General features: G+C 68.9%; 78 protein-coding genes and 1 riboswitch. Of the genes, 51 read left to right on the top strand and 27 right to left on the bottom strand.

The genetic code is table 11. The features are described from left to right. The first annotated feature begins 183 nt into the window (after positions 1–183). From CA982_RS20340 to CA982_RS20325, 4 genes are all read left to right on the top strand, one after another. A complete protein-coding gene (locus CA982_RS20340; protein WP_086537048.1) occupies positions 184–663 on the top strand; it encodes a DUF456 domain-containing protein in 480 nt (159 codons plus the stop codon). A gap of 144 nt (positions 664–807) precedes the next feature. Then, a complete protein-coding gene (locus CA982_RS20335; RefSeq protein WP_086537047.1) occupies positions 808–1,920 on the top strand; it encodes a ferredoxin reductase in 1,113 nt (370 codons plus the stop codon). 8 nt (positions 1,921–1,928) lie between these two features. Then, the gene (locus tag CA982_RS20330) at positions 1,929–3,212 is read left to right on the top strand and encodes a fatty acid desaturase family protein (protein WP_086537046.1); all 1,284 of its coding nucleotides are present in this window, start codon (positions 1,929–1,931) and stop codon (positions 3,210–3,212) included. An 88-nt stretch (positions 3,213–3,300) separates the two neighbouring features. Further along, positions 3,301–4,203, top strand: coding sequence for an LLM class flavin-dependent oxidoreductase (locus CA982_RS20325; protein WP_208618037.1), 903 nt, complete (start codon positions 3,301–3,303; stop codon positions 4,201–4,203). Positions 4,204–4,222: 19 nt separating this feature from the next. Here the strand turns inward: CA982_RS20325 and CA982_RS20320 are convergent, their stop codons facing one another. Genes CA982_RS20320 through CA982_RS20310 form a run of 3 tightly spaced genes read right to left on the bottom strand, consistent with a single transcriptional unit; the run spans position 4,223 to position 8,303 of the window. Beyond that, complete coding sequence (locus CA982_RS20320; protein ID WP_086537045.1) at positions 4,223–5,767, bottom strand: long-chain-fatty-acid--CoA ligase; 1,545 nt, start codon at positions 5,765–5,767, stop codon at positions 4,223–4,225. After that, the gene (locus CA982_RS20315; RefSeq protein ID WP_208618036.1) at positions 5,764–6,555 is read right to left on the bottom strand and encodes an SDR family NAD(P)-dependent oxidoreductase; all 792 of its coding nucleotides are present in this window, start codon (positions 6,553–6,555) and stop codon (positions 5,764–5,766) included. Before CA982_RS20315 ends, CA982_RS20320 begins: the two co-directional genes overlap by 4 nt. 32 nt (positions 6,556–6,587) lie before the next feature. After that, positions 6,588–8,303 carry a thiamine pyrophosphate-binding protein gene (locus tag CA982_RS20310; protein WP_086537043.1) on the bottom strand — a complete coding sequence of 572 codons (1,716 nt, stop codon included), beginning with the start codon at positions 8,301–8,303 and terminating at the stop codon, positions 6,588–6,590. 112 nt (positions 8,304–8,415) lie between these two features. Here CA982_RS20310 and CA982_RS20305 point away from each other — a divergent pair, with 112 nt between their 5' ends. After that, the gene (locus tag CA982_RS20305; RefSeq protein ID WP_086537042.1) at positions 8,416–9,330 is read left to right on the top strand and encodes a helix-turn-helix domain-containing protein; all 915 of its coding nucleotides are present in this window, start codon (positions 8,416–8,418) and stop codon (positions 9,328–9,330) included. 16 nt (positions 9,331–9,346) lie between these two features. Here the strand turns inward: CA982_RS20305 and CA982_RS20300 are convergent, their stop codons facing one another. After that, positions 9,347–10,912, bottom strand: a complete 1,566-nt coding sequence (locus CA982_RS20300; protein ID WP_086537041.1) for an MFS transporter — start codon at positions 10,910–10,912, stop codon at positions 9,347–9,349. A gap of 147 nt (positions 10,913–11,059) precedes the next feature. Here CA982_RS20300 and CA982_RS20295 point away from each other — a divergent pair, with 147 nt between their 5' ends. Then, positions 11,060–12,079 (top strand): Lrp/AsnC family transcriptional regulator, encoded by a 1,020-nt coding sequence (locus CA982_RS20295; RefSeq protein ID WP_086537040.1) that lies wholly within the window; start codon positions 11,060–11,062, stop codon positions 12,077–12,079. 26 nt (positions 12,080–12,105) lie between these two features. Continuing rightward, complete coding sequence (locus CA982_RS20290) at positions 12,106–13,434, top strand: ClC family H(+)/Cl(-) exchange transporter (protein ID WP_086537039.1); 1,329 nt, start codon at positions 12,106–12,108, stop codon at positions 13,432–13,434. A 236-nt stretch (positions 13,435–13,670) separates the two neighbouring features. Here the strand turns inward: CA982_RS20290 and CA982_RS20285 are convergent, their stop codons facing one another. Genes CA982_RS20285 through CA982_RS20275 form a run of 3 tightly spaced genes read right to left on the bottom strand, consistent with a single transcriptional unit; the run spans position 13,671 to position 16,686 of the window. Then, entirely contained in the window at positions 13,671–14,501 is an 831-nt protein-coding gene (locus CA982_RS20285; RefSeq protein ID WP_086537038.1) for an ABC transporter ATP-binding protein, read from the bottom strand. Further along, positions 14,498–15,646, bottom strand: coding sequence for a FecCD family ABC transporter permease (locus CA982_RS20280; protein ID WP_086537037.1), 1,149 nt, complete (start codon positions 15,644–15,646; stop codon positions 14,498–14,500). The genes CA982_RS20285 and CA982_RS20280 overlap by 4 nt, the downstream gene beginning before the upstream one ends. Further along, entirely contained in the window at positions 15,643–16,686 is a 1,044-nt protein-coding gene (locus CA982_RS20275; protein ID WP_086537036.1) for a FecCD family ABC transporter permease, read from the bottom strand. Before CA982_RS20275 ends, CA982_RS20280 begins: the two co-directional genes overlap by 4 nt. Before the next feature lie 270 nt (positions 16,687–16,956). Here CA982_RS20275 and CA982_RS20270 point away from each other — a divergent pair, with 270 nt between their 5' ends. Next, complete coding sequence (locus tag CA982_RS20270) at positions 16,957–17,466, top strand: hypothetical protein (protein WP_086537035.1); 510 nt, start codon at positions 16,957–16,959, stop codon at positions 17,464–17,466. A 188-nt stretch (positions 17,467–17,654) separates the two neighbouring features. On the opposite strand, the gene CA982_RS20265 is transcribed toward CA982_RS20270, so the two are convergent. Next, positions 17,655–19,052 (bottom strand): FAD-dependent oxidoreductase, encoded by a 1,398-nt coding sequence (locus CA982_RS20265; protein ID WP_086537034.1) that lies wholly within the window; start codon positions 19,050–19,052, stop codon positions 17,655–17,657. Between the two features lie 178 nt (positions 19,053–19,230). After that, the gene (locus CA982_RS20260) at positions 19,231–20,256 is read right to left on the bottom strand and encodes an ABC transporter substrate-binding protein (protein ID WP_086537033.1); all 1,026 of its coding nucleotides are present in this window, start codon (positions 20,254–20,256) and stop codon (positions 19,231–19,233) included. Positions 20,257–20,427: 171 nt separating this feature from the next. Between CA982_RS20260 and CA982_RS20255 the strand changes: the two genes are divergently transcribed. Genes CA982_RS20255 through CA982_RS20245 form a run of 3 tightly spaced genes read left to right on the top strand, consistent with a single transcriptional unit; the run spans position 20,428 to position 22,522 of the window. Next, positions 20,428–20,898: an Rv0361 family membrane protein gene (locus tag CA982_RS20255; protein ID WP_086537032.1), complete on the top strand. Its 471-nt coding sequence runs from the start codon at positions 20,428–20,430 to the stop codon at positions 20,896–20,898. Then, positions 20,895–21,308, top strand: coding sequence for a rhodanese-like domain-containing protein (locus CA982_RS20250; RefSeq protein WP_086537061.1), 414 nt, complete (start codon positions 20,895–20,897; stop codon positions 21,306–21,308). The genes CA982_RS20255 and CA982_RS20250 overlap by 4 nt, the downstream gene beginning before the upstream one ends. Next, positions 21,305–22,522, top strand: coding sequence for an O-succinylhomoserine sulfhydrylase (locus tag CA982_RS20245; RefSeq protein ID WP_086537031.1), 1,218 nt, complete (start codon positions 21,305–21,307; stop codon positions 22,520–22,522). The genes CA982_RS20250 and CA982_RS20245 overlap by 4 nt, the downstream gene beginning before the upstream one ends. Positions 22,523–22,541: 19 nt before the next feature. On the opposite strand, the gene CA982_RS20240 is transcribed toward CA982_RS20245, so the two are convergent. Continuing rightward, the gene (locus CA982_RS20240; protein WP_086537030.1) at positions 22,542–23,633 is read right to left on the bottom strand and encodes an isochorismate synthase; all 1,092 of its coding nucleotides are present in this window, start codon (positions 23,631–23,633) and stop codon (positions 22,542–22,544) included. Between the two features lie 107 nt (positions 23,634–23,740). Next, positions 23,741–23,854: riboswitch (SAM riboswitch) on the top strand. Between the two features lie 18 nt (positions 23,855–23,872). On the opposite strand from CA982_RS20240, the gene CA982_RS20235 reads away from it, so the two are divergent. Next, positions 23,873–25,207: an aminotransferase class V-fold PLP-dependent enzyme gene (locus CA982_RS20235; protein ID WP_144066068.1), complete on the top strand. Its 1,335-nt coding sequence runs from the start codon at positions 23,873–23,875 to the stop codon at positions 25,205–25,207. A 4-nt stretch (positions 25,208–25,211) separates the two neighbouring features. Further along, complete coding sequence (locus tag CA982_RS20230; protein WP_086537029.1) at positions 25,212–25,712, top strand: hypothetical protein; 501 nt, start codon at positions 25,212–25,214, stop codon at positions 25,710–25,712. Between the two features lie 25 nt (positions 25,713–25,737). Here the strand turns inward: CA982_RS20230 and CA982_RS20225 are convergent, their stop codons facing one another. The 4 genes from CA982_RS20225 to CA982_RS20210 all read right to left on the bottom strand — a co-directional run bounded on the left by CA982_RS20225 (position 25,738) and on the right by CA982_RS20210 (position 29,855). Further along, complete coding sequence (locus CA982_RS20225; protein WP_086537028.1) at positions 25,738–27,354, bottom strand: acyl CoA:acetate/3-ketoacid CoA transferase; 1,617 nt, start codon at positions 27,352–27,354, stop codon at positions 25,738–25,740. Positions 27,355–27,401: 47 nt separating this feature from the next. Then, the gene (locus tag CA982_RS20220) at positions 27,402–27,860 is read right to left on the bottom strand and encodes a MaoC family dehydratase (RefSeq protein WP_086537027.1); all 459 of its coding nucleotides are present in this window, start codon (positions 27,858–27,860) and stop codon (positions 27,402–27,404) included. A 64-nt stretch (positions 27,861–27,924) separates the two neighbouring features. Further along, positions 27,925–29,100: a glycerate kinase family protein gene (locus CA982_RS20215; protein WP_086537026.1), complete on the bottom strand. Its 1,176-nt coding sequence runs from the start codon at positions 29,098–29,100 to the stop codon at positions 27,925–27,927. Further along, entirely contained in the window at positions 29,097–29,855 is a 759-nt protein-coding gene (locus tag CA982_RS20210; RefSeq protein ID WP_086537025.1) for an SDR family NAD(P)-dependent oxidoreductase, read from the bottom strand. The genes CA982_RS20215 and CA982_RS20210 overlap by 4 nt, the downstream gene beginning before the upstream one ends. Positions 29,856–30,008: 153 nt before the next feature. On the opposite strand from CA982_RS20210, the gene CA982_RS20205 reads away from it, so the two are divergent. From CA982_RS20205 to CA982_RS20155, 11 genes are all read left to right on the top strand, one after another. Further along, positions 30,009–31,163, top strand: a complete 1,155-nt coding sequence (locus CA982_RS20205) for a dihydrodipicolinate synthase family protein (protein WP_086537024.1) — start codon at positions 30,009–30,011, stop codon at positions 31,161–31,163. 3 nt (positions 31,164–31,166) lie between these two features. Beyond that, a complete protein-coding gene (locus CA982_RS20200) occupies positions 31,167–31,994 on the top strand; it encodes a sugar phosphate isomerase/epimerase family protein (RefSeq protein ID WP_086537023.1) in 828 nt (275 codons plus the stop codon). 75 nt (positions 31,995–32,069) lie between these two features. Further along, the gene (locus tag CA982_RS20195; protein ID WP_086537022.1) at positions 32,070–33,095 is read left to right on the top strand and encodes a LacI family DNA-binding transcriptional regulator; all 1,026 of its coding nucleotides are present in this window, start codon (positions 32,070–32,072) and stop codon (positions 33,093–33,095) included. Between the two features lie 105 nt (positions 33,096–33,200). Then, positions 33,201–34,763, top strand: a complete 1,563-nt coding sequence (locus CA982_RS20190) for a CoA-transferase (RefSeq protein ID WP_086537021.1) — start codon at positions 33,201–33,203, stop codon at positions 34,761–34,763. 39 nt (positions 34,764–34,802) lie between these two features. Continuing rightward, on the top strand, positions 34,803–35,981 hold the full coding sequence (locus CA982_RS20185) for an acyl-CoA dehydrogenase family protein (protein WP_086537020.1): 1,179 nt from the start codon (positions 34,803–34,805) through the stop codon (positions 35,979–35,981). Positions 35,982–36,200: 219 nt separating this feature from the next. Further along, positions 36,201–37,310, top strand: a complete 1,110-nt coding sequence (locus CA982_RS20180) for a sugar ABC transporter substrate-binding protein (RefSeq protein ID WP_144066067.1) — start codon at positions 36,201–36,203, stop codon at positions 37,308–37,310. Positions 37,311–37,316: 6 nt separating this feature from the next. After that, positions 37,317–38,354 (top strand): ABC transporter permease, encoded by a 1,038-nt coding sequence (locus CA982_RS20175; protein ID WP_086537019.1) that lies wholly within the window; start codon positions 37,317–37,319, stop codon positions 38,352–38,354. After that, the gene (locus tag CA982_RS20170; protein ID WP_086537018.1) at positions 38,351–39,850 is read left to right on the top strand and encodes a sugar ABC transporter ATP-binding protein; all 1,500 of its coding nucleotides are present in this window, start codon (positions 38,351–38,353) and stop codon (positions 39,848–39,850) included. Before CA982_RS20175 ends, CA982_RS20170 begins: the two co-directional genes overlap by 4 nt. Position 39,851: 1 nt before the next feature. Beyond that, complete coding sequence (locus tag CA982_RS20165) at positions 39,852–40,853, top strand: ABC transporter permease (RefSeq protein WP_425269093.1); 1,002 nt, start codon at positions 39,852–39,854, stop codon at positions 40,851–40,853. Positions 40,854–40,875: 22 nt separating this feature from the next. Next, positions 40,876–41,994, top strand: a complete 1,119-nt coding sequence (locus CA982_RS20160; RefSeq protein WP_086537017.1) for a Zn-dependent alcohol dehydrogenase — start codon at positions 40,876–40,878, stop codon at positions 41,992–41,994. 46 nt (positions 41,995–42,040) lie between these two features. Further along, positions 42,041–43,549, top strand: a complete 1,509-nt coding sequence (locus tag CA982_RS20155; protein WP_244176399.1) for an aldehyde dehydrogenase family protein — start codon at positions 42,041–42,043, stop codon at positions 43,547–43,549. A gap of 105 nt (positions 43,550–43,654) precedes the next feature. On the opposite strand, the gene CA982_RS20150 is transcribed toward CA982_RS20155, so the two are convergent. After that, positions 43,655–44,167: an inorganic diphosphatase gene (locus CA982_RS20150; RefSeq protein ID WP_004020801.1), complete on the bottom strand. Its 513-nt coding sequence runs from the start codon at positions 44,165–44,167 to the stop codon at positions 43,655–43,657. A gap of 165 nt (positions 44,168–44,332) precedes the next feature. Here CA982_RS20150 and dacB point away from each other — a divergent pair, with 165 nt between their 5' ends. The 3 genes from dacB to tilS are packed head-to-tail and all read left to right on the top strand — an operon-like array spanning position 44,333 to position 47,795. Then, a complete protein-coding gene (dacB, locus tag CA982_RS20145) occupies positions 44,333–45,736 on the top strand; it encodes a D-alanyl-D-alanine carboxypeptidase/D-alanyl-D-alanine endopeptidase (RefSeq protein WP_086537016.1) in 1,404 nt (467 codons plus the stop codon). Further along, positions 45,733–46,863, top strand: coding sequence for a zinc-dependent metalloprotease (locus tag CA982_RS20140; protein WP_086537056.1), 1,131 nt, complete (start codon positions 45,733–45,735; stop codon positions 46,861–46,863). Before dacB ends, CA982_RS20140 begins: the two co-directional genes overlap by 4 nt. Continuing rightward, complete coding sequence (tilS, locus tag CA982_RS20135; protein WP_167383385.1) at positions 46,842–47,795, top strand: tRNA lysidine(34) synthetase TilS; 954 nt, start codon at positions 46,842–46,844, stop codon at positions 47,793–47,795. Before CA982_RS20140 ends, tilS begins: the two co-directional genes overlap by 22 nt. 27 nt (positions 47,796–47,822) lie before the next feature. On the opposite strand, the gene CA982_RS20130 is transcribed toward tilS, so the two are convergent. Then, the gene (locus CA982_RS20130) at positions 47,823–48,527 is read right to left on the bottom strand and encodes a DUF8020 domain-containing protein (RefSeq protein WP_086537014.1); all 705 of its coding nucleotides are present in this window, start codon (positions 48,525–48,527) and stop codon (positions 47,823–47,825) included. Positions 48,528–48,859: 332 nt separating this feature from the next. Here CA982_RS20130 and hpt point away from each other — a divergent pair, with 332 nt between their 5' ends. The 9 genes from hpt to CA982_RS20085 all read left to right on the top strand — a co-directional run bounded on the left by hpt (position 48,860) and on the right by CA982_RS20085 (position 57,277). Beyond that, positions 48,860–49,423: a hypoxanthine phosphoribosyltransferase gene (gene hpt, locus CA982_RS20125; RefSeq protein WP_065629595.1), complete on the top strand. Its 564-nt coding sequence runs from the start codon at positions 48,860–48,862 to the stop codon at positions 49,421–49,423. Between the two features lie 161 nt (positions 49,424–49,584). Further along, a complete protein-coding gene (gene ftsH / locus CA982_RS20120; protein WP_086537013.1) occupies positions 49,585–51,975 on the top strand; it encodes an ATP-dependent zinc metalloprotease FtsH in 2,391 nt (796 codons plus the stop codon). A 9-nt stretch (positions 51,976–51,984) separates the two neighbouring features. Beyond that, a complete protein-coding gene (gene folE, locus CA982_RS20115; protein ID WP_086537012.1) occupies positions 51,985–52,596 on the top strand; it encodes a GTP cyclohydrolase I FolE in 612 nt (203 codons plus the stop codon). A 50-nt stretch (positions 52,597–52,646) separates the two neighbouring features. Then, positions 52,647–53,501: a dihydropteroate synthase gene (gene folP, locus CA982_RS20110; protein WP_086537055.1), complete on the top strand. Its 855-nt coding sequence runs from the start codon at positions 52,647–52,649 to the stop codon at positions 53,499–53,501. Continuing rightward, positions 53,494–53,865: a dihydroneopterin aldolase gene (gene folB / locus CA982_RS20105; RefSeq protein ID WP_086537011.1), complete on the top strand. Its 372-nt coding sequence runs from the start codon at positions 53,494–53,496 to the stop codon at positions 53,863–53,865. Before folP ends, folB begins: the two co-directional genes overlap by 8 nt. Then, positions 53,862–54,380: a 2-amino-4-hydroxy-6-hydroxymethyldihydropteridine diphosphokinase gene (gene folK / locus CA982_RS20100; protein ID WP_086537010.1), complete on the top strand. Its 519-nt coding sequence runs from the start codon at positions 53,862–53,864 to the stop codon at positions 54,378–54,380. Before folB ends, folK begins: the two co-directional genes overlap by 4 nt. After that, positions 54,377–54,892 (top strand): DUF3180 domain-containing protein, encoded by a 516-nt coding sequence (locus CA982_RS20095; protein WP_086537009.1) that lies wholly within the window; start codon positions 54,377–54,379, stop codon positions 54,890–54,892. The genes folK and CA982_RS20095 overlap by 4 nt, the downstream gene beginning before the upstream one ends. A gap of 115 nt (positions 54,893–55,007) precedes the next feature. Continuing rightward, complete coding sequence (locus CA982_RS20090) at positions 55,008–56,342, top strand: DUF6779 domain-containing protein (RefSeq protein WP_086537008.1); 1,335 nt, start codon at positions 55,008–55,010, stop codon at positions 56,340–56,342. 146 nt (positions 56,343–56,488) lie between these two features. Continuing rightward, a complete protein-coding gene (locus CA982_RS20085) occupies positions 56,489–57,277 on the top strand; it encodes a hypothetical protein (protein WP_086537007.1) in 789 nt (262 codons plus the stop codon). Positions 57,278–57,307: 30 nt separating this feature from the next. On the opposite strand, the gene CA982_RS20080 is transcribed toward CA982_RS20085, so the two are convergent. Then, the gene (locus CA982_RS20080; protein ID WP_086537006.1) at positions 57,308–58,720 is read right to left on the bottom strand and encodes a serine/threonine-protein kinase; all 1,413 of its coding nucleotides are present in this window, start codon (positions 58,718–58,720) and stop codon (positions 57,308–57,310) included. A gap of 293 nt (positions 58,721–59,013) precedes the next feature. Between CA982_RS20080 and CA982_RS20075 the strand changes: the two genes are divergently transcribed. From CA982_RS20075 to CA982_RS20060, 4 genes are read left to right on the top strand one after another with little or no spacing between them, the layout of a single operon-like run. Further along, the gene (locus CA982_RS20075) at positions 59,014–60,078 is read left to right on the top strand and encodes a Rossmann-like and DUF2520 domain-containing protein (RefSeq protein ID WP_086537005.1); all 1,065 of its coding nucleotides are present in this window, start codon (positions 59,014–59,016) and stop codon (positions 60,076–60,078) included. Between the two features lie 23 nt (positions 60,079–60,101). Continuing rightward, positions 60,102–61,049, top strand: a complete 948-nt coding sequence (panC, locus tag CA982_RS20070) for a pantoate--beta-alanine ligase (protein WP_086537004.1) — start codon at positions 60,102–60,104, stop codon at positions 61,047–61,049. A 2-nt stretch (positions 61,050–61,051) separates the two neighbouring features. Beyond that, a complete protein-coding gene (gene panD, locus CA982_RS20065) occupies positions 61,052–61,492 on the top strand; it encodes an aspartate 1-decarboxylase (RefSeq protein ID WP_086537054.1) in 441 nt (146 codons plus the stop codon). 17 nt (positions 61,493–61,509) lie between these two features. Beyond that, complete coding sequence (locus CA982_RS20060) at positions 61,510–62,313, top strand: type III pantothenate kinase (RefSeq protein ID WP_014928008.1); 804 nt, start codon at positions 61,510–61,512, stop codon at positions 62,311–62,313. A gap of 37 nt (positions 62,314–62,350) precedes the next feature. On the opposite strand, the gene CA982_RS20055 is transcribed toward CA982_RS20060, so the two are convergent. Both CA982_RS20055 and CA982_RS20050 read right to left on the bottom strand, forming a co-directional pair. After that, entirely contained in the window at positions 62,351–62,935 is a 585-nt protein-coding gene (locus CA982_RS20055) for a TetR/AcrR family transcriptional regulator (protein ID WP_086537003.1), read from the bottom strand. Between the two features lie 39 nt (positions 62,936–62,974). Then, the gene (locus CA982_RS20050) at positions 62,975–63,907 is read right to left on the bottom strand and encodes an SMP-30/gluconolactonase/LRE family protein (RefSeq protein ID WP_244176397.1); all 933 of its coding nucleotides are present in this window, start codon (positions 63,905–63,907) and stop codon (positions 62,975–62,977) included. Positions 63,908–64,147: 240 nt separating this feature from the next. On the opposite strand from CA982_RS20050, the gene CA982_RS20045 reads away from it, so the two are divergent. Further along, on the top strand, positions 64,148–65,116 hold the full coding sequence (locus CA982_RS20045; RefSeq protein ID WP_086537053.1) for an alpha/beta fold hydrolase: 969 nt from the start codon (positions 64,148–64,150) through the stop codon (positions 65,114–65,116). A gap of 15 nt (positions 65,117–65,131) precedes the next feature. Here the strand turns inward: CA982_RS20045 and CA982_RS20040 are convergent, their stop codons facing one another. After that, on the bottom strand, positions 65,132–65,635 hold the full coding sequence (locus tag CA982_RS20040) for a TetR/AcrR family transcriptional regulator (protein WP_244176396.1): 504 nt from the start codon (positions 65,633–65,635) through the stop codon (positions 65,132–65,134). Positions 65,636–65,684: 49 nt separating this feature from the next. Between CA982_RS20040 and CA982_RS20035 the strand changes: the two genes are divergently transcribed. From CA982_RS20035 to lysS, 3 genes are all read left to right on the top strand, one after another. Then, positions 65,685–66,824 carry an FAD-dependent monooxygenase gene (locus CA982_RS20035; RefSeq protein ID WP_086537051.1) on the top strand — a complete coding sequence of 380 codons (1,140 nt, stop codon included), beginning with the start codon at positions 65,685–65,687 and terminating at the stop codon, positions 66,822–66,824. Between the two features lie 196 nt (positions 66,825–67,020). Then, a complete protein-coding gene (locus CA982_RS20030; protein WP_086537001.1) occupies positions 67,021–67,500 on the top strand; it encodes a hypothetical protein in 480 nt (159 codons plus the stop codon). A gap of 60 nt (positions 67,501–67,560) precedes the next feature. Next, on the top strand, positions 67,561–69,129 hold the full coding sequence (gene lysS / locus CA982_RS20025) for a lysine--tRNA ligase (protein WP_086537050.1): 1,569 nt from the start codon (positions 67,561–67,563) through the stop codon (positions 69,127–69,129). Between the two features lie 27 nt (positions 69,130–69,156). Here lysS and CA982_RS20020 read toward each other — a convergent pair whose 3' ends face one another. Further along, a complete protein-coding gene (locus tag CA982_RS20020; RefSeq protein ID WP_086537000.1) occupies positions 69,157–70,740 on the bottom strand; it encodes a FadD3 family acyl-CoA ligase in 1,584 nt (527 codons plus the stop codon). A gap of 43 nt (positions 70,741–70,783) precedes the next feature. On the opposite strand from CA982_RS20020, the gene CA982_RS20015 reads away from it, so the two are divergent. The 7 genes from CA982_RS20015 (at position 70,784) to CA982_RS19985 (ending at position 80,725) form a co-directional block, all read left to right on the top strand. After that, on the top strand, positions 70,784–72,091 hold the full coding sequence (locus CA982_RS20015) for an acyl-CoA dehydrogenase family protein (protein ID WP_086536999.1): 1,308 nt from the start codon (positions 70,784–70,786) through the stop codon (positions 72,089–72,091). A 1-nt stretch (position 72,092) separates the two neighbouring features. After that, a complete protein-coding gene (locus CA982_RS20010; RefSeq protein ID WP_086536998.1) occupies positions 72,093–72,932 on the top strand; it encodes an SDR family oxidoreductase in 840 nt (279 codons plus the stop codon). Between the two features lie 37 nt (positions 72,933–72,969). Next, entirely contained in the window at positions 72,970–74,127 is a 1,158-nt protein-coding gene (locus CA982_RS20005) for an acetyl-CoA C-acetyltransferase (protein WP_086536997.1), read from the top strand. Positions 74,128–74,525: 398 nt separating this feature from the next. Then, on the top strand, positions 74,526–76,052 hold the full coding sequence (locus tag CA982_RS20000; protein ID WP_086536996.1) for an aldehyde dehydrogenase family protein: 1,527 nt from the start codon (positions 74,526–74,528) through the stop codon (positions 76,050–76,052). Between the two features lie 87 nt (positions 76,053–76,139). Next, positions 76,140–76,823 carry a TetR/AcrR family transcriptional regulator gene (locus CA982_RS19995; protein ID WP_086537049.1) on the top strand — a complete coding sequence of 228 codons (684 nt, stop codon included), beginning with the start codon at positions 76,140–76,142 and terminating at the stop codon, positions 76,821–76,823. A 258-nt stretch (positions 76,824–77,081) separates the two neighbouring features. Next, on the top strand, positions 77,082–78,992 hold the full coding sequence (locus tag CA982_RS19990; RefSeq protein WP_086536995.1) for an ABC transporter ATP-binding protein: 1,911 nt from the start codon (positions 77,082–77,084) through the stop codon (positions 78,990–78,992). Next, on the top strand, positions 78,989–80,725 hold the full coding sequence (locus tag CA982_RS19985) for an ABC transporter ATP-binding protein (protein ID WP_086536994.1): 1,737 nt from the start codon (positions 78,989–78,991) through the stop codon (positions 80,723–80,725). The genes CA982_RS19990 and CA982_RS19985 overlap by 4 nt, the downstream gene beginning before the upstream one ends. A gap of 216 nt (positions 80,726–80,941) precedes the next feature. Here the strand turns inward: CA982_RS19985 and CA982_RS19980 are convergent, their stop codons facing one another. The 6 genes from CA982_RS19980 to echA20 form a co-directional block, all read right to left on the bottom strand. Continuing rightward, a complete protein-coding gene (locus CA982_RS19980; protein ID WP_086536993.1) occupies positions 80,942–82,186 on the bottom strand; it encodes an HNH endonuclease signature motif containing protein in 1,245 nt (414 codons plus the stop codon). 204 nt (positions 82,187–82,390) lie between these two features. Next, positions 82,391–83,191 carry an ABC transporter ATP-binding protein gene (locus tag CA982_RS19975; protein ID WP_086536992.1) on the bottom strand — a complete coding sequence of 267 codons (801 nt, stop codon included), beginning with the start codon at positions 83,189–83,191 and terminating at the stop codon, positions 82,391–82,393. A 138-nt stretch (positions 83,192–83,329) separates the two neighbouring features. Continuing rightward, positions 83,330–84,442, bottom strand: coding sequence for an NAD(P)H-dependent flavin oxidoreductase (locus CA982_RS19970; protein WP_086536991.1), 1,113 nt, complete (start codon positions 84,440–84,442; stop codon positions 83,330–83,332). After that, positions 84,439–85,230, bottom strand: coding sequence for a CoA-transferase subunit beta (locus tag CA982_RS19965; protein ID WP_086536990.1), 792 nt, complete (start codon positions 85,228–85,230; stop codon positions 84,439–84,441). The genes CA982_RS19970 and CA982_RS19965 overlap by 4 nt, the downstream gene beginning before the upstream one ends. Beyond that, a complete protein-coding gene (locus CA982_RS19960) occupies positions 85,227–86,120 on the bottom strand; it encodes a CoA transferase subunit A (RefSeq protein WP_086536989.1) in 894 nt (297 codons plus the stop codon). The genes CA982_RS19965 and CA982_RS19960 overlap by 4 nt, the downstream gene beginning before the upstream one ends. A 1-nt stretch (position 86,121) precedes the next feature. Further along, positions 86,122–86,907 (bottom strand): (7aS)-7a-methyl-1,5-dioxo-2,3,5,6,7,7a-hexahydro-1H-indene-carboxyl-CoA hydrolase, encoded by a 786-nt coding sequence (echA20, locus tag CA982_RS19955; RefSeq protein WP_086536988.1) that lies wholly within the window; start codon positions 86,905–86,907, stop codon positions 86,122–86,124. Between the last annotated feature and the right edge of the window lie 187 nt (positions 86,908–87,094).

Raw genomic sequence — 87,094 nt, 5'->3', positions numbered from 1 at the left:
CCCATGCCCCCGTCGGGAGCACCGCCGCGTCCCTCGGGTCCGCCCCCGCGCCCGGCTCCGAACGACAAGTCCCCGAACGAACCGGCTCCGGCGATGACCTCGATCGTCAAGACCGGTGGCTGGTCCACCGACGCACGCCCGGGCGCGTCGTCGGAAACCGGCGAGTGACCGGACGACCCGCGGGTGCCGTTCTGGGGTGAGCTGCTGGTCGCAGCGGTGATCATGGTCGGACTGGTGGGCATCGTCGTGCCTGTCCTACCCGGCACGGTGCTCATCGTCGGCGCGTTGTTCGTGTGGGCGCTGATCGTCGGCGGCTGGGCCTGGTCGGTGTTCGCCCTGGCCCTCCTCGTGATCGCGGTCGGTGAGGTGCTCAAGTACCTCATCGCCGGTCGGTCGCTGCGTGCGGACGCGATCCCGAATCGCACCGTCGTGGTCGGGGGCCTGGTCGGCATCGTCGGGTTCTTCGTCGTGCCGGTCATCGGTCTGCTGCTCGGGTTCATCGTCGGCGCACTGGCGTCGGAACTGGTCCGTACGCGGAGTTTCGACGGTGCTTGGCGCGGCGCGTTCTCCGCGCTCAAGGCCGCCGTCAAGACGATCGGCATCGAGTTGCTCTTCGCGCTGCTCGCGACCGGCATCTGGACCGGTGGCGCCTTCGTCTGGTGACCATGCAGGGGTCGCCGATCCGCGCCTGAACTGGCAATATGAGAGCTTGTGACCGCGGTCACCGATTGATGTGTACAGTCGTGCACCGAAGGGTAAATACCCGTCAGTAACTCCAGCCGAGGGGATTCCAGGGGAGGAGTTCGTGTGAACCTATTGAAGTGGAGCAAGCGGCCGGCCGCCGAGGTCGAGGCCCGCAAGCCGGAGGTCAACATCATCCGCGGTCTGGTGGCGCGAGCGACCACCCCGCTCCTGCCGGACGACTATCTGCACCTGATCAACCCGCTGTGGAGCGCACGTGAACTCCGCGGCAAGGTGCTCGACGTCACCAAGGAGACCGACGACACCGCGACCGTCACCATCCGGACGGGCTGGGGCTTTCCCGACTCGTACAAGCCGGGCCAGTACGTCGGCATCGGTCTGCAGATCGAGGGCAAGTGGCACTGGCGGTCGTACTCGCTGACGTCCATCGGCGCCAACGAGAACAAGACCATCGCGATCACGGTGAAGGCCAATCCCGACGGATTCCTGTCGTCTCACCTGGTCGACGGCGTCAGCCCCGGGACGATCATCCGGCTGCAGTCGCCCAAGGGCGATTTCCACCTGCCCGAACCGGTGCCGAGCAAGATCCTGTTCGTGACCGCGGGCAGCGGCATCACACCCGTGATGGCCATGCTGCGGCAGCTGAGTTCGCACGGTCAGACACCCGACATCGTGCACATCCACTCCGCGCCCACGCGGGACGACGTGATCTTCCTCGACGAGATGGAGAAGCTCGCCGAGGAGGCCGACGACTACGACCTCAACCTCCAGCTGACCAAGGAGATGGGGAAGTTCGACGTCTCGCGGATGGACGAGTGGGCCCCGGACTGGCGCGAGCGCGAATGCTGGGCCTGTGGACCGGTGGCGTTGCTCGACGCGATGGAGACCCACTACGAGGACGGCGGTCTCCGCGAACGGCTGCACGTGGAGCGGTTCGCCATCGCGCGCACCGACCACGGCGGCGAGGGCGGCACCGTGAAGTTCGCGATCTCGGACAAGGAGGCCGAGATCGACGGCGCGACAACGCTGCTCGAAGCGGGCGAGAATCTGGGAATCCAGATGGCGTTCGGGTGCCGGATGGGCATCTGTCAGACCTGCGTCGTGCCGCTCGCCGGAGGTTACGTGCGTGACCTGCGCACCGGCGAGGAGCGTCGCGAAGGAGAACGAATCCAGACATGCATCAGCGCCGTGTCTGGTGAATGCACCCTCGATCTGTAGGAGGCTTCATGGCCATCACCGACATCGATCAATACGCACATCTCACCGAGAGCGACGTCGAAACCCTCGGCGCCGAACTCGACGCCATCCGCCGGGACATCGAGGAATCGCGAGGCGAGGCCGACGCCAAGTACATCCGGCGAGCCATCACCATCCAACGGAGTCTTGCGGCCGGTGGCCGGCTCGCGCTGATGTTCAGCAACAAGAAGGTCGCCTGGGCGGCCGGTACCGCGATGCTCTCGCTGGCCAAGATCATCGAGAACATGGAACTGGGCCACAACGTGATGCACGGTCAGTGGGACTGGATGAACGATCCGGAGGTCCACTCGGCGTCATGGGAGTGGGACACCACCTGCCCGAGCGTGCAGTGGAAGCACTCGCACAACTTCGTCCATCACAAGTACACGAACGTCGTCGGGATGGACGACGACGTGGGCTACGGGATCCTCCGCGTCACCCGGGATCAGCCCTGGGAGTGGTGGAACGTCGGCAACCCGATCTACAACCTGACGCTGGGTACGTTCTTCGAATACGGTGTGGCGCTGCATCATCTGGAGACGGAGAAGCTGCGCAACAAGGAGAAGACCTACCGCCAGGCGGCCAAGGATCTCCGGGTGATCGGCACCAAGGTCGGCAAGCAGGCCGCCAAGGACTATCTGATCTACCCCGCCCTGGCCGGACCGAACTGGAAGACGACCCTCACGGCGAACTTCACGTCGAACATCGTCCGCAACTACTGGGCGTACATGGTGATCTTCTGCGGCCACTTCCCCGACGGCGCCGAGAAGTTCACGGTCGAGGAGTTCGAGAACGAGGATCAGCCGCGCTGGTACCTGCGTCAGATGTTGGGGTCGGCCAACTTCAAGGCGGGTCCGCTGATGAGGTTCATGAGCGGCAACCTCAGTCACCAGATCGAGCACCACCTGTTCCCCGATCTGCCCAGCAGTAGGTACGAGGAGATCGGTGTGCGCGTCCGCGAGCTCTGCGACAAGTACGACCTGCCGTACACGACGGGGACCCTGCTGGGTCAGTATGCGCAGTCGTTCCGGACCATCGCGAAGCTGGCGCTGCCGAACTCGCTGTTGAAGGCCACGTCCGACGACGCGCCCGAGACGGCGTCGGAGCTGCGCTTCGCGATCCGCGAGGGGATGAGCGATCACTTCGGCGTCGACCCGGAGACCGGCAAGCGCCGGGGACTGCGGACCGCGTTGCGCGAGTTGAAGAACTCGCCGGTGCGGGCGGCGCATGTGGGTCGGGCCGCGTCCGGTAGCCCGGGGCGGAACCAGAACTGACACAACAGATGTCGCGCATCGTTGCGTTTCCCGCGACGATGCGCGACATCTGCGAAAGCACGTCCGAGGATGGCGTGTCCGTGCCAGAATGACGCTCGTGCGCATCGGGATGACGATGCCCGTGATGGAGCCCGATCTCGATGCCGAGATGCTCCGTCGCTGGGCCACCACCATCGACGACGGTCCGTTCAGCTCCCTGTGCTGGGGTGAACGCATCGCGTTCGACAACCCGGAATGCCTGACCCTCCTCGGGGCGCTGGCGGCCTGGACGGATCGGGTACCGCTGGTCATGACGGTCGTCGTGCCGCAGCTGCACGATCCGGTGATGCTCGCCAAGTCGCTGGCGACCGGCGACATGCTGTCGGCCGGGCGTCTCACCGTCGCCCTGGGGGTCGGTGGGCGACACGAGGATTACCGGGCGGTCGGTGCCGACCCGGCCACGCAGACGATGCGTCAACTCGCCGACCGGGCCGCAACGATGAAACGGGTGTGGGCCGGCGAGAAGCTGACCGAGTCGGTGCTCCCGGTCGGTCCGCCGCCGCATCGGAAGGGTGGACCCGAGCTGCATGTGGGGACCACCGGACCGAAGACCATCCGCAGTGCGGTCGACTGGGCCGACGGGATCGCCGGGGTCACCCTCGATCTCGACACCCGCAAGCAGAACGAACTCTTCGACGTCGCCCGGTCGGCGTGGGCGGACGCCGGCCGGACACCGCCGCACCTCGCGACCTCGTTCTGGTTCGCGATCGGTGACGGCGACGGTCCCCGTGCGCAGGTGACCCGGCACCTCCAGCACTACATGAACTGGATCCCGCCGGAGTTCGTCGACGCGATCGCCCCCACCACCGGGTGGGCGGGCACCGAGGCCGAGCTCGCCGAGGTCCTGCGGCGCTTCGCCGACATCGGCACCCACGAGGTCCAGCTCATCCCCACGAGTACCGATCCCGATCAACTGCGCCGCGCCGCGGACGTGGTCGCGGCCTTGTCCTGACGGATCGGTGCGGGAGGGCCTAGGGTGCGAACTGCTCTCGCAGGGCCCGCTTGAGGATCTTCCCGGTCGCCCCGAGCGGGAGGGCCGTCACGATGTGCACGGTCTTCGGGACCTTGTAACCGGCCAGCCGGGTGCGGGCGAAGGTACGCAGATCGGCCTCGGTGGGTTCGTGCCCCGGGGCGGCCACGACGAACGCCGTCACCTCTTCGCCCCAGGTGTCATGCGGCAGCCCGACCACAGCGACCTGCGCGACGTCCGGGTGGTCGCCGAGAACCGCCTCGACCTCGGTGGGATAGACGTTCTCGCCGCCGGTGATGACCATGTCCTTGAGCCGGTCGGTGACGTACACGTAGCCCTCGGCGTCGACTCGGCCGATGTCGCCGGTGTGCAGCCAGGCGTCGGCGTCGATGGTCGCCGCGGTCTCGGCGTCGCGCCGGTGGTAGCCGCGGGTCGCCTGTGGTGTCCGGACGCAGATCTCGCCCTGCTCACCGGGCGGTGCCTCGGTGCCCGATGCGGTTCTGATGGACAGTTCCACCCAGGGGTACGGGCGGCCGACGGAGCGGAGCAGGTGCGCGCGCTCGGGGTCGGTGCTGTGGTCCGCGGCGTCGAGTTGGGTGACCGCGCCGTGGGTTTCGGTGAGTCCGTACACCTGGAACAGCGGGGTGCCGAAGGTGTGCAGAGTCCGCCGCAGGAGTGCGGGCGTGATCGGCGCGGACCCGTAGGCGATCGACCGCAGGGCCCCGACATCGGCCCGGTCGGCACCCGGGACGTCGACGAGCATGCCGATGACGGTCGGTACCAGGAAGACGTTCGTGATGCGTTCGCGGACAAGGGTGTCCAGGAGGGATTCAGGCGTGAAGTCGGCGATGACCACGTTGTGTGCACCGTTGGCCAGCCCCACCAGCGCCCAGCCGAGCCCGCCGATGTGGAAGAGGGGCATGGCACAGAGGCTGACCGACGAGTCGTCGAAACCCCATGGCCCGCCGGCCTGTGTGCAGGCGCCCAGGTTGGTGTTGGAGGTGAGCACGCCCTTGGCCCGGCCGGTGGTGCCCGAGGTGTAGAGCTGGAGGACCACGTCGTCGGCGTCGCCGACATGGCCCGGATCCTCCGAGGACGCCGCCGCCAGCAACTCTTCGTAGGAGAGCGGTGGCCGCGGATCGCCGAAAACGATGGGTTCGACGAGAGCGTCTGCACCGGAACGGATCTCCGTCACCGTATCGAGAAAGTCGCGGTGGCACACGATCAGACGTGCCTGTGCGTCGTCGACGACCTCGCCGAGCTCGCGGACCGAGAGCCGCCAGTTCAGGGGCACGGTGACCGCGCCGATCTTGGCGGCGGCGAGCACCGTCTCGATGATCTCCGGAGAACTCCGCCCCACCACGGCGATCCGATCACCGGCTCGGATGCCGCGGTCGCGCAACACGTTCGCCAGGCGACTGGTGCGGTCGTCGAGCTGCTCGTAGGTGAGGTGGATCCCCGCTCCGGACAACGCCGGTGCGCTACCCCGTAGGCGGGCCCGGAGCCGGGTCTGCTCGGCGAGACGGTACTCGGCCGGCGCCGTCATTCGACGACCGACAGGTCGGCGAGGTGCCGCATCACATCGGGGTACCGGCGCAGGTGTGCGCCACCGTTGATGTTGATCGTCTCCCCGGTGACCCACCGCGAGTCGTCGGAGGCGAGATAGAGGACCGCCTCGGCGATCTCGTCCGGCCGGCCGTTCCGCCCGAGCGGGGTGTTCTCGGTGAAGTCGTCCTGGATGACCGGGATCGAGGTGAGGGTGTGCACCAGCGGGGTGTCCACGAGTCCCGGCGAGATCGAGTTGACCCGGATGCCGCGGGGGGCCAGCTCGAGTGCGGCGACCTCGGCGAGCATCACCATGCCCGCCTTGGCCGCGCAGTAACCCGCGAAGCCGGCGGCCGGCTGCCGGGCGTTGAGAGAGGCGATGCCGATGAGTGATCCGCCGTCGTTCAGCGTTCGTCCCGCGTACTTGGTCACCAGGAACGCGCCGGTGAGGCACAGGTCGATGGTCGTCTGCCACTGCTGCGTGTCGAGGTCGACGATGAAACCGGGGATGTTCACCCCGGCGCAGTTCACGACGACGTCCACACCGCCGTGCTCGTCGGCGACGCCGGTGAACAGTGCCGCGACCGACGTCTCGTCGGTCACGTCGACCCACCGAGCCCGCGCGCCGCCGGCGAGCCCTCCCGCAACCGACTCGGCCGCTTCGAGATTCACGTCGGCCACGACCACCGTGGCACCGTGGGCGGCCAGGGTCCGGGCCGCGGCTTCGCCGATGCCCGAGCCGCCGCCGATGACGACGGCGATCTTGCCGTCGACACGCTTGTCCGTCATGGTCTCTCCCTCTCGACGGGTGTGGTCGGTGGTCACCGGGGCAGGTTCTCGTAGTAGGGGACGACGATCTCGTCGGTGCTGGTGACGTCGCCGAGCATCATGGTCGTGATCGGGTGGACGACGCCCGGCTCGATCTCGGCGTTGATGCACGCGGGGACACCGGCGCCGAGACCCTTCTCGACGGCGGGCGCGAGATCGTCGAGGTGCTTGACGCGCATGCCGATTCCGCCGAAGGCCTCCGCGATCTTCTCGTAGTCGCTGTCGGCCAGCTCGGACACGACCACGCCCTCGGGCCCGAAGACGGCCTCTTGTCCGTGGATCGACATACCCCAGACGGCGTTGTTGAAGACGACGGTGGTGACCGGCAGGTGGTGACGGGCCATGGTGTCGAATTCCTGCGGGTGGAAACCGGCCGCGCCGTCCCCGGTGATCAGCACGATGGGTGCGCCGGGCCGGGCCCGGGCCGCTCCGATCGCGAATCCCGGCCCGACGCCCAGGCATCCGAGGTAGCCCAGCCGCAGGACGCTCCCGGGACGGCCGACGGCGACGAAGAACTCTGCCCAGGACGGGGCCTCGGCGCCGTCGAGCACGAAGATGGTGTCCGGCGGGCAGGCCTCGACGATGGCCTTGGCCGCGAAGTAGGGGTGCATCTTGCCGGTGTCGGTGGTCGCGTCGGGGAATCCGGCGGCGTGCGCGCCCTTGGCGGCCTTCACGGTGCTCGCCCACTCGGTCCAGTCCGGCCAGTTCCGTCCGGCGGCCGCAGCGGTGAGCTGCTCCAGCGCGGCGCGGCAGTCGGCGACGATCGGCACCTCGACGTCGTAGATCCGGCCGATCTCGGCGGGGTCGATGTCGATCTGGATGATCTTGGCGCCCGGGAACATGCTGGCGCGGCCGCCGGTGAACATCCCGGCTCGCGTGCCCGCCATGACGACGACGTCGGGGGTGGGCGCCCCGAGGGCCGGGATGGTGCCCATCGACAGGAGTCCGCCACCGGCGAGCGGGTGGTCGGCCGGGATCGCACCGTCGGCCTTGCCCGGATAGAAGACGGGTACGCCGACGGTCTCGGCGAAGGCCACGAGCGCTTCCTCGGCACGGGAGAAGGTGATCCCGCCACCGATCACGATCGCGGGGTTCGATGCGGTCTGCAGCAGATCGAGGGCCAGGGTCACGGCGTCGGGGTCCGCCCCGGACCGCGTCGAGACCCGGTAGTTGGTGGGGAAGCGCACCTGGTCGTCGTCGGCCTCGCCGAACATGACGTCGATGGGCAGTTCGAGCAGGACCGGGCCCGGTACGCCGCTGGTGGCCTTGCGGATCGCGAGCGCGACGATCTCGGGGACGCGGGCGGCGTCGGTGATCCGGTAGGCCCACTTGGTGACCGGGTCGGCTGCGGCGATCTGGTCGAAACCGCCCTGCAGCGGGTTGGTCTCGGTCTCGCGCAGCGGAGGCGCCCCGACGACGAACAGCGTCGGCGAGCGGTCCAGGTAGGCATTGGCCAGCGCGGTGTAGACGTTGGTGAACCCGGGTCCCGAGGTGACCACGCAGACCCCGAAGCCGCCCGTGACGCGTGCGTAGGCGTCGGCGGCGTGGCCGGCGCTCGCCTCGTGGCGTGTATCGGTGAGCCGGATTCCCTCTCCCGCGCAAGCGATCAGGAAGGCGTCGAGGTGTCCGCCGTGGAGGGTGAAGACCTCGGTCGTGCCGGCCTGGGCGAGTGCGCGGGCAAGAAGTTGACCGCCGTTGACAGTTGCCATTGTGGGGACCTTTCGAGAGCCGTCCAACGTGTGCGGCTGAGAGTAACTGCGATCACAGTGCGACGCCAGAGTCGCATTATGCAAACACCATCGCCAGTGGCACGATGGGCGGATGGCGCGCTCCTCCCCGCAGACCGAACGCATCGTGATGCTGATGCAGCTGCTGACCGACCAGCCGACGACGGCCCGGAGTCTGGCCGACATCGCGCGGCATCTCGGGGTCTCGAAGCCCACGTGTTATCCGATGGTCATCGCGCTGACCGAAGCGGGCTGGCTGCTCCGGGACCCGGTCACCAAGGGCTATCGGCTCGGGCCCGCGGTCGTCCCGATCGGCGAGGCGGCATCGCGGGCGATGGCCCCGGTGGAGGTGGCCCGCCCGCTGATGCGCGATCTGGCTGACGACAACGACATGGCTGCAGTCGCTTTCGTGCCCTCGGGGGCCGACCTGGCCATCGGTGAGATCGTGCAACCCGTGACCGGCCGCCGCGGCACGCTCGGTCTGCGCCTGGGCGACACCTTGGAGATCGCGCCCCCGCTGGGGGCGGGGCTGGCCGCGTGGTACCCGCCCGATCGGCTCGACGAGTGGCTCCTCCTCGGGGCGGACAATGTCGGGATCGACCATGTCGAGCTGCGCGAACTCTACCGGCCGATGCTCGAGGTGATCCGCGCCCGCGGGTACGCGGTGGAGTGCGCCGACCAGCGAGAGCAGTCGTTGTCGGCGACTGTCGCGGGGTTGCGCGGTACGGGTGTGGCCGGTCAGCGTGCGGTCTCCGCGCTGCGCGAGGCGCAGCGTCGTCTGCCCACCGACGTCGTGGTCGGGGAGATCGATCCGGCCGCCGACTACCGGCCCATCTCCGTCAACGCCGTCGCCTTCGCGCCCGGCGGGGTGCCTGCAGTCATCGTCGCGGTCGTCGACGCGCGCACGACGATGCTCGGGCGCGATGTCATCGAACTCGGTGGCCGGGTGCGGACGGCCGCGGCGGCGGTCACCGAGCGGCTCGGTGGGGCTCCACCCCTCGGGTCCTAGATCATCGACCGGCGTGTCAGCCGACCGGCTGCTCCTCCACGGCCCGGCCGGGACGCAACATCACGAGTGCGAGGACCGCGGCAGCTGCGGTGAGGACGCCGGAGAACGTCAGGCACAGGTGCATGCCGTCCAGGAAGGCGTCGCCGACGGCGCCCATGACGGCGGGGGTGTCGGCGCCGAGGTCCAGGCTGCTCGCGGCGGCCAGGCCCTCGGCGTCGACCGCGCCGACCACCCGGTCGCGTACCGGTTCGTCGATGCCGGCGTCGACGAGCTTCTGCGGCAACGAGTTCACCGCCCCAGCGGTCAGGAGGGCGCCGAGCACGGCCGGACCGAGCGCGCCGCCGACCTGACGGAAGGCGTTGTTACCGGCCGCGGCCATACCCGACAGGTGGTAGGGCACGGCCGACACCGCGGTCGCGGTCATCGGCGCCATCACCAGTCCCATCCCCAGCCCGAGCACCACCAGACGCCAGGAGATGGCCGCGAACGAGGTGTCGGCGTCGATGGTCAGCAGTGCGAACTGGGCGACGGCGACCATGATCAGCCCGCCGCCGATCAGGAACCGCGCGTGGATGCGGTGCATCATCTTGCCGGCGAGCGCGCCGACCAGCATCGACGCTCCGTTCATGAGGGCCAACCGCCAACCCGCCTCGATGGTGCCGAGTTGCTGCACCAGGCCGAAGTACATGCTCAGCACGAAGATGAAGCCGATGAGCGCCAGGAACGTGATCATCGCGACCAGGGTCGTGGCGGTGAAGGCGCGACTCCGGAAGAGATCGAGGTCGAGCATCGGACTCGCCGAACGCTTCTCGGTGATGACGAACACGACCGCGGCGATCACGGCGATCAGCAACGCGACGATGACCCGGGCGTCGCCGAAGCCGTAGACACCGGCCTCGATGACGCCGAACACGAGCGCGGTGACCGCGACCGCGGCGGAGATCTGACCGGGCCAGTCCAGGCGGCGGGCATGGGGCGCACGGGATTCCGGCAGGGTCACCACCGCCACCGCGAGTGCGATCAGCGCCACCGGGATCGGCAGCAGGTAGATCCAGCGCCAGCCCGCCGACTCGGCGACGGGGCCCGCCACCAACGGCCCGACCGTGAGCGAGAGCATCAGCGCCGAGGCCCAGATACCGATGAACTTGCCGCGTTCGCGGACGTCGGGGACGGCGTGACTGATGAGCGCCAGGGTCGTGGGGAGCAGCGCGGCTGCACCCGTGCCGGCGAGCGCCTGGCCGATCCACACCATGCTGATCGACTGCGCGGACAAGGCCACCAGTGCGCCCAGCGCGGTGAGGCACAGTCCGACCAGGTAGACCTTGCGCCGGCCGTGTACGTCGCCGAAGACCCCCGCGGTGAGGATGAAAGCGGCCATCGGTAGGACGAAAGCGTCCTGGACCCAGGACAACTGAGCGGTCGACGCGCCGAATGCGGTGCCGATCGCCGGCAGGGTCACGGCGACGCTCGTGATGGGCAGGTAGGCGACGAAGACGCCGAGGCAGGCCATGACGATGGTCGCCGTGCGGCGTTCCGGAGGTGCCGATACACCGGTGGTGACGGGGGAGGTGGTCGCGGTCACGCGCTCGCTTTCGGTCTGGAGGAAAGGGGGGCGCCTCGACGGCGCAGGTATCCATTGTCGGGACCCGCATCGCGAAATCGCGTACGAATTCGGCGAGGCGGTACGAATCCGTTGACCCGCGAGACATCGCGGTATTCTTCCTCCATCATGGACGACATCGACGGTACGATCCTCCGCGCACTCCAGGTGTCGCCGCGGGCGACGTTCCGCCAGCTGGGCGAGGTGGCCGGGATCTCGGAGCAGACCGCGGCGCGGCGGTACCAGTCGCTGCGGCGGGCCGGCGTGATGAAGGTCGTCGGCATCATCAAACCCTCGGTACGAGGCCAGTCGGAATGGGTGGCGCGCGTTCGATGCCGGCCGGATCGGATGGAGCCGCTCGCGTCCTCGCTCGCCCGCCGCCGCGAAGTCGCCTTCGCCTATGTCGCGTCCGGTGGTGCGGAGATCATCTGCCTCATCCGGGCGCCACTCGGCGTGGCGGGCGAGGAAGCGATCGCGAAGACGTTCCCGGCGCGCGCCTCGGTGACCGACGTCAGCATCGACCTCATCCTGCACGCCTTCGACCCCGGTCACCCGGCGTCGAGATGGACGGGGTTCGGCGGCCACCTCTCCGGCCGTGACCGCGACCTGCTCTCCGCCGCGGCCGGGGCGGGCGACGACACGCCGGAGGAACCGGAGCAGGACGACACGGCGGGCGACGGGCGCCTGACCGGCGACGACGCGATGCTGATCGATGCCCTGGTCCAGGACGGTCGCCGGGCGCACCGCGAACTCGCCCGGATCTGTGGCTGGACGGTCGGACGAGTACGCCGTCGGCTCCGCGCGCTCGAACGCGCGGGAGCCCTGTTCTACGACGTCGAGATCCTGCCCGACCGGCTCGGTTTCGACCTGAGCGCCACCCTCTGGCTGACGGTCACGCCGTCGGCGCTCGACCTGGTCGGAACCGAACTGGCAGCCCACGACGAAGTCGCGTTCGCGGCGGCGATCAGCGGCGAGCAGAACCTCATGGTGTCGGTGATCTGCCGGGACACTGCTCATTTCTACGACTATCTGCGTAGCCGGGTCGCCGTGATCGAGGGTGTCACCGGGTACTCGGTCAGCATCCGGATGCGCCGCCTCAAGCAGAACGCCTCGCTTGTGGTGCAGGGACGGCTGATTCAGCCGGTGTGATGCCCGACGCGGGGTAGCGTCCACGTGTGACCTCGCCTCAACCCGCCGATCGGGGCCTGGTGCGATTGTGCGTGCTGGCCGTCGTGGCGGGGCTCGTGACCGGTGTGCTGGGCGGCGCCTTCCGCTGGTGTCTCGGCCACCTGGACCGCTGGCGCGTCGAGATGCTCGACTGGTCGGCGGGATTGGGGGTGCCCGGGTGGCTCGTCCCCATCGCGGTCACCGCGGCCGGCGCCGCGGTCGGCGCTCTCGCCGTCCGGTTGGTCCCGACTGCGGCGGGGAGCGGAATCCAGCATGTCGAGGCGGTCGAGCGCGGTGAGGCGTCCCCGGCCCCGCTGCGGCTCATCCCGGCGAAGTTCATCGGTGCCCTCGCCTCGATCGGTTCGGGCCTCGTGCTCGGGCGAGAAGGGCCGACGGTGCACATGGGTGCCGTCGTCGGTGCCGAGGCCGGCAGGCGCGGAGGGCTCGCCGACGCCGACGTCCGGGTGCTGCAGACATCGCTGAGCGGTGCGGGACTGGCGGTGGCGTTCACCGCTCCGATCGGTGGTGCCCTGTTCGCGCTCGAGGAGGTCGGCCGTTCGGTCCGGTTGCGCCTCGTGGTGCCGACGGTGTTCGCCGTGGTGGCCGCAGTCGCCGCCGGCAGGCTGATCCTGGGCGACCGCCCGGAGTTCGACGTGCCCTCGCTCGACGTGCCGTCGGTGACGGTGCTGCCCGTCTTCGTGGTGTTCGGTCTCGTCTCCGGACTCATCGGGATCGCCTACAGCCGAATGGTTCTCGGCACACTCGGCTGGGTCGGTCGATTCTCGCGGGTGCCGCCGATCGGTCGCGCTGCCCTGATCGGTGCGGCGATCGGCGCGCTTCTCGCACTCGACGCGCGCACCGCGGGCGGCGGGGATGGCCTCACCCAGGCGGTCGTCGACGGGGGTGTCGTACTCCCCGCACTCGTCGCGCTCTTCCTCGTCCGGTTCGTCGCGGGTCCCCTCTCCTATGCCGCGGGCACACCCGGTGGCCTGTTCGCTCCGCTGCTCGCACTGGGCGCGCTGTGGGGTGCGGCCTTCGCCGAGCTCGCCGACCTCGTTGTCCAGCAACCGGACCCGGCTGGTTCGGGTTTCCGGGGCGCGATGGTCCTGGCCGGGATGGCGGCGTTGTTCGGCGCGGTCGTCCGGGCACCGCTCACCGGGATGGTGGTGGTGATGGAGATGACCGCGACGACCACTGTCGCCCTCCCCATGTTGACCGCGACGGCCGCCGCGGTGCTCGTCGCGAACCTGTCCGGATTGCCGCCGGTGTATGACTCGCTCCGCGAGCGGATGTTGGCGAAACCGGCTCGCCGGCAGGAGCCTCCCCCTGCTCCCTGAGGTGTGAGGAGCGTAAGCGACGAGCCTCGAAGGGCCCGCGACCTTCGCTCGAGAGATCTTCCAAGGCGCTCGACGGTGTCAGAAGCGCTGGTGGTATCTGGTGGAGGAGGCACCGAGACAGCGCTTCTCAGCGACCGCTGCAGTTCACCGCTGTGAACCCAAGAAACGCACAGTCAACGAAATACGCTGCACAGTGAACGAAGTACGTTGCACAGTCAACGCAATACGCTGCACAGTCAACGATTGGCGTGGGTCCGTGAGTCCAGCGGCACGATGAGCGGTCCGCCCGTGACTGGATCGGTCATTACGTGTGCGCGCAGGCCGAAGGCCGCATCGAGGGTCTCGGCGTCGATGACCTCGGTGGGCGAACCGGTGGTGACGATCGCGCCGTTGCGCATGACGAAGAGCGAATCACTGTAGCGAGCAGCCAGATTCAGGTCGTGCAGCACCATGACGACGGTCTTGCCGTGCTCGTCGCGGAGCCGGCGGACCAGGTCGAGGACGTCGATGGAGTGTGCGAGGTCGAGGTAGGTGGTCGGCTCGTCGAGCAGGATGAGGTCGGTGTCCTGGGCGAGGGTCAGCGCGATCCAGACCCGTTGTCGCTGTCCGCCCGACAGGGCGTCGAGGGTGCGGTCGGCGAGGTCGAGGGTGTCGGTCATCTCCATCGCCTGGGCGACCGCCGCCTCGTCGGCCGCGCTGGCCTGGGCGAACCACCGCTGGTGCGGATGACGTCCGCGCCCGACCAGGTCGGCGACGGTGAGTCCCTCGGGCGCAATGGGATTCTGCGGCAGGATCGCCAGGGTGCGCGCGACCTGTTTGGGCCGTACCGACGAGATGTCGTCGCCGTCGAGGTACACCGCGCCGGCCCGCGGCGGCAGCAGACGGGCGAGACACCGCAGCAGCGTCGACTTGCCGCATCCGTTCGAGCCGATGATCGTGGTGACCTGCCCGTCGGGGATGTCGATGTCCAGGCCGTCGATGACGATCCGGTCGTCGTAGCCGACGGTGAGTCCGACGCCGCGCAATCGAGCGGTGGCGGACGCGGTTTCGAGGGAGGACGCGGTCATACGCTCGCCTTTCGGGACATGACGACCATCAGGTAGATCAGGAACGGGCCGCCGATCGCGGCGGTGACGATACCGACCGGCAGACCGCCCGGCAGCACCGTGCGGCAGAGCAGGTCGCCGCCCAGGACCAGCGCCGAGCCGATGACACCCGACACCAGCGGTGTGGGCACCGCGGTACCGGCCAGCCGCAGGGCGATCTGCGGGGCGAGCAGTGCGACGAAGGCGATCGGGCCCGCCGCGGACACACTCAGCGCACTGACCAGGACCGCCGTCAGCAGCAGTGTCGTGGACACCGCGCCGGTGCGGACCCCGAGTCCGCGGGCGAGATCGGGTCCGAGGCTGAGCATCCCGATCTGGCGGGCCAGGACGATCACCACGACGATGCTCGCGCAGACACCGGTCACGACCGGCCACACATTGGACCAGCCGACGTTCGCCACCGATCCGACGATCCACACCTGCGCGCGCCCGACGTCCCGGATGTCGGCGCGGGACAGCAGGAACTGGGTCAGCGCCTGCAGCAACCACGTCATCCCGACGCCGATCAGCACGAGCCGGAACGGGTTGATACCGCTGTTGGCCTTGCGTCCCGGCCAGGCCAGGACGTACATGGCCACGGCCGTCAGCACACCGCCGAGCATCGCGGCTGCGGGGACGCCGAGATCGCCGAGCCACGCGCCCCAGCTGGTGGTCGAGAACGCGATCGCGGTCACCGCCGCCACGCTCGCGCCGGCCGTGATGCCGAGCATGTCCGGTGTGGCCAGCGGGTTCTGGGCGATCAGCTGGGTCAGGGAACCGGCAAGGCCCAGACCGAATCCCACCAGTAGCGCGACCAGCGCGCGGGGTAGGGCGACGTCGAAGACGACGACGTTCTCGACCCGGGTGCCGCCGCCGAGCAGGATGCGCGCGACGTCGATCGGGGTCAGCGGGAAGTCACTCACCCCGACGCTCGTGAGGAACAGGATGACGGTGATGATCGTGGACACCAATGCCACGGCGAGCATGCGCGGACGTACGACCATCGACATCGGCTCGATGGCGATCCGGTAGCCGCCGGGGTGAGGTGCGATCCGGGTCTTGGCCCTGATCCCGCTCTTCTCGGCGATGCCGGTCGGTGCGGTCTTGATGGAGGTCGGCGGGTTCACACGGTCCCCAATCTCTGTCGGCGGACCATGACGATGAGGAACGGTGCCCCGACCAGTGCCAGCATCACGCCGACCTGGACTTCGCCGGGGCGGGCGACGACGCGGCCGAGGATGTCGCACCCGACGAGGAGAATGCCGCCGAGCAGGGCCGAGTACGGGATGATCCACCGGTAGTCGGCCCCCACGATCGCGCGCGCGATGTGCGGGACGACCAGACCGAGGAACACGATCGGACCGCAGGCCGCGGTGGCGGCGCCGATCAGCAGGGTGATCGTCAGCACGCCGAGCGCACGGATCAGCACGACCCGGGAACCGAGCGCCTTGGTCATGTCGTCGCCCAGGCTCAGGACGTTGAGGAAGAATCCGCTCGCCAGCGCGAGGACGAGTCCGACGCCGATGAACGGCAGGCTGGCCCAGAACACGTCGATGCCCCGGCCCGCCGTGGACCCGACACTCCAGAAGCGCCACTGGTCCAACGAATTGGTGTCCACGAGCACGATCGCGGACGTGATGGCGGTCAGCATCGCCGTCAGGCCGGTGCCCGCGAGCACCAGGGTCAGCGGACTCGAGCCACTCAGCGACGACAAGCCGAACACCACGGTCGACGCGATGATCGCCCCTACGAGGCCGAAGAACATGAACGCGATCGGACTGGTGATCCCCAGCAGGTAGATGCCGCCCACGACAGCGCATGCCGCTCCGGCATTGACCCCCAGCATTCCGGGGTCGGCGATGGGGTTGCGGGTGTGACCCTGCGTGATGGCGCCGGCCGCGCCGATCGCGAGTCCGGCGGTCAGGCCGAGCAGCGTACGCGGCACCCGCAGATCCCAGACGATACCGTCGACGTCGGTGTCCTTGGGCACCTGCGGCATCCGCAGGTTGATCAGTGCGTTCCAGATCTCCTGGGCACCGGCGGTGAAACTCGGCCAGATCTCGTCGAGCGGGACCGGGCGGGTGCCGAAGAGCACGGACGCGACGACCAGCGCTGCAAGGGTCGCGAGCAGCAGCGGGATTCCGAGAACTCGGACGGATCGGCGCACAAAGGTAAACCTTACCAACCTTGCGCGGGATGCTTCCGCACCATGTGCCGAGCACGCGGGCCGGGTGTCGTTCGGATAACGAAATGCCGACGAATGCTGAGGGAAAGCTGTGCGCGCGGTAACACTTCGCTCAGGCTGGGTCGATAGTCCGGGTGTCGGTGAGCGTCTCGGACCGACAGCAGCAGACCGGTCGCCGGTGGGACGGGTGAACCGTCCCACGACGGCGACGTCGGGAAACACAACAGTGTCGCCTACGCACGAGGAGGATCGATGAAATCGCTGAAACGAGCTCTCACAGGGGTTCTGGTCGCCGCAGGAATCGCAGGTGGGTCGCTGGTCGGCGCCGCGCCAGCACATGCCGCCGTCCCCAACCTCCAGATGACGGGCGGGGTCTACTGCCAGTTCGGCGCCCCGGGCACGCCCTGGAACCAGGCGTGGAGCATGACCCGGTTCATGAGGGTGACTGCACGTGACGGCGAATTCCGCAACGTCACGCTGCAGGAGATCAACGGCGCGACCAAGTTCAAGTCGCAGCTGAAGAAGAACGAGTCGCTCACGATCAAGACCGTCTGGTTCGGTTGCTTCCCGTCATCGATCGCCGGGTACGCGATCTCCGACTACGCCGAGAACCTGACCGACAACGCCGGTTTCTGGTGGAACGTGCGGCGCGTCGACAACCCGTTGGACCGGCTCGGCACGGGCTCCTCGGCGTCCGCGTCGACGGTCCTGACCGGTGGCGGCACCGACGTCGCAGGCGTTCCCGCGATCCCCGGGCGATGACCTGATCCGACCGAACGTCCACGACAACTGAACATTTCGCGCCGGGCGGCGTGCGGGGAGGACGCCCCCGCACCCGCCGGGCGCATGCGAAAGAGCGGCGACCGAGAGATCTCGGCCGCCGCTCTTGTGGCTTCGACAGGCTCAGCCGGCGGAAGGGGTGGGCTCAGCCGGCGGGGAAAGGGGGTGGGTCACGCGGACGGGCGCGACACCTTGTCGGGTTCCGAAGCGGCGAGCATGTCCTCGCGTTCGACGACCTTGACTCGTTCGCGGCCCTCGGCGGCGCCGAGCGCGCGCTCGTGCTCGTCGAGCCGGTACCAGCCGTCCCAGGTGGTGAACGGGATGCTCTTGGACTCGAGGAGTTCGACGATGGCGTCCTCGCCGGGGTGGCTCGGCTCGAGCAGCGCGCCGGCCTCCATGTCCTTCAGGATGCAGTCGACGGTCTCGTTGGCATCACCCTTGGTGTGGCCGATGAGGCCGACCGGGCCGCGCTTGACCCAGCCGGTGGTGTAGATGCCGGTGAGCTGCTGACCCTCGTCGAAGACGCGTCCGGCCTCGTTCGGGATGACCCCGGCCTGCGAGTCGAACGGAATCTGCGGCAGGTTGTCCGAGAGGTAACCGACCGCGCGGTAGACCGCGCCGACCTCCCAGTCGGTGGTCTTGCCGGTGGGCTTGACGTTGCCGGTGCCGTCGAGCTGGGTGCGCTCGGTGCGCAAACCGACGACCTTGCCGTCCTCGCCGAGGATCTCGGTGGGGCTCTCGAAGAAGTGCAGGAACAGCTTGTGGATCGCGCCCTGCTTGGGTTCGCGGATCGCGTAGTTCTCGATGATCGTGGCGACCTGGTCGGTGATCTTCGACCCGCGGCGCGCGACGGCCGAACCCTCGTCGTAGTCGATGTCCTCGGGGTTGACGACGACCTCGATGTTGGGGGAGTGGTCGAGTTCCTTCAGCTCGAGCGGGGTGAACTTCGCCTGCGCCGGGCCACGACGGCCGAACACGTGGACCTCGACGGCCTTGTTGGCCTTGAGTCCCTCGTAGACGTTGGCCGGGATCTCGGTCGGCAGCAGTTCGTCGCCGGTCTTGGCGAGCACGCGCGCGACGTCGAGGGCGACGTTGCCCACACCGATGACCGCGACCTTCTCGGCCTCGAGCGGCCACGTGCGCGGGAAGTCGGGATGGCCGTCGTACCAGGCGACGAACTGGGCGGCGCCGTAGCTGCCGTCGAGGTCGACGCCGGGGATGTCGAGAACGCGGTCGTCGGTGGCGCCGGTGGAGAAGATCACCGCGTCGTAGTGGGCGCGCAGCTCGTCGATCGTGATGTCGGTGCCGTAGTCGACGTTGCCGAGCAGGCGCACCTGTGGTTTGTCGAGCACCTTGTGCAGCGCGGTGATGATGCCCTTGATCCGCGGGTGGTCGGGTGCGACGCCGTAGCGGATCAGACCGAACGGAGCGGGCATGCGCTCATACAGATCGATGCTGACCCCGCGATCCTTGGCGGTGTCGGACTTCATCAACGCGTCGGCGGCGTAGATCCCGGCGGGACCGGCACCGACGATCGCAACCCGCAAGGGGCGGCTGTTGTCGCTCATGGAGTAGGTGTCTTCCGTTGCTCAGCACGCGCGGACCAGCAATCCTGGTGACCCCCGGGTCAGCGCGTATGGATAAGGCCTATCCCTTCTACGGTAGGCGCTTGCTGTCCACGACCAAAATCCGTCTGTGAGGTAACCCTCACCTGAGGGTGGTCGGCAGTCGGGGCCGCGGGCCCGCTCAGGCCTTGCCCGCGGCGGCCGCGATCGGTTCGACGGCCTGATCGGCGACCCACGGGATCGTCAGGACGGTCGGTACCGACATCCCGCTGCCGACCTCCTGGGGCAGATAGACGACGCGGCCCGACTGCGCCACGGCCAGGCGGTTGAACGCGGCGTTCGACTTCAGCCGGTCGTTGGAGCCCTCCCAGTCGACGGCGACGACGACGTCGGCCGTGTCGAGGAGGTTCAGGCTCTCGGCCGGCAGTTCACCGTAGAAGCCGCTGGTGATCGACGGCTGCAACGCCGGCGGGAACGTGAGCCCGTACCCGGCGACGGTCTGCCCGCGGCCGTCGCCGGGGCCGTAGATCGACACGCCACCTGTCGGGCTGGCCGTCACGACGACGGCGGTCTTGCCGGCCAGCTGCGGGTTCTGCTCGCGAACGCGGGCGAGGAACTGTTCGGTCTCGGTCACCTTGCGGTCGGCCAGCTCGGGCAGCCCGACGGCGGTGCCGATCTGGCGCGTCTGCGCGTCCCACGGCACCTGCAAGGGCTGGAACCGGGCGGGCCGCAGGATCGTCGGCGCGGTCTTGCTCAGCAGGTCGAACTGATCGCGGGTGGGATCGGCACCGACCGCCGTGATGAGGTCGGGTTCGGTGGCCAGGGTCTTCGGGATCTCGTCGCCGAACGCACCCGACGAATTGGGGAGGACCACCGGCGTCGAGTCCGCGAGCAGCTCGGCATTCCACGGCGCGGCCGCCTGGTCGGGGTCGGCGAACGGCGCGATCGTGGTGGGGGTGATCCCCAGTGCGAGCAGGGTGTCACCGTCGCCCACGCCCATCGCCGCGATGCGCTTCGGCGCCTGCGAGACCGTTGCCGGGGCATAGGCCTGCTGCACGGTCACCGGGATCGCGCCGGCCTCGGGCGCGGGCGCCTGTGCCATGCCGGAGTCGACGGTCTCGTCCGGTGGCGAACACGAGGTCGCCACGAGAGCGGCCGCGAGCAGCCCCACGAGAAGGGTGAGTGCGCGGTGGGTGGAAGAGCGCATCCGGGGGTCCTCGCTGGTCGTTGCGTTCGGCGTCGTTGTTCTCCGGGGAACTTAGGGCCACCTTACTCACGACGGTCCGACTGTCGACGACGCGCGGGTCCTCTCGCCGGCCCAGCACGACCGACGACGCCGGTCTCCGCCGGTGCCGGGACGCTCGATAGACTGCCCGCCATGGCCGAAGCTGCAGGTGAGGGTGACCAGAGGCCCCCGTCGTGGAAGAACGCGTGGCCGTTCTTCGTCGCGGCGGGCGTCGTGGGCCTCGTCGTGCTCGGCGTCGTGCTGTCGAACGTGACCCGTCCCGCCGAGGACCGGGCGGGCGACTCGGCCCAGGTCCAGTACGCGATCAACGACGTCTACACCGCACGCAACGGGCCGAACTTCGCCGAGTACCGGGCGAACACCTGCGCGGCCGACGTCGAGGCAGCCGGCTTCGTCTCCGAGGAGCAGTTCCTGGCCGACAACCGGCAGTCACTGGTCGCGAACGGGCACATCGAGATCCCGGAGATCACCGAGCTCGTCGTCGACGGTGACCGGGCGACCGCGAAGGTTCATTGGCACTATGACAAGACCCCCGACGACGTGAACGTCGTCGACACGATCGTGGTGCGCGAGAACGGCGAATGGAAGGTGTGTTCCTCATGACCTATGCCGGCGATCTGACCCCCCGTGAGGCGTGGGAGAAGCTCGAGAACAACCCGGACGCGGTGCTCGTGGACTGTCGGACGCAAGCCGAATGGTCGTTCGTCGGCGTGCCCGACCTGGAGGTCCTGGGTAAGCGCACCATCTTCGCCGAGTGGACGACCTTCCCCGAGGGTCGTCGTAACGACGACTTCATCGCACAGTTGCGCGATTCGGGCGTCTCCGACGACCAGGAGGTCATCTTCATCTGCCGCTCCGGGCACCGGTCGATCGGCGCTGCGCAAGCCGCGACCGCTGACGGTGTCGCCAAGGCCTACAACATCGTCGACGGATTCGAGGGTGCCCTCGACGAGAACGACCATCGCGGGGCGTCGGGCTGGCGTGCCGAGAACCTGCCGTGGAGGCAATCGTGAGTTCTGATCTGCCCGTCAGTCGTGAACTGCCCGACGGGCTCTCTGCTGACACCATCGCGGTGCGGGGCGGCCTGGCCCGCTCGGGGTTCAACGAGACCGCCGAGGCGCTGTACCTCACGAGCGGCTACGTCTACGACTCCGCGGAGGCCGCCGAGCGCGCCTTCACCGGGGAGGACGAGCGATTCGTCTACTCGCGCTACGGCAACCCGACCGTCGAGATGTTCCAGGAACGACTGCGCCGGCTCGAAGGTGCCGAGGCGTGCTTCGCCACGGCCAGCGGGATGGCCGCGGTGTTCGTCGCGCTCGGTGCGCTGCTGAAGGCCGGCGATCGCCTGGTTGCCGCCCGCAGCCTGTTCGGCTCCTGCTTCGTGGTGTGTAACGAGATCCTGCCGCGGTGGGGGATCGAGACCGAGTTCGTCGACGGCGAGGACCTCGAACAGTGGGAGCGGGCACTGTCCAAGCCCACCGACGCGGTGTTCTTCGAGACCCCGTCGAATCCGATGCAGAGCCTCGTCGACGTCGTGAAGGTGTCGGAACTGGCGCATGCGGCGGGCGCGCAGGTGGTGCTGGACAATGTCTTCGCGACCCCGCTCCTGCAGCGCGGTCTCGAACTCGGTGCCGACGTCATCGTGTACTCGGGGACCAAGCACATCGACGGCCAGGGACGTGTGATGGGCGGCGCGGTACTCGGGACCAAGGAGTACGTGGACGGGCCGGTGCAGCAACTCATGCGGCACACCGGACCCGCGCTGAGCCCGTTCAACGCCTGGACGCTGGTGAAGGGCCTGGAGACGATGCGCCTGCGGGTGGATGCCTCGGTGTCCTCCGCGCTCCGCATCGCCGAGTTCCTCGAAGCCGACCCGCGTGTGCGATGGGTCAAATACCCGTTCCTGCAGTCGCATCCGCAGTACGAGCTCGCGAAGGCGCAGATGTCCGGCGGTGGCACCGTGGTGACCTTCGAACTCAACGACCACGACGGCATCGACGGCAAGAAACGCGCTTTCGAGGTGCTCAACGGCCTGCAGATCGTCGACATCTCCAACAATCTCGGTGACTCGAAGTCGCTGATCACCCATCCGGCGACCACCACGCACCGTGCGATGGGGCCCGACGGGCGCGCGGCCATCGGTCTCAGCGACTCGGTGGTGCGGTTGTCGGTCGGTCTCGAAGGGGTCGACGACCTGCTCGGGGATCTGGACCGGGCACTGGGCTGAGAGGTCCGGGCTCGGCCGCTCAGTCGTTCCGCGGCTGGTCGAGGCCGTCGATCCCCAGCGCGTTGAGGACCGTCCGGAGTTTGAACGCGGTCTCCTCGAGTTCGCCCTGGGGGTCGGAGTGTTCGACGATGCCCCCGCCGGCCCATGTGCGCAGACTGCGGCGATCGGCCTCCAGCTCGAGGCACCGGATGGTCACCATCCATTCGCCGTCGCCGGCTCCGTCGCACCAGCCGACGGCACCCGCATAGAAGCCGCGTTCCCCCTCGACCTCCCGGATGATCTGTGCCGCAACATCACTCGGTGTGCCGCAAACGGCGGGGGTGGGCCCGAGCAGGAGTGCGAGATCGAGCGCGGTGGTCGCGGGGTCGCGCAGCGTCGCGCGGATCGGGGTGGCGAGATGCCAGACCTCTCCGGTCGACTGCAGTTGCGGGGTCGATGGCGCGTCGACGTCGTCGCACAGGTGCGACAACCGGTCCCGCAGGTGATCCACCACGAACGCGTGTTCGGCGAGATCCTTTGCCGAGGAGAGCAATCCGTCGGCGATGGCGCGGTCGACGACCGGATCCGGTGACCGGGGTGCCGACCCCGCGTAGGGGTGGCAGGTGACGACCGATCCCGATTTGCGCAGCAGCACCTCGGGACTCGCGCCCAACAACCAGGACCCGGAGCCGGTGGCCGCGCCGAGGTCGACGCCGAATGCGTTGTGCCCGGCGTTCCCGCCCGCGAGAGCGTCGAGGAGTTCGGTCGGCGCGACCTCGGCGTCGAGCACGATGTCGACGCTGCGGGCGAGGACGACCTTGCCGACGTCGCCGGCGACGATCCGTTTGACCGCGTGCGCCACCCGTTCGCGATGCTCGTCGGCGGTGGGGTGCAGGGTGGTCGAGACCGGTGTTCGCAACAGCGGCGGCCCGCCCGCCAGCGGGGCATCGTCGATGTGCAGGACCTCGGGCACCACCAGCGCGGCCGGGTCGGCGAGGTCGAACGGGATCGCGCCGGTCAACGCGTCGATCTCGCCGGAACGCAGCGCGGCCGAAGCCGCGTCGACATCGGTGAAACCCCGGACCGCCCCCCGGCCCCGCACGGTGCCGTGCGGGCGGGACAACACGAACACATCAGTCGCTGACACCCCTGACACGCTACAGGTAAGTGTGCCCTAACTTGCAATCACGCTGAGTGAAAATTGACACGTCTGCGCGGCATCGACGAGGCTTGGTCGCAGGTCATGAGTGCCAGTGACAAGCCCCGGCTCGCTGGTCGGCAACCCTCCTCCGCGGCGGGGTGCTCCGGGTGACGACCTGGCCGCGTACCGACCGGACGCGGCAAGCGCGGAAATCCAGAGGAGCTCATGCCATGACCGCTGTCCTGTCAGCGCCGAGCGCTGTCGGCCACCAGTCCGTCGACGCCGGCATCGTCGATCACGACCACCCTGCGCGTCCGGTCATTCCCGGGCTGGCCCCGGTCGTCGGCGCCGATGTGTCCGTGCCGTTGGCCCACGGCGGGACGACGCGATACGTCAATCTCGACTACGCCGCGAGCGCGCCGGCACTGAGTTCGGTGGCCGCCGCGGTCGCCGAGGGTCTCGGCGAGTACGCGAGTGTTCATCGCGGTGCCGGCCACCTGTCGCAGGTCACGACCGCCCGGTACGAGGCTGCCCGGGAGACCGTGCGCGAGTTCGTCCGCGGGCGAGTCGACGACGCCGTCGTCTTCACCCGCAACACCACCGATGCCATCAACCTCGCCGCACACATCACCCCCGGGGACGTCGTCGTGCTCGACATCGAGCATCACGCCAACCTGCTGCCGTGGTGCGCGCCGCGCGACGGTCGCAACCGGGCCCGGGTCGTCCCCGCCTGCGACACGATCGAGGACACCCTGGTCGCGCTCGAGGCCGAGCTGGAGTCGGCGCCGGCATCGCTGCTCGCGGTCACCGCGGCGTCGAACGTCACCGGCGAGGTGCTGCCCATCGGCCGGCTCGCGTCGATCGCCCACCGGCACGGGGCCCGCATCCTGGTCGACGCCGCGCAGCTGGTCGCGCACCGGCCCGTGTCCATCGTCAGTCACGGCATCGACTACCTGGCGTTCTCCGGACACAAGGCCTACGCGCCGTTCGGAGCCGGAGTCCTGATCGGCCGCCGGGACTGGTTCGACGCCGCCGACCCCTACCTGGCCGGCGGCGGCGCGACCGCCGATGTCGATCTCGGCCCGCGCGCCGGTGGCGTCACCTGGCACACCGGGGCCGCCCGGCACGAGGCGGGCTCGCCGAACGTGCTCGGCGCGGTCTCGATCGCCCAGGCCTGTCGCGCCCTCGCCGACCTCGGACCGGAGGCGATCGGGTTGCACGAGCTGCGCCTGTCCGAGCGTCTCGACCAGGGACTGGCCGCGGTCGACGGGGTGCGGCCGTTGCGGGTCTTCACCGACTCCACCGACCGGGTGGGAATCGCGGGCTTCACCGTCGACGGCATCGCACCGCGGGTCGTCGCCGAGTATCTGAGTGCACGACACGGCATCGGTGTGCGCGACGGCCGGTTCTGTGCCCACCCGCTGCTGAGGCGTCTCGGACATCCGGCCGGGGCGGTACGTGCGAGCTTCGGCGCGGGTACCACCTCCGAGGACATCGACCGGCTCCTCGACGCACTGCGCGCACTGACCGCAGAGACCATCCGAGAAGAACTCGACGAGGGGTGAGCAGATGACCATCGAACTCGACGCACGTGCCGACCGCGGCACCGTGATCGCCGCACCGACAGCCGCAGCGACGGCCCCGATCAGCATCGGCCGGCCGGGATTCCAGATCGCCATCGCCGGCGACGCACTGGCACAGACGTTTCCGATCGTCGTGCGGCGCGAGACACTCCGCGAGGCACAGCGCGCCCGCTCCTTGCTCCGGGCCGGTAGCCACGACCAGGCCAAGTTCGTGGTCGCCCTCGAGGTGGAGGTGACCGTCGCGCCGGACGCCGCTTCGGCGCGTGCGGCGGCCGCGGCCGCGGTGGGCGCATCGTCGGAGACGGGCTCCGGCACCATCCGCTACATCGGTACGACACACGGACTGATCACGCTGGTCCGCGACATCTACGCGGCCGAGGTCGCCGACGCGGTGATCCTGGTGCCGATCGACGGCGCGGCCACCGAACGGCGCATCCGCGAACAGATCCTGCCGGTTCTCGCCGAGCAGCGACACCGCGTGGCCTGACGATCCGGCCTCGGTCCGGGCGTCCTCAGTCCAGCGCGCGGATACGCGAATGCGCAGGCTGGAGGTCGAGGGTCAGCCCCATGCGGTCCGGCGAGAACAGGCCCGAGGCCATGGTGCGCAGGTCGGGGTCGACGAGGAGCTCGAATTCCGAGCGGTCGAGTACGTCGCGCCGGAGATCGACGCCGGGGGCGACCTCCACGACAGTGATTCCCGCCGGCCGCAACTCGAGTACCGCTCGCTCGGTGACGTAGACGACGCGCTGACCCTTCTCGAGAGCCCGACGGCCCGAGAAGGTCGGCGAGTCGACATCGGCGACGAGCTTGGTGTGCGGACCATCGGATCGGATATCCAGCCGACCGTGCTCGATACCGATGTCACGACGTCCGGCCGTGAACGAGCCGACGAAGACGATCGAGGGTGCGCCCGTGGTGATGTCGACGAAACCGCCGAGTCCCGCGGTCACATGACGCCGCTTCGGGAGGCTGTGCACGTTGACGTTGCCGTGTCGGTCGATCTCGAGGAACGACAGCAGCGAGTGCTCGAACCCGCCGCCCTGCAGAAGCGTGAACTGGTCCGCGCTCTGCATGATCGCGTCTGGGTTCTGGGACACTCCGAAGACGAAGTCGAGCAGCGGGACGCCACCGACCGCGCCCTGTTCGATCACCCATGAGACCGCCTGCGGAAGACCTTCTTCCACGAGAACGTGGGGGACGAGTGCCGAGACACCGAAACCGATGTTCGCGATCTCACCGGATCGCAACTCAGCCGCGGCACGACGCGCCATGATCTTCTCCAGGGAGAAGGGGACGGGGTCGAGGGTGCTCAGCGGGCGCCTCAGCTCGCCGGAGATGGCGGGGTCGTACGGTGTCTGGGTGGTCTGCAGCTGATCGGGCACGACGACGATGGCGTCGACGAGGATGCCGGGCACCCGGACCGCCTGCGGTGCGAGACTGCCGCCATCGGCGAGATATTTCACCTGCGCGATGACCACACCGCCGTTGTTGTGGGCGGCATAGGCGAGGTCGAGCGCCCCGAGCGGTGAGGCCTCCTCCTCGAAGGTGAGGTTTCCGTGGGTGTCGGCGGTCGTCGCGCGGATGATGGCGACGTCGGGGACCAGGGCCTCGTAGAACAACCACTCCTGATCGTCGATCTCCTGGACGCGAACGTAGGCATCCGGGGTGACGGTGTTCATCCGGCCCGCCCCGACGCGGGGGTCGACAAAGGTGTCGACGCCGACCTGCGACAGCACCCCGGGCTGCTTCGCCGCCGCGGCCCGGTGAAGCTGGAACAGGATGCCCGATGGGAAGTTGTAGGCCTCGACCTCGTTGTTCTCGATCATCTGCCAGATCGCGGGCGGTTCGGCGCTCGACGGACCGGACGGATAGGAACCGGCGATGACGCGGCGGAGCAACCCCGGGCGAGCGAGGTGGTCGATGCCCTTGATCCCCCACATGTCGCCGGCGGCGATGCTGTGGACGCTGGTGATCCCGGCGGGCGACCGGGTCTCGTCGAACCGCTGCCCGATCCCGGCGAGCACGGCATCGGGGCAGCCGAGACCTGACGACGAGCTCACCGTGATGGTGTCGCCGTCGTGGATCAGGTCGGCCGCCTGACGGGTGGTGAGGATGGGGGGTGTGTGCACGAGCTCTCCTGGTCGGGGCGGGACGTGGGTCGTCGGGGACGGCGGGGTCAGGACGCGGAATCGGTGTGCGGCAGGAACTTCAGGACGTGAGTGGCGACCATGCAGGTCTCACCGCGCTGAGTGGTCGCGACGATCGAGGAGTAGGACTTCTGTTCGGCGTCGTCGATGCGGTCGACGGTGTAGGTGATCGTGACCGTGTCGCCGAGGAAGACGGGCGCGACGAAGCGGACTCGGTCGTAGCCATAGGACACCGCGCGCTCGCCCGCCCGGGCCGCGATCTCGGTGGACGCGGTCGAGGACAGTCCGAGGATCAGTACACCGTGGGCGATCCGTTCGCCGTAGGAACCGGCGGCCATGTACGCGCGGTCTATGTGGTTGGGCGCGAAATCACCGGTGATACCGGCGAATCCGTACACATCGTATTCGCCGACGGTCTTGGTGAAGGTCGCGGTGTCCCCGACACTCAGACTCAGGGGCGCGGAGGTGGCTGGTGATGGGTCGGTCATTTCGTCGTGCTCCTCGTCGGCTCGGCCCCCGCGGGGCCGGCGTAGGGGGTAACTGGAACGGGAATCAAGAAAGTGCTTCCACAGTGTCGAGGGTGGTGGCGACCAGCCTGGCCGCCGAGGTCGCATGGACGCCCGGATCGGCGATCGCGGCCGCCGCCGTTCCGGCCACCGCGGACAGCTCGACCCCGAGGTCGGGAGGCCGCGCGTCGAACCGCCCGGCCACGACCAGTGAACGCACGCCGTGCTCGGCGCAGCGCCGCAGGACGGTGCCCACGAGCTTCCCGGTCGACGAGGTGCGGTCGTAGCACCCTTCGCCGGTGATGACGAGATCTGCGGTGGGCAGCGCCGCCGTCAGGCCGGTGAGATCATTGACGCGCACTGCCCCGGGTACTTGTGTCGCACCCCACGCCAGGAGCCCGAAACCGGTCCCACCGGCGGCGCCCGCGCCGGATTGCGTTGTGCTGACGCCGAAATGGTCGGCCATCACGCCGCCGAAGTGGCGCAGTGCCCGGTCCAGGGCATGGCGTGTCGGTGCGTCGGCACCCTTCTGCGCCCCGAAGGTGTGCGCCGCGCCGGTGGGGCCGCACAGCGTGGCCGTCGTGTCGGTCAGGATCTCCACGCCCTCGGGCGGGAGGTCGGCCAGCGCCGTCGAGTCGATGCGGGCCACGCGTTCGAGGTCGAGCACATCGACGATGTGGACGGGGCGGTCGTCGCCGTCATGGAGACGCAATCCCAGTTCGAGCAGGGCTCCGACCCCGCCGTCGGTCGATGCCGAACCGCCCAGGCCGACGACGACACGTCGGACCCCGGCGCCCAGTACCGCCGAGATGACCTGTCCCAGACCGCGGGTCGTCGCCCGGGTGGGCGCCGGGTGCGCCATCAGTGGGAGGCCACTCGACTCCGCGAGCTCGACGACGGCGACGGATCCCGGCAGTTCGAGCCAGCGGGCCTGGACCGGCCGACGGTCGGGTCCGCAGACGGGTCTGCCGACGACGTGCCACCGGGCACCCGCCGCCGACGTCGCGATCGCCGCCAGCGTCCCCTCGCCGCCATCCGCCTGGGGTAGTACGGTCAGCCGGTCGGCGGGGCGAGCCTGCTGCCAGCCGTCGGCGATCGCCGCGGCGATCTCGTGGGCGGACGCGCTGCCCTTGAACGAATCCGGGGCGACGACGACGTGCAACGGGGTTGTCGAGGCGTGCGAGACCTCGGGCTGCGGGGCGTCCGGGACCTGTCGGCTCACGTGATCGAGTAGCCGCCGTCGACGGGCAGGACGACGCCGGTGACGTACCGTGCCGCATCCGAAACGAGGAACGTCACGACGTCGGCCACGTCGTCGCCGTCGGCGAACCGCTGGAGGGGGATGCGGTTGAGCTTGGCGGCGCGGAAGTCGGCCTCGCCGAGGACATCTGCGGTCATCGGGGTCTCGATGTAACCCGGCGCGACGGCGTTGACCCGGATCCCGTACCGGCCGAGTTCGGCAGCAAGTCCCTTGCTCAGTTGCGTCAGTGCGGCTTTCGTCGCCCCGTAGGGAACGATCCCGGGTACGGCGCGGTCGGCGGACAGCGAGGCGATGTTGACCACGCTGCCCTTCGTCTCGATGAGGCTCTTCGTGGCCTGGCGGACCAGCCGGTACGCCGAGGACACGTTCACCTCGAGCAACCGGTCGAAATCATCGTCGGAGATGTCGATCGCGTCGGTTCGCTTCTGGATCCCGGCGGCGTTGACGATCACGTCGAGCCGCCCCGTGCGGGTGATCGCGGAGTCGACCGCGGCCTGGCTGACCGCGGCGTCGGTCAGGTCGCCGCGAACCGCCGAGCCGCCGATCGCGGCCATCACGTCGTCGACCCGGTCGTCGGCGTCGAGACCCACGACATGCATGCCCTCACGGGCCAGGCCGGCGGCGATCGCCGATCCGATGCCGCCCGCGGCACCCGTGACGATCGCTGTCTTGCCGGCCAGGCTCTCGCGAGTCCCACTCTCCTGCGTGTCGGCCATCGAAGCCCTCTCCTCGGGACGACGGCGGGGTCGACACGCCGTCTAGAAACTGTTTTCTGAGACGAGGCCATCCGATGAAACGGTCTTTACCTCGATATTCAGAGGGTATAGGCTGCACACACCATTCCGCAAGAAAGCGATTACAGGAGTTTCATGACCACGCTCATCCTGCCGACAACGACCGGGACCTCGGGTCACGTCCTCGGCGCACCGGCGACTTTGGCGACTGCCGCGGCCCCGCCGCGCAGTCGCGACGTCTTCGCGGCGGCACACGTCGTCGCGGATCCCCGCCGGGCGTCGGCAGCCGGTGGTGCCGACCAGATCGACTGGGACGCGACGCTCCGGCTGCGACGCGACCTGTGGTCTCTCGGACTGGGTGTCGCCGAGGCGATGGACACCTCGCAGCGGGGTATGGGCCTGGACTGGCACGGTGCGCGAGAGCTCGCCACGCGGACCCTGGACGAGGCCCGGCACTGCGGGGGCCGGGTGGTGGTCGGTATCGGCACGGATCAGCTCGCGGCGCAGCGGCCGTCCACGACCGAGATCGCCGACGCCTACCTCGAACAGCTGTCGGCGATCGAGGCGACCGGAGGCGATTGCGTAGTGATGGCGAGCCGGCACCTGGCGACCGCTGCGAGCGGACCCGACGACTACTTCGCCGTGTACGACAAGGTGCTCGCGCAGGCGCAGCGTCCGGTCGTGCTGCATTGGCTGGGTGCGGTTTTCGATCCCGCGCTGGACGGTTACTGGGGGCATCGCGACCCGAATTCGGCGATGGACACCGTCGTCGACATCATCGTCGCGCACGCCGAGCGGGTGCGCGGCATCAAGGTGTCACTGCTCGACCCGGCACTCGAGATCAGGCTGCGGCACCGGCTCCCGGACGATGTGCGGGTCTACACCGGCGACGACTACAACTACGTCGACATGATCGCCGGTGACGACGACGGGCACAGCGACGCCCTGCTGGGCGCGTTCGCGGCGCTGGGGCCGTACGCGTCGGCGGCATTCGCGCGGCTGGACGCCGGCGACGTCGCAGGCTTCCGGGAGATCCTGGCCCCGACCGAGCCGCTCTCCCGGTTGATCTTCGCCGCGCCCACGCAGTACTACAAGGTCGGCGTCGCCTGGCTGGCGTACCTCAACGGGCAGCAGTCGCACTTCCGGATGATCGGTGGCTTCGAGGTCGGACGCACCCTCGTCCACCTGGCCGACCTCGTGCGCGAGGCCGACGGGATCGGACTGTTCGTCGATCCCGAGAGCACCGCGCGCCGCGCCGCCGCGTACTTCGCCGTCCACGGGATCGGCTGAGCCATGGAGCTCTCGGAGTGCAGTCTCAATTCCGCGACCATCCGCGGTTCGTCCCTCGACGACGTGCTCGGCCTGGCTGTCCGGTACGGCTTCGGTGGTGTGGGGCTGTGGCGCGACGTGCTCGACGACGTGGACCTCGTCGCCGCGCGGGCCCGTACCGACGGGGCCGGCCTGCGGGTGACGAGCGTGTGCCGCGGCGGCATGTTCCCCCAACCCACCGAATCGCTGCGCCGGGCCCGGCTCGACGACAATCGCCGCGCCGTGGATCAGACCCGGATGCTGGGTGCCGATTGCCTCGTCCTAGTGTGCGGGCCGCCGCTCGCCGGCGACCTCGACTCCGCGCGGGGTCGGATCCGGGAGGGCATCGAGCATCTGGTCCCGTACGCGGTCGAGGCGGGGGTGGCCCTGGCGGTCGAGCCGTTCCACCCCATGCTCGCGGCGACGCGCTCGGCCATCACCTCGCTGCGCGAGGCGGTACGTCTGGTCGAGATCATCGGACATCCGCAGGTCGGGCTGGCCGTCGATTCGTATCACATCTGGTGGGAAACCGATCTGCGCGAACAGATCATCGGAGCCGGCGATCGAATCCTGTCGGTGCAGCTCGCCGACTGGTGCACGCCGATCGACGACGAACTGACGAGTCGCGGGATGCCGGGGGAGGGCGACATCGACATGGCCGGATTCGTGGCCGACTGTCGGTCGGCGGGCTACTCCGGACTGGTCGAGGTGGAGGTGTTGAGCAGTCGCTGGTGGAGTCGACCGGCCGAGCAGACGGTGGCCGCGGCCGCAGCCGCCCTGGGCGCGATCGGGAACCCGTTACCATCCTCCTGAGTATCAGGAATCGCTTTCTCGGATCGACCAGCAACACCCGACTTTCATTCAGCCGATCAGGAGGACGACGCCACCATGTCGACACAGCGCCCGGATGGACCGCGGTCGCGCCCGACCATCGCGACGGTGGCCGAGGCCGCCGGCGTTTCCATCGCCACGGTCTCCCGCGTGATGAGCGGATCGTCGAAGGTCAAACAGGAGCTGGCGGACCGGGTTCATGAGGCGGCCGACCAGCTGGCCTACCGGCCGAGTCGCGCGGCGCGCGGCCTGGCGTTGGGCAGTCTGCGCAACATCGGGGTCATCCTGCCGGATCTGACCAATGCGTATTTCTTCGACGTGGTCAACGAGATGCACCGCGGCGCAGCGGAGAACGGCTACCGCATGCTCGTGGCGGATTCCAACGGTGACCCGGACGAAGAGCTGAACACCGCGCTCGACCTGCTGGGGCAAGTCGATGGACTCGTGCTGCTGTCGAGCCGGATCCCGACTGCGGGCCTCAAGCAGTTGGCTCGCCGCGACGCACCCGCGGTGCTGGTCAACCGGATCGAACTCGGCGTGGACCTGCCGATGGTCGCCGCCGACAACTTCACCCCGATGATGCAGCTGTGCAGTCATCTCGCGCAGCTCGGACACACCCGGGCGGTGTATCTGGGCGGGTCGCAGTTCGCTTGGCAGAACCGGGAGCGGTGGCGCGCCGTGCAGAGTTCGGCGGGGTTCGGCCTCCAGGTGACCCATGTCAGCGCCGACGGGACGGTCGAGGGTGCGCACGCAGCGGTTCCCGAAGCGCTGGAACACGATCCGACCGCCCTGATCTGCTTCAACGATCTCAGTGCGATCGGTGCGATCTCGGCCCTGCGCGACGCCGGACTCTCGGTTCCGGAGGACATCTCGGTCACCGGGTTCGACGACATCGTGCTGGCGCGCCACATCGCTCCCGCGCTGACGACGGTGACGAGCCCCAAGGTGCAACTCGGGAGGCGTGCGTGGGATCTGATGCGCGTCATGCTCGACACCGACGAGCGTCCCGAATCTCCCGACCCGCTCTCGGCGGAGGTCGTACTCCGGGCATCGACCGGCCCGGCGCCCCTCCCGCGCGGCTAGGCCGTCGGGCGGAATCGACCCTATTGAGAAAGCGCTTACAGTGAGATACGCTTCACAACATCGAACAGCATGTATGTGTCGCCACTCCAGAGAAAGCGTCGATCAATGCGTAGTAAGGGGACTCGCCGGCCGGTGGTGACGTCCGCGGATGCGGCAGTCGCCTCGATCCCGGCCGGCGCCACGGTGGCGCTCACCGGCGCGGGCGGTGGAATCCTCGAGCCCGAGGCGCTGCTGGCCGCACTCGAGGCCAGATTTCTCGGCTCCGGTGATCCCGGTGACCTCACCGTGGTCTACGCGCTCGGCATGGGCGACCGGAACGGTGGCGGGACCGGTCGGTTCGCGCACCCGGGGATGGTGTCCCGGGTCATCGGCGGGCTGTGGACATGGTCGCCGGAACTGAGGGAACTGGCGCGGCGTGACGAGCTCGAGGCCTACGCGCTGCCCGGCGGCGTGATCAGTCAGCTGTTCCGCGAGATCGGGGCACGCCGGCCGGGGCTCATCACGACCGTTGGCCTCGGTACATTCGCCGACCCGCGCTGCGGCGGTGGTCGATTCAATGCGCGGAGCACTGCCGAACTCGTGGAGCTGGTCGAGTTCGACGGCCAGGAATATCTGCGCTACAAGCCGTTCCGGGTGGATGTCGCCCTGGTGCGCGGTGACACGATGGATCGCAACGGCAACATCGGGTGGTCCGGGGAAGCTGCCCAACTCGACGCGGCGTCGGTGGCACAAGCCGCTCGTGCCTCCGGTGGACTGGTCATCGCACAGGTCAAGTCGATCATCGACGGCGCCCTCGATCCGCACGTCGTCCACCTGCCGGCCGCCCTGGTCGACCTGGTGGTCGAGGTTCCGCTCCAATGGCAGACACATGCCGGGGAGTACGACGACCGCCTCTGCCGGGCCGGCGTGCCGACCTCGGATCCGATCGCGGGTCCGTCGCCGGCCGGGGCCCGCGGGATCATCGCCCGTCGCGCCGCCGCCGAGATCGGGAGTGGCGGGGTCCTCAACGTCGGGTTCGGCATTCCGTCGCTTGTGATCGACGCGCTGGCCGCCGCGGACCGCATCGGGGACAACACCGTGCTCATCGAACAGGGGATCATCGGCGGACGGCCGCTCACCGGCGACATGTTCGGTGCTGCCCTTCACCCCGAGGTCGTGCAGTCGTCGACCACTCAGTTCGACCTGATCAACGGCGGACTGATCGACACCACGTGCCTGGGCATGGCGCAGATCGACGCATGCGGGTCGGTGAACGTGAGCCGGATCGCCGGCCAGATCAACGGACCCGGCGGGTTCGTGGAGATCTCCCAGAGCGCAGGCACCGTGATCTTCTGCGGCACGTTCACCACCGGCGGCCTCGACGTCGACGTCGTCGGCGGGCGGTTGTGCATCCGCCGCGAGGGGCGGGTTCGCAAATTCGTCCGGACCGTGGAACAGGTGACGTTCTCCGGTCCGCGTGCCGCTGCCCGGGGACAACGCGTCCTCGTCGTCACCGAGCGTGCCGTGTTCCGTCTGGTGGACGGGGGTCTCGAACTGGTGGAGGTCGCCCCCGGCATCGACATCGACCGGGACATCCTGTCCCACATGGATTTTGTTCCGCTGATCGGCTCCCCGGCCCGGATGGATCCGGCGCTGCTCGAGTCGGTTGCGGCGTACGCGGTCTCCTGACCGCAGCGCCCATCGCCCATCACATCAAGGAGTGAGTACATGACCTTCGCACCCGGCACGGCGAACAGCCGCATCCCGACCTCGCTGTTCGGGCCGGACGAGCGCGCGCTCGTCGCCGAGTTCGTGGACGAACGCATCCGCCCGATCGCCGCCGAACTCGATGAGACCGAACGCTTTCCGGAGGAGATCTACGCCGAGATGGGTAAGATCGGCCTCTTCGGCATCACGGTTGCCGACGAGGACGGTGGAGCGGGTGGGACCGCTCTGGACTATCTGTTCGTCATGGAGTCCCTGTCGTACGGGTACGCCTCGATCGCCGACCAGTGCGGTCTGGTCGAGATCCTCGGCACCCTGCTCGGTCACTACGGCACCGACGACCAGAAGAAGGAGTACCTGCTGCCGATGCTGAGCGCGGAGAAGCGCTGTGCCTATGCGCTCACCGAGCCCGGTTCCGGTTCGGACCTCGGCTCCATCACCACGCGGGCGGAACGGACTCCGACCGGCTGGCGCCTACGCGGCGAGAAGATCTACATCCACAACGCGCCGGTCGCCGACTTCGCAGTCGTGCTGGCCGTCACCGACCCCGAACGGGGGAAGCGGGGTGGGATCTCGGTCTTCCTCGTCGATGTCGACACCCCGGGTGTGAGTCGGGCCTACCACGAACACAAGATGGGGCAGCGCGCCTCGCAGGTCGGCGGCCTCGTCTTCGACGACGCGGAACTCCCCGAATCGGCCTTGCTCGGCGAGGAGGGCCAGGCCTTCGGATACATGATGAAGGTCCTGGCCAAGGGGCGACTGGGTATCTCCGGGCTGGCGCTGGGTATCAGTCGCGCGGCGCTCGACGCGGCGGTCCGTCAGTCCCTCGACCGGCACCAGTTCGGCCGGGCCATCGCCGACAATCAGGCCGTGTCGTTCCCGCTCGCGTCGATCGCCACCGAGTTGCAGGCAGGCACGGCGCTGTCGGTCTCGGCCGCTCGGGCCATCGACTGCGGTGACGACGACGCCGAGGTGTTGTGCTCGATGGCCAAACTCAACGCCTCCGAATCGTGTGTCCGGCACGCCGATGCGGCGCTGCAGGTGTTCGGCGGCAACGGGTTCATCCGCGGTTACGAGGTCGAGCGGCTGTATCGCGATGCCCGGATCACCAAGATCTACGAGGGCACCAGCGAGATGCAGCGTCTCATCATCAGTCGGTCACTGCTCCGGGCCGCGGGCTGAGTCTCGCCCCGGGCCGGACACGGGCCGGCACGGTGTGAGAAAGCGCTACCAAACCGAGCGGCGAGCGGGTCTCTCGCCGGAAGGGTGCGCAATGGGTCTTTTCTCTACGCCCGTTGAGGCACTGAACTGCGTTTATTGTCAGGCGTGCGCTGGCCGTCCGGCGCTCTTGACATGTGTCCCTGATCACTGTAGAAAACGCTTACAGGAGGTGCAGTCTTCATGTCACACACTCACCACGTCCGACCGCTGCGGCGCTGTGCGACCCTTGCCGTCGCGGCCGCCCTGGGCGCGGTGGCCCTCGTCGGCTGCGGCTCGCAGGACGACTCGGCCACCGGTACCGGAGATCTGCTCATGGTGTCCGAGGTGCGCTCACTCACGAATCCGTACGAGGCCGCCTGGGTCGAAGGCAGCAAGGCCTACGCCGAATCGGTCGGTGTCGATCTCAAGGTGATCGTCTACGGCGGCGACTCGCAGAACGCCTTGTCGCAGCTGCAGTCGGTGCTCGCCACCGGCAAGAAGGTCCTGCTGAACATCAACCCCAACACCAGTGCCGACACCCCGGCGATCGTGCGCGCGGTCCAGAACAGCGGTGGCTGTGCGGTCACCCAGTGGAGCAAGCCGGCCGACCTGCACCCCTGGGATGTCGGGGACGGCTGGGCGTCGTATGTGAGCTACGACGGCGTGAAGGAAGGCGCCGACACGGGCGACGTCCTGGGAGCGAGTATCGGCGGCCAAGGCGGTGTCATCGCGATCCAGGGGCTGCTGGCCAATGACATCAGCAAGACGCGATACCAGGGGTTCACCGAGGGCATCGCGCGGCACCCGGGTGTCGTGGTGCTCGACAATCAGCCGGCCGACTTCGACCGGAACAAGGCCTACACCACCACCCAGACCCTCCTGAACAAGTACGGGGACAAGGTGAACGGGATCTGGGCGGCCACGGATTCGATGGCGCTCGGAGCGCTCCAGGCCGTCCGCGAGAAGGGCAAGGCCGGCCAGATCAAGGTCGCCAGTGCCGCCGATGCCACACCCGAGGGGCTCGAGGCCATCGAAGCCGGTGAGATGGTCTCGACCTACACCACCGACCCCTATTTCAACGGTGCGATGGGACTCGCGATCTGCCATCAGGTGGCGACCGGGCAGCTGAAGGTGTCCGACCTCTCGCGCCTGCAGCGTGAGTTCTACGTCGACCAGACCTTGATCACGAACGACAACGCGGCTCGGTACCTCGAGCGCCCCACCGACCAGGAGATCGTGGATTCGGTTCGGGATCCGTTCTCGCGCATCGTCGGACCCATCGATCCCGACTCACTGAGCAATGAGGAGTGACCCGACATGACCACGTCAACTTCGGTGCCGCCGGATACCGGGGAGGCCGGACCGCCGGCCCCCGATGAGCACGACCAGAAGTCGGTACTGCTGTCCCGCTGGGGGCGTTCGGTGGGACCGCTCGTCGCGCTCGTCGCATTGTGTGTCGTCTTCTCGTTCACCGCCGACTCGTTCTTCACCCTCGGCAACCTGAACGCGGTCATCCAACAGGCCGCGATCCCGTTGATCCTCGCGATGGGAGCGACACTCGTCGTCCTGATCGGCAGCGTCGACCTCTCGATCGAGGGCGTGATGGCGGCCAGCGGACTGACCTTCGTGCTGCTGGCGGCGAACAGCGTGAACGGAAACGACCTGGGCCTGATGGCGGTGATCATCGCCCTCGGGGTGGGAGCGCTCTTCGGCCTCGCGAACGGTGTCCTGCACGCGGTCGCGAAGGTGCCCTCGTTTCTCGTCACCCTCGGTACCTGGTTCGTGGGCCTCGGTGTCGCGACGGTGCTGTTCGGCACCAGCACACCGCAATTGGCTGACGCGGGATTGGGGGAGTGGGCGCAGGGGGCCTGGTTCGGCATCCCGATCATCGTCGTCTTCGCCGTCGCTGCGCTCCTGCTGACCTGGTTCCTGTGCCGTTGCACCTCCCTCGGGACCCAGACCTACGCGGTCGGCGGCGACGAAGGGGTCAGCAAGGTGACCGGCATCAACGTCACGAGGACGAAGATCGTGCTGTTCACCATCGCCGGGCTCATGTCGGGACTGGCCGGAGTGCTCGCCACGATCCGCCTCGGCGTCGGCGACGTCGGGGTCGGCTCGGGCAATCTGTTCCTCACCCTGTCGGCCGTCGTGGTCGGTGGGACGCTGCTCAGCGGTGGCCGCGGCGGACCACTGCACTCGCTGGTCGGCATCCTGCTCCTCGTCGTCCTGGGCAACGGACTGCTGCTCTCGGGCGCGAGTCCGTATGTCCAGCAGGGCGCTCAGGGCGTGATCATCATCGCCGCGGTGATCGCGACCGGATGGCCCGCCCGTAACCGATTGAGAGTCGTGAAATGACACCGTTGCTCGAGCTCGACGGAATCACCAAGCGCTACGGACCCAATGTGGTCCTCGACGACGTATCGCTGACCGTGCGCAAACACGAGGTGATCGGCCTCATCGGAGAGAACGGCGCCGGCAAGTCCACTCTGCTGAAGATCCTCGCCGGGGTGCATCGACCGGACGGCGGCGTGATGCGGGTCGACGGTGCCGAGCTCGTCTTCGCCGACCCGGCCGATGCCGCCCGGCACGGCGTGGGCGTCGTGCACCAGGAACAGTCACTCCTACCGAACCTGTCCGTCGCCGAGAACCTCACCCTCGGTTCGGAATCGGAGTTCACCCGATTTGGACTGATCCGCCGGGGCGCCCGCCGCCGGGCCGCGCAGGCCATGCTCGACCTGGTCGACTCGACGGTGGATCCCGACACCCCGACCGAGGACGTGGGATTCGCCGAGCGGCAGATGATCGAGGTCGCCCGCGCGGTGAGCGATCGTTCGTCGGGACACGCACCCCTTCTCGTCCTCGACGAACCGACGTCGGTGCTGCAGCCGGCCGACATCGAGATCCTGCACCGTCGCGTGATGGCGTTGCGTGAGATCGGCTCGGTGATCTTCGTGTCGCATCGGCTGGACGAGGTGCTGCGGTTCTCCGATCGGGTCTTCGTGCTGCGAGACGGCAAGATCGTCGGCGAACGGCCGACGGACGACGTCGACGAGCGCGAGCTCTACGCGATGATGATCGGCAAGGAGGCCGCCGACGAGATCTACTGCACCGGGCGGCGTGAGCCCGTCGCCGACGTCGCCCCGGTCCTCGACGCCCGCAACGTGTCGGTGGCCGGAAGCGTGCACGACGTCTCGCTCGCCGTCCGGCCCGGCGAGGTCGTGTGCATGGTCGGCGTCGCCTCGTCGGGGCGTGAGGAGTTCGCCCGCGCGATCTTCGGCGCGCAACCGGCACGCGGCACGGTGTCGATCGGCGGTTCCGGTCTCCCGGCATCGCCGCGACGTGCAGTCGCCGCCGGGGTGGCGTACCTGCCTGCCGAGCGGCGGTCCGAGGGAATGGTCGCCGGCGCCACGGTGGCCGACAACATCTGCCTGAGCCATCCCGCCCGCGGACGCCGGGGTCGGGCCGCAGCCGCCCGGCACGAAGCCCGCGAGTGGATCGAGGCGCTGCACATCCGGCCCGACGACCCCGACCTCGACATCGCCCGGCTGTCCGGTGGCAACCAGCAGAAAGCCGTGCTGGCCAAATGGATTCGCGATGACGGACTGTCGGTGCTGATCCTCGACCACCCGACCCGTGGACTCGACATCGGTGCGAAGGAGGACGTCTACCGGCTGATCCGCGACCTGTCCGCGCGTGGCGTCGGTGTCCTCGTGCTCGCCGACACCCTGGATGAGGCCATCGGCCTCGGACACCGCATCGTGGTCCTCCGCGACGGCCGGGTGACCGCCGCATACGACTCCGTCGCCACCGAACCCCCGACCAAGATCGAGCTACTCGAGAAGATGATGTGACATGGCCGAGACAACGATGACCTCACCGCTGCCGTCGCGCAGCCTCGCGGTGCCCACGGGCCTTCCGTCCGCGGCGACGATGCGCACGGCCGGACCGCCGGCCCTGCTGCTGGTCCTGCTGGGCCTCGTCACGATCGCCGAACCCAACTTCTTCTCGACGACCGCCCTCGCGGTGGTGACCGCTCAGGCCCTGCCGATCCTGCTGCTCGGACTCGGCCAGATGTTCGTCATCCTCACCGGCGGCATCGACCTGTCGGTCGCCGCGGTCTGTTCACTGGGGACGGTGATCCTCGCGCAGACGATCGGGGCGACCGGACCGCTGGCGATCCTGATCACCGCCGCCGCGACAGCCGCCATCGGCGCCCTGACCGGACTGCTCACCACCATCGGACAGGTGCCGTCCTTCGTCGTGTCCCTGGGCGCACTCGGCTTCTGGGGGGCGATCGCGCTCGCACTGTCGGGGTCGACCACGATCTACATCGACGCCAACTACGGCGCGATCTTCTGGCTCAGCTCGGTCACGTTCCTCAGCATGCCCCTCGCCGTATGGCTCGGTCTGCTCGTCGTCGTCGCGATCTGGGCGTTCATGCATTACCACCCGCGCGGCAACATCTTCCACCTCGTCGGACTCGGTGAGCGGGCGGCCCTCATGGCCGGAATCCGCACCCGGGCGGTCCGTGTCGTCGCGTTCGCGCTGTCCGGTCTGTTCGCGGGTCTCGCGGCCATCGTGCTGTCGTCGCAGCAGCAGAGTGCCGCACCACAACTCGCCGACGCCCTGCTGCTGCCCGCCATCGCCGCCGTCCTCGTCGGCGGGTGCGCGATCACCGGCGGTATCGGCAGCGCGTGGAAGGTGATCGTCGGCGCCCTCATCGTGACCGTCCTCCGTGTGGGCGGATCGGTCGCCGGCGTCGACCCCAACTATCAGCAGATCGTGTATGGCGCGGTGGTCATCGCGATCGTCGTTCTCACCCTCGACCGCAGCAAACTCGCCATCATCAAATAGACCATCCCTGGAGGTACACACCATGTCTCGAACAGTGCGCGGAGCCGTCATCGACGCCATCGGCGGAAAGTGGAAGGTCGAGGACCTCGACCTCGCCGAGCCCGGTCCGGGCGAGGTCCGCATCAAGGTCATGGCATCCGGACTCTGCCATTCCGACGACCATCTCGTCACCGGCGACATCCCGAACGCGCTGCCGATGGTCGGTGGGCACGAGGGAGCAGGCATCGTCGACGCCGTCGGCCCGGGCGTGCGACGCCTCGCGGTCGGTGACCACGTCGCGACGGCCTACCTACCCGCCTGCGGCCGGTGCCGCTGGTGCTCGCAGGGCATGCAGTACATCTGCGACACCGGCGCCGGAATGGAGAACGGGTTCGGTCTGGAGGGCAACCCGCGCTTCAGCCGCGCATCGGGGCAGCCGATCGGCGCGATGCAGCGACTGGGCACGTTCGCCGACCACCTCGTCACCGACGAGTCGCAGGCGGTCAAGATCGACGACGACCTGCCCTTCGACATCGCCTGCCTCGTCTCGTGCGGGGTCGCCACCGGATGGGGCGCGGCCGTCAACGCCGCGCACGTCCGGCCCCGCGAGACCGCGATGATCGTCGGGGCCGGCGGGGTCGGCATGAACGCGGTCCAGGGTGCACACCATGCGGGTGCCGCCTACGTCGTCGCCGTCGACCCGGTCGATTTCAAGCGCGAGCAGGCCATGAAACTCGGTGCGACACATGCCTTCGCGTCGATCGCCGAGGCGATGCCGTTCGTCGAGTCGGTCACCAACGGGCAGGGCGCCGACTCGGCCGTCATCACGGTCGGCGTCGTCGACGGCGCGCTGATCGCAGAGGCCTTCTCGGCGGTCCGCAAAGAAGGTCGGGTCGCCCTCGTCTCCATCGGCCAGAACGAGCCCGGCATCCCCATCAGTCCGCTCGAGATCGTCACCTACGCCAAGACGATCCGCGGTGTCCTCTTCGGCAACTGCAACCCGACCAGCGACATCCCGGCGCTGCTGGACTACTACAAGGCGGGCCTGCTCAAGCTCGACGAACTGATCACCGCGCGGTACACGATCGACCAGATCAACGAGGCCTACGTCGACATGCATGCGGGCAAGAACCTGCGCGGCGTGCTGATCCACGAGCACTGACCCGTCTCGCCGCGTTGTTCTCGACCATCTCGACCAGGAGTTCCACATGCCATTGACCACCGCCCCCGCGACGACCATCCGCCGGTACGGGATCTTCGTCGACGGGGCCTTCGACGCCGCCGACGACCGATCCTCGATCGCCCGGAACAGCCCGGTGGACGGGCGCGAACTCGCCGTCTATGCCGCGGGCGACCGCACCGACGCCCTGCGCGCCATCGCCGCGGCACGACGTGCCTTCGACGACGGGCCGTGGCCCGCCACGTCGTCGATGGACCGGGCCCGCACCCTGCTCCGGGTGGCCGACCTGATGCGGGCGAACGCCGAACGCCTTGCGCTCATCGAGGCAGAGGAGACCGGAAAACCGTTGCGCTACGCCGAGTCCGACGTCGCCGGGAGTGCCGAACTCTTCGAGTACGCGGCGGGGCTGGCGATGGCTGCCCACGGTGAGGCGCACACGGGACTCGGCGAGGGCGCCACTGCGCTCGTGGTCCGCGAACCCGCCGGGGTGGCCGCCATGATCCTGCCGTGGAACTTCCCACTGCTCCTGCTGGCCCAGAAGTTGCCGTTCGCCCTTGCCGCGGGATGCACCGCCGTCGTCAAACCCTCCGAGTTCACCTCGGGCACCGCGCTCGAACTCGCGGGCATCCTCGCGGAGGCGGGCGTGCCCGCCGGTGTCGTGAACGTCGTCACCGGATATGGTGCTGACGTGGGGGCGGTGCTCGCCGAGAGTCCCGACGTCGATCTCCTGTCGTTCACCGGCAGCACCGCGACCGGGCACGCCATCACCGCGGCGTCGGCGGGAACGGCCAAGCGGTTGTCGATGGAACTCGGGGGCAAGGCCGCCAACATCGTCTTCGACGACGCCGATCTCGACGACGCCCTCGACGGGGTGCTGTTCGGGGCGTTCTTCAACAACGGCGAATGTTGCGTCGCGGGATCACGCCTGCTGGTGCAGGATTCGATCGCGGACGACTTCGTCGAACGTCTGGTCGCGGCAGCGCAGCAGATTCGGGTGGGTGATCCGCTCGACGGCTCCACCGACGTAGGCCCGATGATCCACGGCGGTCATCTCGAGAAGGTCCGGGCCCACATTGCCTCCGCGGAGTCCCACGGCGGGCGGATCGCGGTCGGTGGCGGGGTGCCGCGCGGGGTGGAGACCTCGTCCGGGCACTTCGTGGAACCCACAATCGTGCTCGACGTCACCGAGGCCTCGCCGGAGTTCCACCAGGAGATCTTCGGTCCGGTGCTGACGGTCACCCGGTTCACCGACGCCGAGGAGGCGGTGGCGCTCGCGAACGCGACCGAGTACGGACTGTCGGGGTCGCTGTGGACCAAGAACATCGACCGCGCGCTCTCGGTGGCCAAGAAACTGCGGAGCGGCCGGGTCTGGGTGAACACCACGATCGACGGCGGCCCGCAGCTACCGGCCGGCGGGATGAAGCAGTCCGGCTACGGACGCGAGATGGGCAACGCCGGGTTCGAGGAGTTCACCGAGGTGAAGACGATCCTGATCCGGGAAGGCAAGCGGAGCAGGGCTTTCCCGCACATCGGCTGACGCCGGCCGGCGTCGCACGGCGCCGGAGACGACGGCACCCGGGCAGGATCTCCTCGAAGATCCGGCCCGGGTGCCGTCGTTCGTCGCGGTGGTCCGGCGTCTGCGTCAGCCGCGCGAGGGCTCGTTGGCCGCGTCGGGATGCGAGGCGAGGCGGTCGATCGCTTCCTGGGCGACCTTCTCGGCCTGGTCGCGTCCGACCCACCCGCCCGGCTGGACCTCCTTGCCGGGCTCGAGGTCCTTGTAGTGCTCGAAGAAGTGGGCGATGGGGCCAAGCTCGTACTCGGACACGTCGGAGATGTCCTTGATGTGGTCCCAGCGCACATCCTTGGCCGGGACGCACAAGAGCTTGTCGTCACCGCCGGCCTCGTCGGTCATCGTGTACATGCCGACGACCCGTGCGCGCACGATGATGCCGGGGAACACCGACTCGGGGAGCAGGACCAGCGCGTCGAGCGGGTCGCCGTCCTCACCGAGGGTGCCGTCGATGTAGCCGTAGTCGGCCGGGTAGCCCATCGAGGTGTACAGGTAGCGGTCGAGGTAGACCTTGCCCGTCTCGTGGTCGACCTCGTACTTGTTGCGGCCACCTTTGGGGATCTCGATGGTCACATCGAATTCCACAGTTCCTCCTGGCAGTCTTGATCGGGGATGCCGCGTCGGGCCGAAACGCCCGCACGCTGCCCCAACGATACTGTTGGTCCGGCGACCTCGATGTTCGTACCCCTCGTTGGGCGTGCATCCGGGCCCGTTCCATCGACCGTGAACCGCGAGAGACCCGGAGGCTTTGTGGGCGCATCCACCCGAAACGGCGGTCGCCGCGGCCGGAGACTCCTGTGGTGGACGATCACCGCGGTGGTGATCCTGGCCCTCGTCGCGACGGCCTCGGTCGTGATCGCGCTCCGCATCGACCGGGAGCCGGAACTCCCGCCGGGGGTGCCGCCGCAACCCGCCGCGGTCGCCGTCGACCCGCGGATCGACCCGGTGGTCGCCTCCGCGCCCGAGCCGACCCCGTCGGGGGTGTCGCGGGCGATCGCCCCGGCCCTGCGCAACCCCGCGCTCGGCGAACTCACCGGCATGATCAGCGACTCGCTCACCGGCGCGGTCCTGTGGACCAGCAACCCCGAGCGTCCGCGGATTCCCGCGTCGAACGCCAAGATCCTGACCGCGGCCGCGGTCCTCCAGGCCGTGCCGCACGATCAGCGACTGACGACGACGGTGGTGGCCGGCAGCAACGGGCAGATCATCCTCCGGGGTGCGGGCGATCCCACCCTGTCCGCCCAGCCCGCCGGAACCGACACCTTCTACACCGACCCGGGACGCATCGCCGACCTCGCGCGCCAGATCGAGGAGACCGAGATCCCGGTGACGTCGGTGGCCGTCGACCTCAGCGCGTTCTCGGGGCCGACGATGGACACCACCTGGGATCGGCGGGACATCCAGGGCGGCGACATCGCGCCGATCGAATCGCTGATGGTCGACGGCGCCCGGCTGGAACCGCTCGACGAGTACTCGCCGCGCACCGCGACCCCGGGAATCATGGCCGGCGAGGCGCTGGCCGCCGCGCTCGGCGTCGAGGGACCCGTCACCGAGGCGAGCGGTACCGCCCCGAGCGGGTCCGGAGACGAGCGCGTGATCGCGAAGGTCCAGTCGGCCCCGCTGGTCACCCGGGTCAACGACATGCTGCGCTACAGCGACAACGTGCTCGCCGAATCGCTCGCCGTCGAACTCTCGGTCCACCGCGGCGGGCAGCCGACCCACGCGGGTGGGGTCGAGGCGGTCGAGCAGGTGCTGTCGGCGGAGTTCCCGGACCAGTGGGCCGGTACGACGCTGCACGACGCGTCGGGGATCTCGTACGCGAACCGGACCACGCCGGAACTGCTCGACGCGGTGATGACCGCCGCGAGCGGGCCCGGCAAGCCGGCCCTGCGCCCGATGCTCGACGGTCTGCCGATCGCCGGTGGCACCGGCACGCTCGCCGACCGGTTCGACGCCGCCGACAACCCGGGCGCGGGGTGGGCGCGGGCGAAGACCGGAACACTGACCGGGGTCAGTTCGTTGACGGGCATAGTGCAGACAGTCGACGGCCGCGTGCTGTCGTTCGCCCTGATGTCCGGCGGCACCTCGCCGGCGGACGCGCGACCCGCCCTCGATGCGGTGGTGGGTCAACTGAGAGAGTGCGGGTGCCGATGACCACGTCAGGAATCGCCGGGCCGGAGGCAACGGCAGGGACGACCGGAGAAGCGGGCGCCGAGGATGCCGTCGACCGGGAACGCCGACCGGGTATCGGCTCGCAGATCGACTGGTCGCTCGCCGCGTCCACGGCGAGGCGACTCGCCCGGCCGGGCCCGAAGACGACCGCGTACACCTACGAGGCGGCCCGGGCCGAACTGGCCGACGCCGCCACGCGCGCCGAGGCCCCGGTCCGGGAGGTCACGGGTCTGGCCGACGGCCTGCGCGTGCCGACCACCCGAGTCCTCGACCGGGCCGGCTGGATCGACGCCGCCTCCCTGTCGATGCGATCGATGCTGGGTTCCGACGAGGAATCCGCCGACGCGGGCTCCCCCGGGCTCGGGGCACGATTCGGCGGACTGCAGGCCGGTGGTCTGCTCGCGTTCCTCTCCACCGCGATCCTCGGTCAGTACGATCCGTTCACGCCCGATCCGGAGACCGGCGAGCCCGGTGTGCTGATGGTGGTGACGCCGAACATCATCAACGTCGAACGCCAACTCAAGGTGATCCCGTCGGACTTCCGGCTGTGGGTGTGTCTCCACGAGGTCACCCACCGCGTGCAGTTCTCGGCCAACCCGTGGCTGCGCGACTACATGCAGGACAATGTCGCGGTGCTCACCTCCGACGCCGGCGAGTCGACCACCGAGATCGTCACGCGGATGACCAAGGCGCTCAAGGGTTCCGACGGTCCGCGCGAGAAGGGCGTGATCGGCGCGATGCAATTGCTGCAGAGTCCTGAGCAGCACGCCGCCTTCCAGCGCATGATGGTTCTCGGCACACTGCTGGAGGGGCACGCCGACCACGTCATGGATGCGGTGGGTCCGGCGCACGTGCCGTCGGTGGCGCGCATCCGCACCGCCTTCGACAAACGACGCACCGCACCGCAGAATCCGGTGCAGCGCCTCATCCGGGCTCTCATCGGGATGGATGCCAAGCTCGCGCAGTACATCCGCGGAAAGGCCTTCGTCGACGCGGTGGTCGAGGCCGCCGGCATGGAACGGTTCAACACCGTGTGGACCTCGCCGGACACGATGCCGCTGCCGAACGAGATCGACGACCCGCGGGCATGGATTCAGCGGGTCTTGTGAGGCGGGCGGTCGCGGATTTCGCGGCCGCTCACCGGCTCGGAACCGAGGTCTGCGTGGCGCTCTCCGGCGGCCCGGACTCGCTCGCGCTGACCGCGGCGGCCGTCGGCGCGGGTCTCGACGTCACCGCGCTGGTCGTCGATCACGGGCTCCAGCCGGGCTCCGCCCAGGTGGCGGTGACCGCGGCGGACGCGGCGGTTGCCCTGGGTGCCCGAGTCGAGGTCCTGCCGGTGCGCGTCGGACGGCGGGGAGGTCTCGAGGCCGCCGCGCGCGACGCCCGGTACGCGGCCCTCGACGGGGCCCGCGATGGCCGGCCGGTTCTGCTCGGACACACCGCCGACGACCAGGCCGAGACCGTGCTCCTCGGGCTGGCCCGTGGTTCCGGGGCACGGTCGATCGCCGGCATGCGCGCCTGGAAGGAGCCCTGGGGCAGACCGTTCCTCGGGGTCCGCAGACACCAGACCTTGGGGGCGTGCACCGAACTGGGTCTCGCACCCCACCACGACCCGCACAATCGGGATCCGCGATTCACCCGCGTCCGCCTGCGCTCAGAAGTCCTCCCGTTGCTGGAGGACGTGCTGCACGGCGGGGCCGTCGAGGCATTGTGTCGCACCGCCGAGGGAGTGCGCGCCGACAACGAAGCGCTCGACGGCTGGGCGTCCCGGGTGCTGGCCGAGGCGGGGCGAGGAGACAGCCTGGCGATCGGTCCGCTGCGCGACGCGCCGCCGGCGGTCCGGATGCGTGCGCTGCGTTCCTGGCTGCTCGACATCGGGGCGACCGAACCGACCCATCGGGTCATCTCGTCCGTCGCGGGTCTCCTGGACGCGGCTGCCACTGCCGACCGGACCCAGATCGCCGTCGGTGGCGACCCCGGCGTCAGACGTGTCGTCGTCCGGTCCGGCGAAACACTGACGGTCCGCCTCACCGCAAGGTGAGACGGACCGTCGTCGTGGGTTCTGCGTCTATCGACGCGGCGGCGTGAAGGGCGAGTTGATCGTCTGGAAGTACTGGATACCCGCACCGATCAGCGTGCCGCCGCCACCGAGGGCAAGGCCCGCGATGCCGCCGATCGCGGCCGCCGGCGCGACGCCCACCAGGCAGCCCACGACAACGGCGACGAGTCCGATGACGCAACCGATCACGCCGCCGACGATTCCGCCGACCACGGTCCCGACCAATGTCCCGACCGACGTACCGGTACGGAGTTGTGATTGGAAACGTTCGAGAGCCTGATCGTCGCGTTCCTGCCGCGTCTGCGGCGCGGCGACATTGTGCCGAGCGATGCCGCGTATCTTCTCTACCTCGGTCGGATTGAGCGCCGTCGAGCGCGTGACCTCGCGGGACGGAATGAGGGTCACCTTGTTGCCCGCGGTCCGGGTGTCGATCGGGAACTGCCGGAATTCGTTGCGGTAGGTGAGCGGCATGCGGAACAGTTCCGCGCCGGCGGTATCGCGCACCGTCAAATTCCCGTTCTCCGTGCTCACCGATGCGTTGTGCACGGTGAGAGTGAGCGCTGAGGCATTCCAGGAAGCGTCATAAGTCGCCGCCGGGGCCTTCTGAGGTGCAGCTTCGGCGGTCGCGGCGAACGCCGTGACGACTGCGGTGGCCAGGCAGAGAATGACGCTGAGGCGTTTTTTGCGCAGGGGAGTACGCGAAGTGGGGAACACGAGTGCTCCTTCTTGTCCACACAGGACAGGGCGTGAGAAGGGAGGGGATATCAGAGATCTGTTGCTCAGCTCTCTCTTTCCGAGAATGTCAGACGCTTGATCCACATCGAAACGCAACGTCTGGGAATGGTGCTCGTGTGATGAGTTGTTATGCGACCGTTATCAGCATTGCAAATTCAGGAAATGTCGATGTGAATGATCGGAAATGGTGTGAGCTGGCATTTCCTGGAGAAACCGCAGGTCGACGGCCGCTCATTTCCGGATGCGCGGCCGGGAGGCCGGTGCGGCACCCGGTTCGTCGCGTCACCGGCAAAACATGACAAGCTGGAAGCGTGCAGTTTGCCGACCCGTACGCCGCCGACATCGACGCTGTCCTGATCACCGAAGAAGAGATCAAGCAGCGCACCGCCGAACTCGCCCAGTCCGTGGCGTCGCGCTACGCCGACATCGAGGAGGATCTGGTCCTCATCGGTGTCCTCAAGGGCGCCATCATGTTCATGACGGACTTCGCGCGGTCGCTCCCGATCCCGTCGCAGATGGAGTTCATGGCGGTGTCTAGCTACGGGTCGTCGACGTCGTCGTCGGGTGTGGTCCGCATCCTCAAGGACCTCGACCGCGACATCGAGGGCCGTGACGTGCTGATCGTCGAGGACATCATCGACTCGGGCCTGACGCTGTCCTGGCTGATGAAGAACCTCGCCACGCGCTCGCCGCGCAGCCTCGAGGTGTGCGCCCTGCTGCGCAAGCCGGACGCCGTGCGCTCCACGATCAGGGTCGCCGACGTCGGTTTCGACATCCCCAACGAGTTCGTCGTCGGTTACGGCCTCGACTACGCCGAGCGGTACCGCGACCTGCCCTACATCGGCCGGCTGAAGCCGTCGGTGTACACGCACTGACGCGTCTGGGCGCAGGACATGCGCGCCGACCTGCGAGGGAACGGTTTCACCAGCGTGATCGTTGACCGGTAGCCTCAATGTGTACGTCGACGGGAAGGACATGGGAACGGCGTCGGCACCGGGACTGATCCCGCGAGCCCGCCCGACCCCCACCAACTGGCATGAACCGTAAGACAGTCTTCCGCAACCTCGCCATCCTGGCGCTCATCCTGCTCGCCCTCTGGGGCTGGAGCGTGATGAGCGACTCCGGTCGGGAGTACCGCGGCGTCGACACCTCCGTCGCACTGCAGCAACTCAACGACAAGAACACCAAGTTCATCAGCATCGACGATCGCGAGCAGCAGCTCCGGATCGAGCTCAAGTCCCCGGTCAAGGTCAACGACGCCGACACCGACAAGATCAGCGCCAAGTATCCGGCGCAGGCGGGCGACCAGGTCTTCGAGGCTGTCCAGGGCACCGGCGCCCCGTACACGACCAACGTCAACGAGCAGTCCGTCCTGTGGCAGATCCTCATCTTCGTGCTGCCGATGATCCTGCTGTTCGGCCTGTTCTTCTTCGTGATGAGCCGCATGCAGGGCGGCGGGCGCGGTGGCGTGATGGGCTTCGGCAAGTCCAAGGCCAAGCAGCTCACCAAGGACATGCCGAAGACGACCTTCGCCGATGTCGCGGGCGCCGACGAGGCCGTCGAAGAGCTCTACGAGATCAAGGACTTCCTGCAGAACCCGGCGCGCTACCAGGCCCTGGGCGCGAAGATCCCCCGTGGTGTGCTGCTCTTCGGCCCGCCCGGAACGGGCAAGACGCTGCTGGCCCGCGCCGTCGCCGGCGAGGCGGGTGTCCCGTTCTTCACCATCTCCGGTTCGGACTTCGTCGAGATGTTCGTCGGCGTCGGAGCGTCGCGTGTGCGCGACCTGTTCGAGCAGGCGAAGAACAACAGTCCGTGCATCATCTTCGTCGACGAGATCGACGCGGTCGGCCGCCAGCGCGGCGCGGGCCTCGGCGGCGGTCACGACGAGCGTGAGCAGACCCTCAACCAGCTCCTCGTCGAGATGGACGGCTTCGGCGACCGCTCGGGCGTCATCCTGATCGCGGCGACCAACCGTCCCGACATCCTCGACCCGGCGCTCCTGCGTCCCGGCCGTTTCGACCGTCAGATCCCGGTCGGCAACCCCGACATGGCGGGTCGCCGGGCGATCCTCAAGGTCCATGCCAAGGGCAAGCCGATCGATTCCGGCGCCGATCTCGACGGTCTCGCCAAGCGCACGCCGGGGATGTCCGGTGCCGATCTGGCCAACGTCGTCAACGAGGCGGCGCTCCTGACAGCGCGCGAGAACAAGCAGACGATCACCGCCGAGGCACTCGAGGAGGCGGTCGACCGGGTCATCGGCGGGCCGCGCCGCAAGTCCCGCATCATCAGTGAGCACGAGCGCAAGGTGGTGGCCTACCACGAGGGCGGTCACACCCTGGCCGCGTGGGCGATGCCCGATCTCGACCCGATCTACAAGGTCACGATCCTGGCGCGCGGGCGGACCGGTGGCCACGCGCTGGCCGTCCCCGAGCAGGACAAAGACCTGATGACCCGCTCGGAGATGATCGCGCGGCTCGTGATGGCCATGGGCGGGCGTGCCGCCGAGGAACTGGTGTTCCACGAGCCGACGACCGGTGCGTCGTCGGACATCGACCAGGCGACGAAGATCGCGCGGGCGATGGTGACCGAATACGGCATGAGCTCCAAGCTGGGCGCGGTGCGCTATGGACAGGACCAGGGCGATCCGTTCCTCGGCCGGTCCATGGGCTCGCACACCGACTACTCCGCGGAGATCGCGAGTGAGATCGACGACGAGGTGCGCCGGCTGATCGAGGCCGCGCACACCGAGGCGTGGGCCATCCTCACCGAATACCGGGACACCCTCGACGTCCTGGCCACCGAGCTCCTCGAGAAGGAGACGCTGACCCGCAAGGATCTCGAGAAGATCTTCTCCGACGTCGACAAGCGTCCGCGGATCACCACCTTCAACGACTTCGGCGAGCGCACGCCCAGCGACAAGCCGCCGGTGAAGACCCCGGGCGAGCTCGCCATCGAACGGGGTGAGCCGTGGCCGCCGCCGGAGCAGGCCAAGGTCCCCGAACCGGTGGGAGCCGGCTATCCGGGTGCCCCGCAGGTTCCGGGCCAGGTGCCGAACTATCCGCCGGTGTACCCCGAACCGGGGACGTCGGGCGGATCGACACCACCGACCCAGGGCAACCCGGAACCGCGGTACCCCGACAACGGGTACCCGCCGGCCCATCCGGGTGCCCAGTATCCGAATCCGCAGTATCCGAACCCCCAATATCCGAACCCCCAGTATCCGAACCCGCAGTATCCGGATCGGGGTGCCGGCCGGCCCGGGGCGGGCGGATCATACGGCGGTGGAACGCGCCCGGATTACGGCGCTCCGCGGGACTGGTCGGCGCCCGGCTGGCCGCCCGAGCCCGAGCCGCGCCCGGGGCGCAACGGCGACTCCAACGGGTGGGGACACCGCGCCGATGACGACGACTCCCGGCCGAGTTCGTAAAGTGGCCGGATGAGCATCAACGAGCGGCAGGACGCCGTACTCGCCGGACCTCGATCAGAGTTCGACCAGGCGCGCGCCGAAGCTGCGGTTCGCGAGTTGCTGCTCGCCGTCGGCGAGGACCCGGACCGCGAAGGTCTGCTCCGGACGCCGACGCGGGTGGCGAACGCGTACCGGGAGATGTTCGCAGGTCTCTACACCGAGCCCGACGATGTTCTCGCGACGACTTTCGACGAGGATCACGACGAGTTGGTGCTGGTGAAGGACATCCCGATGTACTCCACCTGCGAGCACCACCTGGTGTCCTTCCACGGAGTCGCGCACGTGGGGTACATCCCCGGCACCTCCGGCCGGGTCACCGGTCTCTCCAAACTGGCCCGGCTCGTCGACCTGTACGCCAAGCGCCCTCAGGTCCAGGAACGGCTCACCAGTCAGATCGCCGACGCGATGATGCGTCGGCTCGAGCCCCGCGGGGTGATCGTGGTGATCGAGGCCGAGCACCTGTGCATGGCGATGCGTGGCATCCGCAAACCCGGTGCGACGACCACGACGTCCGCGGTGCGCGGCATCTTCAAGACCAGTGCGGTCTCTCGCGGCGAAGCCCTCGACCTGATCACCCGGTGACGACGGCGCACACGGTCCCCGCCCGCGGCGGAGTGCACCGGACCCTCGTGATGGGTGTCCTCAACGTCACCGCGGACTCGTTCTCCGACGGTGGTCGTTACCTCGACGCCGAGGCGGCCGTCGCGCACGGACTCGAGTTGATCGACCAGGGTGCCGACCTCATCGACGTCGGTGGCGAGTCCACTCGCCCCGGTGCGATCCGGGTCGACCCCGACCTCGAGACGGCGCGCGTCGTGCCGGTGATCAGCGAACTCGCCGCGCACGGGGTCGCCGTCTCGGTCGACACGATGCGTGCGCCCGTGGCGGCCGCGGCGGTGGAGGCCGGCGCGGCGATCGTCAACGACGTCTCCGGCGGGCGTGCCGATGCCGACATGGCGCGGGTCGTCGCGGAGGCGGGGGTGCCGTGGGTTCTGATGCACTGGCGTCCGGCCGGCGACAGCGCCGACCGCCGGTTCACCCACCGCAGCGGGGATGTCGGCGGTTACCGGGACGTCGTCGCCGAGGTCAGCGGTGAGCTGCTCGCCCAGGTCGACGCCGCGGTGTCGGCCGGTGTCGACGCCGACCGCCTGATCCTCGACCCGGGGCTGGGCTTCGCCAAGACCGCCGAACACAACTGGGCCCTGCTGCACGCGTTGCCCACCTTCACCGGACTGGGTTTCCCGATTCTGGTCGGTGCCTCCCGCAAACGTTTCCTCGGCACCCTGCTGAGCCGCGACGGCGCGGACCGCCCGCCCGCCGGGCGCGATGTCGCCACCGCGTCCGTCTCGGCACTCGCCGCCGCCGCGGGCGCCTGGGGTGTGCGCGTGCACGATGTCGCCAGCAGTCGCGACGCGGTCGCGGTCGCCGCGGCCTGGCGTGCCGGCGGTTCCCGAACCTCATCACCGGTAGGAGAATCGAATGGCTGACCGGATCGAACTGCGCGGGCTGAAAGTCCGTGGCAATCATGGTGTGTTCGACCACGAGCGGGCCGACGGCCAGGACTTCTTCATCGATGTCGTGCTGTGGCTGGACCTGCAGGCCGCCGGGGAGTCCGACGACCTCGCCGACACCGTCGACTACGGCGCGCTCGCGCACCAGGTCGCGGGCATCGTCGGGGGCGAACCGCGCAACCTCATCGAGAAGGTGGGCGCCGAGGTCGCGGACTCGATCATGACCGACGAGCGCATCAGTGCGTGCGAGGTGACCGTGCACAAGCCGTCGGCGCCGATCCCGCTGACCTTCGACGACGTCGCGGTGGTGACCCGTCGCTCCCGCAAGGGGACACGATGAGCCGCGCGGTGCTCTCGGCCGGGTCCAACGTCGGTGACCCGATGGCGCACCTGCGTTCGGTCGTCGAGGGTTTCGCCGACGACCTCATCGCGGTGTCCGCGGTCTATTCGACACCTCCGTGGGGCGGGGTCGAGCAGGACGACTTCCGCAACATCACGCTCGTCGTCGACGGCCCGTACGGTGCCCGGCACTGGCTCGAGCGTGGTTTCGAGCTCGAACGCGCCGCCGAACGAACTCGGGACATCCGCTGGGGGCCAAGAACTCTCGACGTCGATGTGGTTACGGTGGCCGAGGCCGGCGGTGTCGTCGTCGCCGACGACCCGGACCTGACGCTGCCCCATCCGCGTGCGGCGCAACGGGCTTTCGTGCTCGTCCCGTGGCTGGAGATCGAGCCCGACGCCACCCTGTGGACGCCGGCCGGTGTCCGTGCGGTGGCCGACCTCGTCGCGGGGCTCGACACCGCCGAGCGGGATGCGGTGCACCCGGTCGGTCGTCTCACCGGGGCCGACGCGTGAGTGCGCCCGATCCGCGGCGGCCGGATCAGGACGACGAGCAGACCGGCCTCGGTCCGACCCGGGTCCGTGATCTCGCCGCGATCGCGGCGGTCACCGCGATCGTCGCGTGGATCCTGGTGCGGTACAACTACTCCGATTTCCCGCCGTTGCCGTTGCTCGCCGGTGTCGTGCTGTACGTGCTCGCCGCACTCGAGATCGTCATCGCCTTCGTCGTCCGCTCCCGTGTCGAATCCCGAGACGTGGGACGCGCGCGGGGGCAACTGCATCCGCTCACGGCCGCCCGAGTACTGGCTCTGGCCAAGGCTTCTGCGATCCTCGGCGCGATCGCCGTCGGAGTCTGGCTGGGATTGCTGGCGTTCCTGCTCGGGCAACACGATCTGGCCGCCGCCGACCACGATCGGCCGGGTGCCATCGTCGGACTCATCGGCGGGGTGCTCCTCGTCGCCGCGGCGCTGTGGCTCGAATACTGCTGCCGGGCCCCCGACGACCCGTCTGCAGTGGGCGATTCGTGACGGTTGCCGCGCGTGGCGATGAGGTCGTCGATGTGGCGCCTAACATGCGGACTATCTGAGAAACTCCGCACCCGCCTGACGTCCGAATGTACTCACAGCGGGTAAATTCACGATCATGACGACCTCGAACGGCCGTGCCGCCGACTCGCGCCGGTCGAGTCGGTCACCGGCTCAGTGGTTGCTCGGCCTGTTGATCGTGCTCGCCCTGGTGGCCAGCATCCTCATGGTCTTCACCGACCGATTGTCGATCACCGGCTCGCTGGCGGTCATCGCGGCGCTGTGGGCGGCCGTCATCGGCGCGATCCTGGTGACGAAGTTCCGACGGCAGGCCGAGAGTGCGGAGGCGAAGAGCCGGGACCTGCGTCTCGTCTACGAACTCCAGCTCGAACGCGAGATCGCGGCACGTCGTCAGTACGAACTCGACGTCGAGACGACCATCCGCAAAGAAGTGACCGCGGAGTCCAACGAGGAACTGTCCGAACTGAAGGCTCAGGTCCTGGCGCTGCGCTCCAGCCTGGAGATGCTCCTCGGCGAGCCGCTCCCGGACCAGCGGGTCGCGTTGTCGAGCGAGAAGATGCGCGAACTGGCCTCGGGCCTGGACGACGAATCCCGGGCAGGACGTCGGGCCGGTGCCACCTTCGGTGGCGACTTCGGCGGCGACCTGGGGGGCGTGTCCTCGTACGGCGCGACCTACGCCGACGACGGGGTGCTCGCCGCCCGCGACTTCGCGGCCACCGCTCCCACCACAGACGACGGTCGGCACACCGGTCCGGTGGATCCCAACGAGATGACCGAGGTGATCCCGATCGTCACCGACGATCCGATCTCGGGTCGTATCGCGACGGAGGTCCCGCCCGAGGAGGCCGGCGCGACGACCACCCCGGCCGGTCCCGCCGCCGGCGATGTGCCGGACGCCGAAGCGTCCGGCGTCGCGTCCGACACCGAAGTGTCCGACGCCGAGATCGTCGACACCGATCATCCCGAAGCGCAGGCGGCCACCTCGGCCGGTCCCACCGGCGCGGAGTCCGCGTCGCTGCCGTTCTCCGGCGGCTTCTATCTCGGGAGCGATGCCGAGGAGCCGGCACCCCCGGCCGCCGGCACGTCGGCCGAGGCCGCCGCCGCGGATCAGCCGCTGTACACCGACGACACCCCGACCGATGAGTGGGCAACCGGCACGCCGACGGCCGACGCACCCGACGCCGAGGTCTCGACTGCCACCGATACCGACGACGACGTGGAACCGCCCGCGTTCCTGTCGGCCGCGGGCCGGCACGAGAATCCGCCGGGTGGCCGGGCTGCGGAGTCCTACGGCGGTGGCCGCCGACGCCGCGCCACCGACGACGACGCGGAATCGGCGCACTCGGCGGGACTGCCGGTCTCCGAACTCCTGAACCAGTTGCGTTCGCAGACCGAGACGTCCGGGGGCGGGCGACGCCGCCGGAACGGCTGAGTCACCGGTCGAACCCGCAGGCGTTCGGCCGCAGAGGATGCCCACCGGGCAATCCCTCGTACGCTTCTGTCATCCGTTCGGGTCACATCTGTGACGTTGCCGCGCTTTCGGCCGTGCGAGTTGGACGATCGCCCTAGTATTCCCGTATGAGCGAGACGCTCGCTGGTGGGGAGTTCGGTCTCGGGCCCGGGTCCGGTCCGTCGATGGCCGCGATCCGCCACACCGACCGTGGGAACGCGGTCAAGCAATCACTGGTGAGCGCCGCCCTGTTCCTGCCGGTCATCGCCTGGTGGCCGACTGTGCTGTGGCTCTTCACATTCGACCCGCTCGACGGCGCCCCGTTCCCCGAGTATCACGCGAACCTCCAGGCCAACGGGCCCGAGGCGAGTCTGCTGCTCATCTGGTCGCTGACAGCGCTGATGCCGTTGTACACGGTTCTCGTGCTGGGGATCTTGGCGCGGAGTCCGCTTCGGTCGGGTATCGCGGTGGTGATCGGCGCGGTCGGTGCGCTCGGATTCTGGGGCGGCCAGGTGCCCGTCCTGGTGCGGTCGGGGGAGTACCCGATCCTCACTTTCTGTTCGGAGAACATGCCCGCCTTCGTCGTCCTGCTGATCGTGGCGTGGTCGGTCGCGCGGCGGCGTGGATTCTGGTGGGTGCTGGCGATCCCGGTCATCGCACTGCTGGCGATCAACGCCTATGAGGGCTGGGCGTCGAACCCGGTCGACGCGATCGTCGACGGCACGGGGCGACTCCTCAACGTTCCGGCCTCGGAGGTGCTGGATCCGTTCTCGCCGAGGTTCCGTTCCCCGTTCGACGACGTCATCGACATCGTGGCGGGGATCGTCACCCTGTGGGTGGTCGATTCGGTGTTCGGTGCCTTGTCACGACAGGGGCGCGACCCGCAGCAGGCTGGGGCCCGCGACTTCTATCGTTGACGAAAGTGGAACAGAGAGAACAGGTTCGGTTCAGAACTGCATCATCACGGCTCGGCCGACGGTGAACACGATGAACCCCAGGCTCAGGACGACGCCCAGCGCACACAGCATCCGGGCGAGTCGGCCGGCCGAGTTCGGCTGACCGCGACCGGCCAGATACCAACCGGCCATCCCGACCGGTAGGCCCAGCCCGCCGACGACGCTCAACGGAACGGCCGCCACGCCGCAGGCAAGGGACGCGGTGGTCCGCCGGGCAGGGCCGGCATCGGCCTGCGGTGGGTCCAGAACCGGCAGGTCCCGTGAGGCCCGAATCGTCGACACCCCTGGATCATGTTGCGGGACAGTCTGTCCCGGTAGTCCTGAATATGCAGTCGCACCCACGTGGGACGTCGGTTGACCGGTCCGCGACCCGCTACCTCTCGGTGGGGTCGCGGCGGTTGCGGGAATCGCGGCGGTGGGCGCGCGGACCGTCGGCCGCAGTCCCGGCGCCGGCCTGGATCGGCCCGCTCGCTTCGCTCCCGGCGCCGGTGTGGATCGGCCCGCTCGCTTCGCTCCCGGCGCCGGCACAAAAGTCGTGGTGTCGATCGCCGAACGGAGTTGCACGGCAAACGCTCCCGCCGTCGGTGGCCGGTCCGCCCGGTCCTTCGCGAGTCCGGCACGCACGGCGTCGGCCACCGCCCGCGGGATGTCGGGCCGGAGTGCCGACACGTCCGGAGGTGGCGTGCTGAGATGGTGGTGGATCATCATCGCGGGCGTGCGTGCGGTGAACGGAACTGTGCCGGTGAGCAACTCGAAGACGGTGCAGGACAGCGAGTACACGTCACTGCGGGCGTCGAGGGGCTGGGCCGAGAGTTGCTCGGGCGACGAATAGGGAAAGGAACCGATCACCAGATCCGTCGACGTGAGCGAGGTCGCGCCGCTGTCGGTCGATCGTGCGATGCCGAAGTCGGCCAGTCGAATTCGTCGCTGCTCGGTGGTCCCGGGAAAGCGCGGGGCCGACTCCTCCGTGCTGAGCAGGATGTTCGCCGGCTTGACATCGCGATGGAGTAGCCCGCTCCGATGCGCGTGATCGAGCGCGGCACCGATCGCATCGCCCACCGCCGCGACATCGGCCGGTGGCAGTCCGCCGGGGGCACTCGCGAGCAGCGCGGCCGCATCGGTGCCGGGCACGTACTGCATCGAGATCCAGAGCCGCCCGTCGACCTCGCCCCGGTCGTAGACGCTGACGATGCAGGGATGGTCGAGCTGAGCGGCGAGGTCGGCCTCACGGGTGAACCGGGCGCGGAAGGTCGGATCGGTCGAGACGTGCTCGGCGAGCAGCTTGATGACGTCGTGGCGGGGGAGCCGCGGATGGCGGACGAGGTACACCTCGCCCATTCCGCCTGCGCCGATCTTGCGCACGACCGTGTATCCGGCGAACTGTGTGCCCGGTTCCAAGCTCATGGGCGGACCCTCGTGTGTGTGCGGGCGTGTCGGTGAGACGGCGGCGGCCGCCTCAGACTACGCCGCTTCGGCCCAGGTCACCGGTGGTTCCGTCGTTCGGTCGACAAGCCCGGCGACCGGGACCTCCCGACGTCGGGGTGACACCTGTCACAGACGTTGGCACCGGCCGCGGTGTCGGACCTACTCTTGCTCTGCAACGTCTGGTACCCGTGCCGACGCCGCCGCAGCGAGTTCGCTCGCGCGACGGTGGTTTCGGCAGAGGCGGGACTGGAACGACACTCTGGAGGACAGCGGTGACCTCACCGAGCGGTGATGCCGGTATGCCGTCCGCACGGCGAGCCGGTGGCGACGACGCCTTCGGCGATGGTCTGCATCCCGATCGCCCCTTCGCGGACGAGGCGTATCCGCGGTCCGCTCCCACCGATCCGTTTCCCGGCATGACGAACCTGCCGGCGCCTGCTCGACTCACCGTCGGTCTCATCTCCGCCGGCCGGGTCGGGACGGCGCTGGGTGAGGCACTGGAGAAGGCCGGGCACGTGGTCGGCGCCGTCGTCGCCCGTTCGCCCGAGTCGCGCGGCCGAGCAGCTCGCCGGCTTCCCGATTCCGAGATACTCGACCTCGACGAGGTCGTCGCACGGTCCGAGCTGTTGCTGGTGAGCGTGCCCGACGCGGCCCTGGGTACCGTCGTCGAGCAGATCGCGACATCCGAGTCGCTCCGGCCCGGGACGATCGTCGCGCACACCGCGGGCGCGCACGGGGTGGCGGTGCTGCAACCGGTGGCCGATCGTGGTGGCCTGGCGATCGCACTGCATCCCGCGATGACCTTCGTCGGGTCGGAGGACGACACCGCTCGCCTCACCAACGCATGCTTCGCGATCACCGCCGCCGATGCGGTGGGCGAGGCCATCGCATCGTCGCTGGTGCTGGAGATGGGCGGCGACCCGGTACGGATCGCCGAGGCCGATCGCACGCTCTACCACGCGGCACTCGCGCACGGCGCCAACCATTTGATCGCCCTGATCTCCGACGCCGTCGTCGCGCTGAACGCCGCGATCGACCACTCCGGCCGCGACACCGCGACCGTCGACGGGCACGGTGACCGCCTCGCCGAGCGCATCCTCGGCCCGCTGGTCGCGGCGTCGTTGCGGAACGTGCTGGAACTCGGCCCGTCGGCCCTGACCGGACCCGTCGCCCGGGGCGACGCCCCTGCGGTCGCCCGGCACCTGGCAGCCTTGCGCACCGTGCCCGGCGGGACGGGACCGCATGGCATCGCCGACGCGTACCGCACCCTCGCCCGCCGCGCGGCAGACCACACCCACGCGCCGCAGGCGTTGATCGACGCACTGGAGGACCGATGACATCACCAAGCGGAGGAGGCGGCGTGAGCGGCCCGCTCGACGACCGACCCACCTACTCGGCCGGTCGGATGACCGTGCACCGGGAGCCGGCGTCCCTGACCCGCGTCACGCGCGCGCTGCGTGCCGCGGGCAAGCGCGTCGTGCTCGTCCCGACCATGGGCGCGCTGCACGCCGGTCATCTCCAGCTCGTCCGGGCCGCCAAGGCCAAGGGCAACACGGTCGTGGTGGTGTCCATCTTCGTCAATCCGCTGCAGTTCGGCGCCGGCGAGGACCTCGACGCCTATCCGCGCACCCTCGACGCCGACCTCGCCCTGCTCGAGCCGCTCGGCGTCGAGTTGGTGTTCGCGCCGTCGGCGTCGTCGATGTACCCGAACGGTCCGCGGACGACGGTGCATCCGGGCGAGGCGGGCGGAATCCTCGACGGCATCTCGCGACCGACCCACTTCTCCGGGATGCTGACCGTGGTCCTCAAGTTGCTCAACATCGTCGGACCGAACGCGGCGTTCTTCGGTGAGAAGGACTATCAGCAGCTGGTGCTCATCAAGCAGATGGTGACCGATCTGAACCTCGACGTCGACATCGTGGGGGTCCCGACCGTCCGCGAGTCCGACGGGCTGGCGATGTCGTCGCGCAACCGGTACCTCACCCCGGAGCAGCGGGAGCTCGCGACGGCCCTCTCGGCCTCGCTCGTCGCCGGCGCCCACGCGGCCGAAGGCGGGCGCGACGCCATTCTCGCTGCCGCCCAGGCGGTGCTCGCCACGGTGCCGCAGATCGAGGTCGACTATCTGGCGCTGCACGGACGGCAGCTCGAGGAACCGCCGGAGAAGGGCCCGGGCCGGCTGCTCGTCGCGGCCCGGCTCGGCAGCGCTCGCCTGATCGACAACGTCGGCGTGACGGTCGGCGGGATCGCCGCGCTCGACGAAGAAATCGCCTGGACCAATGCCACCACAACCACGACAGAGGGACGATGACCATGTTGCGCACCATGATGACCTCGAAGATCCACCGCGCCACCGTGACCCAGGCCGACCTGCACTACGTCGGCTCGGTGACCATCGACTCCGACCTGCTCGACGCCGCGGGCCTCCTCGAAGGCGAGCAGGTCACGATCGTCGACATCGACAACGGCGCCCGCCTGGTGACCTACGCGATCGCCGGCGAGCGCGGCAGCGGTGTCATCGGGATCAACGGCGCGGCAGCCCATCTCGTCCACCCGGGCGATCTCGTCATCATCATCGCCTACAGCATGCTCGACGCGGCGGAGCTGCGTGAGTACTCGCCGAACGTCGTCTTCGTCGACGCGCAGAACCGGATCGTGACGACCGGCGACGATCCGGCCGACGTGCCCGAGGGCTCGGGTCTGCTCGACCCGCGTCAGCTCGACACGCCGCTGTTCGCCGACGCGTCCCTCTGACGCGAGAACGTTCTTCGATGCTGCTCACCGTCGACGTCGGCAACACCAACATCCATCTCGGTGTGTATGCCGGGGTCGGGGATCATGCACGCCTGGTGCGGGATTGGCGTATCCACACCGACCCGCATTACACCGCGGACGAGCTGGCGTGGGCGTTCCGCGGCATGCTCGGTGACGACATCGACCAGGTCACCGGGGTCAGCGCACTGTCGACGGTGCCGTCGCTCCTGCGTGAACTCCGCGTCATGGTGCCGCGCTACTTCGGCAACGGCCCCCACGTGCTGCTCGAACCCGGGGTGCGCACGGGAGTGCCCCTCCTGGTCGACAACCCCAAGGAGGTCGGCACCGACCGGGTCTCCAATTGTCTGGCCGCGCATCACGAATTCGGCGGCCCGTGCATCGTGGTCGCCTTCGGTACCGCGACGGTCGTCGACGCGGTCTCGGCGTCGGGCGAGTTCCTCGGCGGGGCGATCGCGCCCGGCGTGAACCTCGCCGTCGAGGCGCTCTCCGAACACACAGTCACCGTTCGGAAGGTCGAGTTGATGCCGCCCCGCGGCGTACTCGGCAAGAACACCGTCGAGGCGCTCCAGTCGGGCATCCTCTACGGCTTCGCCGGTCAGGTGGACGGACTGGTCGACCGTGTCTGCGACACCGTCCCGGGATTCGACGGCGACGACGTCACCGTCGTCGCGACCGGATACCTCGCCCCGCTCATGTTCGACGAATGTCGTTCGCTCACCGATCATCACCCGCATCTGACCCTGGAGGGGCTGCGGCTGGTCCACGAACGGGCCAAGGCCAACCCGCGTCGCGGCAAGTGATCTCGTGGACCGAGGCGGTCGGCCCCGGCCGCTGAGGTCAGCGCCCGCGGAGCGCGGCCTCGGTGTAGGCCGCGATGCGGTCGGTCAGTTCGTCACCGCTCAGGTCGGTTCCGGCCAGCTGATGGACCTGGGCGTCGACCGCCGCGAACGCGAGCCGTAGGTCGGCGGCCGCGGCTTCCGCCGACCAGCCGTCGGCGACGAGATATGCGGTCAGCCGGGCGATCAGGGTGTTGATGAGGGCGGTGTATCCGGTGGCGAGGCGTGCCGGATCGGCCAGTTCGCGAAGGCGCCCATGGGCGCGGCCGTGGGTCGAGTTCTCGCGCACCGCCACCTCGATCACCGCGCGCAGCACCTCCGGCCACGGGCAGGAGCCGACCGGGTTGTCGTCGAGCACCGCGGTCATCGCCCGGTCGGCGGCGTCGAGGTGGCGCAGCGCGACTTCGTCGATGATCGCCTGCTTGTCGCCGAAGTACTGATAGATCGAACCCACCGAGACCCCGGCCTTCTCCGCGATGCGGTTGGTCGTCAGCTCCGCGCCCTCGGTGTCGAGAAGCTGGGTGGTCGCCTCGAGGATCGTCTCGACGGTGAACGAAGAACGTTGTTGCCGTGGTATTTTGCGCATCTGATCGGTTCCTCGCGTTCGCGCGGCGGGGGAGTGGATTCACCGACCGATCGAGAGGGTCAGCAGCACCCCCGATTCGGTTCCGGCCACGAGGCGACCGGCCGAACCGGGTACCGCTGCGAGGGCGGTCACCGGCTGCCCGACGTTCGCGGTGCAGCTCCGACCTGTTCCGAGGTCCACGAGGTGGACCTGCCCGGTGGTCGACGACACCGCGAGCCGCCCGGGGGTCACCTCGGTGAGATCGTCGAGCACACCCGGTAGCGGTGCGGCGAGATCGGCCGCCACGGAATAGGCGGCGGGATCGGCGAGCGGGACACGCAGCACGCGACCCGTTGCGCTGACGGTCAGCGTGACGTAGAGATCCCGACCGACGATCACCGCGCCGTTGATCCCGGTTCCGTTGATCGTGGCGCTGGGAGTCAGGTTCTTCGGTGCCGCGGCCGACCAGGCGTGATCGACGGAACCGTCCGGGCGGATCCGGACGACCCCGAGCCGTCCGTCGGAAACGTACACGTCGCCGGTGCGGTCCACGGCCAGCCCGTTCGGCATGCCGAGTCCGCGTGCGAAGACGGTCGCCGGCGCGGAGGGCGTGCGCGGGTCGATCCGCAGGACCTTGCCGACCAGCGGGGACCCGGGCAGCATGGTGACCGGCGAGTCGCCCGAGGCGACGTAGAGGAGATCGTCCGGGCCTCGGCGGACGGCGCCGGGTGACTCGACGCGGACGCGCGCGGTGACCCGGCCCTGCTGGTTGCGTCTCTCGACGACGTTCTCGAGAATCCGCGACACCCACAGGTTTCCGGCTGCGTCGTAGCCGACGTTCTCCGACCATCCGGTCGGGGTGGGCGACGGAACGATGTCGGTCACCCGCACGTGGGCGCATCCCGGCGCCGCCACGGCCGTCGGCGCCTGGACTCCCAGAACGGCAGACGCCAACACCACGACCACCGCACCCACTCGCGAGGACCCTCGCATCGCACACCGCCTCATCGTCGGCCCACACCGTATCGCGTCGTAGTTCGTCGATGCCCGGCATTCTCGGCGATGCGGTGGATCGTCGGATCCGTGCGATTCGGCGTCGGGAAGCTGAGTGCGTGCCCCGAGGATCAGGTCGATGGTGAACGAAGACCGTTGTCACTGTGGACGTTTCCGCATCTGGTCACCCCGGGTGGAATGCGAGTTGTCTGTCTTGTGCGGGGGGTCGACGATGGGTGCATGATCCGCGAATCCGAATCTGCCGAATCGTATCTTCGCTTCCTGCCCGAACCGTGGCGATCCGCTGCCGCCGGGGCGGTCGCCGAATCCACCTGGTGGGCTTGGCCGTCGAGCTCCGACCGGCCGTGCGGGAGGGTGGATGTGCACGTCCTGCGGGCGCGTCGGAGCGCGGCACCGCTGCGCGTGCTGCTGCTGCACGGCGGTGGCGGACACAGCGCTCTCGTCTGGCCGGTGGGTGCGATCCTCGCGCACGAGGGGTTCGAGGTGCTCGCCCTCGACCTACCCCAGTACGGACGTACGCGGGTCGCCGACCGCGGCAGGGTTCGTTATCGGGATTGGGTCGATCTGGTCTGCGATCTCGCGACGGCCGAGACCGACGACGATCCGCGACCGCTCGTCGTGTTCGGCGCGAGCCTCGGCGGCATGCTGGCGTACGAGGTCGCGGACCGGACCGGGCGGGTCGCCGCGGTCGTCGCGACGTGCCTGCTCGATCTCGCAGGCGATCCCGATGCGCGCCGGGCGGTCGCGCGCACGCCGGCGCTCGGTCGACTCACCCCGCTTCTGCCGGTGCTCGCCCGGGTCGGGGTTCTCGCGCGGGTTCGGTTCCCGATCCGCTGGGTCGCCCCGATGTCGGCGATGAGCCTCGACCCGGCCCTGGCCCAGGCGTGCCTCGACGACCGGTTGGGTGCCGGATCGTCGGTCTCGCTGGGTTTTCTGGCGGACCTGATGACCCACCCGGTGCGGGCCCCCGAGGAGTATCGGGGTCCGCGCGTGCTGCTGGTCCACCCGGCGGCCGATTCCTGGACGCCCCCGGAGGTCAGTGTGCGCTTCGCGCGACGGATCGCGGCGCGTACCGACATCCACCTGCTGACCGGGTGCGGACACTTCCCGGTCGAGCAGCCCGGCGTCGACGAGCTGGCCGCACATCTTCGCGCGCTGGCCGCCGATCTCGTCGTCGGGGAGACGTGAACCCGCCGGGCGGTGTCAGCGGAACGCGCGCAGCAGCGGGGTGGGGTCGTGGTCGGCGTCGGTGCCGTCGGAGTTCCGTAGCAGCGCGTCGAGGACCAGGCCGTCGAGCGCGGCGACCAGTTGCCGGGCCTCGGTGCGGGGCAGCCCACCGTCGACCAGGCCCTCGACGTAGCGGTCGCGGTGTCCGACCATGGCCCGCCGGAGCTCCTCGTCGCGTGTCGCCAGGAGCATGAGTTCGTAGCGGGCCCGGGTACGGACGCGATCGGTGCCGAGCCAGCGAGCGATGACCTCGCGCGTCGACTCACCGTCGACCGCCTGGTCGCCCGTGAAGACGTGCTGGACGAGCGCCGCCAGAAAGCCGCTCTGACCGCCGAAATGGTGCCGAACGCTCCCGTGAGGCACTCCCGACGCGTCTTCGACGGCGCGTGCGGACGCCTGGCGAATGCCCACCGTGCCGATGAGGGTGATCCCGGTGTCGAGCAGCACGTCGCGGGTGGGGGCGCTCGCTGGTTTCTCCACATGGAGAACCCTATCTGGTATGGTTCTTCTCCATGTGGAGAAGTCGCTCGTGAGGGTCGTCGTGGTGGGTGCGGGAATCGCCGGATTGTGCACCGCGGCCGGTCTGACGTCCACGGGCGCGGACGTCACCGTCGTCGAGAGGGCGCCCGAGGTGCGGGGCGGCGGCGCGGGTCTGAGCATCTTCGCCAATGGGGTCCGCGCACTCGAATCGCTCGGTCTCGGGTGGGTGATCGACGACGCCGTCGCGCCGACCCCGCCGACGAGCGGAACGCGGACTCCGGACGGACGCTGGCTCGGTCGCTTCGATCCGTCGTCGCTGGCAGGCATGCGTGTCGTGCGCCGCACCGATCTCCACGCGGCCCTGCTGCGGGCCGTGGACGGTGTCGCGGACATCCGAACAGGCTCCGGGGTCGAGGACATCGTGCCCGGGAACGGCCTCGTGCGCCTGGCCGACGGAACCATGATCGGTGACTGCGATCTGATCGTCGGCGCCGACGGCCTCCGCAGCCGGGTGCGTGCCGCGATCGTCGCGGACCCGGGCGTCCGGCGCAGCGGTTATTCCGCGTGGCGGGCGGTCACGTCGACCCCGGTGATGGTCGCCGCGGCCGGTGAGACGACCGGGCGCGGCGCGCGGTTCGGGATGGCGCCCCTGCCGGACGGGCATGTCTACTGGTTCGCCTCGGTGTCGGACCCCGGAGATGGCACTCCCGGTATCGACGAAGTGCGGCAACGTTTCTCGGGATGGCACCAGCCGATCGGGGAGTTGCTCGACGCCACCGACCCGGCGGCGGTCGGGTATCTCCCGATCGAGGAACTCGCCGCGCCGCTGCCGACCTTCGTGGGAACGGGCGGGCCGTGCGGGTGCGTGCTCGTCGGCGACGCCGCGCATGCGATGACCCCGAACCTGGGTCAAGGGGCCAATCAGGCGATGGAAGACGCGGCCACCCTGGTGGCCGTGCTCCGGCGCTCCGGCCCCGGTGGTCTCGACGACGCGCTGCGCGCCTATGACGGTTTGCGGCGCCCGCGGACCCAGCGGATCGCGCGGCAGGCGTCGATGATCGGCCGGGTCGGCCAGATGAGTGCCGGGCCCGCGGTGTGGGCCCGCGATCTCGCTCTGCGCCTGACGCCCGACGCCGTCCTGAACGCGCAGATGCGACGCCTGCAGCGGTGGCAGCCGCCGGAAGTGTGACGACGTCGCTCCCCTCCGGGGTGTGACGGTCAGATCGGGTCGGTCCGGTCGGGGGTCTGGCCGGTGAAGGCGGGCTGTGGCATACTCGTCGCCGTGATCATGAGCTGTCAGGAGTGTTGTCGGGGCTAGTTCCGCATCCGCGGCTGCCCTACTTCGCGCTCCCTGCTCGATCTCGATCACTTCAGGACATCTCCTCATGACCGTTTCGGTTGCTTCTTCTGCTGTCACCTCGCCTGCTCCGGTGTTCGCCCCTGCATCGGTGTTCGCCGCTGTACCGCCCACTGTCGCCCCGGCCCCCGCCGCGCCGTTGTCCCTGCGGGTCGAGGACTACGCGTCCGCGGTCGCGGCCGGTGCGACCCCCGTCGACGTCCGCTCCCACCGGCGCCGTCAGCTCGACGGCGCACTGTTCGGTGCCCTCGCCATCGACGCCGTCGAGGTTCTCGACCGGCTCACTCCGGACACCGCGGATTCCCTGCGCGCCGCCCGCCCGGAATCGCGGTGGATTCTCGTCAGCGAGGACGGGCACGAGGCCGAATGGCTGGCCTGGCACCTGCAGGCGCGTGGCGTGCTCGGTGCGGTGTTCGTCGTCGGCGGGCACCGTCGGATGCGGTCGGCACGGGTCAACGGTCGGATCCGGCCCGACGACCTCGCCGTCATCTCCGCCCACGAGAGCTGAACCCGCCCAGCGTGACCCGGTTGTGGCCGCCGTCACCGCCGGATGGTGAGTTGGGAGTCGATGACCGGCCCCGATAGGGTGCGTGGGGTGAGTGACAGCCCGACCAGCACCGCCACGCCCGAAGCGACCGACGAGCAGACTCCCGAGCAGTTGCGCATCCGCCGCGAGAAGCGTGAGCGGATCCTGGCCGAGGGGCGTGAGGCATACCCGGTCGCGATCCCGCGCACCCACAGCCTCGGTGAGATCCGCGCGGCCTATCCCGACCTCGAGGCCGGTACCGAGACCGGTCAACACGTCGGCGTGAGCGGACGCGTGATCTTCCTGCGCAACAAGGGCAAGCTGTGCTTCGCGACGCTGCAGGAGGGTGACGGCACCCAGCTGCAGGCGATGGTCAGCTTCAACGGCGTCGGTGAGGACGCGCTGGCGCGATGGAAGTCCGAGGTCGACCTCGGGGACATCGTGTTCATCTCGGGTGAGGTCATCAGCTCGCGCACGGGCGAGCTGTCGGTGATGGCCGACGACTGGCAGATGGCGTCGAAGTCGTTGCGTCCGTTGCCCGTCGCCCACAAGGACATGAGCGAGGAGGCCCGCGTCCGGCAGCGCTACGTCGACCTCATCATGCGTCCGGAGGCGCGCAGCATCGCCCGTACCCGGATCTCGGTGATCGCCGAACTCCGTGCGGCTCTGGGGCGCCGGGGATTCCTCGAGGTCGAGACCCCGATGCTGCAGACCCTGCACGGCGGCGCGGCGGCGCGCCCGTTCGTGACCCACTCCAACGCCTTCGACATCGACCTGTTCCTGCGCATCGCACCGGAGCTGTTCCTCAAGCGCTGTGTGGTCGGCGGCATCGAGCGCGTCTTCGAGATCAACCGCAACTTCCGCAACGAGGGTGCCGACTCCACCCACTCGCCGGAATTCGCGATGCTCGAGACCTATCAGGCCTACGGCACCTACGACGACTCCGCCGTCATGATCCGTGAACTCGTGCAAGAGGTTTCGCAGGCCGCGCTCGGCACCCAGACCCCCACCATGCCGGACGGTTCCACCTACGACCTGTCCGGCGAGTGGACCGCGCTGGAGATGTACCCGTCGTTGTCGGAGGCGCTCGGTGAGCAGATCGTCCCCGCGGGCGCCGACGGCGAGACCACCGTCGAACAGTTGCTCGCGATCGCGGCACGTGTGGGCCTCGAGATCCCGAAGGACAAGGGGTACGGCCACGGCAAGCTCGTCGAGGAACTCTGGGAACACATGGTCGGCGCGAAGCTGGATCGCCCGGTCTTCGTCCGCGACTTCCCGGTCGAGACCTCGCCGCTGGTCCGCGCACACCGGTCGGTGACCGGCGTCGTGGAGAAGTGGGACCTCTACGTTCGCGGCTTCGAGCTCGCGACCGGGTACTCCGAACTCGTCGACCCCGTGATCCAGCGCGAGCGTTTTGCCGACCAGGCCCGCCTGGCCGCCGCCGGCGACGACGAGGCGATGGTCCTCGACGAGGAATTCCTCGCGGCGATGGAGTACGGCATGCCGCCGACCACCGGCACCGGCATGGGCATCGATCGCCTGCTGATGGCCCTCACCGGCCTCGGCATCCGCGACACCATCCTGTTCCCGCTGGTCAAGCCCCGCACCTGACCGGGATCTCGAAGCGGGATCCCGGGGTCAGGTGAGGTTGCGCTTGAGGATCTTGCCCGCCGCGTTGCGGGGGAACTCGTCGACGAAGACCACCGACCGGGGGATCTTGAAGTTGGCGAGGTGTTCCTTGGCGTACGCGATGACCTGGGCCTCGTCGAGGTCGGCGCCCGCGCGGACCGTCAGGTAGGCGCGGCCGACCTCGCCGAGTCGGTCGTCGGGGACGCCGACGACCGCCGACTCGGTGACGCCGTCGATCCGGGCGAGGGTCTGCTCGATCTCCGCGGGATAGACGTTGAACCCGCCGCAGATGTACATGTCCTTGAGGCGGTCGGTGATCTTCAGGTTGCCGCGCTCGTCGAGGGTCCCGATGTCACCGGTGTGGAGCCATCCGTCGGCGTCGATCGTCGCGGCGGTGGCGTCGGGGTCGTCGAGGTATCCGACCATCACCATGTCGCCGCGGGCCAGTACCTCGCCGTCGTCGGAGAGCTTGATCTCCATGCCCGGGAACGCGCGCCCGCAGGTGGTGGCCACCGTCGTGTCGTCGTCGTCGGGGGTGCAGGTCGACACGAAACCGCTCGCCTCGGTGAGGCCGTAGGCGGTGATGACGGTGTCCACGCCGAGGTCCTGCTGGAGGCGTTCGACGAGGACGACGGGCACGATCGCGGCGCCGGTGATGACGATGCGGAGGCTGGAGAGGTCGTGGTCGGCGCGCTTCGGGTCGTCGAGGATGGTCTGGAAGATCGTGGGTGCGCCCGGGAACACCGTCGCGCGTTCGTCGGACACGAGCTTCATCGCCTGGTCCGGTGAGTAGACGGCGAGCGGCAGCATCGTCACACCGAACAGGACGCTCGGCAGGATGCCGGCCTTGTATCCGAACGTGTGGAAATACGGATTGACCATCAGGTAGCGGTCATCGGGGTGCAGTCCGGCGTTCGCGCCCCACCCGTACGACCCGGTCAGGGTCTGCCGGTGGGTTGCCAGCACGCCCTTGGATTTTCCGGTCGTCCCGGAGGTGAAGAGGATGTCGGAGATGTCGTCGGGGGAGACGGCGTCGGCGCGACGATCGGCCTCGGCCTGCGCGTCGTCGGATCCCCGTTCGAGGAACTCGTGCCAGTCGACCGCGCCGTCGGGAGCCGTCGTGCCGCGGGTCAGCGGCACCCGGATGACCACATCGGGCATCGAGTCGCGGTGGTCGCGCAGGAGTTCGGATGCGTGGTCGGCACCGAGGAACTCGCCCGACACGATGACGGCGCGGGCACCCGACCGTTCGATGATCTCGATCGCCTCGCCCGCGGTGTAGCGGGTGTTGAGCGGAACGAGTGTGGCACCCGCGTAGTGGACGCCGAGCGCCGCGATCGGCCAGTGGAAGCTGTTGGGCGACCAGATGGCGACCCGATCCCCGGCCTGGATGCCCGACGCCACCAGGGCGCCGGCGAAGGCGCGCACCACGCCGTGCAACTGCGCCCAGGTCAACTCGAGGCGCGGATGCGACGACGGGTGCCACTGGGCGTCGACGAGAGCGATACGGTCGGGCCAGGTGTGCGCTGCGCGACGCACGGCGGCCGGTGTGGTGGGGGAGGGGAGAGTCTCGTGCAGAGAGGTCTGCGCCATGCGCCCCAACCTAGCACTTGCTTGGTGCGTTATGCTAGCGCTCATGACCACGACGAATCTCGCCGATCGTGCCGTCGACCTGGGTGAATGGGCGAAATCGACACCGAACGCCACCACCGAGTTCGCGGCCGCGGTGCGGACGTGGCTCGACGAGAACCTGGCGGGCGACTTCGCCGATCTGAAGGGCCGGGGCGGCCCGGGCAGCGAACACGAGTTCTTCGCCGAACGCCTCGAATGGGATCGTCACCTCGCCGCCGCCGGCTGGACCTGCATCGGCTGGCCGGTCGAGTACGGCGGTCGGGGAGCGACACTCGAGCAGCGGATCATCTTCCACCGCGAATATGCCCGCGCGAACGCACCCGCGCGGGTGAACCACCTGGGCGAGGAACTGCTGGGCCCCACGCTGATCGCCTACGGCACCGACGAGCAGAAGCGACGTCTGCTGCCCGGGATCGTCGATGTCACCGAATTGTGGTCGCAGGGCTACTCCGAGCCGGGCGCCGGTTCGGATCTCGCGGGCGTGTCCACGTCGGCACGTCTCGAGGAGTCGAACGGCTCGGGCAAGTGGATCATCAACGGACAGAAGATCTGGACCTCCCTCGCCCATGTCGCGCAGTGGGTGTTCGTGATCGCGCGCACCGAGAAGGGATCGTCGCGCCATGCCGGTCTGAGTTTCCTGCTGGTGCCGCTCGACCAGCCGGGCATCACCGTCCGGCCGATCCAACAGCTCACCGGCACCTCGGAATTCAACGAGGTGTTCTTCGACGACGCGGAAACCGAAGCCGACCTGATCGTCGGCGAACCCGGCGACGGCTGGAAGGTCGCGATGGGACTGCTGCAGTTCGAGCGCGGTGTGTCGACGTTAGGTCAGCAGGTCGGATTCGCGCGCGAGCTGGGCAATCTCACCGATCTCGCGCGAGCCAACGGTGCGCTGGACGATCCGGAGATCGCATCGCGTCTGGCGCGCGCCGACATCGGGCTGACCGTGATGCGGGCGCACGCCCAACGGACGCTCGACGGCGACGTGACCTCGCAAGCGGGCGCCGGGAGCGGAGCGAGCGGGCCCAATCCAGCAGGCGCGGCGTCGGTCTCGAAGTTGTTGTGGGCCAACTGGCATCGCGATCTCGGTGAGCTCGCGATGGACGTCGTGGGCGCGCCGTCGCTGATCGGTCCGGCCGCGACCGCAGAGGGCAAGGCCAACGACATCACCGACCCGGAGAACGTCGAACTCGACGAATGGCAACGGCTCTACCTGTTCACCCGCGCCGACACGATCTACGGCGGCTCGAACGAGGTGCAGCGCAACATCATCGCCGAGCGGGTGCTCGGCCTACCCCGAGAGGCACGCTGAGATGACCGGAGTCGACGTCAACGGGACCCACGCGCCGGGTCGAGCACTCTCCCCGCTCGCCACCCCACCGGCCGAGATCTCCGGGCACGACCTGTTGCTGGGCAAGAAGGTCGTGGTGACCGCAGCTGCGGGAACGGGTATCGGCTTCGCTTCGGCCCGGCGGGCCCTGCTCGAAGGTGCAGACGTGCTCCTCAGCGACTGGCACGAACGGCGCCTCGGCGAGGCGGCCGAGAAGCTGGCCGCCGAATTCCCCGACCGCACGGTCGCCCAGCGCACCTGCAACGTCCAGGCGACCGCGGAGGTCGACGCCCTGATCGCCGACGCCGCAACTGAACTCGGGCGGATCGATGTGCTGGTCAACAATGCCGGACTCGGTGGGGAGACCCCCGTCGCCGAGATGACCGACGAGGAATGGGATCGCGTCCTCGACATCACGCTCACCGGCACCTTCCGCGCCACCCGGGCCGCTCTGCGGTACTTCGGCTCGGTCGAGCACAACGGCGTGATCGTCAACAACGCCTCCGTGCTCGGCTGGCGGGCTCAGCGCGGACAGGCGCACTACGCCGCGGCGAAGGCCGGGGTGATGGCCCTGACCCGATGTTCGGCACTCGAGGCTGCCGACGTCGGGGTGCGCATCAACGCGATCGCGCCGTCGATCGCGAAACACCCGTTCCTGGCGAAGGTCACCAGCGATGACCTCCTCGACGAACTCGCCTCCCGCGAGGCCTACGGGCGCGCCGCCGAGGTGTGGGAGGTCGCCGCGACCGTCGCGATGCTGGCCAGCGACTACACCACCTACCTCACCGGCGAGGTCGTCTCGATCTCCAGCCAGCGCGCCTGACCGCCACCGACTTCCACCGATTCAAGGAGCACCGACCATGACCACCCCCCAGGCCTACATCGTCGACGCCGTCCGCACCCCGGTCGGCAAGCGCAACGGCTCGCTCGCCAAGACCCACCCCGCCGACCTCGGCGCCCACATCATCTCCGCCCTCGTCGAGCGCACCGGAATCGACCCGGCAGCCGTCGACGACGTGGTGTTCGGCTGCCTCGACACCATCGGCGGACAGGCCGGCAACGTCGCCCGCACCGCCTGGCTCGCAGCCGGTCTCCCGCTCGAGGTGCCGGGCACCACCGTCGATCGTCAGTGCGGCTCCAGCCAGCAGGCCATCCACTTCGCCGCGCAGGGCGTCATGAGCGGTACCCAGGACATCGTCGTCGCCGGTGGTCTCCAGAACATGAGCGCCATCCCGATCTCGCAGGCGATGATCTCCGGCAAGGAATTCGGATTCACGACGCCCACAGCCGAATCCGCAGGATGGCAGGAGCGCTTCGGTGACTCGCAGATCTCGCAGTTCGTCGGCGCGGACATGATGGCCAAGAAGTGGGACATCAGCCGCGAGGACATGGAACGGTGGGCGCTGCAGTCACACGAGCGTGCCCGGGCGGCCATCGCCGACGGCAAGTTCGACAAGGAGAACATCGCGCTCGGCGACTGCGTCGTCGACGAATGCCCGCGCGAGACCTCGATGGAGAAGATGGCCGGCCTGCAGGTCCTCGCCGAAGGATCGCGGCTCACGGCGGCCGTCGCCTCACAGATCGCCGACGGCTCGTCGGCGACACTCGTCGTCTCCGAACGTGCGCTCGCCGAACACAACCTGACACCGCGGGCCCGCATCCACCACATGTCCGTGCGCGGCGACGACCCCGTGATGATGCTCTCCGCGCCCATCCCGGCCACCAAGCACGCCCTCGACAAGACCGGACTGTCCATCGACGACATCGACGTCGTCGAGATCAACGAGGCGTTCGCGCCCGTCGTGCTCGCCTGGCTCAAGGAGACCGGCGCCGACCCCGCCAAGGTCAACCCCAACGGCGGCGCCATCGCACTCGGCCACCCCCTCGGCGCCACCGGTGCCAAGCTGTTCGCGACCCTCCTCAACGAACTCGAGCGCACCGGCGGCCGCTACGGCCTGCAGACGATGTGCGAAGGCGGCGGGACCGCCAACGTCACCATCATCGAGCGGCTCGGCTGAGCCGCGGCGGTCAGCCGCGGGTGCGAAGGCGGCGGGACCGCCAACGTCACCATCATCGAGCGGCTCGGCTGAGCGACCCCTCTGCTGCCTGAGGTGCGAGGAGCGATAGCGACGAGCCTCGAAGGCCTGGTGACCCTTCGTGACCCTTCGTGACGCGCCTCCGCAGGCTCCGGCGCTCCTCAGGGAGCGGGGGTGTCGCGCCTCCGCAGGCTCCGGCGCTCCTCAGGGAGCGGGGGTGTCGCACCCCTCGACGTTTCGTTCCCGGGGTCGTACCATTCTGACAACAGGCGTGCCCACATGTGGGTGTGACCTGGCGCATACTATTGTGTGGGACAGGCGGACCGTTTCGTTCCAACGCCGCACGTCAGGTGCAGCACGACCTAGCTGAGGGGATCTCGATGACCAAGCCTGCTGAACACACCAGCACCGACGCGATTTCGACACGTGGGGTCTCGTCGGAGGCGCACACGCTGACCGAACTGGTCGAGATCCAGCGCGCGGCGTTCCTGCGCGACGGGATTCCCGACGCCGACACCCGCATCGACCGCATCACGCGGCTGGCGGCCCTGCTGCTCGACAACGCCGACGAGATCGCCGCGGCGCTGGCCGAGGATTTCGGCTCCCGTCCGCGTGAGCTGTCGCTGGCCGCCGACGTCGCCGGCTGCATGATCGATCTCGCCCATCAGCGCCGCGGCGTCAAGGACTGGATGGCCGAGTCCAAGGTCGCCAAGGTGCAGGGCCTGCTCGGATACAAGCAGAGCATCCGCCACGACCCGCTCGGCGTCGTCGCCATCATGGGGCCGTGGAACTTCCCGCTGCAGCTCACGATCGTGCCTGCGGGTTCGGCCTTCGCAGCCGGTAACCGGGTCATCCTGCGTCCGTCGTCGGTGACCGCGAAGACCACCGATGTGATCGCCAAGCACGCACCGAACTACTTCTCGATCGAGGAGCTGGCGGTCGCCACCTCCAAGCACGGTTCGGGTTCGGACTTCGCCAAGCTCAAGGTCGACCACATGTTCTTCACCGGCTCGCCCGGGGTGGGCGCCTCGGTGGCGCAGGAGGCCGCGAAGAACCTGATCCCGGTCACCCTCGAACTCGGCGGGAAGAACCCGGCCGTGGTCGACATCGACGCCGACATCGACAAGGCTGCGACGATGCTCGCCGATGCCCGCATGGTCAACGGCGGCCAGGTGTGCCTGTGCCCGGACTACGTCTTCGTCCCCGAGGCCAAGCTCGGTGAGTTCACCGACAAGGTCGTCGCACGGTGGACGAAGAACTTCCCGACGATCATCGACAACGAGCAGTACACCTCGACGATCAACCAGAAGAACTACGAGCGCATCCTCGGGCTCATCGACGACGCCGAGCAACTCGGCGCCACCAAGCGACAGGTGATCCCGGGCGGCGAGCCGCTGCCGGACGCCGAACGACGCAAGATCCCGCCGACGCTGCTCACCGGCGTCAAGGCGGGCATGAAGATCGAGGAGGACGAGGTCTTCGGTCCGGTGCTGACCGTGTACCCCTACCGCGACCTGTCCGAGGTCATCAGCCAGATCAGCTCGCACCCGCATCCGCTGACCATGTACTGGTGCGGCGAGCATAACGAGCGCTTCCAGAAACTCGCCGACAACACCCGCAGCGGCTCGATCAACGGCAACGACTTCGCCATCCACCTGTTCAGCGGTGAGCTGCCGTTCGCGGGCGTCGGCAACAGCGGGATGGGCGGATACCACGGCCGCACCGGCTTCGAGACGTTCAGCCATGCCCGGGCCGTCGCGTTCTCGACGCTGCCCGTGAGCGTCGCCGAGATGATGTCGCCGCCGTTCCTGCCCAAGGACACCAAGCTGACCAACAATCAGCTCAAGCTGTGGAAGTTCTTCAACAACCGCGCCATGAAGAAGGTGCGCAAGCGCCTCGGCGCATAGAATCGGTCGCTCTGGCCGGGATCGTCTTCCGACGGTCCCGGCCAAGCGCTTGCTAGGGTGAGCGCAGACTCTCTCAGGAGGATGCGCTTGTCACCACGAGGTCAGACCAGGATCGACGCGAACGGCCGGGCCGAGACGACCGCGGCCGTCGCAGACGGCAAGTCCGCCGGCGGTCCGCGCACCGACGCACCGGCCCGCTCGTCGCGTCGGGACGAGCTGCTGGCCACGGCCGGGCGGATGTTCGCCGAGCAGGGCCTCCGGTCGACGACGGTCCGGGACATCGCCGACGCGGCCGGCATCCTGTCCGGCAGCCTCTATCACCACTTCGACTCCAAGGAGTCGATGGTCGACGAGATCCTGCGGAGCTTCCTCGACGACCTGTTCGCGCGCTACCGGCAGATCGCGGCGTCGAGCAAGTCGGCGACCGAGACCCTGCGCGGCCTCGTCATCGCGTCGTTCGAGTCCATCGATGCCGAACGCAACGCGGTCGCGATCTATCAGGACGAGGCGAAGCGTCTCTCGGGCCAAGAACGCTTCGCCTACATCTCCGAGCTCAACGTCGAGTTCCGGCAGCTGTGGCAATCGGTACTGCAACGCGGCGTCGAGAACGGGGAGTTCCGGGCCGATCTCGACGTCGAACTCGTCTACCGCTTCATGCGCGACACGGTGTGGGTCGCCGTGCGGTGGTACCGGCCCGGCGGCACGATGTCGGTCGATTCGATCGCCGACCAGTACCTGTCGGTGGTTCTCGACGGCATCCTGCCGCGCTGACCGCCGACACCCCGTTCCCTGAGGAGCGCCCGGAGCTTGCGGGCCGACACCTCTCGCCCTGAGGAGCGCCCGGAGCTTGCGGGCCGACACCCCGCTCCCTGAGGAGCGCCCGGAGCTTGCGGGCCGACACCTCGCTCCCTGAGGAGGGCCCGGAGCTTGCGGAGGGCGCGTCACGAAGGGTTCGCGCCCGCGGTCCCGAAACCTTCGTCGAGTTAGGGTAGCTTTCCTTTCCCAGCGTCCGGCCGTTATTGTGCGCATATGACAATTGGCGGAACCGATGTGGCCGCGCCGGCACCAGTCTCCGACGTCGACGTCGACGCCGCACCCGACGATCCGAAAGCCGCGCGCGCCCAGGCCCGATCCGAGTCCAAGGCGAAAGCCGCCGCCCTCGCCGACGTCCTGGCGCCGGTGAAGAAGCGCACTCTGCTCGCCCAGTTCGTCCAGATCTTCGCCTCCGCCGCAACGGTGGTGCCGTTCATCGGGATCGTCGAACTCGGGCGCATCCTGCTCGAACCGGGACCGGTCGATTCCGGGCGCGTCTGGCTGGTGGTGTGGCTGGTCGTCGGTGGGCTCGGCGCCCGCGCCGCCTTCAGCTTCCTCGCGCTCGCGATCACCCACTTCGCCGATCTCGATCTCCAGGCGCAACTTCGAACCCGCATCGCGGACAAGCTCGGTCGGCTCCCGCTGGGCTGGTTCAGCCGCACCAGCTCCGGCGCCGTTCGCAAATCGGTGCAGAACGACGTCGCCGACCTGCATTACCTCGTCGCCCATGCGACGGTCGAGGCGACGGCCGCGACCCTGTCGCCGATCTTCGCGCTGATCTACTGCTTCTACCTGGACTGGCGCCTCGGGCTCCTGGCCGTCGCCACCGTGCCGCTGTACGCCCTGACCTACTCCTACATGGCTCGCGATCTCACGACCGAGATGGAGAAGATGGACAAGGGTGTGGCGCGGATCAGCGCCACCATCGTCGAGTTCATCTCCGGTGTCGCCGTCGTGAAGACGTTCGGGCAGACGGGCAAGGCCCACCGACGTTTCGTCGACGCCGCCGACGAGTTCAACGACGACTTCGCCGGCTACATGGGCCCGATGCTGCGCGTCCAGGCGGTCACCACCGTCCTGATCAGCGCGCCCCTGATCCTGCTGGTCAACCTCGGGGTCGGGTACTGGCTCGTCGACAACGGGTGGGTCCAGCCCATCGAACTCGTCGGCTCGACGCTGATCGCCATGGTGCTGCCCACCGCTCTGCTCACCGTGTCCACCGCGGTGCACACCCGCCAGCAGGCCTCGGCCGCGGCGCTGCGTATCGCCGCGCTGCTCGCCGAACCCGAGCTCGATGTCCCCGACACTCCGCAGGTGCCCGCCGGACACGACGTGCGGATCGAGAACGTGCACTTCACCTACCCGCCGCGTCTCGGTGTGCCGTCCGGGGTGAAGGCGCTCGACGACGTCAGCGTCGAGCTGACCGAAGGTACCGTGACCGCGCTCGTCGGGCCGTCGGGAAGCGGGAAGTCGACGCTCGCGACGCTGCTGCCCCGCTTCGGCGACCCCGACTCCGGTGCGGTGCGCATCGGCGGGGTGGACGTGCGGGACATCGCCCCCACCGAGCTCTACCGCCACGTCGGTTTCGTGCTGCAGGACGTGCAGCTGTTGACGATGTCGGTGCGCGACAACATCCGGCTCGGCCGTCCGGACGCGAGCGACGAACAGGTCCACGACGCCGCCCGGGCCGCGCAGATCCACGACCGGATCCGGGAGCTGCCCGAGGGCTACGACACCGTCGTGGGCGATGGTGCACACTTCTCGGGCGGTGAGGCGCAACGCGTCTCGATCGCGCGGGCTCTGCTCGCCGACACGCCGATCCTCGTCCTCGACGAGGCCACCGCCTTCGCCGACCCCGAGTCGGAGGCGCAGATCCAGCAGGCCATCGGCGCGCTGATGGTCGGGCGAACCGTGCTCGTCATCGCCCACCGGCTCGGCTCGATCACGCACGCCGACAACATCGTCGTCCTCGACCGGGGCCGGGTCGTCGAACAGGGCCGGCAGGACGAACTGGTCGCCCGCGGCGGGCTGTACGCGTCGATGTGGGCCGCCTACGAGGCCGGGACCACCCGACAGGACGAGGAGATCGCGCGCGGCGCGGTCACGAGCAGCGAGGTGGCACGATGATCCGCGGTTTCTACACGATCCTGGGTTCCGAACGTGCCCGCATGGTCGTCTTCCTGACCTGGGTGGTCGTCTACGGCGTCGCGCAGGGGTTGGCGATGCTCACCCTGGTCCCGATCGTCGAACACCTCCTGACCGGTGATCTGTCCGCCGCCGCGGCGTGGTTGTGGCCGTTGGCCGTGCTCGTCGTCATCTGCGCGGTGAGCGCTTATGTGCAGTCGCTCAAGGGCATGACGATGGCGCTCTACGCGATGCGCATGCTGCATCACCGGCTCGGCGATCACATGGTCACGCTGCCGCTCGGCTGGTTCACACGCGACCGCGTCGGCGACGTCTCCCAGATCGCGGTCAAGGGAACGATGTTCGTCGGCAGCACCGGTGCGCACTACATCACCCCGGTCGTGGTCAACACCGTCAGCTCCGTGGTCGTCGTCATCGGCATCTGCTTCTTCGACTGGCGCATCGGCCTTCTCATGGTCGCCGGGACACTGCTCTTGATGTACGTCGGCAAGCTGTCGAGCTCGTTCCTCGCGAAGTCCGAGGGCCGCAAGCGCGCCGAGGCCGTCAAGGTCAACAACCGCGTGCTCGAGTTCGCCCGCTGCCAGGCCGTGCTGCGGGCCTTCGGCGATTCGGACTCCGCACACAAGCCGCTCGCCGACGCGCTCGGACAGCAGGCGCGCGTGGGCAAGTCGATGCTCTGGCGCTCGATCCTCGGCATCTTGCTGAACGGGTTGTCGGTGCAGGTCGTCTTCAGCGCCGTGCTCGCGCTCGGCGCGTGGCTGGCCGTGGCAGGCCACATCGAACCGGCGCTGCTGATCGCCGTCTTCGGACTCGCGGCGCGCTTCTTCGGCCCGATCGGCGAACTCGCCGAACTGGGTTCGACGCTGCGCATGTCCACCGACGAGATCAACCGCATCACCGGTGTGCTCGACACCGACCGGATGCCCGCGCCCGAGCAGCCGGCGCCGATCACCGAACCGGGTGCGGTCGAACTCGACGGTGTCGCCTTCGGATACGAGACCGGTGCGCAGGTCCTGCGCGACGTGTCCCTGCGTGCCCGCCCGGGCACGATGACCGCACTCGTCGGCCCCTCCGGCTCGGGCAAGTCGACCATCTTCCGCCTGATCGCCCGGTTCTACGATGTCGACGGCGGCGTTGTGAAGGTCGGTGGCGTCGACGTGCGGGAGCAGGAGACCGGTGCACTCATGGGCCAGTTGTCCCAGGTGTTCCAGGATGTCTATCTCTTCGATGACACCCTGTGGGAGAACATCAAACTCGGGCGTCCCGATGCCTCCGACGACGAGATTCGCGCGGCGGCCGAGACCGCCGGGGTCACGTCGATCGTCGACCGCCTGCCCGATGGCTGGCACACGGTCGTCGGCGAGGGCGGTTCGGCGCTGTCCGGCGGTGAGCGGCAACGTGTCTCGATCGCCCGCGCGCTGCTGAAGGACGCCCCGATCGTGCTCTTCGACGAGGCGACCAGTGCTCTCGATCCCGAGAACGAGTCCCACGTCGCCGAATCCATCCGCCGCCTCGCCGACCGGAGCACGGTGCTCGTCATCGCACACAAGCTCTCGACGGTGATCGCCGCCGACCAGATCGTCGTGCTCGACGACCAGGGCGGCGTCGACGACATCGGCACCCACGACGAACTCCTCACCCGCGGTGGGCGTTACACCGAGTTCTGGAATCAGCGGACCGCCGCCGCCGGGTGGACGCTGACACCGTCGGCGTAGGCGCGCCCTCACGAGGCAGTGAGAACGGGTCGGACCTGTCGGCCTCATTCCAGGACGGATCGCCCCCGCCCCGCCGGATCTGTAGCGAAAGGGCGCACTGTGCGACCCGATTCTCGCTACCAGATCCCGGCGGTCGGGGCCTGTTGTCCACTGTGGAGTTGTCAAAGGTCGTGTGGCATCGGGGTTCGACGCCCGGAGGGTCTTGGGCAGTGGCGGCTAGGCGAGTACGTCGTCGAGTCGCATCGTGCGCCGGTTGTAGGCGGGTCGGGGTAGACGCTTCGGGTCGATGTCGGCGGGTGGGATGAGCCACGGATGCCTGTCAGGGCCCATCACCACCTTCCACCCGTGATGGTGGACTTGGGTGTGACAGCGTTGGCAGAGTAGGCACCCGTTGTCCAGGTCGGTCGGCCCGCCATCGACCCAGGCGACGAGGTCGTGGACTTGGGTATGTGCGGCGGGGGCACCGCATTTCACACAGCACACATCCCGCACGATGATCGCCTGGCGTAGGTGATGCGGGAACAATCGTTTCGTGGTGCCCATCTGTAATGGCACCCCTTCGGCGTCGAGGACGATCTCGGCGACCCCGCCGTCACACGACAGGCGCCGCGCGGTCGACCCTGAGACTGCCCCGACCCACGGCAACCGCGCCGGATCGACCCCGTCAGCGGGGATGGTGACCAGTAGTTGGGTGCGGGGTGCGCCGGCGGTGGTCATCGCCGCCCCGATCGCAGCCTGATCCAACAGAAGCTCCAGTCCGTCTGCCCGGCGTTGCCCGACATCACGGCGGTCGTCGGCGCCGTCGGGCTCGGGGCGTGGGCAGGAGCGTTCGTCGATCATCGACAGGAACTTCTCGCCGATCACCGCGGTCACATCGGCGGCGATGGCAACTCTGCCTTCTTCGGTCACCCTGGTGTGCAGGTTGTTCAGCGACGCATCATCGGCTGCCGTGACCGCGTTCGGATCAGTGTCAGCGACCCGCATGGCGATAGTGCGGGCAGAGCCGTCGATCTCGGCGGGAGTGGCACCGGAGAACGCCTGCGCCAGGAGCTCGCTCTCGAACCCCGACCGGTCGTCGTCGGACAGCGGCGCCGGTGTCTGTTTGTCGATGAACGCGATGCCGCGCACCACCGCATCGACACACTCAGCCGCGAGATAACCCTCAGCCGCGCAGCCGGCGACCTTCGGCACCGATCCCAGGCCGCCGGCGATCCGCACACCGCGGTGGGCCACCGCAGGCGGCATCCCCATCTCGATCAGCCACGACCGGGTCGTCGATCCCGCCCGCGCCGGCGCACCCGAAGCCTCCAATAACGCGATATGAACAGCGATCTGGTGTTCGACGACGTTGCGCAGCACGCGTAGTTCATCGAGGCGGTCGAACACCGCGCGGCCACTCCCGTCATCGGGCGGTGGCTGCAGAGAAATCAAGGTGTCGCGGAGCTCGGTGATCGAGGTCATGACATCAAGGTACTCGCCAAAACGTTCGACGACGAGGTTTCTCCACAGCCCTCGATATCTTCGATTCGGCTGTGCTGCAGCTGATGTCACACCGGCATCAGCGGTGAACCGTGGTGGACGGTGGTGAACAGAAACCCCACCAGTCACAAGCGGGCTACCCATTGCTCAGGGAGCGGCGGGAGCACGTACTCGTGGCGCTTGGGGTCAGGGAGCGGTGGTCGCGACACCGCGGGCCGACCATCGCCCGTCCTGGTGGGCGATCTCGATCGGGTAGTCGAAACACTCGGTGACCAGCGCGGTGGTGAGGACCTCGTCGACGGGACCTGCGGCGAGGATTCGGCCGCCGGTCACCAGCACGGCATGCGTGGTCGTCTCGGGTAGCTCCTCGAGGTGATGGGTGACGAGCACGGTCGCGAGTTCGGGGTGCGTGCGGTGGAGTCGGTCGACGGTCTGCAGAAGTCGCTCGCGCGCGGCCACGTCGAGGCCGGTCGACGGCTCGTCGAGCAGCAGGAGCTGCGGATCGGACAGCAGCGCGCGGGCGATGAGTGTCCGGCCGCGTTCGCCCTGCGACAGGTTCGTCCACGGCGCCGACGCGAGCGCGCGCAGGCCGAGCATCTCGATCAGTTCGTCGGCGCGAGCGAGTGTCTCCGGTGCGGGTTTCCGGTGGTCCATCAGCTCGGTCGTGCCGGTCGCACCGGTCAGCACGACCTCGCGGATGGTCAGCGGCGATCGCAACGGATGCCGCGGATTGACGTGGCCGATGGACTCACGCAACTTGCGGATCTCGACCCGTCCCAGCTGGTGTCCGAGGACATGGACCGTGCCGTGCGTCGGATGCTGTTCGGCGCCACACAGGCTCAGGATCGTCGACTTACCCGCACCGTTCGGGCCGATGAGCGCCCACCGCTCGCCGGCCCTGATGGTGAGGTCGATGTCGGTGAGTATCGCGCGGGACTGCCGCACGAAACCGACTGAATCCAGGCGCAGGACATCCGGGGTCGTCACGATGCGAACCTACCGGACCCTTCGTGACGGCCCTCCGCACGCTCCGGGCCTCCTCAGGGGGCGGGGGTGACGGCCCTGCGCACGCTCYGGGCCTCCTCAGGGGGCGGGGTGACGGCCTGCGTACGATCCGGGGCGCCCCTAACCCAGCGACCCGAGGGCCTTGAGTCGTTCGTGCGCCTGGGTCATGATCGACTGGATCAGCTCGTCGCAGCTCGGCAGGTCCTCGATCATGCCGACCACCTGGCCGGAGGCGAGTACCCCGGCGCGGGTGTCGCCCTCGACGAGTCCGGCCTTGAGCAGCATGGGTGTGTTGCCGGCCATGATGACCTGCTGCCACGAGCGTTCGCCCGACTTCTTCATCGTGCGACCGTCTTTGAGCATCGTCGTCCAGCGCATGCCGGTCATCTGTTTGAACTCGTTGGCGTTGCGGGCCGCGGCGACGAGCGCCTTGACTCCGCTCCCGCTCTCCAGCGCCTCCACCAGCGGGGTACGCAGGACACGATGCGGCATGCCGTCGACCTTCACCGACACGACGGTGTCGTTGAGTCCGCGTCCGAGGTACTCCTGCTTGACCGAATCGGGCACGGCGCTGTCCGAGGTCAGCAGGAACCGGGTGCCCATGGCGACGCCCTGCGCTCCGTACGCGAGAGCGGCGGCGAGTCCGCGGCCGTCGAAGAATCCGCCTGCCGCGACCACCGGCATGTCGATGTCCTTGGCGGCCAGCGCATCCAGCACCGATGGCAGCAACAGCGTGGTGGCGACCGGCCCGGTGTGGCCGCCGCCCTCACCGCCCTGCACGATCACCGCATCGGCACCCCATGATGCGACTTTCACGGCGTGTTTGGCCGCGCCGATCGACGGGATCACCACGATGCCGTTGTCCTTGAGCTTCGCGATGAGCTCGGGTTTGGGTGCCAACGCGAAGGACGCGACCTTGACACCCTCGCGGATCAGCAGGTCGATCCGCTCCGGGGCGTCGGTGGCGTCGGCGCGCATGTTCACGCCGAACGGCTTGTCGGTCAGCGCCTTCGTCTTTCCGATGGCGGTCTCGAGTTCGGCGTAGGTCATCGTCGCCGACGCCAGGATTCCCAAGCCGCCGGCATTCGAGGTGGCCGAGGTCAGCGACGGTCCGGACACCCAGCCCATGCCGGTCTGGACGATGGGGTACTCGATGCCGACGAGGTCGGTGAACGCCGTCGGCAGACCGGCGGCGCGCGCCGGACTCGGTTGCCCGGTGGTGGGGTCGCTCATCGGACCTCCTTGTCGCGGACGTCCTTCGGATCGAGGACATCCCGGATCAGGCCGAGCTCCTCTGCCGTCGGCCTGCGCGTCTCCGGTGCGTCGGCGAGGCCCTCGATCTCGAAGCCGGTGTTCTCGGCGACCTCGTCGGCGCCGACTCCCGGGTGCAGCGACAGCGCCCGCATGGTGTGGCCCTCGCCGCCGAAATCGAAGACGCCGAGATTGGTGACGACGCGATGGATGTTCAGGTCGTCGAAGACGGGGTTCTCCGGGTCGACCTTGTCGTAGCCGACGCCCGACACGATGTCGACGGACTCGCCGAAGACGCGCGCGGTGTGGCGGGCCACCCAGTAGCTGGTGGGGTGGTTGATGGTGTTGCCGGGAGCGCCACGCACGCCGAACATCTGGCGAGTGGGATGCTGCAACGGACCGAAGGCCGACAGGTTCTGATTGCCGTGCCGGTCGATCTGGTTGGCGCCCATGACCACATGACGACGGCCCGATGCCACGACGTCGAAGACCTTGCGGAAGGGCATCCAACCCTCGATCGGCCCGGTCTTGCCGATGGGCGGGGTGTCGGCGAGGATCAGGGCCTCGCCGTCGGTGATCAGCAGATCGGGTTCGGTGGTCAGACGGGCCAACCGGGCGCCGAGCAGGGGAGTGGGGGCCATCGGCGAGGCCATGATCTCGCCGGCTCCGGCGAAGATGTCGGCGCATGAGATGACGCAGTACTCGGCGCGAGTCGGTTCACCCGACGGGGACGAATCACCAGGCGTGGTCGCGGTTTCGGCGGTGCTCACTGTCCGGTCTCCTTCTGCTCGTCCTGCCAGGCGGCCACTTCTCGCTGGTACGTCTGCTCGTCGACGTCGAGGAATCGGCGCGAGAATGCCGCCCAGGTCTCGGGCTCCTTGGCGGAGGCCACATAGAACTGCTGGAACTTCTCATCCCGCCCATAGTCACCGGCGAACGTGAAGTGCGCACCGTTGGGCGCGTGGACGACCCGGTCCACGGCCATACGGTTGAGCAGAAGGCGCTGGTGCGGAACGGTTTTGACGAGCACCTCGGTAGAGACGATCTGATCGACCTCGAGGTAGCGGCGTTCGGCGGCCGCGCAGTAGAGATCGTCGAAGTACGGATCGACCCCGGTGTAGGCGGCGTTGCCGTGGACGTCGGCCAGATCCAGGTGGACGAAGGCGGCGTCGAGTTTCAGCGCCGGCATCGCCACCAGGGTCTGGGTGCGGCCGTCGGCGTCGGGATAGGGCGAGGTGACGGTCTTCAGCTCACCCTCCCAGAAGTTGAGGACGTCGGAGCCCAGGCCGGCGCGGATGGGCAGGAACGGCACGCGCGCGGCGGCTGCCTCCAGGCCGCATTTCACCATCCCCTCGTCCATCTCGCGAACCTCGATCTCGCCGTTGGTGCGCGCCTTGGCGAACCACGGGTCGTAGAACGGCGCCGAGTCGAGCGAAACGAAGCCGTAGTACGCCCGGCGCACCTTGCCTGCGGCGCAGAGCAATCCGAGGTCGGGCCCGCCGTAGGTGACCACGGTGAGGTCCTTGACGTCGGAGCGGGCGAGTGCGCGCACCAGTGCCAAGGGCTTACGGCGCGAACCCCATCCGCCGATGCCGATGGTCATCCCGTCGCGCAACTCGGCGATGACGTCGTCGAAAGTGCTCGTCTTGTCGGTGGGCATGTCAGGAACGTCCTCCGTCCGAGGCGGAATTCGCGGCGAGTGGCTTGCCGGTGGAGACGAACGCGTCGCGGTGCTCGTCGGCGACGCCGGCCAGGTTCAGCTCGAACGTGTAACCCTGCTCGAGGCGGTAGCTGGCCTTCACGTCGACCGGATCGATGTTGTTGATCGCTTCTTTCGCCGCGCGGATCACGCGAGTGTCCTTGGCGGCGATGGCCTCCGCGATCTCGAGTGCGGCGTCGAGCAGCTCCTCGCGCGGCACGACCCGATATACCGACCCGAAATGCTCGAGTTGCTGGGCGGTGACGTTCTTGGCGGTGAAGTACAGGGTGCGCATCATGTGCTGGGGAACGAGACGCGCGAGATGCGTTGCCGCGCCGAGTGCTCCGCGATCGACCTCGGGTAGTCCGAAGACGGCGTCGTCGGAGGCCACGATGACGTCGGCGTTCCCGACGAGGCCGATGCCGCCGCCCACGCAGAACCCGTTCACGGCGACGACGACGGGCACGGCGCAGTCGTAGACGGCGCTGAACGCGGCGGCGCATCCGCGGTTGGCGCCGATCAGGGCGTCGAAGCCGTCGGTGGCCTGCATCTCCTTGATGTCGACGCCGGCGTTGAATCCGCGTCCCTCCGCCCGCAGGACCACGACGTGGGTGGTCGGGTCCGCTCCCGCGGCGGTGATGGCGTCGCCGAGTTCGAACCACGCGGCCGATGGCAGCGCGTTGACCGGCGGATAGTCGACGGTGACCGTCACGATCCCGGTATCGGAACGTGTCGTGGTGATCGGCACGCGGGCTCCTCTCATGGGGCGGTTCGGACAGCCCGGAGGACTGTGGAAGCGCACCAAGCAAGTGCTTGGTTGTTTGGTAGGGTAGCACCCATGCAGACGCAGTCACAGGTCGAGCTGGGCCTGGTCGGGAAGGTCGTGCTGGTCACCGGTGGGGCGCGCGGGGTGGGGGCGGGGATCACCCGCGTCC

This window comes from Gordonia lacunae (genome assembly GCF_002149015.1).
Lineage (GTDB): Bacteria > Actinomycetota > Actinomycetes > Mycobacteriales > Mycobacteriaceae > Gordonia > Gordonia lacunae.
The sequence above is the reverse complement of the archived record's forward strand: the minus strand, read 5'-3'. Positions and strand labels throughout refer to the sequence as shown.

What these genes read in the sequence shown, in the direction of transcription:
- CA982_RS20310 (WP_086537043.1), bottom strand. Translation starts at nt 8,303, where the DNA reads ATGGCAACTGTCAACGGCGGTCAACTTCTTGCCCGCGCACTCGCCCAG.
- CA982_RS19990 (WP_086536995.1), top strand. Translation starts at nt 77,082, where the DNA reads ATGACAATTGGCGGAACCGATGTGGCCGCGCCGGCACCAGTCTCCGAC.
- CA982_RS19960 (WP_086536989.1), bottom strand. Translation starts at nt 86,120, where the DNA reads ATGCCCACCGACAAGACGAGCACTTTCGACGACGTCATCGCCGAGTTG.
- CA982_RS20185 (WP_086537020.1), top strand. Translation starts at nt 34,803, where the DNA reads ATGACCTTCGCACCCGGCACGGCGAACAGCCGCATCCCGACCTCGCTG.
- CA982_RS20000 (WP_086536996.1), top strand. Translation starts at nt 74,526, where the DNA reads ATGACCAAGCCTGCTGAACACACCAGCACCGACGCGATTTCGACACGT.
- CA982_RS20255 (WP_086537032.1), top strand. Translation starts at nt 20,428, where the DNA reads ATGGCCGAAGCTGCAGGTGAGGGTGACCAGAGGCCCCCGTCGTGGAAG.
- CA982_RS20190 (WP_086537021.1), top strand. Translation starts at nt 33,201, where the DNA reads ATGCGTAGTAAGGGGACTCGCCGGCCGGTGGTGACGTCCGCGGATGCG.
- CA982_RS20230 (WP_086537029.1), top strand. Translation starts at nt 25,212, where the DNA reads ATGACCATCGAACTCGACGCACGTGCCGACCGCGGCACCGTGATCGCC.
- CA982_RS20020 (WP_086537000.1), bottom strand. Translation starts at nt 70,740, where the DNA reads ATGGCGCAGACCTCTCTGCACGAGACTCTCCCCTCCCCCACCACACCG.
- CA982_RS19970 (WP_086536991.1), bottom strand. Translation starts at nt 84,442, where the DNA reads ATGAGCGACCCCACCACCGGGCAACCGAGTCCGGCGCGCGCCGCCGGT.
- CA982_RS20295 (WP_086537040.1), top strand. Translation starts at nt 11,060, where the DNA reads ATGGACGACATCGACGGTACGATCCTCCGCGCACTCCAGGTGTCGCCG.
- CA982_RS20270 (WP_086537035.1), top strand. Translation starts at nt 16,957, where the DNA reads ATGAAATCGCTGAAACGAGCTCTCACAGGGGTTCTGGTCGCCGCAGGA.
- CA982_RS20015 (WP_086536999.1), top strand. Translation starts at nt 70,784, where the DNA reads ATGACCACGACGAATCTCGCCGATCGTGCCGTCGACCTGGGTGAATGG.
- folK (WP_086537010.1), top strand. Translation starts at nt 53,862, where the DNA reads ATGAGCCGCGCGGTGCTCTCGGCCGGGTCCAACGTCGGTGACCCGATG.
- CA982_RS20320 (WP_086537045.1), bottom strand. Translation starts at nt 5,767, where the DNA reads ATGACGGCGCCGGCCGAGTACCGTCTCGCCGAGCAGACCCGGCTCCGG.
- CA982_RS20155 (WP_244176399.1), top strand. Translation starts at nt 42,041, where the DNA reads ATGCCATTGACCACCGCCCCCGCGACGACCATCCGCCGGTACGGGATC.
- CA982_RS20005 (WP_086536997.1), top strand. Translation starts at nt 72,970, where the DNA reads ATGACCACCCCCCAGGCCTACATCGTCGACGCCGTCCGCACCCCGGTC.
- CA982_RS20045 (WP_086537053.1), top strand. Translation starts at nt 64,148, where the DNA reads ATGATCCGCGAATCCGAATCTGCCGAATCGTATCTTCGCTTCCTGCCC.
- CA982_RS20165 (WP_425269093.1), top strand. Translation starts at nt 39,852, where the DNA reads ATGGCCGAGACAACGATGACCTCACCGCTGCCGTCGCGCAGCCTCGCG.
- CA982_RS20325 (WP_208618037.1), top strand. Translation starts at nt 3,301, where the DNA reads ATGACGCTCGTGCGCATCGGGATGACGATGCCCGTGATGGAGCCCGAT.
- CA982_RS20260 (WP_086537033.1), bottom strand. Translation starts at nt 20,256, where the DNA reads ATGCGCTCTTCCACCCACCGCGCACTCACCCTTCTCGTGGGGCTGCTC.
- folP (WP_086537055.1), top strand. Translation starts at nt 52,647, where the DNA reads ATGGGTGTCCTCAACGTCACCGCGGACTCGTTCTCCGACGGTGGTCGT.
- folB (WP_086537011.1), top strand. Translation starts at nt 53,494, where the DNA reads ATGGCTGACCGGATCGAACTGCGCGGGCTGAAAGTCCGTGGCAATCAT.
- CA982_RS20285 (WP_086537038.1), bottom strand. Translation starts at nt 14,501, where the DNA reads ATGACCGCGTCCTCCCTCGAAACCGCGTCCGCCACCGCTCGATTGCGC.
- CA982_RS20060 (WP_014928008.1), top strand. Translation starts at nt 61,510, where the DNA reads ATGCTGCTCACCGTCGACGTCGGCAACACCAACATCCATCTCGGTGTG.
- CA982_RS20010 (WP_086536998.1), top strand. Translation starts at nt 72,093, where the DNA reads ATGACCGGAGTCGACGTCAACGGGACCCACGCGCCGGGTCGAGCACTC.
- folE (WP_086537012.1), top strand. Translation starts at nt 51,985, where the DNA reads ATGAGCATCAACGAGCGGCAGGACGCCGTACTCGCCGGACCTCGATCA.
- CA982_RS19985 (WP_086536994.1), top strand. Translation starts at nt 78,989, where the DNA reads ATGATCCGCGGTTTCTACACGATCCTGGGTTCCGAACGTGCCCGCATG.
- CA982_RS20315 (WP_208618036.1), bottom strand. Translation starts at nt 6,555, where the DNA reads ATGACGGACAAGCGTGTCGACGGCAAGATCGCCGTCGTCATCGGCGGC.
- CA982_RS20140 (WP_086537056.1), top strand. Translation starts at nt 45,733, where the DNA reads ATGACCACGTCAGGAATCGCCGGGCCGGAGGCAACGGCAGGGACGACC.
- ftsH (WP_086537013.1), top strand. Translation starts at nt 49,585, where the DNA reads ATGAACCGTAAGACAGTCTTCCGCAACCTCGCCATCCTGGCGCTCATC.
- CA982_RS20085 (WP_086537007.1), top strand. Translation starts at nt 56,489, where the DNA reads ATGAGCGAGACGCTCGCTGGTGGGGAGTTCGGTCTCGGGCCCGGGTCC.
- panD (WP_086537054.1), top strand. Translation starts at nt 61,052, where the DNA reads ATGTTGCGCACCATGATGACCTCGAAGATCCACCGCGCCACCGTGACC.
- CA982_RS20055 (WP_086537003.1), bottom strand. Translation starts at nt 62,935, where the DNA reads ATGCGCAAAATACCACGGCAACAACGTTCTTCGTTCACCGTCGAGACG.
- CA982_RS20175 (WP_086537019.1), top strand. Translation starts at nt 37,317, where the DNA reads ATGACCACGTCAACTTCGGTGCCGCCGGATACCGGGGAGGCCGGACCG.
- CA982_RS20265 (WP_086537034.1), bottom strand. Translation starts at nt 19,052, where the DNA reads ATGAGCGACAACAGCCGCCCCTTGCGGGTTGCGATCGTCGGTGCCGGT.
- CA982_RS20305 (WP_086537042.1), top strand. Translation starts at nt 8,416, where the DNA reads ATGGCGCGCTCCTCCCCGCAGACCGAACGCATCGTGATGCTGATGCAG.
- CA982_RS20170 (WP_086537018.1), top strand. Translation starts at nt 38,351, where the DNA reads ATGACACCGTTGCTCGAGCTCGACGGAATCACCAAGCGCTACGGACCC.
- CA982_RS20250 (WP_086537061.1), top strand. Translation starts at nt 20,895, where the DNA reads ATGACCTATGCCGGCGATCTGACCCCCCGTGAGGCGTGGGAGAAGCTC.
- CA982_RS20180 (WP_144066067.1), top strand. Translation starts at nt 36,201, where the DNA reads ATGTCACACACTCACCACGTCCGACCGCTGCGGCGCTGTGCGACCCTT.
- CA982_RS20210 (WP_086537025.1), bottom strand. Translation starts at nt 29,855, where the DNA reads ATGGCCGACACGCAGGAGAGTGGGACTCGCGAGAGCCTGGCCGGCAAG.
- CA982_RS20205 (WP_086537024.1), top strand. Translation starts at nt 30,009, where the DNA reads ATGACCACGCTCATCCTGCCGACAACGACCGGGACCTCGGGTCACGTC.
- CA982_RS20080 (WP_086537006.1), bottom strand. Translation starts at nt 58,720, where the DNA reads ATGAGCTTGGAACCGGGCACACAGTTCGCCGGATACACGGTCGTGCGC.
- CA982_RS20030 (WP_086537001.1), top strand. Translation starts at nt 67,021, where the DNA reads ATGACCGTTTCGGTTGCTTCTTCTGCTGTCACCTCGCCTGCTCCGGTG.
- CA982_RS20200 (WP_086537023.1), top strand. Translation starts at nt 31,167, where the DNA reads ATGGAGCTCTCGGAGTGCAGTCTCAATTCCGCGACCATCCGCGGTTCG.
- CA982_RS19980 (WP_086536993.1), bottom strand. Translation starts at nt 82,186, where the DNA reads ATGACCTCGATCACCGAGCTCCGCGACACCTTGATTTCTCTGCAGCCA.
- CA982_RS20220 (WP_086537027.1), bottom strand. Translation starts at nt 27,860, where the DNA reads ATGACCGACCCATCACCAGCCACCTCCGCGCCCCTGAGTCTGAGTGTC.
- CA982_RS20160 (WP_086537017.1), top strand. Translation starts at nt 40,876, where the DNA reads ATGTCTCGAACAGTGCGCGGAGCCGTCATCGACGCCATCGGCGGAAAG.
- CA982_RS20195 (WP_086537022.1), top strand. Translation starts at nt 32,070, where the DNA reads ATGTCGACACAGCGCCCGGATGGACCGCGGTCGCGCCCGACCATCGCG.
- CA982_RS20090 (WP_086537008.1), top strand. Translation starts at nt 55,008, where the DNA reads ATGACGACCTCGAACGGCCGTGCCGCCGACTCGCGCCGGTCGAGTCGG.
- CA982_RS20050 (WP_244176397.1), bottom strand. Translation starts at nt 63,907, where the DNA reads ATGCGAGGGTCCTCGCGAGTGGGTGCGGTGGTCGTGGTGTTGGCGTCT.
- CA982_RS20235 (WP_144066068.1), top strand. Translation starts at nt 23,873, where the DNA reads ATGACCGCTGTCCTGTCAGCGCCGAGCGCTGTCGGCCACCAGTCCGTC.
- CA982_RS20330 (WP_086537046.1), top strand. Translation starts at nt 1,929, where the DNA reads ATGGCCATCACCGACATCGATCAATACGCACATCTCACCGAGAGCGAC.
- lysS (WP_086537050.1), top strand. Translation starts at nt 67,561, where the DNA reads ATGACCGGCCCCGATAGGGTGCGTGGGGTGAGTGACAGCCCGACCAGC.
- tilS (WP_167383385.1), top strand. Translation starts at nt 46,842, where the DNA reads ATGGATTCAGCGGGTCTTGTGAGGCGGGCGGTCGCGGATTTCGCGGCC.